Source organism: Alkalihalobacterium alkalinitrilicum (assembly GCF_002019605.1).
Taxonomy (GTDB): Bacteria; Bacillota; Bacilli; order Bacillales; family Bacillaceae_F; genus Alkalihalobacterium; species Alkalihalobacterium alkalinitrilicum.
Window position 1 is genome coordinate 1,086,668 of the sequence record NZ_KV917368.1, and the last position, 115,343, is coordinate 1,202,010.

The window sequence follows — 115,343 nt, forward strand, 5'->3', positions numbered from 1 at the left end:
CTAGTCCGTATTATATTAGAGGAAAGTCCAAGACGACGTAAAAAGCTATATAAGCAAATGCTTGACGAAATCAAAAGGAATCGTACTCCCATAAGACCAGGTAGAAGTTTCAAACGTACTAAGGGGTTGCGAGCTAATAGAAACGGGCTAGTTCAGAAGTCTGCATTATAGCATTTAACGAAGTAAAATAGGATGCCTTAGGGTGATGTAAAAAAATGTAAAACATCTCCCGGGCATCCTATTGTCTTTTTTTAGTTGTTTTCAGTATCATAGTTTGGAATTTTTCATTTTAATACTGTGTGGTTCATGAGAGTTACTAATTGGGAACTAATTGGAAACTTGTCTTGATGACATTGGGGGCAGACCCTGTTGAACGAGGAACAATACGACGCTTTCTTGAACCACTCGAATTCGATTGTCCCCTTCATTATGATAAAAATGTTGCTAAAAAACATGGATATTCTGATGTTATTGCACCTTACAGTAGTCTTATTACTTGGACGATACCGCCACTCTGGCAACCAGGAGAGACAATTTTCACAAGTGCAGAAAGAGATGCACAGCCTTCGTATAGTCCACTTACAGGTGTAAAAACAAATCTAGCCCCTCCGACAACTGGTTATTTCGCTACAGATCTTGAAATAGATTATCTTCAACCCATATTAGTAGATGACCATTTATGTCAGATAGGATATGTATTATTATCTTGTGATCCGAAAGAAACAAAGGTTGGACGTGGGGCATTTATGGTATGGGAATCAGAGATTCGTAATCAACGTGGTAAAGTGGTTGCAAAGACTCGGATGGGGACATACAGCTATAATCCACATAGCAGTTAAAAAGAATATCTTAATTCAAAATATAAAAGAACCAACTCTAGTTGAAAGGAGTTATTAGAATATGAAAAGATTAAATCAACGCTATTGGGATGATGTCTCAGAAGGTGATGAGGTGCCTTCTATAGATTTCCCTATTAGTGTTTACAGACTTGTAATGGAGGCTGGTGCAAATCGTGATTTTAACTCCATCCATCATAATACCGAGTATGCACAGAGTACAGGAGCAGAAGAGATGTATGCAAATAATTTTTTCCTTCAAGGAATGTGGGAAAGAACTGTACGGGAATACATCGGCCTATCTGGTACGATTAGGAGCTTAAAAGGGTTTCGGATGAAATCATTTAATTATGCTGGAGATACAGTAGTGACAAAAGGGATTGTCAAAAATAAGTGGTATGAAGAAAAAGAGTACTATGTTGAATTACAAATGTGGTCTGAGAATTCTAAAGGTATCTCAGTGGGGCCAGGTTCGGTTTTTGTAACTCTTCCTAAAAGAAATGATTAACAAAGGAAACGATTAAAGATGGCTGGATTCATACGCGTGACATGGGTTATCTAGATGAAAGTGGAGTGCGAGCAATAGATTATATAACAGCAAATCATCAGGATTGTATTTAATTTCCACTTCTAACGTTACCACTACAATCCAAAAATCAGGAGCTTTGTTTGGATGCATATCATCTAGTTCAAAGCTTCTTTAGTATGTGTAGAAAGCAAAAATTTAATTTACTTTTTGTGAAAACGAAACTAAAAACTGTTAAGGTTATGATATTAATTATAAAATAATGCATTTTCTACATTTATTATCTAGATCTGTGATAAAAAACACATCCAATTTTTTCTTCCTATGCTATTCTAATTGTAATCCGTAATCGTTTTAGTTGGATATTTACTTTTATTAGTAAAGGAGGTAAAACCACTAACTAAGAAAAAGGATTATTGAATTGTCGCCTATTTATAAAAATGAAGGTTTTTACGAAAACTAAGCTTAAATCATCACAAATAAGTTGAGATCGTATAGAATCACATTCGACACTAAATATTTTAAATCCCGCATCAAGTGCGGAAAAGGAAAATCCTCACTGATGGAAGGTTCATTTATTAAACGGGGATAAATTTTTCTAATAATATAGCGAATATCATCTTCTTAGGTATTTAAAAATCAAATTTTAATGATAAAATTTAAGGGTGGACGAAATTAATTACAAAAAGTAGTGTAGAAGTTTTATACAACTTTGTGAGGTGAATGGTATGCAAATTACTGTAGAAAAACCTGAAAAGAAAAAAGTACCAACCATTTATTCAAGGACGAATCCGTATCAAGCGGAAGTTCTTGAGAATATTAATCTAAATGGAGATGGCTCTAGTAAAGAAACAAGGCATATTGAGCTTTCGTTAAAGGGATCAAACCTTTCATATGTACCAGGTGATTGCCTTGGTATTATTCCCGAAAATGATCCAGAACTTGTAGCAACTCTTATAGAGGAAATGAACTGGAATCCAGAAGTACCTGTAACTGTTAATAAGCAGGGCGATACGCTTTCATTAAAAGAAGCGTTAACAACACATTATGAAATTACATTGTTGACGAAAAAGGTCTTACAGCAAGCAGCAGAATTTACGGAAAATGAGGAGTTACAACAACTCGTTTTACCTGAAAATGTAACACAAATGAAAGCCTATATCGAAGGGCGCGACTTCCTTGACTTGTTACGTGATTTTGGTCCATGGAATGCATCAGCTGAAGAAATTGTATCCTTATTAAGAAAAATGCCACCACGTTTATATTCAATTGCAAGCAGCATTGCCGCTAATCCCGATGAAGTTCATCTAACGATCGGTGCTGTACGTTACAATGCGCATGGACGTGAACGAAAGGGCGTTTGCTCAGTTTTATGTGCAGAACGTCTTAATCAAGGTGATACGCTTCCTGTATTCATTCAACAAAATAAACACTTTAACCTACCAGATTCTCAAGATACAGATATTATTATGGTTGGACCAGGAACTGGTATTGCACCATTCCGTTCGTTTATCCAGGAACTCGCAGTAAACAGTGGAGCAGGGAGATCATGGTTATTTTTTGGTGATCAGCACTCAGCAACAGATTTCTTATATGAAGACGAGCTAAAACAATATCAACAAGACGGAGTATTAACAAAGTTAGACGCAGCTTTCTCGCGTGATTCAGACCAAAAAGTATATGTTCAGCATAAAATTTTTGAAAACAGTAAAGAAGTGTTTGAATGGCTTGAAAATGGTGCATACTTCTATGTTTGTGGAGATAAACAATATATGGCAAAAGACGTTCACAATACATTAATTGATATTGTTGAAAAAGAAGGAAAAATGAACCGCGACTCAGCTGAAGCTTATTTAAATGATATGCAAAAACAAAAACGTTACCAACGTGATGTGTATTAATAAATGAGATCATGAAATCATAAGTGGTAAACGTTTAAATAAAGAAAATCATTACAAGACCTGATGCGTTGAAGCATAAGGTCTTGTTTTCGTTTGTACAGAATTTCTTGTATAAAAATTTAAGTGGACTACATTTCGTAGTTCATTTTTTATCCCGCAACAACTGGCAGTAATACCCCCACTTTATGACTTCGAGGAATCAAAGAAGAATAAGTGGGGGATAAACTACCAGTAAAACTAAAAGAACACAGACAAAATGCGCCACGTCTGTGTGACACACATCGTGTGGGCCTCAACTAACCATCAGTGGGGGAAGAGGAAACCCCCTCACTGATGGAAGTTTCACTTTATGGAAATGGAAAGTGATGAGAAGGCATCCTAATTATTTAGGTAAACACACATGGATGGCATTTTGCATAGACTATCAAAAAAACTTCGAACGAAAGTGTGGTACAAATGAAAAAAATATTTGCATCATTATTATTTAGTCTCCTTATTGCATCTTTATTTATTGGTTGTTCATCTAGTAACAATGAGAAAGTTAAGGTTGCTGAAGTAACGCGGTCCATATTTTATGCCCCTTTGTATGCGGCAATATCTAATGGATTTTTTGAGGAAGAAGGAATTGACATAGACCTTACAACGACGTGGGGTGGTGACAATACGATGACAACTTTATTATCTGGAGGTGCTGATATTGCGCTTGTCGGTGCCGAAACATCAATCTATGTTTATGCTCAACAAGCGGATGATCCTGCGATCAACTTTGCTAAGTTAACCGCTACGGATGGTACTTTTTTAGTGTCTCGTGAAAAAATGGAAAATTTCGAATGGGATGATTTGAAAGGAAGTACATTCTTAGGTCAACGCCGAGGCGGAATGCCGCAAATGGTTGGGGAGCATGTGTTGAAATTGAATGGAATTGATCCACATCGTGATTTAAATTTAATCCAAAACATTGATTTTGGAAATATTCCAAGTGCTTTTGCTTCTGGAACAGGCGACTTCGTTCAATTATTCGAACCGCAAGCGACGATGTTTGAACAAGAAGGAATTGGTCATGTTGTTCGTTCGTTTGGTTCAGAATCAGGCACTGTACCTTATACCGTATTTATGGCTAAGAAAAGCTTTATTAACAAAAATGAAGAGACAATTGAACAATTTACAAGGGCACTTTACCGTGGCCAGCAGTGGGTACAAAATCAACCGATTGAAGAGGTAGCAGAAGCTATTATGCCGTATTTTGATGATACGACGCTTGACATTATTGAGCAAGTAATTGACCGTTATAAGTCGCAAGGCTCTTATGCACCCACACCTCTTCTTAGTGAAGAAGCCTGGAATAACTTACAAGATATTATGGATAATGCTGGAGAATTACCACAACGTGTCAACTATGGCGAGTTAGTCAACACAACGATTGCTAATCGAGTATTACAATAGACATGCCAACTCCGTATTACGGTTAGAAGCTGTAATACGGAGTTTTATGCAAGATGAATAAAGAGGTGGAGGTGGATATTATATGTCTTATGTCACGTTAAAACATATCGACCTTACGTATTTATCAAAAGAGAGTGCTACAACAGCTTTGGAAAACATAAACCTCTCAATTGAAAAAGGAGAGTTTGTTTCTATTATAGGACCAAGTGGTTGTGGTAAAACTACTTTGTTATCCATTATTGCAGGACTTTTAAAACCAACAGCTGGTGATGTTTCAGTTGAAGGGTTATCTGTCACTGATCATCAAGCAAACATTGGATATATGCTCCAGCAAGATTATTTATTTCCATGGCTATCGATTGAGGAAAACATTACGATCGGTCTAAAGGTTATGGGTAAACTCTCGAATCAAACAAAAGCTTATGCTCTGTCACTGTTGGAGCAAATGGGCTTAGAAGACAAACGTAAGGAATATCCGAGTCAGCTTTCAGGTGGTATGAGGCAGAGAGTCGCACTTGTTCGTATGCTCGCTACCAAACCTAAAGTTATGCTATTAGACGAGCCATTTTCAGCACTAGATTATCAAACGAAATTGCGATTAGAAGATCTAGTTTTTGAAACGTTAAAAGAGCAAGAAAAAACAGCGGTCCTTGTTACCCATGATATCGGAGAAGCGATTTCAATGAGTGACCGTATCGTACTTTTGTCTGCAAAGCCAGGGAAAATCCATAAAATTTTTGAGGTACCAGAAGAACTTCGTCAATTACTGCCTTTTCATGTAAGAAATGAGAGTCTATATAATGAACTCTTTCAAGAGGTATGGAAGGAGTTGGAAACCCTTGAAACCTAATGTAAGCAAGTTACACGACCAATATATACAACGGAAAAAGAAGGAACGTTTATACGTTTTTTTGTGTCAATTATCGATTGTTGTCGCATTTTTTACTGTGTGGGAATTGGCTTCAAGACTTCGCTGGATCGATCCATTACTTTTTAGTATGCCGTCTAGAATATGGAACTTGTTGATAGCGAGGATCTCGGATGGAAGCTTGTTTCTCCATACATCTGTTACCTTATTTGAGACGATATTAGGATTTTTATTAGGAACTCTTTTTGGAACGCTTCTTGCAGCCATTTTGTGGTGGTCTCCTTTTGTTTCACGAGTAGTTGACCCATTTTTGGTTGTATTAAATTCAATGCCAAAAATTGCACTCGGTCCGATATTAATCGTTGGTCTTGGTCCTGGCTTTGCCTCAATCATAGCCATGGGGGTACTTATTTCACTCATTATCACAACAATCGTTGTCTATACAGCATTTAAAGAAGTCGACCAAAATTACGTAAAAGTCATGCAAACATTCGGTGCAAATAAAAGGCAGATATTTCGAACCGCCATCTTACCCGCTTCATTTCCGACGATCATTTCAACATTAAAAGTTAATGTTGGTCTAGCATGGGTAGGGGTGATGGTCGGAGAGTTTTTAGTATCAAAACAAGGATTAGGATACTTGATTATATATGGGTTCCAAGTGTTTAACTTCACACTCGTTTTAATGAGTCTGTTCGTGATTGCTATATTAGCGACGGTCATGTATCAACTTGTTGAATTAATTGAAAGAAAACTAATTAAACATCATTAAAAATCAGGTTAGATGAAGAATATCAAATTCTATTAAATGAGATTGTCCATCAGAAAAACTCGTTTTGGAGGCATCGACATCACTGTCAATGCTTTCTTTTCGTTAGGGAACTTCTGAAAATTATGGTATATTAATTTTTAAGTTGAAAAGTCATTTTAAGGAGGGGAAATTATATGAGTAAACCAGTTATTGTCTATTCAACAGATGGGTGTGTGGAATGCACTTTTGTGAAACAAATGTTAGAGGATGAAGGGGTTCCATTTGAGGTAAGAGACGTGATGACGCGTAGGGAGTACCAAATCGAAGTCGAAAAGTTTGGCTTTTTAGGGGTACCAGTTACAGTTGTTGGTGATAAAGCTGTCAAAGGATTTACGCCTGAACTTAAAGAGTTAATTGAGAGTGCAAAAAAATAAAAAGCAAGATGACTTTAGTAGTCGCACGTTGACGATAGAGTCATCTTTTTTTATAACAACAAAAAATAATGAGTTCTAGGTTTTTTATCCTTTTTCGTTGAATATGCTAAACATAAATGCTATACAACACCGATTTATAAAAGAAAACTTTCGGAAATTTAGGGGGCAAACATGACTGATCCTAATACAACATATACCCGTGAATATGCTCGCGAATTAGATCAAAAAGATCCATTAGCATCCTATCGAAGTGAATTTTATTTAATTGAACAGATGATCTATCTTGATGGTAACTCACTCGGACTTTTATCAAAACGAGCGGAGAAAACGTTACTAGAATTGCTTCATTCTTGGAAAACACTAGGCATTGAAGGTTGGACAGAAGGTGACTATCCATGGTTTTATTTATCTGAAAGCTTGGGAGAAAAGATGGCCCCACTTTTAGGAGCTGATCGTGAGGAAGTTCTTATAACGGGATCGACGACGTCAAATCTTCATCAATTAGTAGCCACATTTTTTAAACCAGATGAAAAGAAAAATAAAATTTTAGCCGATGAACTTGCATTTCCGACGGATATTTATGCCCTGCAAAGTCAATTAAAACTACAAGGATTAGACCCACAAGAGCATCTATTTAAAGTAATAAGTGCTGACGGTCATACGATAGACGAAGAAGTGATTATTGATGCGATGACCGAAGACATTGCGCTTATCGTTTTACCGAGTATTTTATATAGAAGCGGCCAAATACTAGATATGGAAAGGCTGACGAAAGAAGCACACAATCGCGATATTTTAATTGGGTTTGATTTATGTCATTCCATCGGTGCAATTCCTCACGAATTAAGTAAATGGGGTGTTGATTTTGCTTTTTGGTGCAATTATAAACATTTAAACGGGGGTCCAGGAGCGGTCGGTGGCTTGTATGTCAATCAACGTCACTTTGGTCAACAACCTGGGCTTGCGGGGTGGTTTAGTTCTAAGAAAGAAAAACAGTTCGATATGGCACATGAGCTAACACCAGCACTTCATGCGGGAGCATTTCAAATGGGGACACCTCATGTGTTAAGTATCGCTCCTTTAATCGGATCATTATCGATGTTTCATGAGGTTGGCATAGAAAAAATACGAACAAAATCATTACGCTTAACAAGCTATATGCTCGAACTCATCGAACAAAAACTTAAGGAATACGAGTTTAAGATTAGAAATCCAAAAGAGGAAAAAAATCGCGGTGGGCATATCTTTTTGGAACATCCCGAAGCGGCAAGAATTTGTAAAGCATTAAAGGCTAATCAAATCATACCTGATTTTCGCTCACCCAATGGGATTCGTCTAGCGCCTGTAGCGTTATACAATACATTTGAAGAAGTGTGGTTGACGATTGACAAGCTAAAACAAATAATGGATGAGGAGCAATACAAAAAATTTGAAAATAAACGTGGAGTTGTCGCTTAACGATGAAAAATAAAACAGATTTAGAAAAAAAGTGGATTGATATTTCACAACCATTAACAGGAACGATCGCGCATTGGCCTGAAGATACACCATATTCTTATAAAGTAAGTTACACAAAAGAACAAACAGGCTCTGTAAATATTGGACAAATAACAACAAGTGTCCATATAGGCACCCATATTGATGCTCCATTTCACTTTAAGAATGACGGCGAAAAAGTGTTGGACCTGGACATAAACGTATATATCGGCCGATGTCGACTGATTGATGTGTCGGGTCATATGAAAATAACCGAGGACGTTTTAAAGCAATATGATTTAGACGGCGTGACTCGACTTTTACTAAAAACGTCGATCCCGAATAATCCAAGTTCGTTTCCAGAAGAAATTCCTTTTTTGACTAGTGACAGTGCCGCCTTTTTAAAAGAAAAAGGGATTATCCTAATTGGTGTCGATGTTCCTTCTGTCGACCCTTTAGATAGTAAAGACCTTGAAGGACATCACGCATTACACGAAAATGGTATACACATTCTAGAAAATGTTATGCTTGACCATATCGAACCAGGAGATTATGAATTAATTGCCTTACCACTTCCACTAAAAGAAGCAGATGGGAGCCCCGTTCGAGCAGTAGTTAGACCGATTGAGCTAAAGTAAATGTAAATTAAACGGTGTTATGGAGGGGTGCGATAATGAAAAAAGATAATCAAAACCACTACTCAACAACGGATACCGAAAAGAACATTCACACTGATTTTACCAACAATATGACGTACGGTGAATATTTACAACTTGATCAAATTTTATCTAGTCAAAAAAGGTTATCTGATCATCATGATGAGATGCTTTTTATTATCATCCATCAAGTTAGTGAATTATGGATGAAGCTCATTCTACATGAACTGAATGCCGCGATTGAATCGATTGAGAAGGACGATTTATCGACATCCTTCAAACAATTAGCGAGGGTTTCAAAAATTCAAACGCAAATTATACATGCTTGGGATGTCCTATCAACACTGACACCGTCTGAATATATGGAATTTCGTGATTCTTTAGGCCAAGCTTCAGGCTTCCAATCGTTCCAATATAGAATGATCGAATTTGCGCTCGGGTATAAAACAGATCATGTCTTGAAGATTTATAAAAAAGAACCTGCACTTTATATTGAATTAGAAAAAGCATATAAGGCACCTGGACTTTATGATGTCGCTATTAAGCAACTAAAAAAAGCTGGATTTCCAATTCCTAATAAAATCCTCAACAGAGACTATTCTACACCCTATAAAGAAAATCAGACGGTGCGAGAAGCTTGGTTAGCGGTTTATCGAGATGTTGATCGATATTGGGATCTCTATGAGCTGGCTGAAAAGCTTGTCGATATTGAAGATTGGCTTCAGCAATGGCGGTTTCGTCATATGAAAACAGTAGAACGGATCATTGGATTTAAACAAGGAACAGGCGGATCATCCGGCGTTCATTATTTGAAAAAAGTATTAGACCAGCGTTTCTTTCCAGAATTGTGGGATTTGCGGACAGAATTATAAATCGTTGATTTTGCAGAAGAACCACCCAAGAGATACTAGTGGGTGGTTCTTTGTAGTTTATTAGGACTTGCTAAACTTACTCGATTTTTAATAATTGTCGGACCGCATATGCAAATCCATCTTCATCATTTGATTTCGTAATCATATCAGCTTCCTGTTGAATAAAGGAAGGAGCATTTCCCATTGCGACAGATGTCGTTGCTACTTTAAACTGGGCAATGTCATTACCTCCGTCTCCAAATGCATAAATTTCATCAAATTGAATATTTGTCATCGTTTGATAACGTAGTAGAGCCTTTCCTTTCGTCGCTTCAATTGATGTAAACTCGACATTGTTTGGAAACGATGAAGCCATAGATACTTCTAATTTTCCCGCAACTTCTTGCTTGGCTTGATCTATTTTATCGAGTTGATCTTCGCGAGTCACAGCCATAACTTTATAGATTTTGAGATTCTCTTTTTCAAGAACTTCATTATAATCATAAGAATCGAAAATGCGTTCAATTTCTTCAACACTTTTCCCTGCAAGCATTGGATATCTACAGGGGAAACCACCTTGATTGGTATAGACCATAACCCAAAGACCCAATTTCTTTAAAACCTGAAACAACTCTTTATAAGTAGAAACAGGTAACGAAGCTTCAAATAGGATTTCTCTTGACTTTGAGTATAAAACCGTCCCATTAATACTAAAAACAGGTGCTTCTATTTTTCTCACTGAATCATATTTAATAACATCTTCAAAAGCTCGACCCGTGTTAAAAATAATGCTGTGTCCTCGTTCTTCTAAGTATCTGAGAACTTTTAAATTTTCATCCGATATTTCATGTTTTGAGTTTAATAACGTCCCATCTAAATCAATTGAAAAACATTTCATAGTTGATTTTGTCCTTTCTATTAGTTCCATATCTATTAATTACTTATCCAACTATATCAAATTTTACAGATAGAAAAAAACGATTTTAATTGGAAGTTGAATGGCGTGATTAAATGCTCAACGATTTTTTATCTTGTGATATGATTTTGTAAAGAGGTTACAGTACTACGGAGTAGTGGTATCTGTCAGGTGTCTAGGATCTTCTACAAAGCTGAGAAGGTACAAGGCATCGGTTAAAAAATGTTTTGACATGAATATACAAAAATTTTAGGGGCGTGTGGAGAAAGCCGTGCTTAAGGGGTTTAAACCATTTAAGGAAGTGAAACCTTTAACCGTGTAAAGAATTTGTGCGTTAATGTAAGCGTTTGCAAAATAAAAAATATCATATTATCATTCAATTAAATTGGTCTTTATTTGCAATTTTCAGATTAAAAGACAGGAGGCCTGGACTATGGCTAAGAACGCTTTTGAAGTAAACCGAAATGAAAAAGAAGTTTTCCCAGTCGAAAGTATAAACCATCTCGAGTTATATGTGGGGAATGCAAAACAAGCTGCATATTACTTTTGTTATGCGTTTGGTTTTCGAATAAAGTCCTATCGTGGATTAGAAACGGGCTGTCGAGATCGGGTATCTTATGTACTTCAACAAGGGACGATTAACTTAGTCGTTACGGGGGCATTAACCGATCAAACCGAGGTTTCTACGTTTGTGAAGTTGCATGGGGATGGTGCGAAGGATATTGCTTTAAAAGTGTCTGATGTCGAAACGGCTTATCAAGGAGCCATAGAGCGTGGTGGAATTGCAATTCGACCTCCTTGGACGGAAAATGATGAAAATGGATCAGTGAAAAAAGCGATGATTGGGGCTTATGGAGATACCGTCCATACATTAATCGAAATACAAGATTACAAAGGTAGCTTCTTACCAGGCTTTCAACCGTATGAAGATAAAATGAGTTCCTCTACTACTGGACTTGTCGGAATTGACCATGTTGTCGGAAATGTCGAAAGGATGGAAGAGTGGACGACGTATTACGAAAAGGTTTTTGGATTTAAAGTTCTAAAACATTTTGATGATGAAGATATTTCAACCGATTATTCAGCGCTTATGTCAAAGGTAATGACAAATGGTACAGGAAGGATTAAGTTTCCTATCAATGAACCTGCGGAAGGGAAACGGAAATCACAAATTCAAGAATACTTAGATTTCTATAATGGTCCAGGTGTTCAGCATTTAGCTTTATTAACAAATGACATCATTGCAACAGTTAAAACGCTTCGCGAAAACGGAGTTGAATTCCTTGGAACTCCTGCCGCTTATTACGAAGATCTCAGTGCAAGAGTTGGAAACATTGATGAAGATTTAAAGAAACTTCAAGAGCTGAGTATTTTAGTTGATCGAGACGATGAAGGGTATCTTCTTCAAATATTTACGAAACCCATTGTCGATAGACCTACGCTATTTATTGAAATCATTCAACGAAAAGGAGCGAGAGGGTTCGGTGAAGGAAACTTTAAAGCCCTATTTGAATCAATAGAACGTGAGCAAGAACGACGAGGTAATATTTAAACTCGTTTGAAACAGGCAGAGGGGGGAGGACAGTATGGTAAAAAAGAATAAAAGATTAGGCAATGAAAATAAACGTTCTAGTACTTTTTATTTCTTTTCAAACATAATCGATTATGCAGGGTTATTCCCTCCTGCACAACTATCGCTAGAAGAAGCCATCCGAAATTATATAGCTTATCAAAGAGATAATGATGCTTGGATGCTTGGGCATTTTATTATTCCTGTTACTAGATTGGATGAACTAACGCCTTATGCATCCCTTTTTTCAGAAAAAAACCCTTTAAACATTTCCGCGATCGGCCAACGAAGTCTAGATGCTGAAAGCTGTATTGACCTATTGACTTCCGACATGAAAAGAATCGCAGTATTTCTCAAAAAGCATAGGAAAGCTGTTAATGTTAAGGTCTTTGAGATGCCACTTCCCCCTGCCGTCCCAAATCGTCGTTTACTTGATGAAATTTCTCAGAAAACGCAAAAGTATAACCTCCAAACGTTTTGTGAAGTTACGGTAGCGTTTAATGATAAATGGAAACAACAAATGCTATTAACGCTGAATGAAATAGCTATTCACAATAACAATAACGATTCACGTCTCGGTTTAAAATTGCGAACGGGCGGCGTGACTGCAGATGCTTTCCCAACCCCTGAGCAGGTGGCGATAGTCCTTCATGGTTGCTGTGAACGAAGCATTCCCCAAAAGTTCACCGCGGGTTTGCATCATCCGATTCGAATATACCGTGAAGAAGTGAAAACTAAGATGCACGGCTTTTTAAATGTTTTTACCGCTGGCATGTTAGCAAGAACTAGAGATTTGGATAGGTCTACGATATCTGAAATCCTTGCAGATGAAGATGCTTCCAACTTTACTTTTACAGACGAAGGAATTGCCTGGAAAAACATGGTTGTTAGTGTCGCTGAACTACAACATCTCCGTAGGAATGCGCTTTCTTCTTATGGGAGCTGTAGTTTTGATGAACCGAGAGAAGATCTACGCGTACTGAACATTATTGAATAGGAAAGGGGGCTAACTGGTATGCTGAAGTCTTTTATAGATGTAGATGCTACATCCCATTTTCCAATCCAAAACTTGCCATATGGGATTTTTCGTCCACTAACTGGTGGAAAGCCACGTATTGGTGTAGCAATTGGAGACTACGTCTTGGACCTTTCCGAGTTAGAGGCAGCAGGACTACTTCAAGAAACTGGTTTCAATAAAAACGGGGTATTTGATCAACCTTCTCTCAATATGTTCATGGCACTAGGAAAGGAAGTTTGGCAAAAGATTCGCCAAAAACTTCAAGAATTATTAAGCGAAGATGAACCAACGTTACGAGATAATCAAACACTACGCTCTGCAGCTTTAAGAAAACAAAACGAGGTCGAACTTTTACTTCCATCCCAAATCGGTGATTACACCGACTTTTATGCATCAAAGGAACATGCTACAAATGTAGGAACGATGTTTAGAGGAAAAGAAAATGCCTTAATGCCAAACTGGACACACCTGCCTGTCGGGTATCATGGGCGATCGAGCTCTGTCGTCATAAGTGGTACCGATGTGTATCGTCCTAAAGGACAGATGAAGCCGCCTGATCAGGCTACCCCAATTTTTGGACCAAGTAAGCAACTCGATATAGAATTAGAAATGGGTTGGTTTATTGGCCAAGGGAATGAGAGAGGAAAACCGATTTCTATTGATGACGCAGAAGAGCATATATTTGGTCTCGTGTTAGTCAATGATTGGAGTGCCCGTGATATTCAAGCTTGGGAATACCAGCCGCTCGGACCATTTTTGTCTAAAAGTTTTGCAACATCGATCTCCCCATGGGTCGTTCCGCTTGAAGCTCTTGAACCCTTTCGGATAGATGGTCCAAAACAGGACCCAACGCCATTACCATATCTTCAAAAAGATGGACCTAGTTCGTTTGATATCCATCTTGAAGTGTATCTGAAGGGAAAAGAAATGGAACAATCCCAAAAGATTATTACTACAAACTTTAGCTATCTTTACTGGAGTATGGCTCAACAAATTAGCCATCATACGGTCGCTGGATGTAATTTACGCCCAGGAGACTTGCATGCTTCGGGAACAATCAGCGGTTCAAAAAAAGAACAGCGTGGGTGTTTACTTGAACTAACTTGGCGGGGAAAAGAGCCGATTGATCTACACAACGGCGAACAACGAATTTGGTTAGATGATGAAGATGTCATCACGATAACGGGCTGGTGTCAAGGTGATGGCTACCGAATTGGGTTCGGAGAAGTAACAGGGAAAATCCTTCCAGCCGTTCACTAATATAATGAGTACGATACCACTTGATAAGGAGGTTTTATCTGTGCCATTTTATAGACAAATGGGAGAAATTCCTCGGAAGCGACACACGATGTTTCGAAAGGAGGACGGCACATTATATCGAGAACAAGTAATGGGCACGAAAGGCTTCTCTGGGATTCAATCGATTTTATATCATCATCATCCACCAACGAGTATTATTAAATCCGAATTGTTAAAAGATTGTAGCGTTCATTATGAGGGCCAAAGTGACCTTTCGCATCGGCATTTTTATACACATCAGTATACAGAAACAACGGATGCTTTAACGGGTAGACATTATTTGCTAGGAAACGAAGATGTTCTCATTGGTGTCGTTAACCCTACCGAACCAATGGACTTCTTCTATCGAAACAGCGATGGGGATGAAGTCTTATTTGTTCATTATGGTTCAGGTAAAGTTGAAACGATGTTTGGTACACTATCCTATAAGCCAGGTGATTATATTGTCATACCGATTGGAACAATTTATCGTGTCATACCAGATGAAGGAGAGGCCAAGTTTTTAGTCATTGAAACGAACAGCTGGATAACAACTCCGAAGCGGTATCGTAATGCGCATGGACAATTACTTGAACATAGTCCATTTTGCGAACGAGATCTTCATGGTCCAGAAAAACTCGAGACACATGTTGACCAAAATGAGTACGAAGTGAAAACGAAATCAAGAGGGTATATGCATTCTCATACGTTCAATCATCACCCGTTGGATGTCGTCGGATGGGACGGATATTTGTACCCTTATATTTTTAATGTTGATGATTTCGAACCGATCACGGGTAGAATTCATATGCCTCCACCGATTCACCAAACGTTTGAAGGAAATAATTTTGTAATCTGTTCATTCGTGCCACGTATGTATGACTATCATCCAGAAGCAATACCTGCCCCTTATTATCATAGTAATGTGAATAGCGATGAAGTTCTTTATTATGTCAAAGGAAATTTTATGAGTCGAAAGGGAATCAGTGAAGGTTCGATTACTTTACACCCTTCTGGAATTCCACATGGGCCTCATCCAGGAAAAATCGAAGCAAGTATCGGGAAGAAAGAAACGATGGAATTAGCAGTTATGATTGATACATTCAGACCATTACGAGTCGTAAAACAAGCCCAAACATATGAAGATAAAGGATATAAGTACAGTTGGAAGTAGTTTATGCAGAGAGTTTATGGGTATATTAATTAGATAGTAGGAGCTACGAATATGAATAATTATAGTAGGAGGAGAGTCGTGGAAAAGTTAACAGTACAAGAAATCGAAATATTTTTAAACACGTACAAAGATTGGAAGTTGGTAGATGAGAAATGGATTGAAAAAAAATATCGATTTCATGCTTATTTAGATGGCATTGAATTTGTTCAAAAAATTGCTCAAGTTTCAGAAGAAATGAATCATCACCCTTTCATTTCGATTGATTATAAATTAATCCGCGTAAAGCTATCATCTTGGAAAGAAAACGGTTTAACTGCTTTAGATACTAAACTAGCAGAAGAATATGACGCCATCTATGAAACACTTAAAAATGTTTGACATAAAGGTATGAAACCTATATGTTATAGTAGTATAACGCTTTAACACTAAAAAGTGTTAAGGTGTGTTTCAGAAGGGTGTGTATAATATGACAACGAGAAAAGTGCCAAAGCATTTAAGAAAATATACGATAGAACAAAATTACGACAGTTATACTGCTATTAATCATGCGGTGTGGAGATATGTGATGCGCCAAAATCATCACACGTTAAAAGATTTAGCGCATGAAGCGTATATAGAAGGGTTACAGGCATCAGGAATATCAACCGAGAAAATTCCTGATGTGAATGAAATGAATCGGTGTTTAGCGCCCTTTGGTTGGGGAGCGGCAACTATCGATGGATTTATTCCTGGAGTCGCCTTTTTTGAATTTCAAGCAAACGGGATTCTCCCTGTAGTCGCAGAGATTCGGAAACTCGAAAATATTCAATATACACCAGCTCCGGATATGATACATGAAGCGGCAGGACATGCGCCCATTCTTTGTAATGAAAAATATTCTGAATATGTGAAGTTATTTGGTGAAATTGGGAAGAAAGCGATTGCAACGAAAGAAGAGCATGACGTATTTGAAGCTGTTCGTCACTACTCGAACCTTCTTGAAAAAGGAGAAGCAACGGAAACAGAAATCGCCAATGCAAAAAAGCAAATTGATGAAAAATCAAAATTAATTAGCGGCGTTTCTGAAGCTGAGAAGATTGGTCGATTATACTGGTGGACGGTCGAATACGGATTAATCGGTAGTTTAGAAGAACCAAAAATTTATGGAGCGGGCCTATTATCATCTGTTTCAGAAGGTGGCAATATTTTAAGTCCAGATGTAAAAAAAGTTCCTTTTGATTTAAAAACCATCATTAATACAGGCTTTGACATTACTAAACCGCAACCACAATTGTTTGTTTGTAATCATTTTGAACAATTAATTGAAGGCCTCAAAGAATTTGCTAAGGAAATGGCATTTATGAAGGGTGGAAGCGAAAGCTTAGAGAAGGCGATTCAATCCGCAAATGTTGCAACAGCTGTTTATAGTTCAGGCTTGCAAGTAACAGGAGTCATTCAAGACATGATCACGGATGAAGAAAATGAGCCGATCTATATTAAAACAAAAGGTGCAACCGCTTTAGCTCACAATGACAAGGAACTTAGTGAACATGGAACACAAACGCATAAAGATGGGTTTGGTGCTCCTGTAGGGAAATTAAAAGGAATAAATCAGCCGTTAGAAACTTTATCTGACAGTGAAATGGAATCGTTAGGAATAGCAGTTGGTCAAAGTTGTGAGCTTCATTTTGAGAGTGGAGTAGAAGTAAAGGGGACGGTCGAACAAATCGTTAAGGAAGGTGCAAACGTCATCCTGATTTCTTTTAAAAATTGTTTAGTAAAGTATAGAAATCAAGTTTTGTTTGAACCAAACTGGGGCATGTATGATATGGCCGTCGGTGAAAAGATTTCTTCCGTCTTCGCTGGAGCTGCCGATGGAGAAACGTATTATCCTAATGAAGAATCGAGTAGCAAAATCACTCATAACCAAGAACAAACAGAGCTTGATGATTTGTACCAAACTATCCGAAATGTCAGAGAAGGCATTGAAGAAAATACAATCGATGTGATTGAAAAAGTGTCAAAGGATCTCAACGATAAGTACCCAAATGATTGGTTATTAAAACTAGAAATCATCGAGATCCTTCACCAACAACATTGGTTACCCAAATTAGAAGCGGAAATCCTTTCAGATTTGCAAAGACTAAGTAAAAATAACAGGACAATAACTGCACTGATTGAAAATGGCTTAAAGATTTATCAAACAAAAATCTAAATTTATAAAATAAGAAATAGTAACATCATGGCTTAGCTATGGTGTTATTTTTGCGAAAAATAAATTTTTTTGAAACTAATTTTTACATGGATAACGTCTATCATATTGTGCTACAGATGATATTTCGTTTATTAAAAAGAAGAAATGTTTGAAACTATAAGGAAGTGATGGATAAATAGTATAGTAACAACTAACAATATTTGTGTATCTGTTTACTATAATCACCATAATATTAGATACAAGGAGGGAAACGTAATGACTGTTGAAATTGGAGAAGAATTATTATTTGGAGAAGAAGGTAGTGAACAGTTGTATGAAGTTCTATATACCGTTGATCTCAATACTAAACACTATTTAGTTGCGGGTTTAAGTACAGATTTAGCAGATAATGACAGTGATGCGAACATCATATCGTTTAGTTATACAGAAGACGAAGAAGGAACGCTTTTTTTTGATGAGATAAGTGATGAAGAATGGGAACAAGTTGAAGCTAAATTTAACACTTACATAGATAAAGTAGCGAACGAAGAATAGAGTTCAAAGTTTAATTCGTCTAACTGGTGCTAAAACTCCCACTCCAAGGCTTTGAGAAAACAGGAAAGTGGAGATGGGGGAGAGCACCAGTAATAAAGTCTAGGAGCCATGATACATTTCTTTCCAACTCTTCTATTTCTATTTTTTATTGTCTTTAACACTAATCATATGTTTTTCAATGATGACTTCAATTTTTTTACTTCCAGCTCTTTGACTATGTTGGATTAACTCATAAAGGAACGCAATATACTATCGTATACAACTCCACTTCTAATCTTCTTTGTATTGTCAAGTATAGGTATAAGTTCGTCTCAGTGCTTAGTTTTTTGTGTATATAGGTAAACTCTATACCAACAGTTTACCCGAAATGTTATTGTTTTAAAATTCCTTCCGCTTTTGAAATGCCGCTGTTATATTTATCTTGACCCAAAGCGAAAGTTAATTCTCCCGACATGATTTTCATTTTATCTTCAGCATCAATACCATCTCTAATTTCCACCAATCCTTCATGCAATGTTTTAAATGCATCCATAATGGATTGATGACTTTCTACATATCTTTCAGGAACTTCTCCACTTCCAGATTTCGTCATGCATTCAATATAGTACATTCCAAAAATTTCTTTCACACCATTCAATGCTGCTAACCATTCATCATCAGAATATAAATGATTATCTTCTTTACCATCTTCTAATATTTCTTTAGAAAACGCTAAAAATTTAGTATACCCCTCTTGCGTCTCATTTAAAAAGAGCCAGTAATTATCTTCTAATCCTTTCTCTTCTTCACTTAATGGACTGTTATTAATCTCTTCCTGTGCGGCTTCTTCTGCTGGAGCGTCAACCTCTACCAGCTCTGTACTTTCATTTGGTTCCACCTCACCACTTGCAACACTCTCATCATTACTTGAACACCCTATTAACAATAGTGATGTTAAAGCAATAGAACTTATCCATTTAATATTCAAATTCCTTCTTTCCTTTCGTTTCATTAAAATATCACTGTCCTTTCTACCTAATATCCTTTATTATATATCCGCATCCTTTAAAAACATATAACAATATAATTTTTGGTCTTTATCAACAAACTTAATCTGCCTCGAATAATACTGTTACTAAAACTACATGGTTTCCTAAGATTTTTTGTTATATTTTTTATCAACCATTGAGAAGTCGTGTTACCATCTAAAAGGAATAAATAACAATAATTGAAACTTCAAAGAAGGAAGATCAAAAATGTAAAAAGCGAAGGATTTTGGTATTAGACGTGAAGTGGAAACAATGTTGAATGAAACATTTAATAGGGCGTTGACAAAGAAACAAATTTGATGATGTGATGGAAACGATAGAATTGTACGACACCTTCGATAGCATCGTTGGTTTATTTGTCGCAAAAGGGATAAAAGAAACCGCAGAAAGAGATAAAATCCCTTTCGAAAGAGAGGTGTTAGAGTATCAACTTATTGTAAATATTTACTATTAAAATAGGTACACCTTTGTATATGTTTTCTTCTAACACCTTTAGGGTAGTTGGAAATTGAATTATTCAGTACACTCTAACCCCTTCTTTCCGTGAAGTCATCCTACCATAATTAATTTACCCCCATGAAATTAGGTTTCACTTTATCAAACTCGTGGTAATATATACATAATAATCGATATTTATTTCTTATAGAAAGAATGGCGAACACGAATGAAAAAAACAAAAATTTTTTCTGGAAAAAGTATATTTGGAATGGTGTCAACCGCTTCGAAGCCAGCGACTGAAGCTGGAGTGAAAATGCTTGAAAAAGGGGGGAATGCAGTTGATGCCGCAGTTGCCGCAGCTTTATGTTTAGGAGTAACCGAACCACAAGCATCAGGTATAGGTGGACAATCGATGGCCTTACTGTATTTGAAAGAAGCGGATCGAGTGTTTGCTTTAGACGGCTCATCCCGAGCTCCTTTTAATATTCAGCCGATGAAAACACCAGAAAAGCCAATAACATTAGGCTTAAAATCATCGACAGTTCCATCTACACCTGCCACCCTAGGTTATATGCAAGAAACGTATGGTCGACTGACTTTCGCTGAAGTAGTAGAACCCGCTATCGAAGCTGCCCAAAACGGATTTGTTGTATCTTCGTTGGTCCATCGATTACTAAAAAAAGAATCCGAACATTTACGGAAAGATCCTTCTATTGTGAAAAACTTCTTTGAAAATAATGAACCGAAACTTAAAGGTCAAGTTGTTCGTCAGCCCGAATTAGCTCATTGTTTACAGACAATAGCAGATCATGGATGGCAGGATTTTTATGTTGGTAGCATCGGAAGAAAAATCGTCAAAGATATGAAAAAAAGAGATGGTTTAATTACTGAAGCTGATCTTTGTCAAATTCCTCTCCCTGTCGAAAGAGAGGTTTTATCGAGTAGTTATCGAGATTATGATATTTATACTTTTCCACCACCAGGAGCAGGAAGAGTATTGATCCAAATTTTAAATACATTAGAAGCTTTCCCACCTGAAATACTAAATACCGAAGAGCCCGTTGGAGCTGTCATTTCCGCTTTAGCTTTTCAATTTGCGATTACCGATCGACAAAGGTTACCTATCCATCCAGATTATTATTTACAAACGGTGAATAAACTGATGTGTAACAAAGAGTATGCATCAGAAATTGCCCATTTAATTTCCATTTATAAATCTTCCATTGAAGAAAAGTATTCACCACCACCGACTTCGGGTGAAACGACTCATTTGTCTGTGACGGATAAGGACGGGAATGCAGTTGGAATTACTCAGTCAATAGAACTTGTATTTGGAAGTAAGAGAATGGCAACCGACCTTGGCTTTTTTTACAATAATTATATGAGTGCGTTTGAATATAAAAATATGACACATCCATATTTTCTACTACCTGGTGGAAAACCGTGGAGTAGTGTGGCTCCCACGTTAATCTGTAAAAATGGCACTCCGAGATTTTTATTAGGAAGTCCTGGAAGTAGTCGAATTTCAACTTCTCTTGCTCAAGTCATTACTAGATTGGTCGATAGGAAAGAAAATTTAGATACTGCGATTGCTGCACCGAGATTCCATTCTGCAGATACAGCTAAGCTTTTGATTGAAAAATTACGCTTTAAACAGGATGTAATAGATGCCTTGACTTCAACTGGTTTTGATTTAAAGAAACGAGGGTCCTATAGTTTTTATTTAGGCTGCGTGCAAGGAATCCAATTTCCTGAAAAAGAGGGAGAACCATTTTTTGGTGTGGCTGATCCTAGACGAGACGGAACTGCTGAAGGTCCAAATAGGATAAAACAATAGAAGGGTGAGGGTGTAAGTGAAGATAGCGGTTGTTTATAATCGTGAAAGTCAGGCTGTTATTAATTTATTCGGAAAGCAAAATCGTGAAAAATATGGTTTAGAAACAATCAAGAATATAAAGGAAGCTTTACTAGCAGGAGGCCATCAAGTTAAAACGTTTGAAGGAGATAAAAACATTATCGCCAAGCTTGAAGAATTTATGCCTTCAGTCGTTTCTGGTGAACGCCCTGGGCTAGTGTTTAACTTAAGCTATGGAATTCAAGGAAAAGGACGTTATATGCACATCCCTGGAATCCTAGAGATGCTAGGGATTCCTTATGTTGGTTCTGGTCCAGAAACACATGCTTTAGCACTCGACAAAGTCGTTACCAAAATGATTTTAATTCAAAGAGGACTTCCTACTCCTAAATTCACTGTGATGGATAAGCCTGATTCTCCAATTATGGATGAATTAAAATATCCTTTAATTGTAAAGCCGAAAGATGAAGCGGTTTCGTTTGGCCTCAAAGTCGTTCATAACGAAGAGGAACTAAGAGCTGGTGTACAGGTCATCTATGAAACATTCCAAGCTCCCACACTCGTTGAAGAATATATAGAAGGCCGAGAAGTGAACGTTGGTTTGCTTGGAAACAATCCTGTTGAGGCACTTTTGCCTGTTGAACTTGTCTTTGGAGAAGGAGAGCAAATTTATACATACGAAGACAAAAAGAATAAAAGCGGAAGAACTGTTGAAAAGGTTTGTCCAGCTCCTCTTTCTGAAGAACAGACGAAAGAAATTCAACAGCTTGCAATCGATACTTTTAATGCGTTAGGTTGCTATGATAGTGCTCGTGTTGACTTTCGAATTGATAAAGATGGCAAACCGTATATTTTAGAAGTCAATTCAATGGCCAGCTTAGGAGCTGACGGGTCGTTTGTTTATGCTGCACAAACGATGGGCTTAAGTTTTGCCGACTTAATGAACAAATTAATTGATATTACGAATGAGCGGTATTTCGGCCCCTACTTTGTTGACGGTCATGTTGAAGAAGGTAAAGAACAACAAGAGCTCATTACATCGATTACTCAAAAACGAGATAAAATCGAAGCTGATTTAAAAAGTTGGACGAATATATCAAGTTGGACACAAGACCCTGTTGGTTTGAGTTCGATCCGAAGAAGGCTCGAAGAACGATTGAAGGAACTTAACTTAAAGGTAGTTGAAGAACATACAAACGGACGATCTGCCTGGACGTATGAAACTGATGCTGGCTTTGAAGACGGGACATTACTCGTACTTCCAATTGATATACCGGGAGAACGTTCAGGATTTCCGATTCCGTATCGTACTGAACAGGAGTGGATTTATGGTGAAGGAGTGGCTTCGAGTCGCGGTGGCCTTGTCACACTATTGAGTGCTTTAAGTGCTCTAGAGGAGCAACAGATACTATCCGATAAGAAGGTTGGCGTTTTCTTTTATTCTGATGAAGGAAGAGGGATGCGCTACAGTAATGGTACCTTAAGAAAAGCCGCGCAAAAATCCAAACAGGTAATCGTTCTTCAACCAGGATTTACTGGAGGCAAAATTGCCGATCAACGAAGAGGAGCAAAACTATATAGCATTATTGTAGAAGGCGATCCGATGAGAATTGGTAAACAATTGAGTCAAACGGACGTTCTTAGTTACTTTATTCAAAAAGCAGAAAAGCTAAAGAAAATTAGTAGCCGTAATAAAAAATTAACAGTTGCCGTACAAGATGTACATTCTGAGCGGTATAGTGTTTTACTACCACACCGTGTACATGCGACAATTGTTGTTACGTATTTAGATGAAAAATTTGCAGTGGACGTCGAAAAACAAATTAGAGAAGCTTTTACATCTAACTCAAGTGGAACGCGTGCCTATGTAGAAACGTTAGTAGAAAGACCGCCACTATTACGAAAAAATAGTAATCCGATCATACCGCACCTGAGGGAATTAAGTGAAAAGTGGAATTTACCCTTTGGGACTGAAGCCAGCCTTTTATCTTCTGCGGCAGGTGAAATTCCGATGAATATTCCTGTCGTGTGTGGATTTGCACCAAGCAGTAAAAATTTATATACACCAAACGAAGCTATCCATCGAGGAGAATTGATCCAACGCTCTTTATTATTAGGTTTGTATTTATTGGAACAATAATATGGTGGATGTAAATTCAAAACTTCCATTAGTTATTTCCGTTCCCCACGGGGGAGTGATGATCCCGACGCATTTAATAAAAAAATGCCTACTATCAAAAGCAGAAATTTTACTGGACTGTGATACATGGTCGCATGAACTTTATAAGTTTAAAGAGTTAGTAGAAGAATTTGTAGATACACCGATTGCTCGGATTGTCATTGATATGAACCGAGAAAAAAGTGATTTTCCACCCTATAATCCTGATGGGGTGGTCAAAACGCAATCTGTTGTGGAAAAGTCCGTTTGGAATAGTCCAGGTGGATTAACGACCAGTGAAATTCAGCAATTGTTTACGAATTACTACACAATCTATCATCGTAAATTAGAGGCGGCTTCAAGCAACCCTAACGTTGTTTTAGGAATAGATTGTCACACGATGCTTGATGTAGGTCCAGTTCCTGGCCAGTCGAATTGGGAAAAACGACCGCTGTTTTGCTTAGGTAACAGAGGGTCAGATACAGGGCAACCTGTTGGTGAACCTATTACCGCTCCTACCGAATTAATGATAAAGTTCAAACAATTACTCGAAAGTAAATTTAAAAATTATGCTAGTCCAAACGAAAATGTACCTTTAGTTACATTAAATCAACCGTTTGCAGGAGGGTACATTACAAAGTATCACGGAAATAAAGGTAACATCCCTTGGATTCAATTGGAGATTAACCGAAGATTATATTTACCAGGATCTGTAGATAAAATGCCGATATTACCGAGTAAAAAGGATGTAGCTAAAATGAGAAGTATTCGAAATGAATTATATGACGTTTTTAAAGAGTTACTTAAAGAATTATAGTCATAAGCTAAGTGGAACGAAACCTAAGTCATAGTTCAATAGACTATCCTTTAGAATCACGGAACACTAACTTATTTAGGAGTGATAAACATGATGCGCAGTAATCGGAAATCAAGTGGAGGAGATCACAGTGTTCCGTGGACTGAAGAAAATCGTTGGAACAATCTATGTGAAATTGGAGAGCATCTTGAAGAATATAATGACTACCAACTAGCGTCTTTTTTTAAAGGTTTGCAATCCTTCCTAAATGAATTCCCTTATCAAGTGAAATATTACGAGAAATCTCTTCACCTTTTAAAAAGAGTTAAAAATCGGTTTCAAAAATACAGTCGATTAAACTATGCTTCAATACAACTCAGCTTAAAAGAGTATAAATGGAAAGACCCTGAAATTAAGAAAAACAATAACTTAAATCGGGATCAATATTATGAAATTCTTTTGGAATCTAGGAAACTTTTACGTTACCTTGAGAGTGAAGAAATACGTCATGACCAAGAATTTCATCCTGTTCCGAAAGAAGAAAAGAAAGAGTTACCTTTCATAACACCACAACATGTCCTAAAATCGGTAGGAGTTGTTTATCGTGCAACTCCTAATTTTGAACAAGAAATACAACCTGAAATTATTGCAGTGAAGATGAAATTGAAAACCTTGTATCAATATGATTCACGAATATGGGATATGATTCGCATTGAAAAGGAATTGTTTGATTATGGTGTGCAAAGTCCAGATGATTATATCTATTTTAATGTGGAACTAGTAAAGAACTTTTGGAATTGGATTCCGTTTATTACATTACAAGCTGATCGAACACCTTACCATATAATGCTCAAGTGGATGGCAGGAATAATAAATTCTTCAAAACAAGTAGCCGAAAAATACTTGGTCGGTTCTACTCATTTATCGTTAGAACAAGAATACGGTTCAATATTGGAAGATGCTAAGATAGGTATAGCGACACCTGAAGGACTTTGGTTCTATTCTCAAGCGGAAGCTCAACTTGAGAGTGTGATGTACAATTCAGATGGTACTCATTTATTTCAAGTCGTAATTCAAGCAATTAAGGAAGAAGGTCTAGAAGAACTTTTGACGTATACGCCTCCACCTGCGGTTACACTTGAAGACATCGAGGAAGGTCCCTATCCAGTAGATAAAGAGGAAACATACGAACAATGGTGCCGCCGAAAAGAATTATATTTATCGTTGGTCCCTTCATTTCTTTCGGGGAATTCGAAAGACGACATTCATGTATCATTTTTAGCTGGTGAACGGAATGAATATTTCGCATTTTTATTTGAATTAATGAAACAAGAGTTTGTCATTACGAGGCAGTTTTTCTTTGAAACATTAAAAGGCTATGAAACAAGTACAAATAATAAGAAGAAATTTTATATAGAAAGAACGAAACAATGCTATTTACAATCATATGGTTTATTTGATCGAGTTGCTACTTTCATAAAAGAATACTTTGATCTAACACTTCCCAAAAAAGTGACATATCATGGAATTTGGCATGAAAATGATGACCCTAAGTACGAAAATACAAGAAAGTCATTTAGAGAATCCATGAATTACAATCCATTTTTACAAACACTTTACAGCCTTTCGAGAGATATTTTTTATGAAAAAGAAAAAAGTCATCTTGCAGAGGAATACTCTGATCTAGCTAAAATCCGAAACTTAATAGCGCATTCTTTCATTTACATCAAGGTTGAGAATGACGGATCATCCGAACCTCATAATAAAATCGAAACCATCACTATTGAAGATCTTTTGAAAAAAACAGAAGCTCTCCTTACAAGAGTTAGAGATGTTTTAGTGTACTTAGTCTTGTTTTTATTAGCAGAAGAAAAAGTAAAAGCATTGGAATAGATCTTATTTTATAATAAGCACCTTTCTCTACCTTTTCTGAAGTAAATTTTTATTTTAAACACATATTTAAAACGGTCAAAAAGTGATTGATAAGAATGGTTGGATTAATATTCAAATTGTAGGGAAGAAAGAAAAAAACAAAATCAATCACTTTTTCAACTTGTATTCCATAACTACTTATGATAATATATAAATCACGTCGCAAATAGACTTTGTCCACTAGGCATAACGAGCAAATCTACGATGAAAATACATCGAGTTGTCTCGACGCATACACTGCGAAGAATAAGCAAGTAGAGGAAGAGACAGTCTTGCTACGATGAGTAACATCATCCGTATGCTTTATAACCTCGCGGGGTGGAGCATGGAGCAAAGCTTCTTGATTTTACATCGACATGTCGTGACGCATCAAGCTACAAAGCGTTACGAGAAGAGGAAACGATGACCTCTTAGAAAAAACATCATCTGTAAGCTATATAACGTCGCGGGGTGGAGCAACGAGCAAAACTACGATGAAATAACATCGAGTTGTCTCGACGCATACACTGCGAAGAATAAGCAAGTAGAGGAAGAGACAGTCTTGCTACGATGAGTAACATCATCCGTAAGCGCTCATATTATCGCGGGGTGGAGCATGGAGCAAAGCTTCTTGATTTTACATCGACATGTCGTGACGCATCAAGCTACAAAGCGTTACGAGAAGAGGAAACGATGACCTCTTAGAAAAAACATCATCTGTAAGCTATATACCGTCGCGGGGTGGAGCATGGAGCAAAGCTTCTTGATTTTACATCGACATGTCGTGACGCATCAAGCTACAAAGCGTTACGAGAAGAGGAAACGATGACCTCTTAGAAAAAACATCATCTGTAAGCTATATAACGTCGCGGGGTGGAGCAGTCTGGTAGCTCGTCGGGCTCATAACCCGAAGGTCATAGGTTCAAATCCTATCCCCGCAACCAAAATAATTACCGCACCTACGTCGAGCATCAGCTGAGATAGCGAGTATCAGTAATATTTGAAGAGTGCAACCAAATTTGTTCATATATGGTCCCGTGGTGTAGCGGTTAACATGCCTGCCTGTCACGCAGGAGATCGCGGGTTCGATTCCCGTCGGGACCGCCATTCTTATTCAGTAGTTTTACTACTGTTGTAATAGATTTGTGGCTCGGTAGCTCAGTCGGTAGAGCAATGGACTGAAAATCCATGTGTCGGCGGTTCGATTCCGTCCCGAGCCACCATTGATTCTAGGGGCATAGTTTAAAGGTAGAACTACGGTCTCCAAAACCGTCAGTGTGGGTTCAATTCCTACTGCCCCTGCCATAAAGAAAGCCTTATATTATGGCGGTTGTGGCGAAGTGGTTAACGCACCGGATTGTGGTTCCGGCATTCGTGGGTTCGATTCCCATCAGCCGCCCCATTTTGTAAGATTAAAAAGTTTTTGGGCTATAGCCAAGCGGTAAGGCAACGGACTTTGACTCCGTCATGCGTAGGTTCGAATCCTGCTAGCCCAGCCATTTTGCGGAAGTAGTTCAGTGGTAGAACATCACCTTGCCAAGGTGAGGGTCGCGGGTTCGAGTCCCGTCTTCCGCTCCAAGTAAATAGTCTGCTATGCCGGGGTGGTGGAATTGGCAGACACACAGGACTTAAAATCCTGCGGTAGGTGACTACCGTGCCGGTTCAAGTCCGGCCCTCGGCACCATTTGCGCCCTTAGCTCAGCTGGATAGAGTGTTTGACTACGAATCAAAAGGTCGGGAGTTCGAATCTCTCAGGGCGCGCCATTATTTTTTTATGAAGAGAGACATGAATAAATTAACTATACATAACGTGTTAAGCCATTCAGAAAAATCTGAATGGCTTTTATGATTTTAAAAAAAAATTGTATTTTAATTAACTTGAAGTGAATATTATCACATATTTATTTTTTAATTTCTCTTACAATTAAAATAGAAAATTACTAGTCCGTTAATATGGTTATAAAATTTCAAGGAATCTATTTAAAATTAGAATTAAAGTGAGGTGATCATCATGGATAATTTATGTGAGCGAACCCCTTTCCCAGGACATCATCCCTTACATCAACTTAAAGGTCTAATTTGTCACACAATGCACATAAAGAAAGGAGATCATCTTTTTCAAGAAGGGGTACAGGCTAAAGAAATTTATTTAATTAAGTCAGGAAAGGTTCAAATTAGTAAAATAGTATCTGGTGGCAAAGAACTGATATTACGAATATGTGCTAAGGAAGAAATTATTGGTGAGCTAACCCTCCTTGCAGAAGATCCGAAGTACTTATTAAATGCAAAAGTCATTGAGGATACTGAAGTAGGCGTAATTAATAGAGAGATATTAGAAGAAGCCTTTCTTCGGGATAGTCGTTTAGCTTTTGAATATATGAAATGGATGGGTGACCATTTTCGCAGAACGCAAACAAGGTTTCACGATTTAATTTTATCAGGAAAAAAAGGTGCCGTAATTACAACATTAATTCGCTTATCCAATAGTTTTGGCCGCACTCTTAAAAACGGGATACTAATTGAACTATATTTAACCAATCAAACATTAGGGAAGTTTTGCGGTACCACAAGAGAACAAGTCAATCGTATTCTAAGTGAATTACGAAAAGACAATATTATCAGTATTGAAATGGGATATATTACGATTCACGATATGAAATATTTAAGAGATGAAGTAGGCTGTGACAATTGTGCAATGGATTTATGTACGATTGGCTAAATGAATTATATGAATTAGGAGTGAGTTTATGAAAAGAATGGAGTTACCTCTTGTTTATTCATGCTCTGGATGTTCTTCAGCAGCACAAACGGCAAACATGGTTGCGATAAAAATGGACCGTGAAAACTTCGCCGAAATGTCCTGCATTGCTGGTGTTGGTGGCGATGTAAAACCACTAGTACGAACAGCAAAATCTGGTCGAAACACCATTGCTATTGACGGTTGTCCCTTATCCTGTTGCAAAAGTTGCCTAGCTAGACATGATGTTGAACCTGCGCATCATTTCGTCCTTTCTAACTTAGACATACCAAAAATTAATGGAGAAGACCCTAACCACGTAATGAATGCGTACAATCAGATTTTAGAACTTACTAACACACCATCATTATATATAAGACAAGATAAGAAGAGTACACTATGAGAAGAACTTGTGTACTCTTCTTTTTCATTCAGTTAATGAGCAATTATTTAAATAAATACTTGTTATGGTGCAGTGCTAATATCAACATTTCTTCTAGACTACTTTCCTACAAATTAGAAGAGTTGCAGTAAAATTCTTAAACGAAGTAAAAAAATATATTAATTAATTTGTAAAACCTTATGATATCAGCAGAAGATGTATTGGCATGAATTTTGCAAATAAAAGTGAAAGTAGATTAGTTAAACTATTTTTCCATGCAAACTATTTAATAATGTAAGCGTTTTCTAGCAAACACGACACTAGAGGAGGGTCCAATGCGATAGCAGATTATGAGCAACACGATAGTATTGGTTTCTCTTACAATTTTGTGAATGTATGTTGATTCATTGGTTTGATACAACTAAATCATGAAACGAGCACAATAAAAGCTTGTTTTAAAAAAGGAGTGATATTAACGTATGGGTAAAATGAAAGCAGCAGTATATTATGGTCCGCGAGATATTAGAGTCGAAAGTATTGACATTCCAGAAGTTGGCCCAACAGACATTTTATTAAAGGTGGATGCATGTGGCATCTGTGGCTCAGACGTCCATAGTTATGGAACAGGATTATATATTCAAAAAGGTCAAGTGATGGGCCACGAATATTCTGGAGAAGTGATTCAGGTTGGTAATGAAGTAGAAGGTATCGAAGTAGGACAAAGAGGAACAGCTTTTCATTCTGGTGTATGTGGCAGTTGTTTCTGGTGTAAAAAAGCCCAATATACTCTTTGTCCAAACTTATTTAAAGCTTCAACGGGGTATGGACTTCCAGGTGCTTTTGCAGAATATATTAAAATCTCAAATGCACAACGTGGGATTAGCTTCCATCCCATTCCAATGGATATGGATAAGTTTACAGCAGCAACGATTGAACCAGTTGGAGTCGCAGCTTATACGGTTAATCAATGTAATCCGCAACCAGGGGACAAAGTTGTCGTACTCGGTGCTGGTTTGATAGGAAACGCTGTTATGCAAGTGTTTAAAGCGAAAGGAATTGAAACGGTAATCGTAACCGAAGTATCGGAACCTCGATTAGAATTAGCAAAGCAATTAGGTGCAACCCAAACAATTAATGCGGCAAAAGAAGATGTGTTAGAAAGAATAAAAGATTTAGTCGGTGTCGGTCCTTACCATTTTAATGAAGGAGCGATGGCTGATATCGTTGTTGATGCAGCAGGTGCACCAGCAGCAGTTGAACAAACATTTGAGATTGTCCGTAGTGGAGGGGTTATTGCTTTTGTTGGGCTACCAGAAAAAAAGGCATCCATTGATACTACAAAAATTGTCCATAAAGCTCCTAAGATTTTAGGATGTTTAGGAGGCGATATGCAAGAATCGATCGAGCTCCTAAGTACTAAAAAGGTCGAAACCAAATCTCTAATTACTCATGTATTTTCAATTGACCATGCTAAGGAAGCGTTTGAAACACAAATGAATGCAAGTGAATCAGTCAAAGTAATGATAGAGTATTAAAGTTTTCTTTTATCCCACAACAACTGGCAGTAATACCCCCACTTCAAGATTTCGAGTAATCAAGAAAGATAGTGGAGGGAGAGGAAAACCCCTTACTAATGGAAGTTTCACTTTATGGGAGGTGAGAAAATGCGCTTAAAAGAAAAAGTAGCCATCATTACTGGCGCAGGAAGTGGTCAAGGAAAGGCCGCTGCCACGTTGTTTGCAAAAGAAGGCGCAAAAGTTATCATAGCCGAATGGAACGAAAACAATGGAAAGTGGCAGTATTGTTAATACTTCTTCGTTAAGTGGGTTAAAAGGAGTTACAGGATGTGATGCGTATACTGCTTCGAAAGGGGGGATGATTTCTTTAACGAGAGTGATGGCAATCGATTATGGAAAATACAATATACGAGTCAATTGTATATGTCCTGGTGGGATCGCAACTCCAATGATTGAGGTTGCGATGAAGGATGTGACGAACTATGACTTTATTCCACTTAAGAGAATAGGAGAATCAGAGGAAGTTGCCAAAACTGCATTATTTTTAGCATCGGATGAATCGAGTTATATAACTGGTGTAATTTTGCCTGTAGATGGTGGATTAACCGCGTAAACTATCACCACTTAGCTAACGCTTGAAGAGAGCTACTTCTTTTGGGGAAACGTTAAAACTATTGTTATTGATTAAATGAATAAAACAGTCCTTTATAAGTGTTAGTTATATTTTCTGAATTTAAATTATTTTTAAGTTTTTAAATTATTCATGGGAGAGTGATTGGAAATGGCCGATATTTACAAAAAAGAAATAAATATTCAAAGCTATGATAAAGATTTTTTAGTTAACTTACTTAGAACAATGGTTAGTATTCGGAGGTTTGATGAAAATTTAATCCGATTGATGCAAGAAGGGAAAGTTTCTGGTTTTTATCATTCTGGAATTGGTTCAGAAGGTTTATCCGCAGGGTCTATCAATATGTTACGCGATAGTGACGTCATCTTTTACAATCATAGAGGGTGTAACCAAAAAATTGCTAAAGGCGTTCCTCTTTCTAAACTTTACGGAGATTTTCTTGGTACGACACACGGAACAACACGAGGGCTAGGAGCTGGAATTGTTCATAGCGCCGACCCTTCAAGAGGTGTTTTAGGGCAGTGTGGAACAATTGGTTCGCAGTTTAATATTGTAGTAGGTACTGGTTATGCATCGAAGGTAAAAGGTACAGATGATGTTAGTGTTTGTTATTTTGGAGACGGTGCAGCTTCAAGAGAACCTCTACATGGTTCATTAAACTGGGCAAGCATATATAAATTACCGATCGTTTATATTTGTGAAAACAATCAGTATGCGATTTCAAGTCATTATAAAGAAACACATGGTATTAGAGAACATATCGCTGACTGGGCTTATGGTTATGGAATTCCGAATTATGTTGTCGATGGAAATGATGTACTGCTTATGAATGAAATTACGAAAGAAGCAGTAGAGAGAGCAAGAAGAGGTGAAGGACCAACATTTATAGAAGCAGAGACTTTCCGTCATCGCGGCCATTATGAAGGTGATCCATATGATTATGTTAATGCTGAAGAATTAAAGTATTGGAAAGAACAGCGTGATCCAATTAAGAACTTTAAACGTGATTTACAACAAGCAGGTATCATAACAGAAGCTGAGATAGATAATTTAGAAAAAGAAATTCAAGATGAAATCCTTGCAGCGATTGAACTAGCAGAATCTGCGCCTGTACCAGGACGCGAAAGAATTTTCGAAGGACTATTTTCATAAGGGGAGGGAATTGTATTATGGCAAAAATTACGATGCGACAAGCAATTATAGATGCAATGCAAGAAGAAATGGCTCATGACGATACAATGGTTGTGTTTGGAGAAGATGTTGCGAAATTTGGTGGAGCATTTAGTATGACAAAAGGGTTATACGAAGAATTTGGTGGAGTAAGGGTTTTTGATACTCCTATTACCGAGTCGACAATCGTAGGAGCTGCGCTCGGGTTAGCACTTAGTGGACTTCGGCCAGTGCCTGAGCTTCAGTTTGGAGATTTTGTCGGGGTTGCATTTGATGAAATCTACAATAAGTTAGGAAAATGGAAATGGATGCACGGTGGAACGATGGAAGTTCCAGTTACCTTAAGGCTACCAATTGGAATTGCAGGTGGAGCTGGACCTGAACACTCTCAAAGTCCACAAGCATTATTTATGCATGCTCCTGGTCTATACATTGCGATCCCATCAACTCCTTATGAAGCAAAAGGTCTATTAAAAACAGCGATTCGTGATAATAACCCTGTGTTATTTTTTGAACATAAGGTGTTGTACGATATGAAAGGCGAAGTACCTGAAGAAGAGTATTTCCTTCCATTAGGAAAAGCAGATATTAAGCGTGAAGGAACAGATGTCACCATTATTGCGACAGCGTTGCAAGTTCATACTGCTTTAAATGCAGCTAAAGAGTTAGAAAAAGAGGGTATTAGTGTTGAGGTTGTAGATCCTAGAACTTTAGCTCCACTTGATAAAGATACGATTTTAAGTTCGGTTAGAAAAACAGGACGCGTCATTATGGTTCATGAAGAACCGAAAACGGGTGGTATGGGAGCAGAATTATCAGGGATTATCGGTGAGGAAGCATTATTTGACTTACAAGCTCCGTTCCGTAGAATTGGTAGCCCTGATGTACCAATTGCTCAAAATATTCATTTGGAACAGTATTACCGTCCAAGTGAAGAGCAAATCATTGAAACTGTTAAAGAATTAATGGAGTACTAGAAATTAAAAACTTAACGTACAACAATCTATTAAGTAAAGACGGAGGTAAATTATGAAATTAAAAGACAAAGTAGCGATCATCACTGGAGCTGGAAGTGGACAAGGGGCAGCTTCTGCTAGGCTGTTTGCTAGTGAAGGAGCAAAAGTTGTTATTGTAGAATGGAATGAAGAAAACGGGAAAAAGGTGGAGGAAGAAATTTCTCAAGCTGGTCAAGAAGCTTTATTTATCAAAACAGATATTTCTAAGGAAGAAGATGTCGTGGCAGTCGTTCAACAGGTTATGGATAAATATGGGGGAATTGATATTTTATTTAATAATGCGTCGGTTGGATTTTCGGAGCGAAACAAATACAAGATGGCTGCGATTCAAGACACTCCGTTAGAAGATTGGAATAATATTATCGGAATTAATTTAAATGGTGCTTACTTATTGTGTAGGCATATCCTCCCAATTATGATCAAACAAAATAGTGGAAATATCATTAATAATTCTTCGATGAATGGTTTAGTCGGAGTAACGGGAGCAGATGCTTATACGGCAGCAAAAGGTGGGATCGTTTCATTAACGAGAGTTATGGCAGTAGATAACGGGAAACACAATATTCGTGTAAATTGTATTTGTCCTGGTGCAATCGATACCCCAATGATCGCAGAAGTATTGGAAGATCGGAATATCTCAGAAAACTTTAATGGAAATCCACTCGGTAGGGTTGGAAAACCAGAGGAAATTGCAACGGCTGCTTTATTTCTAGCATCAGATGATTCAAGTTTTATTACTGGATTAATTATGCCTGTTGATGGCGGATGGGGTGCACTCTAACATCACGCAAAAACCTACTTTTTTAAATTCTAAATATTAGGGGACAAAAGTCGTTAGTCAAGAGGATTACTTGATTTCGACTTTTTCTTTTAAAGTGATCATTTTTTCAAAAGTAGGAAGAGTAGTAATAAAATTCTTAAACGAAATAAAAATATAAGAAAAATAGTCTAGAAACCTTTGAAAACCGACTACTTTATTTTGGCATAAATATTGCAATTCTTACTGTAAGCTTGGTACAAGTAAGTTCACCATTGGAAAGTGCGTTTCCTATTCTGCACAGCGTAATGAAAGCGCATACAAACTAATGCCGCCTAAGGAGGTGCTTCAACAAAAAATAAAAGAACACGTAATTCCTGATTAATAATGAACTGTGATGAAATGAAATCCCCTTGAGATTAATGAGAAAAGGAGGCGGGATATTAATGGGAACTGTATTGGAGGTCCAAGATCTGCGAGTAGGTCGTGGTAATAAGGAACAGTTTACTGCCATTTTAGATAACATTAGTTTTAAAGTAAATCATGGAGAATCCTTGGCTGTAGTAGGAGAAAGTGGTTGTGGAAAAAGTATGACTGCTCTATCTATTATGGGTCTACTTCCGCAAAATATTGAAGTTGGATCTGGAAATATTCAGTTTGATGCAAAAGATTTAACGACGCTTACATCAAATGATATGAACAATATACGAGGAAAAGACATTTCGATGATCTTTCAGGAACCAATGACTTCGTTAAACCCGTCTTTCACCATTGGCAATCAACTAGCAGAAGTGTTTAAATACCATACCAACTATAGTGCCAAAGAAATTAAAGAGCGTTCTATTGATGTATTAAAAAAAGTACGGATACCAGATCCAGCAGAAAAGCTAGAAGTGTATCCACATCAGCTATCGGGTGGAATGCGTCAACGCGTAATGATTGCGATGGCATTGGCGTGTAACCCAAAAATTCTCATTGCAGATGAACCGACAACGGCTCTTGATGTAACAATACAAGCTCAAATCTTGGACTTATTAAACGAAATCCAAGAAACAGAACAGATGACGATTATTATGATCACTCATGACCTGGGTGTAGTCGCTGAAACTTGCCATCGTGCGGTTGTCATGTATGCGGGTCAGGTAATTGAGGAAGGAACGGTTGAAGAAATATTCGAATCACCACATCATCCATATACGAGAGGCTTAATGCTTTCTGCGCCTCGATTAGGAGATAAAAAGGAGAAGCTTCATGTTATCCCTGGATCAGTTCCTGATATCGACAATATGCCAATTGGATGCCGATTTGCGCCTCGGTGTGAGTTTGTAACGGATATTTGTCGAGAGGAGCCACCATTGCTAGAAGAAGTAGGAGATGAGAGGAGGGTTCGTTGTTGGAACAAACTGTAGTTAAAGAAGAAAGAGTTCCCAAAAAAGAACAAGCTGAAGACATGTTGTTAGTTGTAAAAGATTTAAAGAAACATTATCCAGTAAAAAATGGCTTTTTTGGTGGACAGACAAACACGATTAAAGCAGTTGACGGAGTTAACTTTGAAGTTAAAAAAGGTGAAACATTTAGTATTGTAGGAGAATCAGGTTGTGGGAAAAGTACGACAGGAATGTGCTTAAATCATTTAATTAGTCCCACTTCAGGAGAAATCCATTTCAATGGCCAGACGTTTAAAAATAGTAATAAGACACAAATCAAAGAGCTTCGTAGACAAATGCAGGTGATCTTCCAGGACCCTTATAGTTCGCTTAACCCGAAACATACAATTAAGCGGATCATTAGTGAACCGTTAGTTATTAATCGCATGGGAACTAAATCGGAAATTGAAGATCGAGTGAAATCACTTGTGAGCTTAGTAGGCTTAGGTTCCCATCATTTAAATCGGTATCCACATGAACTTTCTGGAGGTCAGAAGCAACGCATTGGCATTGCCCGCGCACTTGCATTAAATCCAGAGTTAATCATTTGCGATGAACCAGTTTCAGCATTAGATGTCTCTATTCAATCGCAAATTCTGAATTTATTTGAAGAGTTACAGCAGAAATTAAACTTAACGTATATATTTATATCCCATGATTTAAGTGTTGTTGAGCATATTAGTGATCGAGTAGCAGTTATGTATTTGGGGAAAATTGTTGAGCAAGGGACAAGAGAAGAAATTTTTTCTAATCCACAGCACCCTTATACCCAAGCGTTATTATCTTCGGTCCCAATTGCCGAACCAAAATTAAAAAACAAGAAAAATCGCATTATCTTAAAAGGAGATCCACCTAGCCCTAAAAATCCACCAAAAGGATGTCATTTCCATACTCGATGTCCACATAAAGTAGCCGCATGCGAAGCTTCTTATCCTGAAATGAAAAAAGTATCTGATGAGCATCAGGCCGCATGTCATTTATTAGCTTAGGTATTATTTAGAAACGTTAAAGTGGAGGAATAAAAGCGCTCGCTTCATTATTAATAGTCTAAGCAAAAAAATAAAAGAGTGTGTATGAATTTCTCTTCCTAAAGTATTCGAAGCAGAAGCAATACATTCCATGTGCAAGAATGACTTCCATTCAGAAGCTATGATTCTATTATTTAAACATTAACCTATAAAACCAACGATATAAGGGGGCAATAAAATGAATAAACAGGCAAGCTTATTTAAATTACTCGTTCTATGTTTCAGCTTTATCTTCATACTAGCAGCATGTACGTCTACAGAAACTGAAACATCGCCAACAAATGATTCAAACGATTCTTCTACACCAACAGAAGAGAACACAGGGGAAAAAGTGTTAAGAGTATCAATGACTGCAGCACCAGGTAATTTAGACCCGCATTTTGCAGGAACACATGCAGAATTTGAAATTATTCAGCCTATTTTCAATGGTTTATTACGATATAAACCTGGGACAGCTGACTTTGAAACGATTGAAGGTGACTTAGCTGAGAGTTGGGATATCAGTGAGGACGGACTTACTTGGACATTCCATTTACATGAAGGTGTTCAATGGCATAAAGGTTTTGGTGAACTTACATCTGAAGATGTGAAATGGTCACTTGAAAGAGTCATGGATCCAGAAGTTGGTTCTCCACGTGCCTCATCCTTTAAATTTGTAGACAGCGTAGAAGCTCCAGATCCGTATACGGTTGTCATTACGTTAAAAGAACCGAATCCGAGTTTTATCCTTAGTTTAGTTGCTTATGGCGTAACTGGTGGTGCTATTGTAAACAAAGAGGCAATTGAAGCTGGTGGTGAGGATGCGGACAAACTAATCGGAACTGGTCCTTTTGAGCTAGAGTCTTATACTCCGGGAGAAAGTGCTATTTTAGTGAAGCATGCAGATTATTTCCGTGGTGAGCCAAAAATTGATAGAGTCGAAAGATACATTATGAGAGACTTAGCTGCTCGTGAAGTAGCGATGGACAGAGGAGATATTGATTTCTCATATGGAGAACCTGATGGAATGTGGTTTAACCAAAGAAGTCAAAATCAAGATTTAACTGTACAAACTTCTGGATTACCAATGGTATGGTCTATTCAATTAAATACGACGATCGAACCGTTAAATGATATTCGTGTGCGTCAAGCCATTGCTCATGCGATGAATCCAGAAGATTTGGTCGCGTCTTTAGGTGAGGAAGTTGCCAAGTCGATGACTTCTGTTCTTACGCATAATGTTTTTGGTCATACCGATCTTGGCGGGTACGATTATAATCCAGAAAAATCGAAACAATTGCTTGCAGAAGCAGGCTACCCTAATGGATTAACATTACCAGAATCACTTGGTCCAAACATCCCTGCCTATGTACCAGTAAACAGTTATATTGTGGAACAACTAAGACAAGTAGGAATTGAAATGCCATTCCAAACAGTAGATACGCCAACATGGATTACTGCTTTATATGGTGATCAAAGTGCTGTAACGTTAACGATAGGACTACAGGCCCTTCATGGTTCTGTCCAATTATATAATTCGTATCATTCAGATGGTGCTGGGAACTTTACTCACTACAGTGGATCTGATGCTTTAATTGAACAAGCAGAAAGAGAACTAGATGAGACTAAATCGCTAGAGTTGATGAAACAGATCCAAGAAGAAATTCTTGCTGATTACGTAAATGTTCCATTACTTGAAACCGTACAAGTTAATGCTTACCGAAATAACGTGGACCTAGGTTACGAATTAAATTCTACTCCTCTTTATGTCGCTCCAATTTTTGAAACAACAGATATTAAGTAAATTAACAAGATGATATGGAGGAGATGGCTCCTTCATATCATTTCTAATAATTAAGACCAGAAAGGAGAGAGCCAATTGTTTAAATACATTATTCGCCGTATTTTAATAGCAATCCCGACCATTTTTATAACCATTTCAATGATTTTCTTTGGTCTTCGCATACTTCCTGGAGATCCTGCCGTCCAAATTCTAGGACCAGAAGCGAGTGAACAGGCTCTTAATGCTCTTCGAGAACAAATGGGACTGAATCTTCCACTATGGCAACAATATTTTATATTTTTAAAGGATACAGTTCAAGGTGATTTTGGTGTTTCGGCAATGTCAGGGAAATCTGTAACAGGACAGTTATTAGCGAACTTCCCTAACACCGTTGAATTAGCCATTTTCAGTGTTATTATAGGATGTGCGATCGGTATCCCACTAGGAATTTTAGCGGCAAGAAAACAAAGTACAAAAATAGATTCTGGAATTAGACTTCTTTCGCTAATTGGGATATCAGCACCTCCATTTCTGTTCGGGATTATTATGATCTTAATTTTCTCATTACGAATTCCTATTTTTCCGTCTATGGGATTAGGAGAAGGACTTTGGGGACGGTTTTATCACTTATTCCTTCCATCCTTAACCATTGGACTTATTTTAGCCGCAGTAATGATGAGGTTTACCCGAGCGAGTATGTTAGATGAAATTAATCGAGAGTATATCCGTACAGCAAGAGCTAAGGGAATTCCTGAAAAGGTTGTTATCTACAAGCATGTACTACGTAATTCACTAATTCCAGTTATTACAGTGATAGGTTTATATATTACATCACTCATTAGTGGAGCGGTATTAATCGAAACGATCTTTAGTCGTCCTGGTTTAGGGACATTGGCGATTGATGCCATTAGTTCACGTGATTTCCCAATTCTCCAAGGTTGTTTGATCTTATTTACACTTGTTGTTCAATTCGTAAATATCATTGTAGACATCAGTTACTCATTCATAAATCCAAAAATTCGTCCAGAATAAAACAAGAAAGGAGGAATAGAATTGCCAGAACCAGTGTTGAATAATGTAGGTCAGGAAACGGTAGCCCCAGTTAATAAAAAATCATCGGAATGGGAAGCTTTTAAAAAAAATACACTCGGAATGATTGCCTTGTGGATTTTAATCATAATATGCCTCATTGCTTTATTGGCACCACTGTTAATGCCACATGATCCGTTAGCTCAAAATGTGGTAAACCGAATGGCAGGACCATCAGGTGAAAATTGGTTAGGAACGGATCCGAACGGTCGGGATATTTTCAGCCGAATTTTATTGGGATCACAAATCTCTTTAATCGTTGGCTTTGCTGCCGTTGCAATTAGTAGTATCGTAGGTTTTGCAATTGGGATGATTGCAGGGTATAAAGGTGGGAAAGTGGATGATATCATCATGCGTTTTATGGAAGCGATTATGTCCATTCCGCTCCTACTATTAGGTCTTATGGTGTTAGTAGCAGTCAGCTCTAATATGATTACTCTCATATTAATTATTAGTATCGGTCTTATGCCTAGTTGTGCTCGTATCGCTCGCGGATCGACGTTAGAGTTAAAGGAAAAAGAATTTATAAAAGCAGCGATATCAATGGGAGCGGGAAGCACTCGGATTTTGTTAACTCATATACTACCGAATATCATTGGACCGTTACTCGTTATTTCCACATTAAATATGACCGTTGTAATCATGGTTGAAGCCGCTTTAAGTTTTTTAGGGATGGGAATTCAACCTCCAACACCAACATGGGGAAATATGATCCAAGATGGGTTTAGGTATATTACAACACAGCCAGGAGTAGCAATTTATCCAGGAATCGCACTTATGATCGTATCTGTATGTTTTAATCTCGTCGGTGATGCTCTTCGCGACGCAGTAGATCCTCATATTAAACAAAAAAGAAAATAATGAGCGAGTGATGACTTACCCCTGTATTTCGCGTAAATACAGGGGTGGTTCATGCTTTTTAATCTTTATCGATCACGATTTTTAAGAATAAGTTCGAATACATGAAATATAGTAGAAGGATTAAGAACAGGTCCATACGTTCTTTCGAAGTTCAATTTAGGAGTGTAACAAAATGACAACCATTTCAAACGTCGAAGCTGAAGTGAAAGGATCCCATATTCGTTTATCGAAATCAGATCAGAAGAAGTTGATCGGTGTATTGTCGATCTTACTTTTATTTTCAGTTCTGAACAATACGATGTTTATCGTGTCCCTACCAGATATTACTGCTCACTTTAATCTATTACCATCGACAGGAAGTTGGATAATAACGGGTTATACGATTTTCTTTGCGATCGGGGCACTATTATATGGAAAACTAGGGGATATATATCCAATTAAAACTCTTTTGCTAGTGGGGGTAACTGTATTTGCTTTAGGATCTTTTCTAGGATTTTTTGCGCAAAACTATATGATGGTTATTTTCGCTCGGATGTTACAAGCCGCAGGCGCCGCTGCTATTCCTGCCGTTGTTTTTATTATTCCATCCCGATATTTTCCGAATGAAAGAGGAAAAATGTTAAGCGTATTTTCAACAATGATGGTCATTGGTTCGGGCATTGGGCCTGTGATGGGCGGCTTTATTGCAGGCGTATTGAATTGGCAATATATCTTTTTGATTTCTACCGTTTCGTTAATAACAATCCCTTTTTTAAAATTATTACTTCCGAAAGAGGAAAAAAGAGAGGGGAAGACAGACCTACCAGGGGCTGTTCTTATGGCCCTAGGTGTTGCATTGTTTATCTTGTTTATTACCACATTTAATTGGCATTTCCTTTATTCTAGTATTTTTATGTTAGCATTTTTCGTATGGTGGATATTACGGGCAAAAAATCCATTCATTCTTCCATCCATGTTTAAAAACAAACGATTTCGTATCGCGATCATCGTCAGTTTCTTTGGAATGATTATTATGTTTAGTAATATGTTTACCACTCCACTTCTCCTCAGGGAGGTTTATAATTTAAACACGATCTTTATTGGACTCATCATGTTTCCAGGCGCGATTTTCAGTGCACTGTTTGCTCGTTTTGCAGGAAATTCTACTGATCGCTGGGGTAGTGAACCTGTATGTATTTTTGCGTTATCATTAATTTTGCTTGGCGCAATTTTATTGTCTAGTTTTACTGGATATTCTCCATGGTTAATAAGTTTTGCCTTTATTTTTGGCTATGTAGCATTCCCGTTCTTTCAAACGGCGATGGCAAGTTTAATCTCTTGGGTTCTTCCAGATGACCAAATCGGGATTGGGATGGGAATTTTTAATTTGTTTAATTTTATGTCATCGGCCATTGGAGCGGCTGTTATAGGAAAAATTCTTGACTATTCAACGGATGGAGCGCCAATTAATCCGATTGTTCATTCAACTGGTGTAATTGCCAGCTATAGTAATATTTTTATTGGAATGGGCGGCCTTGTTATTTTAAATGGTCTTTACTTTTTACTTTCCACTAGAAAATTCCGTCCACTATCGAGAAATTAAGGTACCCAAAATAGATAAGAAAACTTTAATAACTAGACCAGTTAGGAGCAAAACATATTGTATACGTAGCGGTTCTTAATAAACTTCCATTATTAAGTTTTAAACCTTATTAATGGAAGTTTTTTGATTCAAGTCGAAATTTCATCTGCTATGAAGTCTCAGAATTCTTCCCACATAGCCTTCCGAATAAGAGCGAACCATAAGTCACCTTTCCACATGATAATGTGAATAATATTTTATAAAAAGTAATAATCTACCTTTCAAAATTCTTACAAGTAATAAAAAAGGTTAGAAAAAAGTAGATAAAACCCCTTGATTTATATGGAATTTAATCTTGGCATGTTAATTGCATTAATTTAATATACAGGTCCTAAAAAATGGTTACTCACCTTTAGGATTGGATAACTAAATTATATTTTTAAATGGAGGTAAAGAAAATGATAGAACATATCGTGTTAATTAATTTTGTCGAGGGTGTACAACAAAATCAGTTAGAAGAGGTAATACAAAAAGTCCATAGGATTAAGGAGGAAATCCCAGGAATTATAGAGGCACAAGCAGGTACAAATATTAATGATAATGGGTATCAATTTGGGATTTACATGCGTTTTGAAGATAAGGCTGCTCTTGATGGGTACTTGCCTCATCCAAAACATATTGAAGCAGTGAATTTATTGAAAGAAATTGGTCTAGTTGATATTACATCCATAGATTTTGAGATTTAGTTTCGTAGATTTGTCGTAGATTTCATGTAGCATGATTTAGTTTGAAAAGAGGAGGGCTTTTCATGGCTCTAAAAATAATAGGTTTTAGTTTTATGCCCTATATGGATTTGCCTAAGGACTTTGACCAAAAATATTCGAGTATCTGGGTCGATATCCCAAAATCTTTGTATGATCCAGAAAAGGGTCATCGGATGTACAACGAATTTCTAGATGAATTTGAACTCATGGTCGATATGGGCTTTGATGGAATTGGAGTTAATGAACATCATAGTGACGGTGGTTGCCTGATGCCTTCGCCCAATTTAATGGCATCGATCTTAGCCCGTAAAGTGAGAGATACGAACACGGCGTTACTCGTATTAGGAAATAGTATCGCGCTCTATAATCCAGCGATTCGAATTGCGGAAGAAGGAGCAATGCTAGATGTATTAAGTGGTGGAAGGTTTATTCAAGGTTTTCCTGTCGGCACGTCCATGGATACGAACTATACGTATGGAGTTAGTCCCGCAGAATTACGCGAGCGTTACCAAGAAGCTCATGATTTAATACTTAAAGCTTGGAAAGAAGAAGAAATATTTTCATGGAATGGGAAGTACAATCAATTACGGTATGTTAACCCATGGCCAAGACCGATGCAAAATCCTCATCCGCCTGTATGGATTCCAGGTGGTGGAAGTGTCGAAACGTATGATTTTACGATCCAAAATAATTACCAGTTTTCTTACTTAAGTTTTAGTGGTTGGGAAAGAGCAAAGAAAGTATTGGGTCCATACTGGGATCTTGTCCAAGAACATGGTGCAGAAATGAACCCTCATAGGGTAGGACTTACTCAGGCTATTTTTGTCTCAGAAACAGATGAGAGTGCGAAACGTGAATATGAAGAACATTATCGATATTTCTTACGTACAGCGTCACATGTTCACCCTCATTTTGCTGAAGCACCAGGGTATCGAACCGAAAAAAGTTTGCGAGCAGGTTTGAACTCGCAATATTTAAAAGGTGGGGGCTCTGCATTTAATCCAAAAGAAGCAACATGGGAAGAGTTAATTGAAAAAGGAGTTATTATCGCTGGTTCACCAAGTACTGTTCGTGATCGGTTAATAGCTGCTGCAAAAGACCTAAGAGTTGGGACAATCTTTGCGATGATGCACATTGGATCAATGCCACGTTGGTTAACGATGAAAAATATTCAAATGTTTGCTCAAGAAGTCAAACCGCATCTGCAAGATTTATGGAGTGAGTGGGATGCGTCACCATATTGGCCAACTGGTGTAAACGCAAATAACGAGGTATTAACGAAGCGTTAATTCCCTAAATCAAATTATGACAGGTTTAACCCGAAGATGATTTAACTGTCGCTAGTGAATAGGACAAATTGTTGAAAGCGTTTTCTACAAGGGGCAATATGTGGAATTCATCAGTTATAGGACATACGAGTAGATTTCACATAAAAGTATCAGGGCTATAACACAATCTATCGATGCAGTATATCTGAGTAGCTCAGGCACTTGTGAAACAGTTTTAACTTACCTGAAGCGGAAAGTGGAGGGGAAATCTTGTGAAAGTATTAAAAACTATTATTAATAATATCGATCGCTTTTTAGCTGTGATTTCAAGCTGTGCACTCATTGCATTAATGCTATTAGTTACGGCCAACGTACTAGGAAGGTGGCTTTTTAGTTCACCCATTGTTTCTACCATTGAAATTTCAAGTGAATATTTAATGGTAATCATTGTATTCCTGGCTTTAAGTTATACACATTCTTACAAAGATCATATTAGTGTTAATATTTTGCAACAGAAATTTAAAGGAATATGGGCGAAAATCAATCGAATTATCATTAACGTTGTTGGTGTTACAGTCTGTTTCACCATTACGTATGTTTATTTTTTACGCACGATTGAATTTTATGAAAAAAGTATCGTGTCGTCTAGTTTACTAGCTTATCCATTATACCCAGTAATGCTCATGATTGCAGTAGGCACATTTTTATTTGGATTAAGAATGCTACTCGAATTAGTAGAAATGATCTTAGGAAAAGATGTTCAGGAGGAAGATGCTAATAAACTATAAAAATTGAGTATGATCAAAAGGGAATGAAGAAAATGATGGCATTAAGTTTTATCATATTACTTTTAATTCTGTTATTTACAGGGATGCCCGTAGCGTTTGCGCTAATAACTGTAGGCGCATTAGGGATCATTTTCAATTCAGGGTTCGATATTCTCTTATCTGTTATATCAACTACTGTCTTTCGAAGTGTGAATAGTTTTAGTTTTATTACAATCCCTCTATTCATACTTATGGCTGAATTAATCTCGAGAAGTAGAATAGCAGAAGACCTATTTGACGCTTTGAGAAAATGGATTGGCCAATTACCTGGTGGGATTGGTGTTACAACGGTCTTTTCAAGTGCAGGATTCGGGGCATTGTCAGGATCAAGCTTAGCTGCGACATCTATCATGTCTAAAATAGCAATTCCACAAATGATCCGGGTTGGGTATAAAGATACGTTTTCTGCAGGTCTTGTCGCCTCGTCAACAGGTACTTTAGCAGTGATGATTCCGCCGAGTATTCCGCTAATTATTTATGGCATTCAAACCGAAACATCGATCGGTCAACTACTCATTGCGGGAATTGTTCCAGGACTATTGTTAGCCCTCTTATTATCGATCTATGTTACGGTAGCAGCCTTAAGAAGTGATAGAGTAGTTGAAAAATTTACGTGGAAAGAAAGATTTCAATCGATTACTTACATTTGGCCCATTGCTTTACTTATCATCGCTGTCTTACTAGTCATTTATACAGGAATTGGAACATCAACTGAAGCAGCAGCCATCGGTGCATTAGGTGCCCTTATTATTGGCGTTCTTGCGAAGCGATTAAATGGAAGGTTGATCGTTGAATCTCTATTAATTACAGTAAGGCAAACATCGATGCTATTTTTCATCGTGGTTGGTGCCTACCTTTTCTCTTATTTCATCACGATGACAAGAATCGGTGTCTACATCGTAGATACGATCGAAGCAAGTAATTTATCTCCTATCACCATTTTACTTTTAGTTATCCTTTTATATTTAGTTTTGGGGTGTTTCCTAGACTTACTGAGTGCCATGTTACTTACATTACCAGTAGTGCTCCCATTAATGATGGGATTAGGCTATGATCCGATATGGTTCGGAATTCTAGTCGTTTTATTGCTCGAAATTGGCTTAGTCACTCCGCCATTAGGAATCAATTTATTTATAACGAGTAGTAGCTCAGGCGTTCCGATTCACAAAGTTTTCTATGGCTCAGCACCGTTTTTACTAGTCATCATGTTAGTCGTCATCTTAATTATTTTATTCCCACAACTCGTACTGTTTTTACCAAATAGTAGTTTTTAACTACTTTTCTAAGTGAAAAGTTGCAGAACTAAAATACTGAATATTCGTATTTTTTTGTAAATTCATTACATTGTTGTTATTCCATTAAGGGAGGTGGTCGTTTTACTGAAACCTTTCGACCCATAAAATTTCTTCTACACAGTTAACAAAAGGGGCCCGCGTAGGTACGTTTTTAGTTTTTTGATGAAAGAAGTATTTGGATTATTCCATCCCATCTGAAATTTTAAAGGAGGAAAAAGAAATGTCGTTAAAGTTTGTTGGTTTTCATTTAATGCCATACCAAGATTTACCTGATGATTTTGAGAAGGTGTATCCGAGTATGCACGTAACAGTCCCAAAAAAGTTGTATGATCCAGAAAAGGGGTACACGATGTACCATGATTACCTTGATGAATTAGAATACATGGTTGAGGTCGGTCTAGACGGTGTCGGAGTCAATGAACATCATAATTGTGCGTATGGAATGATGCCTTCACCTAATTTAATGGCTTCGGTTTTAGCACGAAAAGTTCGAGACACAAATACAGCTCTCGTCGTTTTAGGTAATAGTATCGCTCTATATAATCCTGCCGTACGAGTTGCTGAAGAAGGTGCGATGTTAGATGTGTTGAGTGGCGGTAGACTCGTTCAAGGTTTCCCAGTCGGAACATCAGCAGATACGAATTATGTATATGGTGTCATACCAGCTGAATTAAGAGAGCGCTATCAGGAAGCGCATGACTTAATTATTAAAAGTTGGAAAGAAGAAGAGATGTTTTCATGGAATGGGAAGTATAATCAGCTTCGCTACGTGAATCCATGGCCAAAACCAATGCAAAAACCACATCCGCCGATATGGATCCCAGGCGGTGGTAGTGTGGAAACGTATGATTTAACGATCGAAAATAATTATCAATTTTCATACTTAAGTTTATATGGTGGCAATCATGCGAAAAAAGTTATGAACTCATTCTGGAACCGTGTCGAAGAATTAGGTGCGGATATGAATCCATACCGAGTAGGATATACGCAAATTATTTTTGTTTCGGAAACAGATGAAAGTGCGAAGCGAGATTATGAACAACATGTAAGGTATTTCTATGAGAAGTTACAACATTCGGATCCTCGAACGGCTGATGCGCCAGGGTACCGTACAATTAAAAGTTTACGAGCGGGGTTAAATTCTCAACTTGCTGCACAAGCGCAAGGAGTGAAATCTGCAGCTCAACTTGCTCAATCAGGAGAACTGACGTGGGAAGATTTAATCGAACAAGGGTATATCGTCGCAGGTTCACCACAAACAGTCAGAGATCGATTAAGAGAGATCGCTAAAGATTTACGAGTCGGTACGATATTTGCTTTATTACATTTAGGTGCAATGCCTCGTTGGTTAACAATGAAAAATATTCAAATGTTTGGGGAAGAAGTTTTACCTCATCTACAAGATGTTTGGAGCGATTGGGACGCATCTGAATACTGGCCGAAAGGTGTAATAAGCAATTCTCAACAAGAAATTAGCGAACGAAAATAGTAGAACTTTCTGTCTATTGTAATTAGCATTTTTATTCCAATAAAGAAAGAGGGATCCTATGAAATTAGAGAATAAAGTTGCCATTATTACTGGGGCTGGTGGTGGGCTGGGTCGTGAAATGAGTTTAGAATTCATTAACCAGGGAGCTTCTGTTGTTGTAGCTGACATTAATATTGAAGCAGCTAATGAAACAGTACAACTTCTTGAAGAAATAGTTGGGCAAGGAAAAGCAATTAGTGTTGAGGTGGATTGCACAAATGTAGGAATGGTCGATTCGATGATCAAAAAAACGATTGATGAATTTGGAAAAATTGATATTTTAATCAATAATGCTGGCGGTAAGGCGGATCGTTCTCTTGCTATTGATACAACCGAAGAATCGTGGGACGAAACGATAGCAATTAATCTGAAAGGAACGTTTATCGTATCTCGTCAAGTGATACCCATTATGTTGAATGCAGGAAAAGGAGTAATCGTTAATACAGCCTCTGCATCAGCGATTATTGCTAGTGCAGCAGGTGTAGCGTATACAGCTGCGAAACACGGTGTTATTGGATTAACGAAACAATTAGCTTATGAATTTGGACAAAAAGGCGTTCGCGTAAATGCTGTTTGTCCTGGAGTAACTGCAACTCCAAAATTAATAGAAAATAACATGGCTGAAGATGGCGGACCATGGCATGAATTAACGATGGCTGCTCCTGCTGGTAGATATGGGAAACCAGCAGATATTGCTAAAGTAACCGCATTTTTAGCAAGTGATGATGCCGACTTTATTCACGGAAGTGCTATACAAGTTGATGGTGGTTCAACTGTTATATAAGAAAGTAATATAATTTGAGATTTTAAATGAACGAATGATGAAAGGATGAGAAGTATGATAAATCCAATAAAAAAAACGTACACGATCAATAATAAAGTAACTTTTGCAGTAGAAATAGCAGGTGAAGGAGAACCACTCGTTTATCTACATGGAGCAGGTGGCGTGGCGTGGGATCCATTTTTAGAAGGATTAGCACAAAAATATCAAGTAATTGTCCCTTATTTACCTGGTACAGGTGAGTCAACAGGATTAGAACATATTGATGGCGTATGGGATTTAGTATTGTATTATTACGACTTATTTGAAGCGATGGGCTTAGAATCCGTGAACATCATCGGTCATTCGCTCGGTGGAATGATCGCCACTGAGCTAGCAGCAACCGATCAAAAGCGTATCAAGAACTTAGTGGTAGCTTGTCCAGTTGGGTTATGGTTAGATGAACATCCAATCCCAGATGTGTTATCGATGTTACCTGATGAAGCACTTGAACATGCATTTGCAGATCCAAACTCTCCTTATGTTCAAGCGATGAAAGAGAAAGCAAATACAGACGATGTGAACGAAAAAATTGAGTTAACGATCGAGAGAGTTAAAAACTTGAATGCAGCTGGAAAATTTTTATGGCCTATTCCTGATCGTGGCTTAAAGAAGCGAATTCATCGCGTTAAAGCACCTACCCTTATTATATGGGGAGATAAGGATAAAATGGTCGCTCCAATTTATGGAGAAGAATTCCAAAAATCCATCCCACAATCAAAATTGGTCACACTTGAAGACGCTTCTCATATGGTTCTCTTAGAAAAACACGAAGAAGCAATCAATTCCGTACTCACTTTTTTTGAGATGAACTTAGCTAAGGAAGCTTAAAAAAATACCGAACTAAAACTATTAATCTAATCAAACCTCATTGCATTTACTAGTGATTAATTTGGGTTCAACAAGAAACTCGAATGAGCTACATTATGAAGTTCATATTTTAAATTTTAATGAGATGATCTATGGTCAAGCTCTTAATGTTAAAGTTTGCTTTTATTTAAGAGAAGAAATCGCTTTTCCAAGTTTTAATGACTTGATCTCACAAATCAATCGAGACATTGATTCAGTAGTGAATCGATTTCACTTAATAAAGACCCATTAAAACAAAACTAATTAAAAAAGGTGATCATTTATGAAATTAAAAGGTAAAGTAGCCATCATCACAGGCGGTGGAAGCGGGCAAGGAAGAGCGGCAGCTGAACTATTCGCACAAGAAGGCGCAAAGGTTGTTGTGGCAGAATGGAATGAAGCAGCTGGAAGCGAAGCGGTACAAGAGATCAAAGCGCAAGGAAGAGACGCATTATTTATCAAACTGGATGTCTCCAAAGAAGATGAAGTTCGTGCCATGGTGGACCAAGTAGTCGATCATTATGGAACGATAGATATTTTATTTAATAATGCGGGTATCGGTTATTCTGCTAGATCAAAATTCAAAATGGAGCCCGTATTAGAAACTCCACTCGAAGATTGGAATGCGATCTTAAACATTAACTTAACAGGCGTCTTTCTCGTATCAAAATATGTACTACCTATCATGATTAAACAAAATAGTGGCAATATCATTAATAATTCCTCCTTAGCAGGTCTAAAAGGTGGAGAAGTAGTGTGTGCTTATACGGTAGCCAAAACAGGTGTAACGGCTTTAACCCGAGTCATGTCCCTCAGCTATGGAAAAAACAATATTCGCGTCAATTGTATTTGTCCAGGTGCTATTGATACGCCGATGATGGCTGACCATATTGATGGGATGAAAGAAAGAAGCAGTGAACTTTGGCCATTGGCCCGAGTAGGGGTGCCAAAAGATATTGCCCAAGCAGCATTATTTCTAGCCTCTGATGAATCTAGCTATATTACAGGTGTAATGTTACCTGTTGATGGCGGATGGCATCAATCCTAAACACAACTGTTGTTGTACAAATTTGTTCAAATATTATTTAAGGTTAGGAGTTGATCATCATGATGAGAAAAGGAATATCTTTTCTTCTGCTTGTGTTCTTAATGGCCATCGTCATCGTTGGATGCGGTAATGAGCCAACGTCACAATCGGATAATACAGAAGGTTCTTCTGAAACACCTTCTGAAAATGGTACTACAGCGGATAACGACCAAACATGGACGCTCACATTTGCTTCAAGTGGAGGACCTAATGATCCGTATACGAGGGATACTATTTATCCATGGATGGAAAAGGTAACTGAATTAACTAACGGTCGAGTCGATTTTGATTTTTACCCATCTGGACAATTAGGTAGTTTAGTAGACCATTATCAAATAGTACGTGACGGTATTGCAGATATTGCTAGTTATGCGGCAGTTTATATTCCGAATGACATGCCAATTAGTAGTTCGGTTTTACCATTACCTGGATTAAGTCAATCTGGTTATGACGGAACAATGGCCTATAAAGACATCGTTCATCAAAGTCCGCTATTGGAAACTGACTTCACGAATAGTGGCGTGTATCCAGTTTATGTACAGGTAACCGAAACATTTGACTTCTATACAAAAGGGGATGAAATTAGAGTTCCTGAAGATTTAAAAGGGAAACAAGTACAAGGTCTTGGCGGAGTGTTAACCGAATTAATTAGCTTTATCGGTGCGACACCGATTTCTGTCACACAAAATGAAATGTTTGAAGCGTTCGACCGCGGAATCATTGAAGTGGCCCATATTTATCCATCGACCGCCGATACGTATGGAATTACAGACCTCGTAAAATACGCAACAGTAGGTGCAAGAGCAGGTACAGGTCCAGTAGGTTTTGTCATAAATCTCGATTTGTGGAATGAGTTTCCAGAAGACATCAGAGAAGCTATTCTTCAAGCTTCAGATGAAGTAGCCGAAGGGGGAAGTAAAGGAAACTATGAAGATTCTCTCAGAACGCTAGGAGAATGGGAAGAACAAGGTAAGGCGATCCATACTTTAACTGCCGAAGAGCAAGCCGAGTGGGATAAAGTATATGAAGAATTTAGAGAACACTACCTCTCAGATGTAAGTGATGACCATAGAAAAGTCCTCGAAATGTTTCAAGAAGCTCTTAAAAACTATCAATAAATTTGAAACGTTATTCAGTGGGGGTTTTCCTACATCCCCACTGGATAACAGGTTGAACCAACCTGTTATTGTATCGACACTCCTTATAGATAAGTTTTAGAGTCATATTTTTTTGTAAGCGTTTACAAATAAAAAATAATTTTCATTTCTTAAGGAGGCATTCATTTGAAAAACCAGATCGGCTTAACTAAGTTTTGCCTACTCATTTTCAGTTTGATTTTTATTTTAGCGGCTTGTACATCTCCGTCAACTTCAGAACCAACATCAAATGACTCATCTGAAAAAGAAGGTTCACCTACTTCCGAGGCATTAGAAGGAGAAAAAGTATTAAAAGTAGCACTACCTGCACCTCCTGGGAACCTTGATCCTCATTTTGTCGCGACTCACTCGGAGATGGAAATTGTCCAGCCCATTTTCAATGGGTTATTACGTTATCAACCAGGAACGGCTAGCTTTGATACGATAGAAGGAGACTTAGCTGAAAATTGGGAAGTTAGTGACGACGGATTAACCTGGACGTTTCAATTACGAGAAGGTGTTCAATGGCACAAAGGATATGGCGAGTTCACTTCTGACGATGTTAAATGGTCCATTGAAAGGGTTATGGACCCTGAAGTAGGGTCACCACAAGCGTCAATGTTTAAGTTTGTAGAAAGTGTAGAAGCTCCTGACAAATACACCGTCGAAATTACATTAAAACAACCGTATCCAGCGTTTATATTAAGTTTAGTCGTAGATGGAGTTGGTGGCGGTGCAATAATGAAAAGAGAAGCAGTAGAAGGTGGTGGAGAAGATCCTGAGAAACTAGTAGGAACGGGACCTTTTATGCTAGAAGCACATTCACCAGGTGAAAGTGCCATTTTAATTAAAAACACCGAATACTTCCGAGGCGAGCCAAAACTAGATCAAATTGAATTATATGTGATGAGAGATAATGCGGCTCGTGAGGTGGCGATGGATCGCGGTGATATTCATATGACGTACGGTGAACCCGATGGTATGTGGGTTCAACAGCGAAGCCAAAACGAAGATCTTGATATTCTAATTTCAGGACAGTCGATGATTTGGACGATTCACCTCAATAAAGAGATGGCACCAATGGATAATATTCTCGTTAGAAAAGCGATTTCCTATGCGATCGACTACGATAGTCTCATGCATTCTCTCGGGACGGATGTCGCAAGGCCCGCAAAATCCATTCTTAGTGATGGCGTTTTTGGTCATATAGAAACAGGTCAATATGAGTATAACCCTGAAAAAGCAAAAGAATTATTAGCCGAGGCAGGGTATCCTGATGGACTCACTCTTCCAGAAACATTAACACCTAATTTACCTGCTTATATACCAGTGAACAGCTTCATTCAGGAACAATTAAGACAAGTTGGTATTGAAGCCCCAATGCAGCAAGTCGATTTACCAACATGGATGCCAGCTCTTTATGGTGGACAAAATCCTTTTAACTTCCAAATAGGTGTTCAAAGGCCTCATGGAGTTCCAAATTTATTTCGAGTTTGGCATTCAGAGGGCCCTGCAAACTTTACTAAATATAGTGGATCTGACCAACTCATAGAGCAAGCGGAATTAGAGTTAGATGAGCAAAGGTCATTAGAACTAATGGCGCAAATTCAACAAGAAATAAAGGATGATTATATCTCTTTACCAATGATTGAAACAGTAATGACAAATGCCGTTAGAAAAGAAGTTGAGCTAGGGTATGAATTAATCGATACAGCTATTTATATGGCTCCAAAGTATGAAACAACCGATTTATTAAAATAAAGATGAAAGAATGAGGAGGAGGAAAAGCTCTCCTTCTCTTTTTCTCTTAACTAGCGAGCATAATCCGTCCAATAAATAAGAAATTTATTAGTAAATTTCTTATATTTGAGCAATCACAAACTCTTAGTTTTACAATAATTCCTAAATTCTCAATATAGTTGATTTTGGCATGAAAAATGCAATTAAGTTTAGTAAGGGGATGACTGAAATGACAGGAGCTGAAAAAGTCCTGGAATAGCAAAACTCTCAAATTTATTTTGAAAAAATTTATTTAATTTGATTTAGTGAATTCTCAAAAGCCACTCGAAATGCTTAATAAAACAGGGAGGAATTAAATGAATTAAGGAGGAAGTTATAGTGAAGCCGTTAATTATAAAAAAATACGTCAATGGTGAAATGAAGACAAACAGTTATGTGATTACAGATAGTGAAAAGTCCTTCTGTATAGTAATTGACCCTGGTGGAAATCCAGAAAACATTCTCAATTACATCGGTAACCAAAAAGTTGACTATATATTACTAACCCATTGTCACTTTGAACATATTTCTGGTTTAAAACAATTAAAGCGACATACAGATGCTTCAGTGATCGTTCATCATTCAGAAGCAGAATGGTTGTTGAGTCCTTCTTTAAATCTTTCAGATCAAAATGAAAATCCTTTAATCTGCGACTGGCCAGATGTAATGTTAAATGGTGATGAGTTAATAAAGTGTAGTAATTCTACGATTAAAGCCATTCACACTCCTGGTCATTCACCTGGAAGTACATGTTTTCTGTTAAATGATATGTATTTGTTTTCTGGTGATACATTATTAGCAGGGCTAGTTGGACATACGAATGGTCCGTATGGTGATAGCGTCTTATTAAAAAAATCTATTAAAACTAAATTACTCCAACTTGACGAAAGTATCATAGTATATCCAGGTCATGGGCATGAGACAACTATGCAAACAGAAAAGAAAAATAATCTATGTTCAACTATTTCTTGACCTAAAATGGTTTCTTGAAATAAAGGGATATCAAAGAACATTAACACAATAATAGAACTTACATGATATACCTTTTTAACATATAAAAATAGAATGAAAAATTAATCTAAAGGTGGAAAAAACAATGAATGTTCTCGTCATAGGTGGTTCGAAGGGGATTGGGAAAGCAACAGCGCTTCGTTTTAGCGAAAAGGATAATAATATATTCATTAATTATGCTAGTGATGATCATGCGGCAAAAGAAACGTTCGAAGAGGTAAAGCAAAAAGGGGCAAATGTTCATTTGTTAAAGGCTGATGTTGGTGATTCAGTCGCTATTAAAACAATGATGGATAAAATTAAGAATGAAGTAGATCAGCTTGATTTAATTGTTCATTGTGCAGTAGCTGTAATTCCTGGGAATGCTTTAGATTTATCGAAAGAAGAATGGGATCGGGCAGTTGCTGTTAGTAATTTTTCGATCATTGAAATAATAAAAGAAGCGATGCCTTTACTTCGTTATGGTTCGACCTTTTTAGCATTATCAAGCCGAGGAGCGACACATGCGATTGGAAATTATGCTGCGTTAGGGACAACGAAAGCTTTTACGGAAGCATTAGTTCGTTATTTAATGCTTGAACTAGCACCAAAAGGGATCCGAATTAATGTTGTATCCCCAGGCACACTTTATACGGATGCTTTGGAAAAAGTATTTCCAGGGCGAGCAGAAGAGCTCGTTAAAATGGTAAACGAAAAAAATCCTAGTAATCGTGGAATTTCGTTTGAAGATGTAACAGATACGATTGCATTTTTAGCCAGTCCACAAGCTCAAATGATTCAAGGAAGAGTTATTCATATTGATGGAGGGATTGGACTTATATAAATTGAAGTAGTAGGTAGAGTATTTTCTAAGTCAAAAGCTATAATTTATGCCTTTAATTTTTTCAATATTCACTTATTTAACCTTTTATTTAAAAAAAAGACTAGATTTAATCCTTAAAAAGGTTCAATATATAATTTATAAGATTGGAGTGGGAGTCATGATTGAAGTTAAAATGCCAAGATTAGGAGTAACAATGCAAAATGGTACGGTTTCAACTTGGTTAGTTGAAGAAGGGGATGAAGTTAATAAAGGGGATTATTTATTTGAATTAGAAACCGAAAAGTCAACTTTAGAAATTGAAGCACAAGCTTCTGGAGTTTTAAGAAAGATTATTGTTCCTGAAGATCAAGAAGTTCCTGTGAATACCGTCATTGCGATTATGACAGAAACAGCAACTGATGACTTAGATCTTTCCATTTATGAAAATGCAGTCGATACTAATGAAGCAAAAGAACAACCAAATAATAAAAACCCAGAAACAAACAGTACTTCAACACAACCTAATACTATTAGAAGAGGAAGTATTTCACCTAGAGCACGTAAGTTAGCTAAAGAACTAGGAGTAGCGATTGAAAGTATTACAGGTACTGGGAAAGATGGACTAATTACAGAAGATGATGTTCGAAATGCTGGAGGTTCAAATCATGCTATCCCGATTAAAGAAAAGATAGCATTAAATCATGTCAAAAAAGCGATGTCAGAAAATATGTCAAAGAGTTGGACAACTACTCCACAGTTCACGCAAATGGTCTCAGTTAATATGAAAAATGTATTAAGAGTTAAAAAAGAATGGAGTGACGTTTCACTTAATGATATTTTTGTAAAAGTGGTTGGAAATATAGCAAAAGAAAATTCGATTGTTAATAGTAAATTAGAGGGACAAGAAATTGTAATCTACGATGAGGTTAATGTTTCAGTAGCCGTTAATAGTCAATACGGACTTGTTGTTCCTGTTGTAAAGAACACAGAAACAAAATCAGTTTCAGACATCTCTAAAGAAATTAATCAACTTGCGAAAAAAGCCGAGACTAATCAATTAACATTAGATGACTATGCCAATGGCACAATCACTGTTTCCAATCTCGGTAGCTTAGGTATTGAAATGGGTACACCTATCATTAACATACCTCAATCGACCATTGTATTTGTAGGCAGTATTGTAAAGAAACCGATTGTAACTGATGATGACAAGATTGTAGTTGCGCCGATGATGACGCTATCGATATGTTATGATCATAGATTTATTGATGGTGTTACGGGAGCAAAGTTTACGAATGATCTTAAAAGAGCATTAGAAAATCTTGAAAGTAATGATTTAATGTAAGAGGACTGATCTTGTCCTCTTCTATCCTATGAATTAGGAGGGACTCGGTTGAAAAACAATCATTATTCTAAAAAGCATTTTCGATCTTTTAACATCTCAGAAGAAGAAAAAGTATTAAAAAATACTTGGAGAAATTACTTTAAAAAGGGAATAGACTTAGGCGAAGTAAGACCTGTTATTATGGATTCTTGGAAGCGTTCTCAAAGCTATAATATTAACCCAAACTGGGATCAAGCTACAACCATTTGTAAACAAAAAGAAATCTTGAAAAGAAGAGAAACGAATAAAGATATATTAACGTTAATCCGTCCATTTATGGATGACCTGTTTGAGATAGTTAAAGGGACAGATAGTATCATAGCTTTTGCTGATAAGGACGGCATTGTACTAGAGTTATTTGGGGATAGTGAAATTGCCTTAAATGCCGCTTCTGTTAATTTTAAAGTTGGTGTAGATATGTGCGAAAAATCTAGTGGTACCAATTCGATAGCGTTATCACTAGTACATGGGAAGGCCATACAAGTTGTTGGACCAGAACATTATTGTGTAGTCTGGCATACATCTCATTGCTCAAGTGCACCAATTAAAGATCCATATAGTAATGAAATTATCGGCGTTATAACATTAGTAGGCTACTACCGTTCAACCCACCCTCATTCATTTGGCTTGGTGCGAACGGCTGCTGATACGATTATGAGATTAATCGAACAAAATGGAATGAAAAAAGAAAAGTATATGATTAACAATTATTTTAGTGCCGCATTAAATTCAGTATCGGACGGCATTTTAATTGTTAATCGCCTAGGTGAAATCATTCGAATTAATAAAATTGCTGCTCACCTATTGAAAATTTCACTAGTAGAAAATAAAAAATATCAAATAAGCGATATTCCTCAATTAGAGCCACTTTCTAAATACATTGAAGACTCCATTTCAGGTAATGAAATTATTCTTCAAGACGAGTTAAATATGTTATATGAAGAGAAGTTCAAGTTATTATTTACTTCACGAAAAATCGTCGTTGAAGGTCAATATCTCGGAAATATTATTATTTTGAAGAAGAAAGTGAATAAAGAGCTAAAACAGCATTCAGCAAAATATAATTTCACTTCACTAATCGGTAAAGATCAAGATTTTATTAAAGCAATCAAACTAGCTTCAAAAGCTGCTAAGACTGATAAAAGCATACTCATTATCGGGGAAAGTGGTACAGGAAAGGAACTTTTCGCACAAGCCATCCATAATGAAAGTGAGAGACAATTTGAAAGTTTTGTTGCCATTAATTGTGCTGCAATTCCAAAAGATTTAATTTCAAGTGAATTGTTTGGTTATGCCGAAGGTGCCTTTACAAGTGCGGTTAAGGGTGGAAAGATGGGGAAATTTGAGGCAGCTAACGGCGGAACTATCTTCCTAGATGAAATTGGTGATATGGCTTTAGAGTTACAGGCACACCTTCTCCGAGTCTTAGAGGAAAGAGAAATTACGCCAGTCGGTTCTAATGTTTCAAAGCCCATTGATGTTAGAGTCATTGCAGCAACGAATAAAGATTTATTTTCATTAGTCGAAGAAAATAAATTCCGGTTAGACCTATTATATCGATTAAATGTCATTTCTATAAAAGTTCCACCTTTGCGAAAAAGAAAACAAGATATTGAGTTATTTATTAAACACTATTTACCTACAAAAAAGATATGTCCAAATGTTTTAAACTATTTTTATGAATATGATTGGCCAGGAAACCTTCGTGAGATGCGAAATGTTATGGAACAACTAGATATTTTTTGTGAGGAAGAAATGGTTACTGAGGAATATTTACCAGAATACATTAGAGCAGATTTTCTTGAAAAAGAAGAAAATACAAGTCTCTATCAATCCGTAGCAAATGAAACAAAGAAAGAAACGATGGTTATTGCCTTAGAGAATAGTAGTAGTGTTTCAGATGTCGCAAAAAAACTTGGAGTTTCACCAAGTACATTATATAGATGGGCAAGCGAATATCAAATTAACATGAAAGATTATTTCAAAAAAACAAAACAAGCTTAGATGTTAAAGGAGATACACTAATGGATAATAATTATGATTTGACCATCCTTGGCGGCGGAACAGGTGGATATGTTGCAGCAATTCGCGCATCACAGTTCGGTCTAAAAGTAGCTATTATTGAAAAAGGAAAGTTAGGAGGGACATGCCTTCATCGTGGATGTATACCTAGTAAATCATTGTTAAGGAGTGCTGAAGTATATTCTCATGCGAAAACAATGGATAGTTTCGGGGTTAGCGCCTCTGATGTAACATTAGACTTTTCAAAAGTCCAGGAACGAAAAGAGATGATTGTGAATCAATTATACCAAGGCGTTCAATACTTAATGAAAAAAGGACAAATTACTGTCTATAATGGGACAGGTAAAATCGTTAGTCCAAACGCTGGTGCTAGTAAATCGGTCATTCTAGAAGTTCAAAAACAAAACGGTGAAATAGTAGAACTGATTTCAAAAAACTTAATCATTGCTACGGGGTCAAGTCCAAGGGACCTCCCTGGTTTAGTAACGGATGAGGAATTTATTATTAATTCCGATCATGCACTACAACTTGAACAATTACCTTCCTCTATAGCGATTATTGGTGGAGGAGTGATTGGTATCGAGTGGGCATCGATGCTTGCTGATTTTGGTGTAGAAGTATCTGTTATTGAAACGATGGATCGAATTTTACCTCAAGAAGATCAAGAAATTTCTAAAGAAGTACAAAGAATATTAAAGAAAAAAGGGATCAAAGTGCTAACTAGTGCTAAAGTTCAAGATATTTCAAAGCAAGATGGTGAAGTAGAAGTATCATTAGACGTAAAAGGGAAAAGCAAATCTTTATCTTCAGAGAAAGTCCTACTATCTGTGGGTCGTAAAGCAAATATTGAAAATATTGGACTTGAAACTACAAGAATTGATGTTCAAAAAGGTGTAATCCAAACGAATGAATTTTGCCAAACATCGAAACCGAATGTCTATGCGATCGGGGATGTTATTGGAGGGTTACAATTAGCTCATGTAGCTTCTCATGAAGGCTTGCTTGCAGTTGAGCATATTACGAATAATAACCCTGTACCGATAGATTATAGTTCAATTCCGAAATGTGTATATAGCCAACCTCAAGTAGCAAGTGTAGGTTTAACCGAAGAGGAAGCCGTTATAAATGGTTACTCGATAAAAACTGGTAAATTTCCATTTAAAGCGATTGGAAAGGCGTTAGTTTACGGGGAAGCTGATGGATTTGCCAAAGTAGTTATTGATAATGAAACCAATAAACTATTAGGCGTCCACATGGTTGGACCAAGTGTAACAGATCTAATTTCAGAAGCAGGGCTGGCAAAGTTTCTCAATGCTACCCATTTGGACTTAGCGCACTCTATACATCCACACCCTTCGTTGAGTGAAATATTTGGTGAAGTTGCTCTAATATCAGATAATATTCCAATTCATATGTAAAAGGATGTGCTTCGTTGCCATCCTTTGATGGATTCGTCACGGTCTAACATAAAAGACTGTGATTTTCTTTTTGTACAGAAGAATTTTTTAAGAAAAACTTTACGGAAGCTACTGATTAAAAAAGGAAGTAGAAATCTGGTAAAGGCTTGAACATTTCGATAAAATGGATAAAAAACGAAGAAGAAGGTTTTTTTCATGATCGTAATTGGTATTGATCTATCTGGTCCAAGTAATCATAAAGATACGGTATTGACTGTATTTAAAAGACAAAAGGATCAATTAAAATTTATAAAACTCATTAGTAATTTAAGCGACGAAAGTCTACTACAGGAAATTTTGGAACAAAGTGAATTGGATGAAGTCGTAATTGGTATTGATGCACCTTTATCATATGAAGATGGTGGGGGCGACAGGAAGGGGGATAAGCTTCTTAGACAGTTTATCGTTTCCTTAGGAATGAAGTCTGGATCCATCATGCCACCTACATTGAATCGAATGGTTTACCTTACTTTAAGAGGAATTAAACTAACGCGAGAAATCGAAAGTCTTCACACTCGTTACCCTATTTCAATTATAGAAGTTCATCCTGGTGCAGTGATAGGATCAAGGTTTTCTCGAAGTGATATTGAGCATGTTTTATGCTACAAGCAAAATTTAACAGCGAGACAATTTATTAGAGATTGGTTAAGTAAGCAGCGCTTATCCGATCTTCCTGTTTTCATTGAAGAAGAAAGTCATTCTATTGATGCATGTGCAGCCGCATTAGGTGCGTGGCATTGTAAAGATCCTTCGTTCGGGCCTAAATGGCAACTTTCCGCTAATCCACCTCTTCATCCGTATGACTATTGCTGTTAAATAGTGTGAAAGTCATAGGTAGTTTTCTTATTTTATTAAAACGTTACATCAGTACAAAATTAATAGAGTTAATTAAGCCATTTAAGGTAAGATAAGTTATAATCCCGTCTCTTAGACTTTTTCTTTCAAAGGCTAGTGATGGGACTTTTTTCTGTTTGCTCCTTTATCCGCAGATGAAAATTTCCCAAGAAGTTTACTATTCTATTTAATAGATTTTATTATATATATTAACCTGTTCGTGATATCATTGTAGTTTGAAAGTTGTACTATTATGATAAAATTAATCTGAAACTTCTTAAGCTAGAAATTAAAGTTTAGTACGAACTAACAGATTGGAAGTAGATTATTTATATTTTTTTCAAAAGGGTTGATTATTCTATGTTACATGAATATTTTGCTGAGGTAAGAAAACGATGCCTTGAGTACGGTTTAAACCCGAATGTAATTCCTGTATTCTCAAACAGATGAACTGGCTAAAATTCAAGAAGATTATCAGGATATTTTGTCTGTTATTACGTTTTTTATTAATAAATATATAAAAAAGAATGTAGGAATCCCAATATTAGTTACGATAACAGATGATAAAGGAACGTTTATTGAATATATGGGAGACAAAAGTCTAGAACATACGGTTGTAGAGGAAGCTGGTTTACAAAAAGGTATACAGTTTACGGAAAGAAAAGCAGGGATTAGTTCAGTCCTTGCTGTAATCGATCTAGAAAGACCTGTAGAAGTAATCGGAACTGACCATTACCACCATTTTCTCCATTCTGCTGCTTGTTACAGTGCTCCATTATTTGTCAATAGAAAGTTAGTTGGTACTGTTTCCATTATGACGTTTTTGGATTTTGCTCATCCGATGATTATGACTTCTCTAGAAACGGTAGTTGATTGTATTGAAAGAGAGTTAAGCCTACTCGAACGAAACCGTTATTTAGATCAAATGAATCAAATGATGTTAGAACAGTCTACTATTGGTTATATCGTTATTGAAAAAAATGGAGAGATTGTAAGTTTAAACCCAAAAGCAAAAACAATCTTATCCGTAGTTCAACAAGAATGTAAGTTTATTCATGATATAGAACCATTTAATCATCTATTTCAACGTTTTACACAAGGTGAAATTATACAAGATTATGAGGTTGTCCTTCAAAATTCTAAAAATCTCATATGTTTAGTCGACTATTTTTCATTTTTAGATGGATGTTTAATTCAGCTTCATGATATTACAGAATATAAAAAAACAGAATCCTATATCCAAAACTCCGAAAAGCTATCGATTCTAGGACAGCTAGCTGCATAAGTCGCACATGAAATCAAGAATCCACTAACAACACTCAAGGGATTCATTCAGCTCATGCAGGAGAATCGGTATGATCAATCGTTTACTCCCGTTATGCTTAATGAAATTGAAAGAATTAACCAAATTACAAACGAATTTTTAGTTCTTTCACGACCGACTGTTCTTTCTAAAGATTGGTACGATTTTAAAAAACTATTTGTTGAAATTGAGGTTATTTTTTCAAGTTTAGCGATTTCGAAAAATATTGAAATTATACAAACCTATACCGATATCCCTCGTATCTACTGTGATGGTAACCAGTTAAAGCAAGTATTTATAAACATTGTTAAAAATAGTGCAGAAGCAGTAGGTCACAATGGGAAAATTCACTTGAAATTTCAATCATACGATGAAGAACACATTCTCATTCGTATCGAGGATAATGGGAAAGGGTTTCCAAACCATATACTCAACAAAGTCGGCCAACCATTTGTGACAACAAAGGAGAATGGGAACGGGTTAGGAATTATGGTTTGTAAACGGATCATTGAAACTATTCATTTTGGTCAATTGAATATGTACAATAATGAAAGTAACGGAGCGGTAGTAGATATTATTCTTCCTTATGCTGCAAAATAGTAGGTCGTTAATCTAAGTTTAGTATTTTCCATTATTTTATTTGTCATCTAAAAGTTACCTTTAAATTACAAAATCCAGAACTAATCGGAGCGATCCATTAGTTCTGGATTAACTAAGAATGAATTCGTACCTGAAAACGCAAGAGAGACGTACTTAGAGAGACTTCAAACAGAACCGTTTAATGCGATGACCATCTTTTGTGAGTTTCTACAACACGAAGAAAGAATAAAAAAAATGAAAGGTATTCTTTAATAGAACATACGTACTTTAAAAATCTGTACACAATTTTTGTGTACAGATTTTTTATTATGAAACTATTAAAGAAACTTATCAGGTTAATAAAAGGTTTCACTGATTATACTATATTATCTTTATTATACACCTTGATATTAAAGTAAATGGCTAAAATGATGAGTATTGCGGACAGATTGAGCCATTAGTGCGGAGATTTGAGCCACTATTTGCGGTCAACTGAGCCATTAAGTGTGGGGGCGAGAGCCACTTTTATCAAAGTAGTTAATAATATAAACAACCACTGGAACTTCACTTGCTCCAATGGCTGTTTATATTATTATTTAAATCTCTTATCTCTTATCTCTTAATTCCTTATCAATAATCTCAATAGCCCGGCTAACTAGTTCATCCTATCCTCTTCGTCGTTCCAAATGCAGGAGGGTAATAGTGTTGCCTCTAGAGCCTTCTGTATCTCATCAGGTAAATACCTATGAAGAAAATATCCAGCTGTACGATTTTCAACTTCTAGTGGAATCATTTTGATACCCTCAATCCATGACGTTCCCTCATCGAAACTTCACCATCAACTAGAATCTTATATGAATCATGAACGATTCTGTCAAGAATCGCATCTGCTATTTGTGCCTGTCCTAGTTTTGAATGCCATCCCTCAGGTGAGAATTGGGAACAGAAAATAGTAGAGGCTCTTTTGAGCCTTGCTTCAATAATCTCCAACACATGCAGTATATTTTCCTCTGAAAGCTCTGTTAGTAGCCACTCATCCAGGATTAATAAATCAATCTTTTTGTATTTCTGAATTAACTTACGGAAGCTGCCATCTGCTTCATACTTTGCTACAGCTAATTCATCTAGTAATTCTGGTAACCTTATATATTTCACTTTATAAAATTGGCGACATGCATGTACCCCAAAGGCATTGGATATCCATGTCTTTCCGTTCCCAGAGGCGCCCATTAAAATGATGTTATGGTGATTTTGAAGGTAATTCCCAGTTGCTAACTCTAATATTTGATTCTTATCCAAATTACGATCCGGATGATATTCGATATCTTCAATAGCTGCTGTTGGTTCGCTGAGTGTAGCCTGTTTAATTAGTCGTTCAAGTCGATTCGATTTACGTCTATCATATTCATAATCTACCAGGAGATTGAACCTATCATCAAAATCCATGTCCCTATAATCGTTATTCTGCTTTTGCTGCTGATATAATTCCGCCATCGCACCCATTTTCATTTCTACTAGTTTACGTAAAGTTTCTTGGTTCATTATTTTGTATCCCTCCCAAAGTATTTAGCTCCACGGACAAATCCATAGTCGTCAGATGTAGTGCGAGGTCTGTTAATATCCGTTTTTTTAGTTTGTTTTTTCTTCTTATTTCTTTCTACTACACTTTTAAAGACAGAAACCGTTGGGTTTGTTGAAATTTCAAGTAAGGTTTCTGTTGCTTTCTCTATTTCTTCATTTGGGTATTTCTTAGCTATATTCCTCAGTGTGCTAAGGCTATTTAATGCTTTTTTCTCTACATTCATTTCTAAGATATGAGAGACAAATTGAGTCATAGATGGTCCAATTGTTTCTGCCCACTTCCGGTTATTTTCTGGATTATGATCTAAATATAATCGGTGATTGTCAGGCATGTGATCTGGATTGGTCTCTAACTGGCCAATTTCACCATGTTGTCGTTTATGGGATGCAATCCGTACTTCTTTGAAGTAAACTTCAATTAAATCCGTAGTCAGTCGAACATCGACATTCTCTCGGACATAATCATATGGAACGGAATAATACATTCGATCAACTTGGATGTGGTAGTTCAGTTGAACTTTTGCTGTTTTCCATTCCGCAAGTTTATACCTTGTTTGAGGAAGCTGTTGAAGGTAGGATTTCTCTTCTTCCTCAAACACCTTTTTACGCGAACCTGGTCGCTTTTGAAATTCAGTGGTATTGATTTCTTCTAATTTTTCAAAGATTTTCTGGTTTAAATCTTGAAGATGAAAACACTGATAGTTTCTTAGTGGAGCGATAATCTGTCTGGAAATATATCCAACAGTGCCTTCGACACTCGCTTTATCTTTTGGCCTTCGAACACGGCTTGGAACAATGACAGTACGGTAGTAATCTGCCATTTCACGATAGGCTTCATTTAGAAGAGGCTCTTCCCGATGTGCTTTCGTAACCCCTGTTTTCAAATTATCAGGAACCATTGTTTCAGGAACTCCATCAAAATACTCCAATGCATGAATATGAGCGATAAGCCAATTAGCTGATTTCATATCTAAAAAAGCTTCAACATAACTGAACTGGCTATAAGGTAAGGTCGCAATAAAAACATACGCTGGAATCGTTTCGCCTGTAGAACGATCATTTATCTTTAGTGTCGTCCCAGCCCAATCTACTTCCATGACTTCACCTGGCTTTCTACGAATAGGCATAGTTAACTTATACTTTTTCGCATATTTCCCATAGTTTTCACAAAATGTACGATAGGCATAGGGAATCTTGCCGCCTTCCCGTGCCTCTGTGGAATACTCGTGATGTAACAGGGACAGGGTTACATTCTTCTTTTGTAGTTCCTTATGCACTCTTTCCCAATCAATTGGGAAGTACCCTTTCTCAACAGCCTGTTTCTCTGGGAAGAGAAACGCTTCTAGCCATGGATTGGTCATGGTGTCATTCAAGCTTTCTACACCAAGTTTTTTGGCACGTTGAACAACATCTGAAACTGTATTCCTTGAGTGCCCAGTGCTAGAACTAATCGTTCTTTGACTAACTTCTTCAAGATAAAGTTCCAGAATCTTACGGTAATTAACCATAAAAAGCCTCCTGTATAATAATGTCATGCTTGCTAGCATGCAAGGTTATTATACAGGAGGCTTTTCTTTATTCTATTTATAGTGGCGCAGCATTCCGCAAAGGGTGGCTCTTTACGCCGCAATGACTGGCTCAAAACTCCGCATAAGTGGCTCATTTTCTCTGCAATAATCAAAAATGAAAATGATTACATAGAAGATCACCCCAGTTGGGGAATTTGCAGAGAAAAATTCTAACATCTCTATCTTCACCACCTTTTATTTTAACTTTATCATTTATCCGCATAGAATTAAACGAAAATTCAGATAATTGTCACAAATAAAACTTGACAAACTTATCTATCAAAGTTTTATTTGTTAAGGCTGTAGAAAATGATTTCGTTTTCTACAGCCTTTGCAAATTCATCTTCTAAATTATCAAATTCTACAATAATTGTTGTTCAGCATATTCTCTATACAATTGGTGAGTATTTACTAATTGTTCGTGACTTCCCATTCCAGTTATTTTACCTTTTTCAATGAAAATAATCGTATCGGCATTAATAATTGTCGACAAGCGATGAGCGATAACGAAGGTCGTTCGTCCTTGCATAAGTCGTGATAGCGCTTGCTGAACAATTCCTTCCGATTGACTATCTAAACTTGCAGTAGCTTCGTCCATCATTAATATTTTCGGATCTCTTAAAAAAGCACGAGCAATCGCGATTCGTTGGCGTTGCCCACCTGACAATTTCACCCCGCGTTCTCCAACTTCAGTTTCTAATTGTTTCGGGAACTCTTTAATAAATTGATCAGCAAACGCCATCCTTGCGACTTCCCACAATTTTTCATCAGAAATTGCTTCCGAATTAGTTAGTCCATAACAAAGATTTTCACGGATCGTACCTGCCATCATCGGACTATCTTGAGAAACATAACCAATTTGCTTCCGCCAAGTTTTCATCGATAAATCATGAATCAATGTATTTCCAATCCGAATTTCGCCTGATGTTGGTTCATAAAATCGTTCTAACAATGCGAACATCGTCGTTTTTCCTCCACCGCTAGGTCCAGCAAAAGCGATCATCTGACCTGGTTGTACATCAAATGAAATACTTTTAAGTACAGGCTCTTCCTCACTATAAGCAAACGAAACATTGACTACATGAAGCGGCTTCTCTTTGATGTCTATTTCAATTCCTTCTTGACCTTCTTCGTCTTTCAAACCTAATATATCAATAATTCGTTCAGTTGCACCTTTTGCTTTTTGTAGTTGAGTAAAAAACATCATAAACGAAGTAATCGGAAAAATAATTTGAAACAAATATAGTAAAAAGGCGACTAATGATCCTGTAGACATCGAACCTTCAGCAACACGAATTCCACCATAACCAATTATTAAGACGATCACAACCATAATAATCAAATAGATAAGTGGTCCGATTAGAGCAAAGATTTTTGCTTCTTTTAAACCAAATGATAAAAGTTTTTCAATACCTGTTTTGCCTTTCGATTCTTCGACTTTTTCGGCATTTGAAGCTTTCATTAAGCGAATTTCACCAAGGGTTTGCTGAATAGACCCCGAAAACGTTGCAGTTGCATCTTGTAAACCACGTGCTATTTTGGACATTTTTCTACCTAAGGGAAACATGATCCCCAGTGTTATTGGCACAGAAAGTAGCATTAGTAACGTCATTTGCCAATCCATAATAAATAGGATAATAAGTGCGCCAATTATTGTAATTATCCCAGTGATAAACCGTGGGAAATGTTGAGAAATTAAATCTTTTACAATACCAGTGTCGTTGACAACGCGACTGACGGATTCGCCACTTGTTTTTTTATCAAAGTAATATACAGGTAAGTGGATCAGTTTAAACCACATCCGTTCTCTCAACTTAGCTACTATTTTTTGACCAACGTAAGCTAGTAAAAAAGTGGATACACCATCAATCAAAGCTTGAACAATAAATATTATTGCAATTAGTCCAAGAAGCATCAGATTTAGAGATTCCATTGAAAATCCGTCGACCAGTTCCCTGGTTAATAGAGGGATAGAAAGCCCCACTAGCGTCGTAATCAAGCTACCAATTAAGCCAAAAGTAAGAGCTATCTTTGGAATTTCAGTGGAAAGGATAAGAGAAAAAAAAGGCTTTAAACTATTTTTATTTTGTTCCTTGTTCATTCGTATCTCCTTTAAATTTGGAAGAAAGCGATACTAGGGGGAATTATATTTACATCATTCTTCCGAATACATCAATTCAATCCTTAGTGTAGCCATATGGATAGGTATTTTCAATCGATAGATACAATATTAAATAAATAATTTTATATTCACTAAGTATGCTCTTTAAATGAATGAAACTAATTTTTTGTTAAATGAAATCCACTCAGGTATGATAAAAAAGATGGTAGGTAATACATATTTTATGATTTTGGATAGATTGAAAACTAGGAGGAAAAATTGTGGAAATAGGAATCAGCACGTTCGTAGAAACAACGCCAAATCCAGCTACTGGAGAAGTTATCAGCCATGCACAAAGAATTCGAGAAGTTGTAGATGAAATTGTGCTAGCCGATCAAGTCGGTTTAGACATATTTGGTGTCGGTGAGCATCATCGCGAAGATTTCGCCGCATCATCACCTGCAGTTGTGTTAGCGGCAGCTGCTTCACAAACAAAGCGTATTCGTTTGACTAGTGCAGTGACAGTACTTTCTTCTGCAGATCCAGTAAGAGTCTTTCAAGATTTTGCTACTGTAGATGCAATTTCAAATGGGAGAGCAGAAATTATGGCAGGGCGGGGATCATTTATAGAGTCATTCCCGTTATTTGGTTATGAATTAAAGGATTACGATGAATTGTTTGAAGAAAAACTCGACTTGTTATTAAAAATTCGTAACTCTGAAAAAGTGACTTGGGCTGGTAAGCATCGATCAGCAATTCAAAATTTAGGCGTGTATCCACGTCCCGTACAAGAACCTTTGCCTGTTTGGATTGGTAGTGGTGGGAATTCAGAGTCGGTCGTTCGAGCGGGTCTTCTTGGATTACCATTGGTCTTAGCGATTATCGGTGGAAGTCCACTGCAATTTGAACCATTAGTGCAACTCTATAAAAAGGCAGTAGCTCATGCTGGCCATGACATTACAAAATTACCTATTGCCTCGCATTCACATGGATTTATCGCTGATAATACGGAAGAAGCAGCCGATAAGTTCTTCCCATCGACCCAATATGTTATGAATAAATTAGGGAAAGAGCGTGGATGGGGGCCATACACGAGAGGAAGTTTTGATGCAGCACGTAGTTTTAAAGGAGCTTTATATGTCGGTGACCCTGAAACCGTAGCGAATAAAATTATCCATCTAAGAAAAAACGTTGGGATTATTCGCTTTATGTTACACGTTCCTGTCGGTTCGATGCCACATGAAGATGTGATGAAAGCGATTAAGCTTTTAGGAACAGAGGTAGCGCCAAGGGTGCGTGAGGAAGTTTCAAAATGGGAATCAGTGGGTGCAGAAAAGTAGTGAAATATACTTCAAAATAGAACAATTTCCTATAAATTTGTTGTAAATTGTCCATTTATACATAATGATAAGATACCGATAGCAATTGACTATATAACTGCTAGCAGAAAGGTAGACCCCAGTCGTGCATTAAAAAAGAGTAGTATTTATTGTTTGTAATTTGAAAGGAAGTTAATAATGGAACTGTTAATTGTAAAGGGTGACATTTTAATTGATGCTTCACCCAGTAAGGTTTGGGAGATTTTAATTAAACCCCAATATGTTTCACAATGGGATGAACTTCCTGATCAATATCCAAATGAAGATATGACTGAAGGAAGTCAAGTTGTTTGGGAACTTCCGAATGGAGGACAATCAATTACTAAAATAATAGAAGCTATTCAAAATGAAAAATTAAAAATCGCATTATACGTGTCTAATTGGGAAGAAAAACTGAACGAAGGAGAAATATCATATTTATATCAGTTAGAAAAACAAGGGGATAGAACACTTCTAATGATCGAGATTGGTGACTTTTCATTGCTGAAAGACGGACAAATGTATTATGAAGCGTCAGTGGAATTTGCAAAAAATGCTAAAATGGTGATAAAAGATTTAGCGGAAAGCTGTAATTGTTTTTAACTTAACAACCAATCAAAAGCAATAGAGGTTTTTCACAAAATCTCTATTGCTTTTTAGCTATTTGAGAAAGACATGGGCAAAATTCAATAAAACTAAATGAGAAATCCTTGGATGGAAACATAAAATGCATAATAAGAAATCACAATACACGTATAACCCCAGAAACTTTGTTTACTTTTTTGTAACTCTAACAATCCTATGACCACCATAAAAATTCCAAGGTTGATCAACATATACGGACTTAAATTATAATTTTTTGTAATAAGAATATATCCTGATAAAAGAACACCAATAGCAGCTAAAATGTTTCTACTTGTTATAAGCAATTCTTTCACCTCATTAAACATACAATAATTCCAAAAAGACTAATGGCCTCATTAGATTGGGAATTTATTACTTTTCTTAATAGTTTATCTATTACTATACCATTTAACTGATGTGCTATGAGAGCTAATAATATATTTTTAGTAAAAAGTTGAGGGTTGGACGTAAGGGAGCCGTGTATGATGAAAACTATTCCATAATATGTTATAAAGAATAAAAAACAGACTAGATTTCAACTTTTAGCAGAGGAGAAATGATGTTGGCCAATATATTAATTATTGAAGATGAAAAGAAAATTGCTCGGATCCTTCAACTTGAATTAGAACACGAAGGCTACGAAACAGATGTAGCGTTTACAGGAATTAAAGGCTTAGAAAAGTTCAAAGACGGCACATGGGATTTAATACTTCTCGATGTGATGTTACCAGAGCTTAGTGGCTTAGAGGTGTTAAGGCGAATCCGTGCTACAAATTCAGCTATTCCTGTTATATTATTAACCGCAAGAGATTCAATACCTGACAAAGTAAGTGGACTTGATCTAGGTGCAAATGATTATATTACGAAACCTTTTGAAATCGAAGAACTACTAGCGAGAATTAGAGCATGTTTACGTAACGTCCAATCACATCCATTACAAATGGAAGTCTTAACCTTTCAAGATATCACTGTTAACGAAAAAACAAGAGAAGTCAAACGTGGTGATGAAAGTATCGAGCTTACGCCAAAGGAATTTGAGTTATTTATATTCTTTATTGAAAATAAAGAGCAAGCGCTAAACCGAGAACAAATTTTAACGAAAGTTTGGGGTTTTGATTATTATGGTGATACTAATATCATCGATGTGTATGTACGTCATTTGCGGAAAAAGCTAGCGATTGCCGATTCCTTACAAACGATTCGTGGTGTAGGATACCGCTTAAAGGAGTAACATTATGAAGATTAAAAGTAAAATTCTTGTGTTCTCCACTGTATGGCTTGTCTTAATGTTATTACTCATCAACGGATCCATTTTTTTGCTATTTCAAAAAATCATTTATGATAACGAAAGAAATCGTGTAACTGAACATACACGTTCAGTTGTGGCTGCTACGAATCAAGCAGTTGCTGCGAACGAAGATATACGAGCTTTGTTTCGAGCTTATCTTCCTGCTAACGGAATGATTCGAATCATCACAGAAGAAACGACAGCAGTCTTAACGATATCTAGAGAAGGATATATGCAACAGCTTCCAACAAAGTTTCAAAATCAACAATCGGTTGACATAAGAACCTTTGATGAGATACCGTATGCGGTGGCTTCATTTCCAATTATTTGGACAGACGGAAGTATTATGATGCTTGAAGTAACCGAAAGTCTTCAAGATTCTAAGAATATCGTAAGTACATTATTCATTGTGCTTTCTATTGCTTCAATGATTATATTAATTCCTGCATTGTTATTTGGGAATATGTTAAGTAGATTGATACTAACACCAATAAATACGCTAACGAAGACAATGAAGCAAATCCAAACCACTGGAGATTATAAAAAAATTGCACTGGAAGAAAAGTCTAAAGATGAACTTTATACAATGGGAACTACCTTTAATCAAATGATTGATATTTTGGAACAAAACTTTCAAAAACAACAACAATTCGTCTCAGATGCCTCTCACGAATTAAAGACCCCTTTAACGGTTATTGAAAGCTATGCTAGTATGCTCAAGCGTTGGGGTAGGAAGAAACCAGAGCTATTGGACGAATCGATTGAAGCGATCTATTCTGAAGCCGTCAGAATGAAAGAAATGACGGAACAAATGTTACAACTTGCAAATGGAGACTCACAATGGATACTTGAAAAAAAAGATGTAGATTTACTCGAAGTATGTAAACAAGCAAGTCAGCATATACAAGCTACGTACCAGCGGGAGATTTCAATTATAGAAGATGGAACGTCGTTTGTTATCTGCGCAGACGAAAACAAAATCAAACAAGTCGTCTACATTTTATTAGATAATGCTCGAAAATACAGTCATGATTCTATAACAGTTACCCTTAGAGAAAAAAACAATACGTATTCTTTTTCTGTTACAGATCAAGGGATCGGCATTCCTAGGGATGAACTTGATAAACTCTTTGATCGTTTTTATCGAGTTGATAAAGCGAGGACTCGTGAAACAGGTGGAGCTGGTCTAGGGCTTTCGATCGCAAAAAAGATTGTTGATACACATGATGGGACAATTGATATTACAAGTACGGAAGGAAAAGGAACGACCGTCACTGTATCTCTACCTATCCAAGTAGAAAGGAATATAAAATGAAATGAAAAATAAAAAAATGTTCCTCGTCCTTGGTGTATTCATCATTTTATTAATCACTGGTTTTCTTGTGTTTTTTATGAAAAGCGAGACGTCTATCATATCTGAAGAGGAAATTATGGAGATAGTGCAAACCCAATATGAAGGAAGTACAGTTCAATCGGTCCAACAACAAGCAGGAATATATATAATTGTAATTGATCATCAGTTGGGTGAATATGAACTAACGATTGATGCTGAAACACGAGAAATTACCTCATTACGATTAATCAACTTGCATGAAGAAGAGAAGGGTCATGCAGAAGAGCCACAAATCGATCACGAAGAACCCGTTCCAAGTATGTTATCGGAACAAGAGGCTATTGAAATTGCCTTACGTGAGGTAGAGGGTCAAGTTGAAAATGTCCAGTTAGAGGTGGAAGACGGCATCGTTGTTTATGAAATCGAAATCGAAGTGGATGATGATAACGAAGCAACCATTATGATCAACGCTTACACAGGGCAAATTCTCTCTGTAACATGGGATTAAATGAGTGAAACATTTCTTCAATAAAAAAAAAGCTCAAAGGGGATGAAGCAACCCCCACTGAATGAAGTTTCACTTTATTAAAATATTTTAATGTTATTCTCCTTTTCTATTAATGTTCACCGCTTATGATGAATTTGTAGCGAATAAGCGAAGCAAAATTAAAGGAGGAAATGACATATGAAAATATTCACAACCGTAATAGTAGGTGCTTTACTCATTGGGGGCGTAAGTGTAGGGGCACAAGTGTTAACTAAAGAAGATGCGGAAAAAGATTTACAGCAGGTGCATAGTGTAGCACCAGTCGCCGTTTCTATTGATAATGATGGCATTACTTTATCAGATGCTACTGATATTGCATTAGCCAAAGTTGAAAACGGGATAATTACAGAGGCAGAAAGAGACCGTGAAAAAGGACGTCTCATTTATGAAATAGAAGTGAAAAACGAACAGTTTGAATATGAATTTAAGATAGATCAGCAAAGTGGTGAAATTATTAAAGAAGAGCAAGAAGTAAGAAGTTCAAAAAAACGAAACCATAACCATTTACAATCTACAAATAATAACGAATTCATTATCTCTATCGATAAAGCAAAAGAAATCGCCTTAAATGAAGTACATGGAACTATCGATGACATCGAATTGGAAAGAGAAAATGGTTCCCTAATTTATGAAATGGAAATTGAAACAGACGGTCGATATGGAGACGATGATGAAGCAACTATCTATATCGAGGCACTGACAGGTAAAGTATTATATGTAGAGTGGGATGATTAATATTATTGATAGAAAAACGAAGAGCGATCCTCTTCGTTTTTCTATTAGTTATTTTTACGAAACTTCATTTCCATTTAATCATGCACAGGTCTATCTTCAATCGGGATATCTACAGGAACATCAAAAATGTAAATAAGGATGATTGTTATGATTAGAGACAGAATGTATGTAAGTAAAGGTCGTTTATAATGTAAACGAAACATAGGAAACATAACGGCTACAAGTAAGGCTGACCACCATAAAGTCCATCCAAACTGATAATAAATTCGATCGGTTAACAGGAAGATATATTCAATCCCAACATATAATCCAATCCATATAAGGTTATGTATCACTTGTTTTTTGAATGTATTCGGATAATGTCTTAAAAACATTAAAATCGTAGCTGGAAATACAATAAACGTGTAAAGCATCTCCGTCATAGAATGGTTAGGCATAAAGTCTGGATCGAGCTTCCATAATAAATAATTAGCACAAAGGAAGTTATATGTAAGGTTACCTAGAGCATAATAAAGCATGGTTGCATGATACTTCTGCCAGCCTTTATAATCTCCTTTAACCCAAACGGCGATAATTACCATTAAAGTTAGAATAAAATGCATGAGTACCACCCTAACTATTCGATTGGTATTGTTTAGTATCTTTCTTAAAGCGGAAAACATTCAATGAATTACTGCTGATTATGAGTTCGGTTGCATTTGGCTTAGAAAAAAACTGTTTTAATACTTGGTATAAAGAGAATACATTCTATGGAACTGTTTGTATTATTTTTTCTAAATTGATGCATTCTAATCAGTGAAGGGTGGAATGTTTTATGAAGGGAAAAAAATTTGGAAAGGAATTTTTGAGTTTTTTTATATTACTTACAATAGGGACTTTACCAATTACTCTTAGGAAGCCACCAATAAAAGATTGGATACTTGTTTATTTATATAATGCAGTTACAAATGTAATCATTGATAAGATTCTCACAACTTTAAATGTAGTAAAATACCCAGTTCGATTATTTTCAAAATTCTTTGATATCAGTATTGTTTTCGACCTTTTTTTGTATCCTTTTATTACGATTTTATATAACCAGCTAACGTATAAAGACAAACCGTTTGCTATTTTTTATAAAATTTTTCTGTTTGCAGTTCCTATTTTGATCTTTGAATTATGGCTAGAGAAAAAAACGTCGTTGATTAAGTGGAGAAAAGGCTGGAACTGGTACCATACTCTTTTCAGTATTATTTTAAAGTCTCTATTTACAAGAATGATTATAGGTGCAATAAGGAGAGTAGAAAAGCATCAAGAAAGGTATGGTAAAAAAGAAGCAGGTACTAGGGAAACACTTGAATCAATTTAGGTTTGAGTGTTTTTATTTTATCAATTATTACCAATTATTACAATTAATACAAATATATCTCATTGCAGATAATAATAAAAAAAGAACGTAGAGGTTTTGGTATGGATAATTTTATAGCAACAAATCGCGAACGACGCTTTAAAGCTCACGTTAGTGCAATTGGTACAACACAACTACATTTAAGAAATCCATATATTATCGCTTGGTGGTCAGCTGCTTTTCCTGGTTTTGGACACCTCCTTTTATCTAAATATCTTAGAGGTTATGCTTTGTTTCTTTGGGAAATCCTTGTTAATAATATGGCTAATATTAACCTAGCTATTGTGTATTCTTTTACAGGAAAAATAGATCTGGCAAAGGAAGTATTAGAACCTAGATGGATGCTACTCTATCTCCCAGTTTACGTTTTTGGAATATGGGATAGCTATCGCACTTCCGTTGATATGAACAAAGTGTTTATATTAGCAGAACGGGAGAATGCCGATTTTAATTCATATACGATTGGTGCTTTAGAAATTAATTATCTAGATAAAAGAAGACCTCTGATGGCAGTATTTTGGTCACTATTTACACCTGGATTAGGACAACTATATATCCATCGTGTATTAACAGCCGTTTTCACGATGGCTTTTATGATTTTGTTCGTGTACTTTTCGAATGTTCTCGTTACCATTCATTTGCTTTTTCTAGGAGAAGTTCATCAGGCAACGCAAGCTCTAGACATTCAATGGTTTTTATTCATCCCATCACACTTTGGATTTGCTGTGTATGACTCTTACGTTAATACAGTTGAGAATAATAAATTATATGAAAGTGAACAAAGGAAATTTCTAAAAAAGCAGTACCAGCAATATCGTGTGAAAATCCCTGTAAACTAGATGAGGTGAAATAAATTGCAAATCTTTTCAACTTTTGAGCATTCATCCTATCTTGAAATAGCCATTACAGCTTTAGAAAAAGTCGGAATAAAAAAAAATCATATTCTTGCTGTTCCTCTTATTAGCCGAGTAGAAGAAAGGCGATTGTTTGATACTCTTCATCGAGCTGATGGTATAAGCCTATTTGATAAGGGGGCCGCGATTGGTACTGCATTTTCTGTGATTGGAGCAAGTGTTGGATTTGTATTGGAGTGGGGTCCGATTTACTGGGGGATAATAGCTGGAGTGAGTGGGTTTATTATTGGATTTCTTATTGATTATTTTATTTTTAAAGTCGTTCATAAAAGAAAAAGAGAAGTAAAAGGAAAAAAGTCAGAAGTTGTTTTAGTTCTAGAATGCCCCGATGAACTTGTAGAAAAAGTGGAAAATGTCCTTTGGGAACACCTTGCCTTGGGGGTTGCTAAAGTAGAAGGATAATAAAAGTATTTTATTAGTTCGTTCTTTTTTCTAGAAATAAAAACTCATCTAACATGTAAAGTCTCAAAAAAGGTGAGGAACACGTCCTCACCTTAGGGGTTTTTTTTTATTCAATCCACTGTACAATCTCTTTCAGTTCTTTTCTTCTTTTTGGTTGTGGCTCAATGGATCGGTATCCAAATGCTACCATCACGGAAACAGCTAAATGTCCATCCTCGAGTAGGTTTTCTTCTTCTAAAATCTTTTGCACTTCGTCAAAATTAAACCCTTCAATCGGGCAAGAGTCAATGCCGATAAGGGCAGCCGCTGTCATCATGTTTGCTAATGCAATATACGTTTGTTTCCCAGCCCAATCCAACATTGTCCGCTCACTATCTAAAAGATGAAGATCATCTTCTTGAAATGACTTATAACGTTCTTTTTTTTGCTCAAACACTTCAGGAGGAAACTTTTTCACATTAACCATCTGGTTTCTTAAATACTCTGAGTCATATTTTGTATCTTTAATTGTTCTAGCTAGAATGATAACAAAGTGACTTGCGGTTGGTAGTTGTCCTTGTGCTCCCCATGCAACCTTTTTTAACTTTTCTCTGAATTCACTATTCTGGACGACAAGAAATTTCCAAGGTTCACTACCTATAGAACTCGGTGATAATCTTCCAGTTTCTAAGATGAAATGAAAATCCTCTTCAGAAATCTTTTTGTTCGGGTCAAATTCTTTAGTGGCATGTCGAAAATAATACGCATCAAGTATTTCTTGACTGTTTTTGAATTGTTGAGTCATATCATAATCTCTCCTTAGTTCCTGTACACAGTTTTTTATCATTTAGTTTCTAGCTTTAAATCAGCTTTTTCTTTTCTATCTATTTATTTTACCGTACATCCTGTCTTTAAGGAAAATTTTACATTCTATTTCTGTGACTTTTTTTGCCTTGTTTTCTGAGTAGCATAAAGTGACAGGACCTTAAACGTTCGATTAAACTAATAGAAAAGAAGAGTAATCGAAGGAAGGGATAACATGCCTGGTAACCGAACAATTGCATTAATCGATATGAATGCTTTTTACGCTAGTTGCCATCAAGCAGAAAATCCTACGTTACGTAATAAAGCTGTCATTGTAGGAGGAAGTCCTACAAATAAATATAAAGGAATGGTCATTGCAGCTAGTTATGAAGCTAAAAATAAAGGGGTTTATACGACGATGTCTATTTATGAGGCATTAAAAAAAGTGCCCGATGCGATTGTCGTTCAAAGAGATCATCCGATGTATTCAACGTATTCTAAAAAGATTATGGAATTCTTGAGACTGATAGGACCGACAGAAGTAGCATCAGTAGATGAAGCTTATGTTGATATTACTGAAAGAGTTAACAAAGGAACATCACCAAAAACAATCGCTATGTACATTCAACGAACATTATGGGAGAAATTACATTTAGGTTGTAGCATTGGCGTTAGTGATACGAGATGTTCAGCTAAAATGGCGGCAGATGTGAAGAAGCCCTTTGGTTATGTCCACTTCGAAAAACTGCAATTTTGTAGTTTTTTTCACCCGCAAAACCTTAGTAAATTACATGGATGTGGGCAAAAGACCGAAGAAAAACTTAATAAATATGGAATTTACACCATTGGTGATCTTGCACAAAAAGATCCTGTAGAAATAAAGCTTATTTTGGGAATAAGAGGAGAGATGCTTCGAAATAATGCATTAGGGATTGGTTCTGACATCGTAAATGCCGAACGCGAAAAAGGTGACAAAACGATAGGGAAAGAAAAAACGTTTTCTCAACCAACAACAGACCCCCACGAACTCTTGACGATAGCTCAGAATATGATTGATCTTCTTTGTCGTCGATTACAAGAAAAAGAACAGAGAGCAAGTACAATTTCTATTGTTTATAAAACGGAAAGAGGTGGAGGAAGTCACTCTAAAAGCATAACTCTTAATGAATCGACATCAGAACATACCAAAGTGTTTTCAGTGGTAGAATCTCTATATGAAAACAATCTTGTCGATATTCCTCTATGGTTATTTGGTGTTCGTTTAAGTAATTTTGATAATGCCAATTATGTACAACTTCGACTTTTTTAAAGATTCCTTAAGTAATTACGATTTTACCTACCTAATGGCAAATATCGTTAGCTACCACGAAAAAATTTAAGCTACAAATAGTAAATCATATTTATGAGGGTGATAGAAAACACATCGTAATACCTCCTTTTGATAAATCAATACAATACGGGCATACTATGGAAAACAACGCACGTTAGGGGGTATTATTTTTGGGGGCAATAGAGAATACACTATCCATTTTCGCCTTAGGTGGATTAAATGAAATCGGTAAAAACATGTATTGTATTCAATATGGAGAAGAAATCGTAATTATCGACTGTGGTAATAAGTTTCCTGATGAAAGCTTATTAGGCATCGATTTAATTATTGCTGATGTCGGTTACTTATTGGAAAATCAGGATAAAATCAAAGCTTTAATTGTTACACATGGACATGAAGATCATATTGGTGGGATCCCATTTTTCTTAAAAAAAATAAATGTACCTATATACGCTACACGATTTACACTCGGATTAATTGAATTAAAATTAAAAGAACATAAGCTTTTAAGGGAAACCGAGTTATTTGAAGTTAATGCAAACTCTAATATAAACTTCGATAAAATTGATGTTAACTTTTTCAAAGTAACTCATAGTATTCCTGACTGTTTAGGAGTAGTTTTCGATACACCAGAAGGAAAAATTGTACATACTGGTGACTTCAAATTTGATTTAACCCCAGCAAGAAATGAGCATTCAGATATACATAAAATGGCTGAAATTGGAAAAGAAGGAGTTCTCCTTTTATTATCTGAAAGTACGAACGCTGAACGCCCTGGTTCAACCCCTTCCGAGCAAATGGTTGGTGAACATGTGAAACAAGCTTTTATAAAAGCCGACCGAAAAGTCATTCTTTCAACGTTTGCTTCCAATATTAGCCGGGTTCAGCAAACTGTCGATGCGGCAATAGAAACTGGACGAAAGCTTGCATTGCTTGGACGGAGTATGGTGAATGTAGTAGGAGTCGCGATTGAGCGTGGATATTTGGATGTTCCAGAAGGTATGATTATTGAACCAAATCAAATCAATGAATTTCCACCTGAAAAAGTTGCCATTCTTTGCACCGGAAGTCAAGGAGAGGTAATGGCTGCATTATCTCGATTATCGACAGGAGACTATATAGGTGTTGAGATTTTGGCGGGAGATACAGTCATTTTAGCGGCTGGTCCAATTCCTGGAAATGAAAAAAATGTAACACGTATCGTTGACAACTTATTTGCACTAGGCGCTAACGTAATCTATGGGTCTGGTAGCTCATCAGGGATGCATGTATCTGGACATGGCTATCAAGAAGATTTGAAACTAATGTTAACATTAATGAAACCGAAATATTTTATTCCGATACACGGTGAATATCGAATGTTGCACCATCATCGCTTATTAGCTGAAGCTGTTGGGGTAGCGGAAGGAAATTCGTTAATCCTAAAAAACGGTGATGTTGTTGATATTAAAAATGGAGAAGTCCGTCATACCCGAAAAATTCAAGCGGGTAATACATACGTTGATGGGATTGGTGTCGGTGATGTTGGTGAAATTGTTCTCCGAGACCGTAGGCAGCTATCTGAGGACGGAATGCTTGTTATTGTGTTAACAATGAGTAAATCAGATAAGAAACTTGTGACTGAACCTGATACAATTTCTCGCGGATTCGTATATGTGAAGAATTCAGCAGCGCTCCTACAAGACGTTAATAAACTTATCGTTAAAACGATCAATACCCTACCAGACGCAGATAAAAAAGAATGGGGTATGATTAAACAACATATTAAAAAAGCGGTAGGCCAACATTTATTTGCACAAACGAAGAAAAAACCAATGATACTTCCTATCATTATTGAAGTATAGGAAGGGATCGAATGAATTTTAGAAAGGGTGACACTTAATTTTAGTGAGTCACCCTTTTTTTATGATCTTTTTAATTATTAGGATGAAGAAGAAGGAAGTTGTTTTACTTTTACGAAATCTTACTCCCTAATATGTTATCGGTAGATTTTAATGTGTGGAGCAATGTATCTATAGTGAATACTATTTTCATGCAAACCAAAAGACAGAAGCTGTATTTTAGGAGCTTCTGTCTTTTGGTCTTTATATGTAGATCGCAAACCTATATACGAGCTAATTATCCATGCGTTACCTTTCGTTTGACTCAGTAAAAGTGCCCCTTTACACAAGAAATGTGTCCTCCTTATGGCTGCTTCCTTCCGGACCTGACCTATTCGTAGGCTTTTCTTTGTAAAAGGCTTTTACATCAACATCATTCAAAAGACACTGACCACACATAACTAGACCTTCTATAGGAATTTGACCCTGCTATAGCGGATTGCAGGTTACAAGGCACCGCTACCTCCCCGTCTATTGCGATGTGTTTCAACTGATAAATAAATTGTACTATGGTTTTTAATCGATGTACATCCTAATTATGTGGTAGTAAAGGAGATAAATGGGTTTGGTTTTATCAGCTAAAATACTATTAAAAGTGAATTGCAGATTCGAACGAACTACCCTGTATAAAACAAGTTCTTTTGGAAAATCTACCGTTATAAAATAAGTCCAAAGGGAGGAAAGTTTGATGAGAAAAAAGCGTAATTCTGATGGAATTCAAGAACAGCAGGTAATCACAAGTCAAAATCAAGCAGGGCAGTTTGATAAAGCGGATACGGAGTTCTCCTTAGATGAAAATGTGCAAGATGCACTTGCTAAAAGTCAACAATACGAAGCACAACACCAACAACCTACTTATGAACCAAATAAACCTTTTTAGAATTTGTTTGACGTGACTAAGGAAAAAAACTAAATTTCTGCTACACAAGAGAAGGGCATTAGGAGGAGACATATTGCAGTCGTATGAAATCAAGCATATGATCGTTGATGATGATTTTAATGCAGAAGAATCGGTTACAACAAACTTTTCACATAACAATCAAGAATATAGTATTACTTTTGATAAAGGGGACTTTGAAGTCATTAATCAATGGGTGTTCGAGAACGGTACATTACTTCCCGCAAATTTGTCGGACGAATTAATCGAAGCCATTCGCGAAGATGTGAAAAGTAGATTAAATTAATGTAAGCTTTAACAAATCCTTTTATTTGCATTATAGTTTTGGTGTTATCAATGGATGAAAGCTCAGTACCTTAAAGAAACTGAAAACTATTAATGATAGCTTAAATATACCGAAGTATTTGCATAACCGCTCACCAGGCCTCCTATTCTAGGCATAGATAGGGGGTTTTTCTACTTAAAGTTTAAACTTCCTTCTCATCTATAAAGTCGGTTTTTTTTGAAGGTTTGTTGTTTTTTATATACTTCAATGTTTATGGTTTTGTGGGTGGAATGCCTGACACTTTGCTTTTGGGTATCCTTCCAATTTATAATAAGCGGTAGATTATGACGAAAGATGAGGAGAAATATGAATACAGAGAAAAAATTAATGAGTTTAATTAATTCAGTAAGGGTATTAAATTCCACACGCGACCTTGATAAAGTATTAAATCAATTAATTAAAGAAGTATTAAATGTGATCGAGGGATCCAATGCAAGTATTTTGTTTTTATATGATAAAAAAATCAATAAGCTCTACGCTAAAACGGGGGCAGGGTTTGACTTGAAGTACTTAAAAGATATTTTACTGAAACCTGGTGAAGGTATGAGTGGAAAAACCTTTCTTTCTCAACGTGGTCGAATATTTCATTCAAAAAGAGATACGACGAAAGGAATGAAGGATGTTAGTCCAAAAATATTAGACCTCTACGGAAAGGCACTGTCTGGTTTTCAATATCCAGCTAGTGCACTTTGTGTTCCACTTATTTCAAATAAAGAGTGCATAGGTGTTTTAACTGTTGATATTTATGATAAGGAAATTGAGTTTAATGAAGACGATTTAAAGTTACTCGAGACTTTTGCCGTCCAAGCCACTGTAGCGATCGAAAATGCAATGTTATTTTCGGGGAATGAACGAACGAAGAAAATGCATGAGGAATTGTCTAAAGTATCTTTATCTCAAGGTGGCTTGACAGAAATTACGAAAACCTTGTCCGAACTTATTCATTGTAACGTCGCGGTTTTTAATGAATATGGCGATGTTCTCGTTTCTTCCTCTACCGAAGCCAGAAAAATCGCAGTTGAAATGGTTAAAAATCATCCAGATTTGTTACATCGGGTGATTGATTATGAACAAACCGTTATTTATGAAATTGTTAAGCTTTTCAATACTAAAAGAGGGGTTTATTTCTTCCCAATTTATGCAGATAAGTACATGATTGGTTTGATAACGATATTCCTTGATGAAGATGCAGTATTAGATCCTCTTGACCGATTTGCCGTTGAACAAGCCGCTGTCATTTTTGCTCTTGAAATGAATCGACGAGAAAGTACAGCGATAGAAGACCTCAAATATTCGGGATATATCCTTGATCAAATTTTACATCAAGAATTTAATGAGCTATCGATTAATCAATTATCCAAACTCAATATTTATGAAAATAAGGACCGTAAATATATATCAATTAAAGCATTGATTAATGATCCGTTGTTATCCTTTAAAGAAATTTCAGTAAAAAAACACCAACTTCTGAGGTTATTATACCGAGAAATTTCTAAGGTTCCGTTTAAGTCGTTCGTGCTTGATAAAAACATGGAGCTAATATTTATGTTTGTTTTTCCTACTCATTTTTCTGAGGAGAATATTTATAAAGAAATGAACAGGATATTTTCACTCATTGAGGAGCTTGCTTTTAAAAAATTTCAGTTATCTATTTTAGTCGGTATGGGACGCATCGTTACCAGACTAGAAGAAGTAAAGGCTTCCTATCGGGATACCATCAAATGCATTGATTATTTACAAACGACCAATGTAAAGGGCTCTATTCTAGCTTATAATCAGTTAGGAATACAACGTTTATTTCTAAAAACAGAAAAGAATGAGTTAAATGAATACGTAATGGATACACTAGGCCAAATCATTACCTATGACAAAGAAAATGATACCGAACTCATCCCTACACTAAAATGTTATTTAGAATTAAATCAAAATATGGCTCAAACTGCTAAAAAAATGTATGTACATACAAATACAATCAAGTACCGTTTAAAGACAATTAATCAAATATTAAATTTAGATAGTTTAGACGGAAGAGTCGCTTTCGATCTACAATTAGCGCTCTATATTTACGAATATTTAAATATTTAACCTCCCTATTTGTCCGATAGAGACAAAAATAAATCAATAAGCTTGTTGGATTTCGATATTAATCATAGTCTAAAGTTGTCGTATAATGTCAACATACTAAAAATAATAAATATTTAAAAAATTTATTAGAGGAAAAGAGGGGTAGGATGACTTCTTCTGTAGTAGAGACAGCGCAGTTTCATAAGAAACTCATATCAGACTATGATTATTCTCTATCTCACTCTGGAATTAACGGTGAGAGAATTGCTGAAAGACTTACTGAACTTTCTAAAATTGGGTTGACTGAACAAGGAGGTTCCAGAAGAATTTCTTTTTCACCTGAAGAAAGACAAGCTAAAGAATTAGTAAAGAGATGGATGAAGGAAGCTGGATTAGTTATTAGAGAAGACGGTGCAGGTAATGTTTTTGGACTATTTAAAGGGAAACAGCAAAAACCTTCTGTGTTATCGGGTTCGCATGTTGATAGTGTTCCGAATGGTGGGCATTTTGATGGTCCATTAGGAGTATTAGCAGCTCTTGAAGTGGCCCAAGCCTGGAAAGAGACAAATTACCAACCTGATTGTCCATTTGAAGTTGTCATTTTCACAGATGAAGAAGGCGCTAGATTTAATGGAGGCTTAACAGGTAGTCGAGCGGTGACAGGTGAAATCGAAATTGAACAACAAAAGCAGTTGCGAGATTTCGATGGAAAGCCCTTCGAGGAAGTAATTTCCGAAGACGGTTTAACATTAGAAGGATTTACTCAGGCCTCAAGAGATCTTTCAGAAATTTCTGCATTTGTAGAGGTACACATTGAACAAGGCAAACGTTTAGAAAGAGAAGGATTATCAGTAGGCGTTGTGACTGGTATAGCTGGCCCTTCATGGTTAAACGTAACATTTGTTGGAGAAGCTGGTCATGCAGGAAACACGCCAATGAATGATCGAAAAGATGCACTAGTCGCTGCGAGTGAATTGATAGGAAAAGTCGAAAAATTACCTACGCAAGTGAGTTCATCAGCCGTTGCAACCATTGGTAAAATCGAAGCACTTCCTAATGGGGTTAACGTTATACCTGGTGAAGTTAGGTTAACAGTAGATATTCGGGATATACATGAAGATACAAAAAATAGTCTTGTAGATCTTATTGTGAAAGAAGCTGAAGAAATAGCTGCAGCTCATCAAATTACGGTGAATATAACAGAAACGTTGAACGTTAAACCAGTTGTTGTAAGTGAAGAAATGCAAGAAAAAGCAGCCAAGGCAATTGAAAACACACTCGGGGTACAACCATATTATCTTCCGAGCGGTGCAGGACATGATGCAATGGTGCTTGGACGTTATGTCCCAATGGCTATGTTATTTACCCAAAGTAAGGATGGGATCAGTCATAATCCAAAAGAGTGGTCTTCACTTAATGATTGTGTAAAAGCGGTTCATGTATTAAAAAACTTTATAGAGCAACTATGTGATAACAAATAAGGGGGAAATGAAAATGAAATCAAGAAAATGGTTTTGGTTTACTAGTCTTTTAGCAATCATCGTTCTTTTGGCTGCATGTGGTAGCCAAGAAGAAGCTAACGAAAGTGCAGCTGATGACACAGAAACAACAGGGACTGCAGGAACAGAAGAAACGTATGAATGGAAATTAGGATGGAACTCAGGATTAGAAGGAGACTCAAAAGGTGAAGCAGCCATCGCTTTTAAAGAATACGTTGAAGAAGAGTCTAATGGACGTATTTCCATTGAGTTTTTCCCGAATGAAACGTATGCATCATCACCAGAAATGATCGATGCGGTTCAACTAGGTGCACTTGAGATGGCAATTCCAGGAGCAAATGAATTAGCCAATGTTATTCCTCAATATGCAGCTTTATCACTACCATTTATCGTAGAAAATCCTGAAGAAGCTTACGCTGTATTAGACGGTCCTGTCGGTGACCATTTAAAAGATTTAAGTGATGAACATAATTTCGTATCATTAACGGATGTTGACCTTGGGTTCACACAAATTACAAACAATAGACGACCAATCAACACTCCAGACGACTTAAAAGGAATGAGTATCCGATCACCGAATGATGTAAGTTTAATTGAGACGTTCAGAACATTTGGTTCTTCAGTATCGACTATGGCCTACACTGAAATTTACAGTGGATTAGCTCAAGGAGTTATTGATGGACAATTTAACCCACTATTAAATATCTATGATCAAAATATGCATGAAGTTCAAGATTATTTAGCAATAACAAATCACACGTACTATTACTGCTACATGATTATTAATAACGAAGCCTTCAATAGTCTTGATGCAGAGCTACAGGAGATTGTTCTTAAAGGATCAGAATTAGCAAGAGATGCTTCTCGAGCAGTTGTTCAAGAAAGTGATGAATACTATCTAGAAAAAGCTAAGGAAGATTTCAAAGAAATCACATATCCTGATTTAGCCTTATTCCAAGAAGCCGTTCAACCTGTATATGAACAAGTTGAAGGTGTAATGGGTGCAGATATCATTACGCAAATTCAAGAGTTTGCAGAAGAGTACCGTAATCAATAATAGTTTTTCAAGATGAGGCCTCATCAAAGGCCTCATCTTTCATAAGGAGTGTTTTTATATGGACAATGAAAACAGAAAAAGTTCACTTTCCTTTATTGACAAAACGATCAATATTCTTGATTTACTAGCAAGTGGATTAATGGCGCTCCTAACACTCGTTGTGTTTAGTGAAGTTTTAAGCAGATATGTTTTTAATTTTCCTCTCGTATTCTCGAATGAATTAACACAGTTATTATTTCCATGGGTCATATTCATTGCTATTATCTCTGTAACTAAAAACGAGGGACACCTTTCGATCAACTTTTTTCGTGAATTAATGCCAAAAACTTTTCAAAAGTGGGCGTTTATTTTTTCAAAATTAGTAATGCTATATTTTTCCTTATACATGCTGATTTCAAGTTATCAATTGGCTCAAGCTGTTTCGAATCAGGTTCTTCCTATGTTACGAATTTCGAGGGCTTGGTTGTTTTATTCAGTAGTTGTATCTTTTGCTGCAATTACCATTATTCTACTGTACCAACTCGTCCTAATTTTTATGAATAAATTAGAGCCAACTAGAGAGGAGGATAAGTTGCTATGATTTGGATAATGATTGCTTGTTTCTTTCTATTAATCGTTTTTGGGGTTCCAATTGCTTTTGCCATGGGGGCATCGGCCTTAATGTACATTATGGTGGCGGGAATTCCGCTTGAAATGGTCGCCCAACGATTTTTCTCCAATACTCAATCATTTGCATTTTTAGCGATTCCGTTTTTTATTCTAGCTGGGAATTTAATGATCCACGGCAATATTGCCAAAAGAATTATTGATGTTGCCGATTCCATGGTCCGACAATTACCTGGTGGATTAGGGTGTGTTTCCGTCGTTACAAGTATGGGAATGGCTGGAGTGTCAGGGTCTTCAGTAGCGGATGCAGCATCAACTGGAAGTGTTTTAATTCCTGAAATGAAAAGAAAGGGATATACATCTTCATTTGCTGCAGCGATTAATGCATCAAGTTCGGTTGTTGGTATTATCATTCCTCCTAGTAGTACGATGATTATCATTGCTTGGTTGGCAAATTTATCAGTTGCGAAAATGTTTTTAGCAGGTGTCATTCCTGGTCTTTTAATTGGTCTTATCTATCTAATTACAACGGTAATGATATCGATAAAAAGGGGATATCCGCGAGAGAGCAAACCTACGTTTATGGAGTTTTTAAATAGCATTCGAAAAGCTTCATGGGCATTACTTTTACCGATCTTATTAATCGGTTCCATAGTACTCGGTATTGCAACCGCAACTGAAGCAGCATCCTTAGCTGTTATTTATGCTTTATTAGTCGGATTATTTGTTTATCGTAGCTTGAATATGAAAAATATTTTAAAGTCCATTCGTGAAACCATACATGGTACAGGTGTCGTTATGATTACCGTTTGTACATCGATGATTTTTACGTGGGTATTAATAACAGAAGGCATCCCGAAAATGATTGCTGATTTATTAGGCGCTCTTGGCTTACCAGCTTGGGGATTATTATTAGTCATCATTGCAATTATGCTTGTTGCAGGTATGATTATGGAACTAGTTCCTAATTTATTCTTGTTTATCCCGATCTTTTTCCCAATAGCGACCGAGCTAGGTATGGATCCTATTCAATTTTCAATTGTCATGCTTGTAAGTCTAGCATTAGGAATGTTTACTCCTCCTGTTGGGGCAACATTATTTATTTCTTGTTATATTGCAAAAGTCGGAATCGAGAAAACAATCAAAGATATTCTCCCATTTTTCATCGCGGGTATTATCGTTGTTCTTCTTGTTACCTTTATTCCATCTCTAACGTTATGGCTACCCGGAATTTTTGAGTAACTATATTTGGAGGGTTGGACAAGTTGTAAGTAAAAATGGTTGAGGACAAATAAGGTTCGTACATTATTTGTCCTTACATATAAAGTGAAACTTTCATCAATGAGGGTTTTCCTCTTCCCCCACTAATCCTTGTTTGCTTCCTCGAAGTCATGAAGTGGGGGTATTACTGCCAGTTGATACGGGATAAAAGTTCTTGAAAATGAGAATAGAGAGCTTTTCGGCAAAACTCAGTCATTTTGTTAGTAAACAGTTAAATTGAAAAAGGAGTGATTAAGATGTCAGAACAACATAGTAATATATTGAAAGATTGGCGTCTCCATGCAATCGTGTTTGTAATTGTGTTAGTAACAGAACGAATAGGTACTCATTCCTTTTCATTAGGACCTGGTGTAATTTTACTATTACCGATGCTATATGCAATATTGATCGGGATTGCTTTATATTTCACACCTTTAATTAAAGAAAAACAATCCAAAAATGCTGAACCGCTTATTGTTCTTGGTGTCACTTTATTAATCGCAAAAATTGGCGTGATTATCGGCCCAGCTTTACCACAAATTATTGCAGCAGGTCCAGCTTTGCTCCTGCAAGAGTTTGGAAATCTAGCAACGATTTTTATTGCTTTGCCTGTTGCCGTATTTCTTGGGTTAAAAAGAGAAAGTATTGGAATGACACACTCCATTGCACGTGAACCGAATGTCGGTTTGATTATGGACAAATTTGGTTTTAATTCTCCAGAAGGTCGCGGTGTAATGGCTATATATATTTTTGGGACTGTATTTGGTGCAGTATTTATGGGAGTCATATCTGGATTTTTAGCAACATTAACACCTCTTCATCCTTTGTCATTTGCAATGGCTTCAGGCATCGGGAGTGGCAGTATGATGGCCGCCGCAAGTGGATCGCTCGTTGCAGCCTTTCCAAATCTTGAAACAGATATTGTCGCTTTTGCTGGAGCTAGTAATCTATTATCTCTTTCTACTGGACTATATATGAGTATTTTTATTGGCTTACCATTAACTGAAAAATTATATAGTATGTTAACGAAGCGGAGAAATAAGAACAAAAATACAGGAATGGGGGCATAAATCATGTTAAAGAATATTCAAGAATGGGTATTATTATTGCTTATTTTTGGTGTTGTAGCGACATTAGGTAATTGGATTGGTTATGATGTTCTGCCTATTCAAGCCATTCCTGGGATGCTAGTCTTGCTTGCTATATGTTTAGCTGGTTTAATCATTCATAAGTTATTACCTTTTAAAATTCCAAGCGTTGCTTATATTGCAATTATTGGTATTCTCGTATCGATGCCATGGATGCCTGGATCTACCCAAATTGTAACATGGACAAACGAAGTCAATCTCTTAGCGTTAACAACACCAATTTTAGCTTACGCTGGTATTGCGATTGGCCGTTCATGGTCAGATTTTGTTCAACTTGGTTGGAGAAGTATCGTAGTAGCTATTTGTGTATTTGTTGGTACGTTTCTTGGGTCAGCGCTCATTGCTGAAATTATCCTAAGAATTCAAGGGATCATTTAATTTCAAAAGAGGTGATAAAGTTTCGCTTTCCCTACTTCTTAGAGCGCTGGGAACCTTTATACGTGTATGATAACTTCCTTAATGAATAGAGGCTGATTCAAAAGGTCACATTCCGTGACAAATTTGAACCAGCTCTTTTTTATTTTAAATTTCTGGTGTGAAACAAACTGAAATTATATTTTTCAAATCAGAAATGAAAGGGCAGTTCGGGGGAAGAACAATTCAAGCAAAACAATTGATGGAGAAGAAAATTTATAAATTCCTATAAGTCTGAATTTTCATTGACATATCCTACATGAACCAATTAAAATTAAGAGAACCGACCGATCGTACGGTCAGTATTAATATTGATTGAAAACGCTACCAAGTAACAACAAAGAAAAGGTAGTTAGTTTTTAATTTTAATTAATCAAAAGGGAGAGGTCTTATGAATCTTTATACTAATCTTTCAAACTCGTTTAAACTTTATCCAGAAAAAGAGGCTTATGTTTTTTTAAATGAAAGTACAACTTTTCGTGAGTTACATCAAAAGGTAAACCAGTTTGCTCATAGCTTGTCTCAACAAGGCATAAAAAAAGGAGATTCAGTTGCGTTATTACTTGGTAACACACCTGAATTTATCATTGCTTATTACGGAGCTCTTTGTTCAGGAGCTACAGTCGTTCCTGTTAATCCGACATTTACCTCTCGAGAAATTGAGTATATTCTCTCAAACAGTAAAGCAAAGGGTGTTATAGCAGATGCTAGTTTACATACAACATTAACAGAAGTAAAACTTAAGTTACCAACGATTAGTTTTATCGTCTATACGAAAGCAATAGAAAGTGAACTTGCATTTGAGTCTTTCGTTAATCATAATGTACAAACATTTGCTGGTCCATCCATCGAAGAAGAAGATTTAGCTGTTATTTTATATACATCTGGAACAACTGGCAATCCAAAAGGAGTTATGTTAACACATAAAAATCTCCTTTCTAATGCAGAAGCTTGTCGTGATTTGTTTGAAATGACAAAAGAAGACCGAGTTGTAACCGTTTTACCTATTTTTCATGTGTTCTGTATGACGGTTTGCTTCAATGCATCGATTTTATCTGGTGCAACTATGTTATTAATACCAAAATTTAGCCCACAAGATGTAGTTGAAACCATCAGTAAGCAGCAAGCGACGATTTTTGCTGGAGTACCGACGATGTATAATTTCTTACTTCAAATTCCTACAACGAAAGAACAATTTAGTTCACTAAGAATTAGTATTTCTGGTGGTGCCTCTTTACCTGTTGCATTGCTACATAAATTTAAAGAGCATACGGGAATTGATATTCAAGAGGGTTATGGTTTAAGTGAAGCAGCACCCGTTACTACATTTAATCCAATCAACGGAGAACGTAAACCTGGTTCAATTGGAGTAAATCTTCCTAATGTTGAAAATAAAGTGGTTGATATTGATGGAAATGAAGTACCTACTGGTGAGGTTGGGGAATTGATTGTAAAAGGACCCAATGTCATGAAAGGATACCTTGGTATGCCAGAAGAAACGAGTCGTACGATTAAGGATGGATGGTTGTACACTGGAGATATGGCGACGATGGATCAGGATGGGTACGTATTTATTGTTGACCGTAAAAAAGATATGATTCTTGTCGGTGGATATAATGTGTATCCACGAGAAGTAGAAGAAGTTCTTTACGATCACCCAGAAATTATTGAAGCCGCTGTTATTGGTGTACCTGATGAAAGTTACGGTGAAGCTGTTAAAGCGTTTGTAGTTTCAAAAAATCCATCACTAATAGAAAATGACTTAAAAATATATTTAGAAGATAAGTTAGTAAAATATAAGCGACCTCAATACATCGAATTCCTAGCGGAGTTACCAAAAAATACAACAGGTAAAATCTTGCGAAGGAACCTCAGGAATGTCGAGCAAGCTCAAACAAAGTAAATTTTCTTTCCTAAAAAATTGTTTTACTATTTATTGTATCGAAGCCAAGCATTTGCTTGGCTTTTCTTGTTTTATATTGTCTAAACTCTTATTTCATATAAGCTATAGGTTATTACATGCTAAATTGAAAATTAATTTGAAAAATTAAGATATTCGGTTGACAAACCCAAAGAATATTCCTAAAATTAGAATATAACCGACCGATCAATCGGTCGGAAAATTGATTTCTAGCTGGAATAAATAATTGAGGTGAATAAAGGTATGGATAGAGTACTTCAACTCTTAGATGGCTCAATTTCCGAACTTAATAAACTAGAGAATGAATTAAAAAATTTAAACGAAGAAGAACTAGGACAAGTTGCTGCATCGTATCCATTCAACGATTACTTCCATGAAGTAGTATTAAAATTAAAAAAATGGAAATTAGAAATAGAGAATCATTAATCGTTTTTTAGAGTGACCGCTCGTATTAGTGACCTTACAGCCAAACTAGAACTTCAGAACTTCATAATATGATAGGGTACTGATTGGAGGAAGAGCACGTGTCAGAACAAACGAAAAAGAAAATTATAGATGCAGCTTTATCACTATTTAAAGAGAAGGGGTTTCATGAAGTTTCTGTACGCATGATTGCAAAGGAAGCTGGGATATCAAATGGTGGATTTTACCACCATTTTCATTCTAAAGATGAACTCCTATATCAACTTAATGATTTTATTCTTACATACGTTATGGAAACTGGAAAGGCTGTTGCAAAGGAACGCGAAAGCGCTATTGAAAAGTTAGAAAGTATGATTCGTGCTTTCATAAGGGTCTTTGATGTTTATAACCTCGAGGTTACTATTATGTACCGCGAAAACCATTATCTTGCTCCAGAGTATTATGAAAAAATTAAGCAAAAAAGAGATGAGTATCAACAATATATTTTTTCTATTATAGAGGAAGGTATACAGGCTGGTGACATACGTTCGAACACTCCACTTTTATTAAATGGAATGGCAATATTTGGAATGGTGAACTGGACGTATCAATGGTATGAAAAAAACCGAAGTATTTTAATAGACAATATAGCAGATGTGTACATTGACTTTATTTTTAATGCACTAATGACAAAAAGAGCAAAACTCAATCCCAACTATCATCAATATTTTCTAGATGATGAGTAAAGTTTCATTGATTTACAGATTAAAATTTGTTCAATTTTGCTTTTTGGACCACTTCATGTTTATCGTGAAGTGCTAAGTAGCCGCTTGGCTACGGTCCAAATCGCAAATAGAGATAATCTTTAAATAGACCAAAAGTAAAAAATGAGGAGAGATGAGAAAATGAACTTTCAATTAACTGATGAACAACAAATGATAAGAAAAATGGTTCGTGACTTTGCGGAAAATGAAGTAGGACCTACAGCTCATGAACGTGATGAAGAAGAACGTTTTGATCGCGAACTATTTGATAAGATGGCAGGGCTTGGATTAACAGGGATTCCTTGGCCAGAAGAATATGGCGGAATCGGCGCAGACTACCTCAGTTATTGTATTGCTGTAGAAGAGTTATCGAGAGTAGATGCAGCGATGGGAACAACGTTGTCTGCACACACATCTTTAGCAGGGTGGCCTGTGTATAAATTTGGAACAGAAGAACAAAAGCAAAAATATCTCCGTCCAATGGCAGAAGGTAAAAAAATTGGTGCTTACGGTTTAACTGAGCCTAGTTCTGGTTCTGATGCTGCAGCTATGAAAACAACTGCAAAACGTGATGGAGATGACTACATTCTGAATGGATCGAAAATCTTTATTACAAACGGTGGAGAAGCTGAAATTTATATCGTATTCGCATTAACAGACCCTGAGAAAAAGCATAAAGGTACTACTGCATTTATCGTGGAAAGTGATATGCCAGGCTTCTCGGTTGGAAAGAAAGAAAAGAAACTTGGGATCCGTTCATCTCCTACAACAGAAATTATTTTTGAAGATGTCCGAGTACCAAAAGAAAACATGCTCGGTCAAGAAGGGGAAGGCTTCAAAATTGCGATGATGACATTAGACGGTGGTCGAAATGGAATTGCAGCACAAGCGGTCGGTATTGCTCAAGGTGCATTAGATGCTTCGGTTAATTATGCAAAAGAGCGTAAGCAATTTGGTAAGTCTATCGGTGCACAACAAGGTATTGCTTTTAAATTAGCGGATATGGCTACAAAAGTAGAAGCTTCTCGTTTACTAACGTATCAAGCTGCATGGAGAGAGACTGAAGGACTTTCATACGGTTTCGAATCTGCTCTTTCAAAATTAATGGCTGGAGATACAGCGATGGATGTAGCAATTGAAGCGGTACAAGTCTTCGGTGGATACGGTTTTACGAAAGAATATCCTGTTGAGCGATTTATGCGTGATGCAAAAATCACACAAATTTACGAAGGAACTCAAGAAGTACAACGACTTGTTATTTCAAAGATGTTGTTAGCTGACTAAAAAAACAAGTTAGACAGAGGGGAACCAAAGAGCAAATCTTTGGTTCATCTCTTACCATTTTTTCAAACATAATCACCATTAAAGGCTACCCCGTTAAGTCTAGAAAAACATCATTAATCAAGAGAGACAAGAATAAGAGTCATGAAGATCTTGTCTTGGCCCTCCTAATTCGATTACATAACATATTTTGTAGATGCGGATTGATCTTGATCCAATGAATTCTCCAAAAAGTCCAATATCGCACCGTTAAATTCTTCAGATTTTTCTATTTTCCCAAGATGACCTGCTTTTTTTATTTTGACTAGCTTTGAATGAGGAATTAATTTATGCATCTTTTTCTGGTTAAACGGGCGGCACACTTTATCTTTTTGACATGAAATAATAAGTGTAGGTACGGTGATGGTCGGTAACAGCGTTCGATAATCGATATTTAAACACGCTTTCCAAGCAGCCATTAAGCAATTTCTATTTTCAGACCAACCAGGTAATACTTTTTTAATGAGGTCTTGGTCCTTAGAATGAAGACAATTTTTCGTCATTTTCATTGTATGTTCTTCAATCGAAAGTTGTTGTATCTTATTTTCCTTGCTTTTATATATTAAATTGCCGAACCACTTTGGAACATAATAGAGGGAATTTGCAAGAATTAGAGAGTGTACTTTAGAAGAATTTAATTGATACATTTCTTGTGCTATAATTCCACCCATCGACAATCCACAAATATGCGCTTTTTTAATATTGAGCTTGTCTAAAAGAGCTAGAATATCCTCTGCAAAACTACGAATCGATACATCCTCATTGCCTGAAAGTGTTGATTTTCCAAATCCTCTTAAATCTGGAATAATTAAATCATAATAATTCGCCAACTCATGCTGATATTTCCAACTTTCTTTTTTCTCACCTAATCCATGAATGAGCACAAGAGGCTCCCCTGTGCCTAAGCGTTCATAATAAAGAGTAATATCGTTGACCACAATGTTATTCATTGCAGGCCTCCTTTTAGATATTAAATAGGTTGCCATATTTTCAATATATAGGTAATTGTAGCATAATTAAGGATGTCTAGAGCATTTCCATGCAAAAGACATCCTTTAATACTTAATTTGATTTACCTTCAATCTCTATGTAATGCTTTTATGAAAAATTCTTTATGATCGAACAACTTCACTACATTAATTTCGACTAGGCTATGAGTTGTTCATGTTATATTTTTATCGTTCCACCATCCACTCGTTTAAATCCACGTAAAGAGGATAATTGTTCAACGAAAGTTAATGCGGCTTTATCTTTTGCTTTCGCTTCAATCATAATATCTGCATCTTTACCATATGATTGAAGGGATTTAATGAAAGGAAGGGCAAATTCTATGTCAACATTATCAGCATGTGCTCTAAATTCCTTCTCTGACTTCGGTGACGAAAGATGAAATTTAGGAGGGATTTTCCATTGTTTCCATGTGGCATATATTTTGGGTAACAGTTCTTCTATAGATTCTTCACCTGGATTTGCCCAATGATGATGATAATCGAACACAAACGGTAATGAATGTTGTTCACAAACTTGCAAGGTTTCTAGTGCTGTATACGTTTTATCATCATTTTCTAGAGTGGTTCTTTTTTGGATTGAACGGTCCAGTTGTTTAAAATTATGATGAAACCTATTAATGGCATCGGATTTATTTCCGTAAGCACCACCAACATGAATGTTGATATTTGCTTCTTTTTCTAGTCCCATGGCCTCGAGCATTTGATAATGATACATCATGTCGATGATTGCATTTTGGGTGATATGTTCTTTTTCACTTGTGAACAGCGTATATTGACTAGGGTGAAAACTTAAACGTAGTGAATATTTCTTAACAAGTTCGCCGATCTCCTTAAAAAGATGGGCAAAGGGGGTAATATAATCCCATTTTGCTTCAGGGTGTGTCGCTAGTGGTACCAGTGATGATGACATGCGATATACATGTATTCCATGAGCTAAATTAAAATAAATCGCACGAATAGTATTGATTAAATTTCTTTCTGTTGCTGAGTAAAGTTTGTTCATTCGTTCTTCATGATCAAGCTTTTTCCAATTCGTAAAAGTCAATGTACGCGAAGGAGAGGCTTCCCATAAAGAAAGAGCAGTTGATACGTATCCAAACCGAAGAATCATATGTCATCACTCCGTGCAGGGTAGTATTTTAATATCGTTATTGTTTTTACCTATTATTTGCTACAATTAAGGAATCATGAGAGGAAAAAAGTAAGCACTGAATTTACACTATGCTATAGCTTTATAAATAAATCCAATTTAAATACAAAATCAACCACACTGACCAAGAGTAATGGAGTGATCCACATGGAAGACAAAGTTTTAATCGTAGAAGGAAAAAATGATCGAAAACGTGTAAAACAAATTTTGGCAGAGCCTGTAGAAATTATTTGCACGTACGGAACATTAAGTACTGAAAAGCTGGAAACGTTGATTTTACCTATGGAAGACATGGATGTTTATATTTTAGTTGATGCGGATGAGCCTGGTGAAAAATTACGAAAACAGTTAAAAAGGGAATTGCCAAATGCTACTCACTTATATACACAAAAGGAATATAAACAAGTAGAGACAACGCCCTTTCGTTATCTTGCTGAAGAGTTAGGAAAGTATTTCGAAGTAAAAAATCAATTTGAACTACTTTAAGTAAGAAAGCAGTTGGTTAGTTACGAGTCAGTGTGGAGATGATCTGCACTGACTCTTTTTTCTAAGTTAATTCCAACCGAAATCAGAATTTCCTTTGGTTACTGTCGTGCTGCTTTTTAATGAGGATGATACCGACCGCTAGCACCATAAAAAATTGACCAATATGTCCAAGCAAGTAAAACTCATTTAAATAGATTACACCCGTGAACACGAGAAGATCACGGACCATAAAGCCAGCCATAAAGAGGAAACCAATCGCATAAAGTTTAGCTTCGATATTTTTCATAAAGATGCGGATAACGATGATAAACATAATAAGGACTTCAAAGCCAGATAGCTTTTCAAATATTCCTTTTGTCATTGTAAAAAAGTCAGGGTTGACGATCGATAAAATAAAGGCACCAACCGCTAAGACGAGATGAACTTGCCACAAGCGTCGGACAAACTTTTTATAACCTGGTCCAAATAGTTTATCAATTATTAGTAGGTCAAATGCGGTCCGGAAAAAGACAGCAATTTGAAAAATATAAATCCACAAAAACGGAACGTCTATAATCAGTTGCTTAGATCCTGTAATGCTAAATGAATATAAAGCAGAGCATAACGTTCCAATAGCAAAAGCAAAATATAGCCCATTAAATCGTTTAATTAAAAAAAAGATAAAGGCAACTAACGCAATAAGCAATTGTATAGAACCCATAACAATTTTATCGAAATCATCTTGAACCATTTTTGTTAAATAGTCAGAGTAAGATCCAACAGATACAGCTCCTGAAACTCCAATCATGTTTCCATTCGAATACGATCTGATCGTTAATTGATTAGACTCAATCGATGGATCCAGTTCTATGAAGTGTCGACGATTATATCCTTTATAAGTGACAGTTTCAGCTTCTGGAATTTTTCCATACTGATAGAGAAGGTGATCTCCTTGGTATATTTCAAATGTACCATACATAAATGAGATAAATACGGCTGGATCGTTCCAGTTACCATCTGGAATAGTGTTTCGTAAGTAGAGGATCTCGCTGTCCCTTCGAGGTTCAACAAGTTCCTTTACATTTTCTGTTGGCTGCCATCCCATCTGTGGAATTCCTGTATCACTTTGAACGGAATTTACCCATTGATATTCCCAACCTTGATCCATTCGGATAATAGAAGACTGAGACTTTTCTTGGCTATATGTAGTGTAGGTTAAAAAAAGAGCGTTAGTAACAATAAACAAAAATAAAATAAAAATCGCTTTTAACTTCATTATTTCCTCCATAAGTACAAGTAGTAAAGCTCCTAATGGTTAGTGTGAAACTCTACAATATAATTAACTGTAAAAAAGAAGAGAACAACCATCTTTAATATTAAATTAGAACTGAACAGAATACTATCCTTTCCTTTAGATATGTTAATTGTTTTTCAATTGAATGTTTTTACATTTTTCTGATGTGTATTTTGAAAATGAATTAGAAACAAAGTTTACGAAGCAAGCCTATTTAAAATAGTTTTAAAAGAATTAATTGCTTTTCCAGTTTTTTTCTGTTATTCTAAGGAAGAATTATTTTTGTTCGGTGAGTAAGGAAAGAATAGTGTTAAACTTTTCGCCTTTGATAATTGAGCAACTATAGTATTAAAATGTGGTTAATGCCACACAGGAGGAAACAAACATGCAACAAGGTACAGTAAAATGGTTTAACGCAGAAAAAGGATTCGGGTTCATCGAAATCGAAGGTGGAGAAGATGTATTCGTACATTTCTCAGCTATCCAAGGCGAAGGGTTTAAATCTTTAGATGAAGGCCAAAAAGTAACTTTTGACACAGAGCAAGGTCAACGTGGTCTTCAAGCTACTAACGTTAACAAAGCATAATGATTAAAGGGCTCTATACTAGAGCCCTTTTTTTGTACATAAAATCATTGACGATCTTGAATCATATAATTTAAGATGTCAAATTCCTCGAAATCTTGTAGTGAGTGTAATACTGCCAATTGATGCGGGATAAAGTAAATGAAATAGATCGTAATAGGAGAATGTTTATGGACTCCGTAACACATGCATTGTTTGGATTAACGATATATGGCGCGACAAATAAAGAAGAGATGCCAATACCAGTGAAAAAATCCGTTTTTTTCGCTGCGGTGGTTGGCAGTGTGATTCCTGACATCGATGTCGTTTCTCAATTATGGGATACCGAAGGAATGTACCAAATGTGGCACAGGGGGATTACACATTCAATCTTTTTAGTGCCTGTTTGGGCGTTACTCATATGGTTTATTTGTTTCCTCGTTTGGAAAACGAAAGATCGGCGAATTTTTTATATTTCGGCTCTCGCCGTTTTTATTCATAATACGAGTGATATTTTAAATGCATGGGGAACAGGCTACATGGAACCCTTCTCCAACGTGAGACTAGGCTTCGGAATACTCCCTATTGTAGATGTTGTTATCTGGCTCATTATGTTCGGTGGATTTATCGTAGTTAAAATTAAGAAGGCAACACCCCATAAAGTTTTTAAATTAGTCTGGGTCTTTATTATCGCACATGTCATCATCCAATCGGTTCAAGGGTATATACTCTATCAATCAACAGTAAATGATTACGAACAACAAGCATTGACGGCTCGATTTATTCCAGGTCATTTTAAAATTGCTGGGAAAAACGGACAAGAAGTTGAAATCCTGCAAGGGACCGTTTGGAGTGGTCTTGAGGTGATCGATCATTTGACATCAGAAGATGAAACCAAATTAGATATTCTCTTTAATGAAAATCCTAGGGCAAAAACTCTTTACCAATGGTCTCCTTTCGTCGTAGTGGTCGATGATGAAGAGAAGCTAGGCATATACGACCCAAGGTTTTTCAGGATGGGCGTTCCATTTTTAGAAGAATATATTTATAAAAGTGACGTTACAATGGATTAATAATAGTCATGTTGTTCAGTCGTTTGGAAAGATATATTTTATAATATTCCTTAAAGTATCTGAGTATGGTAAAGGAAATGTATAACAACACAAAAATAGCCACTGCATAAGGATGCTGTGGCTATTCTTCTAACTAAATCTGCATACAAGTAGCAAAATATGAATTAATAAGCTCTTTCATACTGCACTGGAGTAAGCGGTTTTTTCTCTAAAAGAAGAGCCGCATCGTTCGTCCAGTAAGGGTTTTTAAGCATGCCACGTCCTACCGCAATAAGATCTGCTTGCTCATTTCCAAGTACCGCTTCACCAAGAAGTGGGTCATCCAGTCTGCCTACAGCAATGACAGGAACACCTGTTTCTTGTTTGATTCTTGTAGCCATTGGCACCTGATAACCTGGGTGAGCACCTGGTCTACCTGTAGAACCTATAGGTCCTTCACCACCAGAAGTAATATGGAAGATGTCTACACCTGCGCGTTGGAACCGTTTAGCCATTTCAGAGCTGTAATCTAAATCATATCCACCATCTACATATTCAACAGCAGAGATGCGCATCAATAACGGCATGTTAGCTGGCATGACACTTTTAGCTGCTTGAATGACTTCTTCACCAAATAAAAATTTATCTTCACCATATTTGTCGGTTCTCTTATTCGTATATTCAGAGGCAAATTGGTGGATAAGGTAGCCGTGAGCTCCATGAAGTTCAATCGTATCAACGCCAGCCTTTACTGCACGTTCAACACCGTCACGGAACATTACTACCATTTCTTCAGCTTCTTCAGTTGTTAATTCGTGAGGTGTTTTAAACTGATCATTAAACAGGATCGGCGAACAAGAAACGGGGTCTGGAGCGTCTTGTGCTTTACGTCCAGCATGACCTATTTGAATACCAACCTTTGTTCCATATTTATGACATTCATCGATAATTCGTTTAAAAGCAGGGATGTGCTCATCACTCCAGATGCCTAAACATTGATCAGAAATCCGACCACGCGGTTCAACATTCGTCATTTCAATAATAATAAATCCAGTTCCGGCAATCGCTCGGCTTGTGTAATGTACAAAATGCCAATCAGTAGGAATACCATCCTTATTTAAAGCAGAATATTGACACATTGGTGGCATAACGACTCTATTTTTTAATTCCATCCCTTTATATGTAAAAGGTTCGAAAAGCTTTGACATAGGTACCACTCCTTATTTTCATATGTATTACAAGTTTAATAGTAAAGTATTTTTTAGAATTGGTCGAGTATATTACTTTAATTTTCGAAATACGTCTTAAAGTGATAGGGTAAATTGTCTAATTATATAAATAGAAATGGCACAGTAACAATTCCATTGATTTCATAGAATTTCTTATATATTATTAACGTTGGTACATAAAATAATGAGAAATGAGGGGCTAACATGATTCAACGTACAGTACTTGTGAAATTTTCTGACACAACAACAACTGAACAATTACAAGAAGTCGTCAACCGTTTTAAAGCACTTAAAAATCATCTAACGGGTATTGTTGATCTTCAAGCAGGATTAAACATTGCAGAAAGAAATAAAGAATACCAAGTTATATTAATGGTCCGTTTTGAAGACCAAGGTGCTTTAGATGCGTACGTAGCTGATCCAGAGCATCAAGCTGTTGCTGCTTACATCAAAGAAGTAGGCAGACTAGATAGTATAGGTGTTGATTTCGAATTGTAGGTTCGATGTAAAAGAATTCCTTTGACAAGGTGTCTTGTTTCGCAATTGGTGCGGACCAGCATTGTTATTTAATAACATATTATGCAAAAAACGCATGTGATTTCTACCGAGAAATTCATGCGTTTTCGCTTCTAAACAGACATTTGCACTTGTGAATAAATTCATTAATCTTAAATCAATTGCTAAATCGATCCTATTAACGTTGTTCCAAACGTCTAATTCTTTCATCTAAATCAGGGTGAGAGGAGAATAGTTTCATTACTCCGCCTTTACCACTGATCTTCATCGTTTGGATAGCTGAGTCGTCCGTTCGGTCACTTACATTAGCACGATCGACGTACGCTTTTAATGATCGAAGCGCATGAGCCATTTTATCACGCCCTGCTAAATCCGCACCACCACGGTCTGCGTGGAATTCCCGATAACGAGAGAATGCCATAACCACAAGGCTTCCAAGAATAGAGAATAGAATTTGGAAAATAATAATAGCTGCAAAACGGACAATAACCTGCATTTCTGATCGCACTAACCGCGATACGAGAATCGCTGCGATTCGGGAGAAGAAGACAACAAATGTGTTTACAACACCTTGCAGCAACGTCATCGTCACCATATCACCGTTTGCTACATGTGCCACCTCATGAGCAATAACACCTTCAACCGCATCGTCATCCATAACATTAAGAAGGCCCGATGAAACTGCAACGAGTGATCGTTTTTTCGAAGGACCTGTCGCAAATGCATTCACCTCAGGAGATTGATAGATTCCAACCTCAGGCATATGCGTCAAGCCAGCTGCACGTGATAGACGATGAACTTTTTCAACAACGCTACGTTCTTGTGCAGATAATGAACCATTTGGATCAAGCACATTGACTTTCATCATTTTCTTGGCAATCCATCTTGACATCGCCAAAGAGATAAATGAACCTGTGAAACCTACGAGTATACTAAAGACTCCTAACCCGATGAAATCAATTCCTAACCCAGGCCCCCCCGTATCAAACGGACCACCAATGTCTGTATACATTGTAATTATTGACCAGACGATCACAATTGTCGTCAGAACTAGTATGTTTGTTAAAACAAATAACAATAATCGTTTCCCCATCATTGTCCTCCTAATTCATAGTATAGATATCTATTTTACCATGTTTTAATGAAGAAATATTGAAGAAATATATTTTAATTGTCTTAGTACTTTTTCTACTATCTTCCTTATCATGGGTATGATTTTTATTTAATAGGTCGTAATCTAGGAGTTTACTTTTTTACCGTGTCGGTTGTCTCTTCCAACCACTTTACTTTGTATAATAACTTGTGAAACATTACCAAAAAATATCCCACATTTTTAAAGTATAATATTTAGGGGAGCGAAATATATTGATGTTTTTTGAGTCTTTTTTTTGTTACTAGAACTGTCGGTAAATGGGAGTAAAGTGTATGGACAGTGAATGATGTATTTTTTAAATTCCGACAAAGAATGTTTCAAAAAATATGAACATCGCCAATTGTTAATATGGAAAGGGGCAAAGTACATTGAAACAAAGCAAAGCATTATTTGTAGTCTTCATAGTTGGTTTACTAATTTCTCAGTCTTTCCTCATTCAACTTTCATCTGTACAAGCTTCAACAGATAAAGATGGGAAATATATCCAAATGGATGATTTGGAAGAATATGAAGCTATGATTTGGTTGGATATATCAAAAGTAACAGAACGTTCGGCAACGGTAAAATTTTATACAGATTATAGCAGTCAAATCAGTAACCGTTATAAGCTGTTTTTGGACAATGAATTAATACTAGTAGATTCCGATTTTCAAGAAGGGAGCTACTCCTTTCGTAATTTGGATCCTGGAACTACTTACGAGGTAAAATTTGCAGCTTATGATCGAAATGATAAGGTCATAGAGGAAGTCTCTCATTCTTTTAGTACATGGGATGAGCCGACTGGAGATATTGTCGAGATTCCTGATCGTAATTTTTATTTATCAATTGTAGAGAATTTAGGGATTGGCGACCGTTCGATAAGAACATCCGATATGGAGAAATTAAGTATTTTAGACGCAGGAAACAGGGGGATTTTCGACCTAACTGGCATCGAGTACGCACAAAACTTAACATTTTTTAATCTACCCAATAATCAAATAGCAAATATACAACCATTAGAAAGCTTAACAGAATTAAAGAGATTGAATTTAAGTGGAAACGAATTAACTACGCTCGATTCTCTAGCCCATTTAAAACAGTTGGAGCATCTTTCTGTTGTTAATCACTCAACTTTCGCACCTAGAAAAATGTGATTCGTTTAACTAGCTGTAAGGCTAGTAACCGTTGAAGTATGGTCATTGACAGGAAAAAAATGCATAAAAAAACACCTCAACGTTTGGTATAGTTGATTTGTCTAGAATCACATAACCATACAGAAGAGGTGTCTCCTATATGATAGCGAATAATGACCAAAATAAGCAACTACCAAATGAATTAACATCCACATTTAAAGAATTAAAGGTACTAAAACATTTAAGAAAAGCTGGTATTACAAAGTCTTTTGGCTTTTCTTGTGCCTACCTATTTAAATTGATTTTTTGTTTGATCTTTGAAAACAAGAACTGGTTTAGAACCCTTGATAGTAAAAAATCTACCGATTTCCCTGCCAAAGATACGGTCTATCGTTTCTTGAATCAGTCTACATTTGCATGGAGAAGGTTTTTGCTTAATCTCAGTGCTTACACAATTGGGAAGGTAACTAAGCTAACGAACCATAATCGTCCAAAAGTGCTTATTTTTGATGATTCTTCTTATGATCGCAATCGGAGTAAATCAGTAGAACTCTTAGCGCGTTGTCACGATCACTCTTCTCAGAAAGTGCGCTTCTTTAAAGGATTTCGAATGCTTACTCTTGGTTGGTCAGATGGGGCCACATTCATCCCAGTTGACTTTTCTTTATTAAGTTCTAAAAAGAGCCAGATCAACGGAATATCTGACAAGATAGACAAGCGTAGCTCTGGGTATAAGCGGCGTCTTGAAGCCCTTCAAGCAGCACCAGAACAGATGCCTGATATGATTAAACGCGCCATGCAGGCTGGGATCGATGCCTCTTATGTGTTGATGGATAGTTGGTTTACCCATCAACCGCTCATTAAGAATATCAAAGAACAAGGACTAGACGTGATAGGTATGGTTAAGAATTTGAAGCAGCGTTACCTCGTAAAAGATGAGCGTGTTAGCCTAAATGAACTCTATCGTATAGCTACACCAGTCAAAGGAAAGAAAGGGCTCCTTCGTTCCATCCATACTACCCAAGCGAATGGTGTACCAGTCAAAGTAGTCTTTGTTCGAAATCGCAATAAAAAGAGTGAGTGGCTAGCCATTTTGAGTACCGACTGTACGCTAAGTGATAAAGAAATCATCCGTATTTATGGTATACGGTGGGATATTGAAGTCTTTTTCAAAACAACAAAATCCATATTAAAACTCCAAAAGGAGTTTCAAGGTCGTTCGTACGATTCCCTAATCAGTCATACAACGATAGTCTTTGCAAGATATATCGTGTTGTCCTGGCAAAATAGATGTAGTACAGATGAACGAACGTTAGGTGGAATCTTCTATGAACTTTGTGATGAAATTAGTGATCTCGATTGGGCTGTCGCTCTACAGCAATTAATCGAGCTCCTTGAAGATACCTTGAAAAGGAGCAATAAAAAGATACAAAAATTAATTAAAAGTCAATTACAACATTGGATTGCGGGCTTGCCTAGCTATATCAAGGCGTACCTGCCTATTTCAGTCTGAGAAAGTTGAGTTAATAATAATATCAACTATATTGAAGTTCTTATAGAATTACCGAAGTTACAGTTTGTTTCATTGCTTAATAATCCTCTTGACTTCACGGATGATCGAGCCGTTACGGCGTTAGATGTTATAAATAGGTTAGAGGATCAAGGTGTAAGTGTCGAATATGGAAATGAAGATTTTGAAGGAGAACTTCTTCCTATCGATGTAAGTATTAAAGAAGTTACTGATGACACTGCTATCATTTCATGGTTAACTGAAGCATATTATGATCAATATGTTTTATATTTAGATGGACAAGAACTAGAAAGCTTTCATGGGGATCAAGATACTGTATTCGAACTAACTTATTTACAACCATCTAAAGAATATACAGTGAAAGTAGAAGGGTTTGACCGTGATAGGGTCAGTAAAGCAGTAGGTGAGAAAACTTTTAAAACTTCAGGGGCGGCTAGCACTGAGGATGAAGTAGAATTTATGGACTCGAGCCTTGAGCAAGCGGTTCGTAACGAATTAGGAATTTATAATCGGGGTATCAAAGAAGTTGATATGGAAGAATTATATTATTTACATATTTCCAGTCAAGGCATCAGGGATTTAATGGGACTACAATGTGCTCGTAATCTGCAATGGCTGTATGCCTACGGAAACGAAATTTCCGATTTAACTCCTATCATTAATTTAGAACAGCTAAGGAACGTAGACTTAGGTCAAAATCAGTTAGTGGATATAAGTGGTCTAGAACTAATCACTAACATCACTAGCGTATTTTTATATAACCCGATTGATTATTCCCAGGCTTCAAATCAAACTAGCATAAGGACATTGTTAGCAAATGGTGTTGATGTATACTTTGATAACTCTATAACGAATGGTTTAAATGTCTCATCAGAGGACAGTTTTGATACTATTGTTATCGAGTGGTCACATCACTTTGAAGGTGCTAGTCAATACGAGCTATTCTTAAATGGAAAACTCATCGATCAACTAGCTTTGGACACCAATTCATATACTTTCGATAATCTTAATCGAGACCACATGTATGTTATTGAACTAAGTGTCATTAACCAAAACGAGGAAGCGATCGGACACTATATAGGACAACATTATACTCATTTTACGTATAACGTTTATATCACAAATGAAACGGAAAGTTCGGCAACTGTCAATTGGTCGTATCCTTCATCCATCACGAAAGTCGCATTATTTCTTGAAGATGAAAAAGTTGCTACAGTCGATGCTGCTGAACAATCACACAGGTTTAAAAATTTAGCGGCAAATCGTGATTACACTCTTTTAGTCCAGGCATTAGATCAAGACGGTCAGGTAATTGGAGAACACTACGACAAATTTACGACAACATCACCACCATCTGGTGAGATTGTTAACATACCCGATCAAAATTTAGAACAATTGTTAAAAGAACAATTAAGTATTGACGACCGTGAATTATATGAAAGTGATTTGGAGCGTCTCACTTACCTTTATGGAAATTACAGAGGAATTGAAGATTTAACAGGTTTAGAGAAAGCTGCAAATTTAGAAGATTTATTTTTATGGAATAATCGTATCACTGATTTAAGTCCGCTCAAAGAATTAAGTCAGTTAAGGCATTTAGAACTTAGAGAAAGCGAACTTACAGATCTTAGTCCTTTGTCGGAATTAAGAAAGCCTAAAAACGTTAACTATTATCCATTCTAATGTTAGCTCGTTAGAACATGTTACCTCTGAACTTACTCACTTAAATATTAGTTATTCAAAAGTGGAAGATTTGGATGAATTAAAAAGGTTTACTAATTTACGACAGATCAATTTATCTGGTCTGAAATTAGAAGACCTATCTTTTTTACAAGATCACCCTCATATAGAGGCTGTTAATATTAGTCATAATCCGATTGATGATATTACAACCCTCCTTGATCTTGAAAATCTTATGTATGTACGATTAGCAAATACTGGGGCAGATCTGACAATAGACTCCGAAACAGGTGCAATCATCGAGCAACTTAAGGAACAGGGTGTTTGGGTAAGCACAGAGGACTACTTTTCGCTTGATGTTAAAGATAAACAAATAACTGAAACATCCGTTACTCTTGAATGGGAAATAAAGCACATTGGAGATGGCGTTGGTGGGATTATGCATACTGAAGTTTATTTAGATGGCAAACAGGTTGAAATATTGGAGCTAGATGAAACTCAGTACACACTATCTAACCTTGAGCCTGGAATGGAGTATTCTGTTGAGTTATCGGTTTCTGTTCACGGTGAGCCTGATGCTAATTCAACCTTGATATTAACGACATTAAGCTACGAAATGAATGAAACTGAACATCCTAGTACTAACGGAAAAAAACAAAAGAAGGAAAATCTGCCAAACAACGCGAATAGACAAGATTGGTTACATGGACATCCAGCACATAATAATAGTCAAGCCTTAAACAGGTTAAAAGAACTAAACACAAACAGTGTTCTTATTCGTAAATAAAAACAGAGCTGACCCAATAGGTTTTCTACAACCTTTCGGGTCAGCTTTTTGTTGTTTCTATTATCCTAGCTAGAGGAATACCGTTCATTTAGTCTCTGATTACGTTAAAAAAGAAAACTTAAGAAAACCTTAAGATTTTTCCTAAGAGAATGTTAAGGTTTTCTAACTACAATGATGATAGTTTAAGAAAATGAAATGATATACTACAGAAAGGAGAGTGAGAGAAGATGAATCCATATAACATACTCGTTGTTGATGATGAAAAAGAAATTCGAGATGCAATTGAAATTTACTTAAAAAATGAAGGAATTACCGTGATAAAAGCGCAAGACGGGATTGAAGCGATTGAAAAGCTCCATGAACATTCCATCCACCTTATTTTACTAGATATTATGATGCCACGACTTGATGGTATTTCCACTGCATTTAAAATTCGCGAGGAAAAAAACATTCCCATTATTATTTTAAGTGCAAAAAGTGAGAGCACTGATAAAATTTTAGGTCTTCAAGTGGGTGCGGATGATTATGTAACCAAACCGTTTAATCCGCTGGAACTTATCGCTAGAGTTAAATCACATTTGAGAAGGTATATGTCACTCGGAACGTACGAAGGCATTTCTAAAACAATCAATTTGAATGGGCTAACTTTAGATCCCGAAGCGAAAGAAGTGACCGCTCACGGTGAAGTTGTTAAATTAACTCCGTTAGAATACAAAATTTGTGAGCTGCTCATGACAAATGCTGGACGGGTGTTTTCCATCCTTGATATTTATGAACGAGTTTGGAAAGAACCTAGTTATAATGCGGAAAATACGGTCGCTGTTCATATAAGAAAAATTCGTGAAAAAATAGAAATCGATCCTAAAAATCCAAGATATTTAAAGGTGGTATGGGGTATTGGATACAAAATGGAAAAATAGAATCATTGTTATCATTTGGCTCTTATTATTTACGTACGGTGTAAAAGGACTTTATACCGGAGCTTCTATATTACCTTATGAAACTGACTATTTAAAAAGTGATTACTTTCAGACCCATCAATTTGAAGAACAGTTTAATGACTTTATCGATTATTTAAGCTTTTTTGAACTTAGCGAAGTTACAAAAGAAGAGATGAAAAATGCCATTTCTGTAACCGACCAAGAAATAGAAGAGCACAGATACCGCTACGGTAACTTAACAGAACAAGTAGAAAGTATTACCGATCAGTATGAAGATCAAATCCAACAAGCACTTGCTGAAGATAATGAAGAAATTGCAGAGATTTATATTACAGAAAGATATCGGAAAGTGAAGGACATTACGAAAAATTTCCAAGATGACGACCATGTTCGCGAAAAAATAATAGCCGAAAAAGAACAGCAAATCGATGAGCATTTTAAAGAGATTGAAATAGAGCGACCACGTTTTTTACAATACAAAAGCATGTTTACTTATTATTTAACGGACGCAGTTACGGGTAAGGTTTATACGAATCTCAGCGAAAATGATGTGGTAGAAGACGTCATGAACAAAGAGCAGATGTTATTTATTCGTTCTTATCCAACATCTGATAATGGATACTTCGTTTCAAACGACAATTATATTTTTCGCTTCGGTTATGTTGAGGGTCTAGATCACTCTGTTTTTTCTGATGAAAAGGCAGCATATTCGGGTCATATTGGTGTTTCTAAAGCTACACAATCTTCAAATCCAATCGTCCAGCAATATTATAACCACAAGCAAAAGCATATCGCTTTATTATTGTACTTACTATCTAGCGTACTCATTTTTGCTTTAAGTTTGTATTTTTATAAAAAGGCGAACATTGCTGAGAAAATCTCGTTTGACCAGTGGAAACCATATTATGACCGTATTCCGCTAGATATTAAAATTATTAGTTTTCTTGTGAGTGTAATCATTACCCTCACCGTTTTATTGTCCTTTAATGTGAATAGCTATTTTGACCATAATGTATTTTATATTATTAAAGAGAGCGTTATTGCTTTAGTATTTTCAGCATTATTATTAACACTGACGGTTGGACAAGGGAAGTTTCTGCTACAAGAAATGAAAAAAATTCAAAATGGAAAATTAGAATGGAAGAAAACCGTTGTTTATTATTGTTTTCAAAAAGCTAGTAACCTAGTTCATGAACTGTTTCTCGTTAGAAGCTTGGGTTATCAACTCATTGTATTGATCTTATTTATCGGTGGGAGTTTAGCATTCGCTTTCGTTTTATCTGTATTAAAGCCACACCTTTTACCATTGTTTATTCTTGCGTTTTTAGCTCTTTGTTCCTTCATATTACTATTTATCGTGCTCAAAGTTGCTTACCTTAATAAAATTATGAATGATGTTAATCAAGTTGCTAACGGAAATTTTACTCAAGATCTACCAATAAAAGGGAGATCTGTATTTGCTAAACTTGCTGCTGATATTAATACCATTAAACAAGGCGTGAAAATATCACAAAAAGAGCAAGCGAAAAGTGAGCGGTTAAAAACAGAATTAATTACTAATGTTAGTCATGATTTACGGACGCCTTTAACTTCGATCATTACGTATACTGAACTATTGAAAGGAACAGTAGATTTAAATGAAGATCAACAATCGTATGTTGAAATTATTGATCGCAAGTCAAAGCGACTCAAAGTACTGATTGATGATTTATTTGAAGCTTCAAAAATGGCCAGTGGTAATATCGACCTTGTAAAAGAAAGAATAGATATTGTCCAACTGTTGCAGCAAGCATTAGCAGAATATAGTGAGACATTTGAGCAATCTACAATACAATTACGAGTTAACAAACCTGATACACCTGTTTATGTTGTGGTTGACGGACAAAAAATGTGGCGTGTATTTGATAACCTTATTGGAAATATTGTTAAATACTCACTAGAACATACAAGAGTCTACATTTCATTACAAACGAAAAAAGATGAGGTAATAATTACTTTTAAAAATGTTACAAAATATGAACTTGGTGAGAATATTGATGAATTGTTTGAACGGTTTAAGCGAGGTGACACATCAAGATATACCGATGGTTCTGGACTTGGGCTTGCTATAGCCAAATCAATTGTAGACCTTCACAATGGTCAGTTAGATATCGATTTAGATGGGGACCTTTTTAAAGTAACCGTTACAATTAGTACTAGATAACATTTTGTAGAATCCTCAATCCATTGTTGGGGGTTCATTTTTTTGAACTTTCATCTTTACTCACTAGTGTTGCATTAAAAGAAACGAAATATTTAAAATACTATAAATCTTCAATTATTGATTGATTTGGATACAAAAAAATCCTTTACAATGGAAGTACAGGTGGTTCCTGTCCAAATCCAAAAGTAAAGGATATCAGCTATGGACAAGAATACACGATTATCTTCATTTGGTAAATGGGTTGCGCCCATAAATATAAAACTTTTTGATGAACAAGTTGAAAAGTATCAACTTGATAAGTACACAAAGAAGCTAAAAACACTCTCTTTTACTAAGCTTTTTCTTTATGCTCACTTAAATCAAATGGAAAGTCTCCATGATCTTAATACAGCACTGGCTGATGAGAAGTTACAGAAAGAACTTGGATTTAAATCAATCAGTGTCTCTCAGCTTTCTCGTAAGAATAGAGCGATAGACCCTGAGTTTTTATCAACTATCTTTCTTGAACTTGTACGTCTGATTCACCTCAAGACAGAAAAACGAAAAGCCATCCGACCGATTAAAATCATTGACTCTAGTACGATGCCACTCAATCTTACTCGTTGTCAGTGGGCCAAATTTCGAAAGACTAAAGCTGGCGTAAAACTTCACCTTAGGTTAGTTTACGTGGATCAGGAATTGGCATACCCAGAAAAAGCCATTATCACAGATGCTTCGGAACACGACCGAAACCAACTTGAAATACTCGTTGATGATAAAGACGCCATGTACGTGTTTGACCGCGGGTATGTTGATTATGAACGATTTGATCGTTATACAGATGATGGTATCTTTTTCCTATCCAGACTAAAGAAAAACGCAGTTATTCGAGAGATTGAAACGTTTAACATTCCAGAAGGTAGCCCAGTAACATCAGACAAAATGGCCTATATCGGCACAACACAAAAGCGATGTGAAAATGTGTTTCGTATTATTGAAACCGTTGATTCAAAAGGACAATTACTACGCTTGATTACCAATCGCTTCGATTTAACAGCTGAAGAAATTGGAGATCTATACCGTTCAAGGTGGGCAATTGAGCTCTTTTTCAAATGGTTAAAACAGCACGTAAAAATTAAAACTTTTTTTGGTTATAGTGAAGAAGCAGTTCACAATCAACTGTTTTTAGGACTGATTACGTACTGCCTTAGTGTACTTATCCAACTAGAAATCAAAAGTAAGCAAACACTTTTACAGATCACTCGATGGTTGAAGAGAACTTTATGGCGGCCAGTCCATGTATGGTTCAGTTATATTAGTCCCAAAGGGATTCCGTAAGAACTTTACTAGCTGACCGTCACTTAAGAACTAAATGTATAATTTTACCAAATGGACAGTACCACCTTTCGCTTGGTGTTGTCTTTTTAGCTCATTTGCCACGAAGTGCAAAATACAGAATATTCTAACTTATAGAATGCAGTTTTATGCAACACTAGTAATCTTTACTATAAAAATATTCAGAAACCATGCAAAAAGTAAGACAATCAATTGAACATGCAAAAAAAAGAAAATGGATTTGTGATGGAAATCACTTTGATTCAAATAATCCACTCTTATACTTAGTATTGTAAAAACATAGGAGGGGATATGAATGACACTAAAAACGAACATCGGGTATTTACTTCTGTTATTAGGAGTATTTTTCCTTGTTGCATGCGGCGAGCAAGGTACTACAGTGAGTACAGATACAAATAGTGAAGAAAATAGGCAAGAGGTTTCTGAAAAAGAAATTGCAAATCAAAAAGTGGATATGGTGAAGGATGATATCGAGGAGGAGTACATTGTCGCAGTGGCCAATGAAAGAGAAGAAACCCTTTCGATCATTTATTTTCCTGAAGAAAGACATGAAAAAATTCAGCTAGAAGGACAAGCACATAATCTAGAAATAAATAAGGAATCACAATTATTATGGGTAACGATTAATCCACCCCATGGACATGGTGATGACGCTGGGCACAGACATAGCCACGACTCTGATGAAAACGAAGAACACGGTCATGATGAGCACAAAGAAGAAAAAGTGGTCGCGTATGATTTACAGACGTTAGAAAAAGTCTTCGACTAGATGTTGGTTCTTACCCGAATGGTATTTCTGTCAATTAGCAGTATAGACCAATACCCGAAATTAACAAAAGGCTTGAGGATTCTCAAGCCTTTTGTATTGCAATAAATAGATGATACTTTAGATTATTTTAATTCTCAAAAAGCACCTGACCCACCACCGCCGCCACCAGTTCCACTACTCGAACTAGAGCTTCCACTGCTAGTCGTGCTTGCTGCTGATTGAGAAGCCGAATGAAAATTTGAAGATGCCATAGGCCCAATGTAGACAAACGAAGACATATCTGCTGTTTGGTTATGGTCAACCGTTCGATGTGGTGGTGTGAAAGCTTTGGTTAATTCTTCGTTTTTTTTCACTAATGATTTTTGATTTATTCCTAGTCCGTAAATATAAGCGCGCATTCGCTCATCTTCTGACCACTGTTCCCAATCTGATTGTGTAATCACGTTAAAACGGTTTCTAAACTCTTTCCATTCGTTAGCAATCCTCAAACCTTCATAAGTCTTAGGCATATACGCAATGGCGTAGATGATTGTGGTAAAGAACAATATGACGGTCGCAAGAAGTGGGCCAAACAGGCCAAAGATAGGGAATAGAATAATAAACGGAAGTAAGATTAAACTGGAAACACCAATGGCTATTCGGTATTTTGATTTATTTTCATATAGAGAATATTCATTAACTTCTTTTCTTACAGCATGCATCCAACTCGTTTGAAACATAGAGTATTTATCATGATTTTTCTTCTTTTTGGTATAGGATTTTAAATCGCTAAAACAAAACTCACCATTTCCACCCATTTTTTCAAACAACCAAGTGATTAACAATTTTTCATGCAATAAATTAGTATTTCGTTCGATCAATTTAAAGCAGTGATCAGACACTTTTTTTACATAGCCCTGTCGTACCAAATCAAGTAACCCTGCAGCCATCGCTTGAGGGGGAAGCTGTTTATGGTTAGTAAAATAAATCGTAGCTGGTAAGCTTAACATTTGCTTGGGTAAGGACTTAAATATTGATCCTTCTCGTTGGATCGCTAATCTTTTATTACGGACCTTGATCCAATCTTTAATGAAGAGAAGTAGTAGAATAATAGTAAAAACAGGAATCCCGATGTTGGCAATCGTAATTAAACTATCACGTTTCGCAACACGTGATTCAGCTTTCATGATTAACTCTTCTTGTGCATTTAGAACTTCGTCTTTCATTAACTTATTTATGGGTTGACTACTGGTCAAAAATAGAGATTGATCATAAGCGACTCGGATGTCACCATTACTGCTACTTGGAACTGTACCATAATCAAATCGTACAGACCCATCAGGTTGAATCATTTCTTTATTAAAAGCCTCATCGTATCCAAAGGCAATGACGTCACTCGTTGGTTCTGGAGGATGAACCGTGATCGATAGTTTCTCGTAGGTTGATTGATTTCGTTTATCGAAAAACGGCCAATAAAACTGTGCAATATCTTGATAGATCTCTACACCATTTTCAATCGTATAATGTAAAGTCACCATAATTATTTCATCTTTTCCTTGGCGGTGAACCCGGAATAGGTGGTCTTCATGATCAACGACTAATGTCTTTCCTCCTTCTGAAGCAGAAAATTGTGTAATGGCAGTACCTTCTTTAGGAACAATTTCACGGATGATTCCATTAAATTCTCCATCGAATTCATATGTAAAAGTTTCTTCTACTTCAACAAGGCCGTTATCCTGAAGGTAAGCGTTAATGTCTACATTTGAAATCG

General features: G+C 36.5%; 108 protein-coding genes, 9 tRNA genes, 1 other RNA gene and 1 pseudogene (2 of these 119 running past the window's edge). 103 read left to right on the forward strand and 16 right to left on the reverse strand.

The genetic code is table 11. From position 1 onward, the window contains the following. The 11 genes from BK574_RS05115 to kynA all read left to right on the forward strand — a co-directional run. A protein-coding gene (locus BK574_RS05115; RefSeq protein ID WP_078427785.1) for an IS4 family transposase crosses the window boundary here: on the forward strand, positions 1–171 show its 3' portion. 1,101 nt of this gene lie to the left of the window's left edge; only the last 171 of its 1,272 coding nucleotides appear in the window; its start codon lies off the left edge, out of view; the stop codon is at positions 169–171. Positions 172–320: 149 nt separating this feature from the next. After that, entirely contained in the window at positions 321–839 is a 519-nt protein-coding gene (locus BK574_RS05120) for an FAS1-like dehydratase domain-containing protein (protein WP_078427786.1), read from the forward strand. A gap of 61 nt (positions 840–900) precedes the next feature. Next, positions 901–1,344, forward strand: coding sequence for a hotdog family protein (locus tag BK574_RS05125; RefSeq protein ID WP_078427787.1), 444 nt, complete (start codon positions 901–903; stop codon positions 1,342–1,344). A 746-nt stretch (positions 1,345–2,090) separates the two neighbouring features. Then, positions 2,091–3,263, forward strand: coding sequence for a sulfite reductase subunit alpha (locus tag BK574_RS05130; protein ID WP_078427788.1), 1,173 nt, complete (start codon positions 2,091–2,093; stop codon positions 3,261–3,263). Between the two features lie 456 nt (positions 3,264–3,719). Then, on the forward strand, positions 3,720–4,706 hold the full coding sequence (locus BK574_RS05135) for an ABC transporter substrate-binding protein (protein ID WP_078427789.1): 987 nt from the start codon (positions 3,720–3,722) through the stop codon (positions 4,704–4,706). An 82-nt stretch (positions 4,707–4,788) separates the two neighbouring features. After that, complete coding sequence (locus BK574_RS05140; protein ID WP_078427790.1) at positions 4,789–5,556, forward strand: ABC transporter ATP-binding protein; 768 nt, start codon at positions 4,789–4,791, stop codon at positions 5,554–5,556. Beyond that, on the forward strand, positions 5,546–6,346 hold the full coding sequence (locus BK574_RS05145) for an ABC transporter permease (RefSeq protein ID WP_078427791.1): 801 nt from the start codon (positions 5,546–5,548) through the stop codon (positions 6,344–6,346). Before BK574_RS05140 ends, BK574_RS05145 begins: the two co-directional genes overlap by 11 nt. A gap of 173 nt (positions 6,347–6,519) precedes the next feature. Next, positions 6,520–6,759 carry a glutaredoxin family protein gene (locus BK574_RS05150; RefSeq protein WP_078427792.1) on the forward strand — a complete coding sequence of 80 codons (240 nt, stop codon included), beginning with the start codon at positions 6,520–6,522 and terminating at the stop codon, positions 6,757–6,759. Positions 6,760–6,930: 171 nt separating this feature from the next. Continuing rightward, positions 6,931–8,217, forward strand: coding sequence for a kynureninase (kynU, locus tag BK574_RS05155; RefSeq protein WP_078427793.1), 1,287 nt, complete (start codon positions 6,931–6,933; stop codon positions 8,215–8,217). Positions 8,218–8,219: 2 nt separating this feature from the next. After that, a complete protein-coding gene (gene kynB / locus BK574_RS05160) occupies positions 8,220–8,873 on the forward strand; it encodes an arylformamidase (RefSeq protein WP_078427794.1) in 654 nt (217 codons plus the stop codon). Between the two features lie 35 nt (positions 8,874–8,908). After that, on the forward strand, positions 8,909–9,763 hold the full coding sequence (gene kynA / locus BK574_RS05165; protein ID WP_075387075.1) for a tryptophan 2,3-dioxygenase: 855 nt from the start codon (positions 8,909–8,911) through the stop codon (positions 9,761–9,763). Between the two features lie 76 nt (positions 9,764–9,839). Here kynA and BK574_RS05170 read toward each other — a convergent pair whose 3' ends face one another. Further along, positions 9,840–10,640 (reverse strand): HAD family hydrolase, encoded by an 801-nt coding sequence (locus tag BK574_RS05170; protein WP_078427795.1) that lies wholly within the window; start codon positions 10,638–10,640, stop codon positions 9,840–9,842. A gap of 451 nt (positions 10,641–11,091) precedes the next feature. On the opposite strand from BK574_RS05170, the gene hppD reads away from it, so the two are divergent. The 7 genes from hppD to BK574_RS05205 all read left to right on the forward strand — a co-directional run bounded on the left by hppD (position 11,092) and on the right by BK574_RS05205 (position 18,426). After that, a complete protein-coding gene (hppD, locus tag BK574_RS05175; RefSeq protein WP_078427796.1) occupies positions 11,092–12,210 on the forward strand; it encodes a 4-hydroxyphenylpyruvate dioxygenase in 1,119 nt (372 codons plus the stop codon). 34 nt (positions 12,211–12,244) lie between these two features. Beyond that, positions 12,245–13,225 (forward strand): hypothetical protein, encoded by a 981-nt coding sequence (locus BK574_RS05180; protein ID WP_078427797.1) that lies wholly within the window; start codon positions 12,245–12,247, stop codon positions 13,223–13,225. Between the two features lie 18 nt (positions 13,226–13,243). Beyond that, entirely contained in the window at positions 13,244–14,506 is a 1,263-nt protein-coding gene (gene fahA, locus BK574_RS05185; protein WP_078427798.1) for a fumarylacetoacetase, read from the forward strand. Positions 14,507–14,564: 58 nt separating this feature from the next. Beyond that, a complete protein-coding gene (locus BK574_RS05190) occupies positions 14,565–15,698 on the forward strand; it encodes a homogentisate 1,2-dioxygenase (RefSeq protein ID WP_238458117.1) in 1,134 nt (377 codons plus the stop codon). Positions 15,699–15,776: 78 nt separating this feature from the next. Further along, positions 15,777–16,076 (forward strand): 4a-hydroxytetrahydrobiopterin dehydratase, encoded by a 300-nt coding sequence (locus tag BK574_RS05195; RefSeq protein ID WP_238457959.1) that lies wholly within the window; start codon positions 15,777–15,779, stop codon positions 16,074–16,076. An 88-nt stretch (positions 16,077–16,164) separates the two neighbouring features. Then, positions 16,165–17,892 (forward strand): aromatic amino acid hydroxylase, encoded by a 1,728-nt coding sequence (locus BK574_RS05200; protein ID WP_078427801.1) that lies wholly within the window; start codon positions 16,165–16,167, stop codon positions 17,890–17,892. A 255-nt stretch (positions 17,893–18,147) separates the two neighbouring features. Next, positions 18,148–18,426 (forward strand): DUF1292 domain-containing protein, encoded by a 279-nt coding sequence (locus BK574_RS05205; protein ID WP_078427802.1) that lies wholly within the window; start codon positions 18,148–18,150, stop codon positions 18,424–18,426. Positions 18,427–18,796: 370 nt separating this feature from the next. Here BK574_RS05205 and BK574_RS05210 read toward each other — a convergent pair whose 3' ends face one another. After that, entirely contained in the window at positions 18,797–19,417 is a 621-nt protein-coding gene (locus BK574_RS05210) for a hypothetical protein (RefSeq protein WP_218970539.1), read from the reverse strand. A 344-nt stretch (positions 19,418–19,761) separates the two neighbouring features. Here BK574_RS05210 and BK574_RS27345 point away from each other — a divergent pair, with 344 nt between their 5' ends. The 49 genes and pseudogenes from BK574_RS27345 to BK574_RS29170 all read left to right on the forward strand — a co-directional run bounded on the left by BK574_RS27345 (position 19,762) and on the right by BK574_RS29170 (position 63,568). Further along, positions 19,762–19,908, forward strand: coding sequence for a hypothetical protein (locus BK574_RS27345; RefSeq protein ID WP_158211541.1), 147 nt, complete (start codon positions 19,762–19,764; stop codon positions 19,906–19,908). 210 nt (positions 19,909–20,118) lie between these two features. Next, complete coding sequence (ggt, locus tag BK574_RS05215) at positions 20,119–21,729, forward strand: gamma-glutamyltransferase (RefSeq protein ID WP_078427804.1); 1,611 nt, start codon at positions 20,119–20,121, stop codon at positions 21,727–21,729. A gap of 16 nt (positions 21,730–21,745) precedes the next feature. After that, positions 21,746–23,887 (forward strand): M20/M25/M40 family metallo-hydrolase, encoded by a 2,142-nt coding sequence (locus tag BK574_RS05220; protein ID WP_078427805.1) that lies wholly within the window; start codon positions 21,746–21,748, stop codon positions 23,885–23,887. A gap of 1 nt (position 23,888) precedes the next feature. Further along, positions 23,889–24,722, forward strand: a complete 834-nt coding sequence (locus BK574_RS05225) for an N-formylglutamate amidohydrolase (RefSeq protein ID WP_078427806.1) — start codon at positions 23,889–23,891, stop codon at positions 24,720–24,722. A 90-nt stretch (positions 24,723–24,812) separates the two neighbouring features. Then, the gene (locus BK574_RS05230) at positions 24,813–26,594 is read left to right on the forward strand and encodes an LA2681 family HEPN domain-containing protein (RefSeq protein ID WP_078427807.1); all 1,782 of its coding nucleotides are present in this window, start codon (positions 24,813–24,815) and stop codon (positions 26,592–26,594) included. Positions 26,595–26,913: 319 nt separating this feature from the next. After that, positions 26,914–27,039, forward strand: coding sequence for a hypothetical protein (locus BK574_RS28730; RefSeq protein ID WP_274379399.1), 126 nt, complete (start codon positions 26,914–26,916; stop codon positions 27,037–27,039). Positions 27,040–27,182: 143 nt separating this feature from the next. Further along, positions 27,183–27,317 carry a hypothetical protein gene (locus BK574_RS28735; protein WP_274379400.1) on the forward strand — a complete coding sequence of 45 codons (135 nt, stop codon included), beginning with the start codon at positions 27,183–27,185 and terminating at the stop codon, positions 27,315–27,317. Positions 27,318–27,479: 162 nt separating this feature from the next. Further along, a tRNA-Met gene (locus tag BK574_RS05235) sits at positions 27,480–27,556 on the forward strand. 87 nt (positions 27,557–27,643) lie between these two features. Continuing rightward, positions 27,644–27,719: transfer RNA gene (locus tag BK574_RS05240), tRNA-Asp, on the forward strand. A 40-nt stretch (positions 27,720–27,759) separates the two neighbouring features. Continuing rightward, a tRNA-Phe gene (locus BK574_RS05245) sits at positions 27,760–27,835 on the forward strand. Positions 27,836–27,843: 8 nt separating this feature from the next. Beyond that, positions 27,844–27,917: transfer RNA gene (locus tag BK574_RS05250), tRNA-Trp, on the forward strand. 21 nt (positions 27,918–27,938) lie between these two features. After that, positions 27,939–28,014, forward strand: a tRNA-His gene (locus BK574_RS05255). A 22-nt stretch (positions 28,015–28,036) separates the two neighbouring features. Beyond that, positions 28,037–28,111: transfer RNA gene (locus BK574_RS05260), tRNA-Gln, on the forward strand. Between the two features lie 4 nt (positions 28,112–28,115). Beyond that, positions 28,116–28,190, forward strand: a tRNA-Gly gene (locus tag BK574_RS05265). Positions 28,191–28,207: 17 nt separating this feature from the next. Further along, positions 28,208–28,296: transfer RNA gene (locus BK574_RS05270), tRNA-Leu, on the forward strand. Between the two features lie 3 nt (positions 28,297–28,299). Then, positions 28,300–28,376 (forward strand) — tRNA-Arg (locus BK574_RS05275). A gap of 247 nt (positions 28,377–28,623) precedes the next feature. After that, on the forward strand, positions 28,624–29,331 hold the full coding sequence (locus BK574_RS05280; RefSeq protein WP_078427808.1) for a Crp/Fnr family transcriptional regulator: 708 nt from the start codon (positions 28,624–28,626) through the stop codon (positions 29,329–29,331). A 28-nt stretch (positions 29,332–29,359) separates the two neighbouring features. Then, a complete protein-coding gene (locus BK574_RS05285) occupies positions 29,360–29,752 on the forward strand; it encodes a putative zinc-binding protein (RefSeq protein WP_078427809.1) in 393 nt (130 codons plus the stop codon). A 458-nt stretch (positions 29,753–30,210) separates the two neighbouring features. After that, a complete protein-coding gene (locus tag BK574_RS05290; protein WP_078427810.1) occupies positions 30,211–31,266 on the forward strand; it encodes a zinc-dependent alcohol dehydrogenase in 1,056 nt (351 codons plus the stop codon). Positions 31,267–31,395: 129 nt separating this feature from the next. Next, positions 31,396–31,861, forward strand: a pseudogene (locus BK574_RS05295) (SDR family NAD(P)-dependent oxidoreductase). 168 nt (positions 31,862–32,029) lie between these two features. Beyond that, the gene (locus tag BK574_RS05300) at positions 32,030–33,031 is read left to right on the forward strand and encodes a thiamine pyrophosphate-dependent dehydrogenase E1 component subunit alpha (protein WP_075387057.1); all 1,002 of its coding nucleotides are present in this window, start codon (positions 32,030–32,032) and stop codon (positions 33,029–33,031) included. 17 nt (positions 33,032–33,048) lie between these two features. Then, positions 33,049–34,026, forward strand: coding sequence for an alpha-ketoacid dehydrogenase subunit beta (locus BK574_RS05305; RefSeq protein ID WP_075387056.1), 978 nt, complete (start codon positions 33,049–33,051; stop codon positions 34,024–34,026). A 52-nt stretch (positions 34,027–34,078) separates the two neighbouring features. Beyond that, on the forward strand, positions 34,079–34,846 hold the full coding sequence (locus BK574_RS05310; RefSeq protein WP_078427811.1) for an SDR family NAD(P)-dependent oxidoreductase: 768 nt from the start codon (positions 34,079–34,081) through the stop codon (positions 34,844–34,846). A gap of 422 nt (positions 34,847–35,268) precedes the next feature. Then, positions 35,269–36,231, forward strand: a complete 963-nt coding sequence (locus BK574_RS05315; protein WP_078427812.1) for an ABC transporter ATP-binding protein — start codon at positions 35,269–35,271, stop codon at positions 36,229–36,231. Further along, positions 36,216–37,238: an ABC transporter ATP-binding protein gene (locus BK574_RS05320; RefSeq protein ID WP_274379401.1), complete on the forward strand. Its 1,023-nt coding sequence runs from the start codon at positions 36,216–36,218 to the stop codon at positions 37,236–37,238. The genes BK574_RS05315 and BK574_RS05320 overlap by 16 nt, the downstream gene beginning before the upstream one ends. Before the next feature lie 217 nt (positions 37,239–37,455). Next, the gene (locus BK574_RS05325) at positions 37,456–39,060 is read left to right on the forward strand and encodes an ABC transporter substrate-binding protein (protein ID WP_078427813.1); all 1,605 of its coding nucleotides are present in this window, start codon (positions 37,456–37,458) and stop codon (positions 39,058–39,060) included. Positions 39,061–39,135: 75 nt separating this feature from the next. Further along, positions 39,136–40,071 carry an ABC transporter permease gene (locus BK574_RS05330; protein WP_075387052.1) on the forward strand — a complete coding sequence of 312 codons (936 nt, stop codon included), beginning with the start codon at positions 39,136–39,138 and terminating at the stop codon, positions 40,069–40,071. Positions 40,072–40,092: 21 nt separating this feature from the next. Continuing rightward, a complete protein-coding gene (locus tag BK574_RS05335) occupies positions 40,093–40,989 on the forward strand; it encodes an ABC transporter permease (protein ID WP_078427814.1) in 897 nt (298 codons plus the stop codon). A 172-nt stretch (positions 40,990–41,161) separates the two neighbouring features. Then, the gene (locus tag BK574_RS05340; RefSeq protein ID WP_078427815.1) at positions 41,162–42,571 is read left to right on the forward strand and encodes an MFS transporter; all 1,410 of its coding nucleotides are present in this window, start codon (positions 41,162–41,164) and stop codon (positions 42,569–42,571) included. Positions 42,572–43,008: 437 nt separating this feature from the next. Next, positions 43,009–43,296 (forward strand): Dabb family protein, encoded by a 288-nt coding sequence (locus tag BK574_RS05345; protein WP_075387050.1) that lies wholly within the window; start codon positions 43,009–43,011, stop codon positions 43,294–43,296. 62 nt (positions 43,297–43,358) lie between these two features. Further along, the gene (locus BK574_RS05350) at positions 43,359–44,603 is read left to right on the forward strand and encodes an LLM class flavin-dependent oxidoreductase (protein ID WP_078427816.1); all 1,245 of its coding nucleotides are present in this window, start codon (positions 43,359–43,361) and stop codon (positions 44,601–44,603) included. A 251-nt stretch (positions 44,604–44,854) separates the two neighbouring features. Then, on the forward strand, positions 44,855–45,370 hold the full coding sequence (locus BK574_RS05355; protein ID WP_078427817.1) for a TRAP transporter small permease: 516 nt from the start codon (positions 44,855–44,857) through the stop codon (positions 45,368–45,370). 23 nt (positions 45,371–45,393) lie between these two features. Continuing rightward, the gene (locus BK574_RS05360; protein WP_078427818.1) at positions 45,394–46,683 is read left to right on the forward strand and encodes a TRAP transporter large permease; all 1,290 of its coding nucleotides are present in this window, start codon (positions 45,394–45,396) and stop codon (positions 46,681–46,683) included. A gap of 241 nt (positions 46,684–46,924) precedes the next feature. Beyond that, the gene (locus tag BK574_RS05365; protein WP_078427819.1) at positions 46,925–48,193 is read left to right on the forward strand and encodes an LLM class flavin-dependent oxidoreductase; all 1,269 of its coding nucleotides are present in this window, start codon (positions 46,925–46,927) and stop codon (positions 48,191–48,193) included. 58 nt (positions 48,194–48,251) lie between these two features. Continuing rightward, positions 48,252–49,016: an SDR family NAD(P)-dependent oxidoreductase gene (locus tag BK574_RS05370; protein WP_078427820.1), complete on the forward strand. Its 765-nt coding sequence runs from the start codon at positions 48,252–48,254 to the stop codon at positions 49,014–49,016. Between the two features lie 54 nt (positions 49,017–49,070). Then, positions 49,071–49,883 (forward strand): alpha/beta fold hydrolase, encoded by an 813-nt coding sequence (locus BK574_RS05375; protein ID WP_158211543.1) that lies wholly within the window; start codon positions 49,071–49,073, stop codon positions 49,881–49,883. 52 nt (positions 49,884–49,935) lie between these two features. Continuing rightward, entirely contained in the window at positions 49,936–50,154 is a 219-nt protein-coding gene (locus BK574_RS29165; protein WP_218970540.1) for a riboflavin kinase, read from the forward strand. Between the two features lie 30 nt (positions 50,155–50,184). After that, complete coding sequence (locus BK574_RS05385) at positions 50,185–50,949, forward strand: SDR family NAD(P)-dependent oxidoreductase (RefSeq protein WP_078427823.1); 765 nt, start codon at positions 50,185–50,187, stop codon at positions 50,947–50,949. 59 nt (positions 50,950–51,008) lie between these two features. Next, positions 51,009–52,106 (forward strand): TRAP transporter substrate-binding protein DctP, encoded by a 1,098-nt coding sequence (gene dctP, locus BK574_RS05390; RefSeq protein ID WP_078427824.1) that lies wholly within the window; start codon positions 51,009–51,011, stop codon positions 52,104–52,106. A 165-nt stretch (positions 52,107–52,271) separates the two neighbouring features. Beyond that, positions 52,272–53,885: an ABC transporter substrate-binding protein gene (locus BK574_RS05395; protein ID WP_078427825.1), complete on the forward strand. Its 1,614-nt coding sequence runs from the start codon at positions 52,272–52,274 to the stop codon at positions 53,883–53,885. Positions 53,886–54,242: 357 nt separating this feature from the next. Further along, positions 54,243–54,875, forward strand: a complete 633-nt coding sequence (locus tag BK574_RS05400; RefSeq protein WP_078427826.1) for an MBL fold metallo-hydrolase — start codon at positions 54,243–54,245, stop codon at positions 54,873–54,875. A gap of 124 nt (positions 54,876–54,999) precedes the next feature. Further along, positions 55,000–55,737 carry an SDR family oxidoreductase gene (locus BK574_RS05405; protein ID WP_078427827.1) on the forward strand — a complete coding sequence of 246 codons (738 nt, stop codon included), beginning with the start codon at positions 55,000–55,002 and terminating at the stop codon, positions 55,735–55,737. A 157-nt stretch (positions 55,738–55,894) separates the two neighbouring features. Then, positions 55,895–57,061: a dihydrolipoamide acetyltransferase family protein gene (locus tag BK574_RS05410; protein ID WP_158211544.1), complete on the forward strand. Its 1,167-nt coding sequence runs from the start codon at positions 55,895–55,897 to the stop codon at positions 57,059–57,061. 48 nt (positions 57,062–57,109) lie between these two features. Further along, entirely contained in the window at positions 57,110–59,104 is a 1,995-nt protein-coding gene (locus BK574_RS05415) for a sigma-54-dependent Fis family transcriptional regulator (protein ID WP_078427829.1), read from the forward strand. Positions 59,105–59,124: 20 nt separating this feature from the next. Continuing rightward, positions 59,125–60,540: a dihydrolipoyl dehydrogenase gene (lpdA, locus tag BK574_RS05420; RefSeq protein WP_078427830.1), complete on the forward strand. Its 1,416-nt coding sequence runs from the start codon at positions 59,125–59,127 to the stop codon at positions 60,538–60,540. A gap of 195 nt (positions 60,541–60,735) precedes the next feature. Beyond that, positions 60,736–61,395 carry a DUF429 domain-containing protein gene (locus tag BK574_RS05425; protein ID WP_078427831.1) on the forward strand — a complete coding sequence of 220 codons (660 nt, stop codon included), beginning with the start codon at positions 60,736–60,738 and terminating at the stop codon, positions 61,393–61,395. Between the two features lie 502 nt (positions 61,396–61,897). Next, complete coding sequence (locus tag BK574_RS05430; protein ID WP_078427832.1) at positions 61,898–62,698, forward strand: hypothetical protein; 801 nt, start codon at positions 61,898–61,900, stop codon at positions 62,696–62,698. A gap of 12 nt (positions 62,699–62,710) precedes the next feature. After that, positions 62,711–63,316: an ATP-binding protein gene (locus tag BK574_RS05435; protein WP_274379456.1), complete on the forward strand. Its 606-nt coding sequence runs from the start codon at positions 62,711–62,713 to the stop codon at positions 63,314–63,316. Positions 63,317–63,412: 96 nt separating this feature from the next. Then, positions 63,413–63,568, forward strand: a complete 156-nt coding sequence (locus BK574_RS29170; RefSeq protein ID WP_158211774.1) for a DUF5392 family protein — start codon at positions 63,413–63,415, stop codon at positions 63,566–63,568. A 516-nt stretch (positions 63,569–64,084) separates the two neighbouring features. Here the strand turns inward: BK574_RS29170 and istB are convergent. The 4 genes from istB to BK574_RS05455 form a co-directional block, all read right to left on the reverse strand. Beyond that, positions 64,085–64,840, reverse strand: a complete 756-nt coding sequence (gene istB / locus BK574_RS05445; protein ID WP_420796988.1) for an IS21-like element helper ATPase IstB — start codon at positions 64,838–64,840, stop codon at positions 64,085–64,087. After that, positions 64,837–66,384, reverse strand: coding sequence for an IS21 family transposase (istA, locus tag BK574_RS05450; protein WP_078427834.1), 1,548 nt, complete (start codon positions 66,382–66,384; stop codon positions 64,837–64,839). Before istA ends, istB begins: the two co-directional genes overlap by 4 nt. Before the next feature lie 111 nt (positions 66,385–66,495). Beyond that, positions 66,496–66,621, reverse strand: a complete 126-nt coding sequence (locus BK574_RS28740) for a hypothetical protein (RefSeq protein ID WP_274379402.1) — start codon at positions 66,619–66,621, stop codon at positions 66,496–66,498. Positions 66,622–66,805: 184 nt separating this feature from the next. Then, complete coding sequence (locus BK574_RS05455) at positions 66,806–68,545, reverse strand: ABC transporter ATP-binding protein (RefSeq protein WP_078427835.1); 1,740 nt, start codon at positions 68,543–68,545, stop codon at positions 66,806–66,808. Between the two features lie 281 nt (positions 68,546–68,826). On the opposite strand from BK574_RS05455, the gene BK574_RS05460 reads away from it, so the two are divergent. Further along, positions 68,827–69,885 carry an LLM class flavin-dependent oxidoreductase gene (locus BK574_RS05460; protein WP_078427836.1) on the forward strand — a complete coding sequence of 353 codons (1,059 nt, stop codon included), beginning with the start codon at positions 68,827–68,829 and terminating at the stop codon, positions 69,883–69,885. Positions 69,886–70,062: 177 nt separating this feature from the next. Continuing rightward, positions 70,063–70,506: an SRPBCC domain-containing protein gene (locus tag BK574_RS05465; RefSeq protein WP_078427837.1), complete on the forward strand. Its 444-nt coding sequence runs from the start codon at positions 70,063–70,065 to the stop codon at positions 70,504–70,506. A gap of 92 nt (positions 70,507–70,598) precedes the next feature. Here BK574_RS05465 and BK574_RS05470 read toward each other — a convergent pair whose 3' ends face one another. Continuing rightward, positions 70,599–70,832 (reverse strand): DUF3953 domain-containing protein, encoded by a 234-nt coding sequence (locus BK574_RS05470; protein ID WP_238457960.1) that lies wholly within the window; start codon positions 70,830–70,832, stop codon positions 70,599–70,601. A 251-nt stretch (positions 70,833–71,083) separates the two neighbouring features. Between BK574_RS05470 and BK574_RS05475 the strand changes: the two genes are divergently transcribed. The 4 genes from BK574_RS05475 to BK574_RS05490 all read left to right on the forward strand — a co-directional run bounded on the left by BK574_RS05475 (position 71,084) and on the right by BK574_RS05490 (position 74,430). Beyond that, positions 71,084–71,758 (forward strand): response regulator transcription factor, encoded by a 675-nt coding sequence (locus tag BK574_RS05475; protein WP_078427839.1) that lies wholly within the window; start codon positions 71,084–71,086, stop codon positions 71,756–71,758. A 4-nt stretch (positions 71,759–71,762) separates the two neighbouring features. Further along, positions 71,763–73,130 carry a sensor histidine kinase gene (locus BK574_RS05480; protein WP_078427840.1) on the forward strand — a complete coding sequence of 456 codons (1,368 nt, stop codon included), beginning with the start codon at positions 71,763–71,765 and terminating at the stop codon, positions 73,128–73,130. A 1-nt stretch (position 73,131) separates the two neighbouring features. Beyond that, positions 73,132–73,656, forward strand: a complete 525-nt coding sequence (locus BK574_RS05485; RefSeq protein WP_078427841.1) for a PepSY domain-containing protein — start codon at positions 73,132–73,134, stop codon at positions 73,654–73,656. Between the two features lie 177 nt (positions 73,657–73,833). After that, the gene (locus BK574_RS05490) at positions 73,834–74,430 is read left to right on the forward strand and encodes a PepSY domain-containing protein (RefSeq protein ID WP_078427842.1); all 597 of its coding nucleotides are present in this window, start codon (positions 73,834–73,836) and stop codon (positions 74,428–74,430) included. A 74-nt stretch (positions 74,431–74,504) separates the two neighbouring features. Here the strand turns inward: BK574_RS05490 and BK574_RS05495 are convergent, their stop codons facing one another. Then, positions 74,505–75,032 carry a CBO0543 family protein gene (locus BK574_RS05495; RefSeq protein ID WP_078427843.1) on the reverse strand — a complete coding sequence of 176 codons (528 nt, stop codon included), beginning with the start codon at positions 75,030–75,032 and terminating at the stop codon, positions 74,505–74,507. Positions 75,033–75,244: 212 nt separating this feature from the next. Between BK574_RS05495 and BK574_RS05500 the strand changes: the two genes are divergently transcribed. The 3 genes from BK574_RS05500 (at position 75,245) to BK574_RS05510 (ending at position 77,133) form a co-directional block, all read left to right on the forward strand. After that, positions 75,245–75,778, forward strand: coding sequence for a CBO0543 family protein (locus BK574_RS05500; protein ID WP_078427844.1), 534 nt, complete (start codon positions 75,245–75,247; stop codon positions 75,776–75,778). 101 nt (positions 75,779–75,879) lie between these two features. Further along, entirely contained in the window at positions 75,880–76,656 is a 777-nt protein-coding gene (locus BK574_RS05505) for a hypothetical protein (RefSeq protein WP_078427845.1), read from the forward strand. A gap of 15 nt (positions 76,657–76,671) precedes the next feature. Then, the gene (locus tag BK574_RS05510; RefSeq protein ID WP_078427846.1) at positions 76,672–77,133 is read left to right on the forward strand and encodes an inorganic phosphate transporter; all 462 of its coding nucleotides are present in this window, start codon (positions 76,672–76,674) and stop codon (positions 77,131–77,133) included. A gap of 106 nt (positions 77,134–77,239) precedes the next feature. Here the strand turns inward: BK574_RS05510 and BK574_RS05515 are convergent, their stop codons facing one another. Then, positions 77,240–77,917 carry an NAD(P)H-dependent oxidoreductase gene (locus BK574_RS05515; protein ID WP_078427847.1) on the reverse strand — a complete coding sequence of 226 codons (678 nt, stop codon included), beginning with the start codon at positions 77,915–77,917 and terminating at the stop codon, positions 77,240–77,242. 234 nt (positions 77,918–78,151) lie between these two features. Here BK574_RS05515 and BK574_RS05520 point away from each other — a divergent pair, with 234 nt between their 5' ends. Together BK574_RS05520 and BK574_RS05525 are read left to right on the forward strand one after the other, a co-directional pair. After that, on the forward strand, positions 78,152–79,225 hold the full coding sequence (locus tag BK574_RS05520) for a Y-family DNA polymerase (RefSeq protein WP_078427848.1): 1,074 nt from the start codon (positions 78,152–78,154) through the stop codon (positions 79,223–79,225). A 191-nt stretch (positions 79,226–79,416) separates the two neighbouring features. Beyond that, positions 79,417–81,090 carry a ribonuclease J gene (locus tag BK574_RS05525; protein WP_078427849.1) on the forward strand — a complete coding sequence of 558 codons (1,674 nt, stop codon included), beginning with the start codon at positions 79,417–79,419 and terminating at the stop codon, positions 81,088–81,090. Positions 81,091–81,341: 251 nt separating this feature from the next. Here the strand turns inward: BK574_RS05525 and ffs are convergent. Beyond that, positions 81,342–81,606, reverse strand: an RNA gene (ffs, locus tag BK574_RS05530) — signal recognition particle sRNA large type. A 208-nt stretch (positions 81,607–81,814) separates the two neighbouring features. Between ffs and BK574_RS05535 the strand changes: the two genes are divergently transcribed. The 13 genes from BK574_RS05535 to BK574_RS05595 all read left to right on the forward strand — a co-directional run bounded on the left by BK574_RS05535 (position 81,815) and on the right by BK574_RS05595 (position 94,768). Next, entirely contained in the window at positions 81,815–82,006 is a 192-nt protein-coding gene (locus BK574_RS05535; protein WP_078427850.1) for a hypothetical protein, read from the forward strand. Positions 82,007–82,079: 73 nt separating this feature from the next. Next, positions 82,080–82,310 (forward strand): hypothetical protein, encoded by a 231-nt coding sequence (locus BK574_RS05540; protein ID WP_142247906.1) that lies wholly within the window; start codon positions 82,080–82,082, stop codon positions 82,308–82,310. Positions 82,311–82,655: 345 nt separating this feature from the next. Next, the gene (locus tag BK574_RS05545; protein ID WP_158211545.1) at positions 82,656–84,434 is read left to right on the forward strand and encodes a helix-turn-helix domain-containing protein; all 1,779 of its coding nucleotides are present in this window, start codon (positions 82,656–82,658) and stop codon (positions 84,432–84,434) included. 146 nt (positions 84,435–84,580) lie between these two features. Then, on the forward strand, positions 84,581–85,894 hold the full coding sequence (locus tag BK574_RS05550) for a Zn-dependent hydrolase (RefSeq protein ID WP_078427852.1): 1,314 nt from the start codon (positions 84,581–84,583) through the stop codon (positions 85,892–85,894). A gap of 13 nt (positions 85,895–85,907) precedes the next feature. Next, positions 85,908–86,969 (forward strand): TRAP transporter substrate-binding protein, encoded by a 1,062-nt coding sequence (locus BK574_RS05555; protein ID WP_078427853.1) that lies wholly within the window; start codon positions 85,908–85,910, stop codon positions 86,967–86,969. Positions 86,970–87,027: 58 nt separating this feature from the next. Beyond that, positions 87,028–87,549 carry a TRAP transporter small permease gene (locus tag BK574_RS05560; protein WP_075387783.1) on the forward strand — a complete coding sequence of 174 codons (522 nt, stop codon included), beginning with the start codon at positions 87,028–87,030 and terminating at the stop codon, positions 87,547–87,549. Continuing rightward, the gene (locus BK574_RS05565) at positions 87,546–88,817 is read left to right on the forward strand and encodes a TRAP transporter large permease (RefSeq protein ID WP_078427854.1); all 1,272 of its coding nucleotides are present in this window, start codon (positions 87,546–87,548) and stop codon (positions 88,815–88,817) included. The genes BK574_RS05560 and BK574_RS05565 overlap by 4 nt, the downstream gene beginning before the upstream one ends. Before the next feature lie 275 nt (positions 88,818–89,092). After that, the gene (locus BK574_RS05570; protein ID WP_075387785.1) at positions 89,093–89,905 is read left to right on the forward strand and encodes a DUF3100 domain-containing protein; all 813 of its coding nucleotides are present in this window, start codon (positions 89,093–89,095) and stop codon (positions 89,903–89,905) included. 3 nt (positions 89,906–89,908) lie between these two features. Continuing rightward, positions 89,909–90,361, forward strand: a complete 453-nt coding sequence (locus tag BK574_RS05575) for a hypothetical protein (protein WP_078427855.1) — start codon at positions 89,909–89,911, stop codon at positions 90,359–90,361. Between the two features lie 427 nt (positions 90,362–90,788). Then, complete coding sequence (locus tag BK574_RS05580) at positions 90,789–92,300, forward strand: long-chain-fatty-acid--CoA ligase (RefSeq protein ID WP_078427856.1); 1,512 nt, start codon at positions 90,789–90,791, stop codon at positions 92,298–92,300. Positions 92,301–92,561: 261 nt separating this feature from the next. Beyond that, a complete protein-coding gene (locus tag BK574_RS05585) occupies positions 92,562–92,744 on the forward strand; it encodes a hypothetical protein (protein WP_078427857.1) in 183 nt (60 codons plus the stop codon). A gap of 98 nt (positions 92,745–92,842) precedes the next feature. Continuing rightward, complete coding sequence (locus tag BK574_RS05590) at positions 92,843–93,466, forward strand: TetR/AcrR family transcriptional regulator (RefSeq protein WP_158211546.1); 624 nt, start codon at positions 92,843–92,845, stop codon at positions 93,464–93,466. Between the two features lie 159 nt (positions 93,467–93,625). Beyond that, entirely contained in the window at positions 93,626–94,768 is a 1,143-nt protein-coding gene (locus tag BK574_RS05595; RefSeq protein ID WP_078427859.1) for an acyl-CoA dehydrogenase, read from the forward strand. A gap of 173 nt (positions 94,769–94,941) precedes the next feature. Here the strand turns inward: BK574_RS05595 and BK574_RS05600 are convergent, their stop codons facing one another. Beyond that, positions 94,942–95,754: an alpha/beta fold hydrolase gene (locus BK574_RS05600; protein ID WP_158211547.1), complete on the reverse strand. Its 813-nt coding sequence runs from the start codon at positions 95,752–95,754 to the stop codon at positions 94,942–94,944. 217 nt (positions 95,755–95,971) lie between these two features. Then, a complete protein-coding gene (gene uvsE / locus BK574_RS05605) occupies positions 95,972–96,925 on the reverse strand; it encodes a UV DNA damage repair endonuclease UvsE (RefSeq protein WP_078427861.1) in 954 nt (317 codons plus the stop codon). 186 nt (positions 96,926–97,111) lie between these two features. Here uvsE and BK574_RS05610 point away from each other — a divergent pair, with 186 nt between their 5' ends. Further along, positions 97,112–97,450: a toprim domain-containing protein gene (locus BK574_RS05610; protein WP_078427862.1), complete on the forward strand. Its 339-nt coding sequence runs from the start codon at positions 97,112–97,114 to the stop codon at positions 97,448–97,450. Positions 97,451–97,532: 82 nt separating this feature from the next. Here BK574_RS05610 and BK574_RS05615 read toward each other — a convergent pair whose 3' ends face one another. Continuing rightward, a complete protein-coding gene (locus tag BK574_RS05615) occupies positions 97,533–98,705 on the reverse strand; it encodes a 7TM diverse intracellular signaling domain-containing protein (protein WP_078427863.1) in 1,173 nt (390 codons plus the stop codon). A 403-nt stretch (positions 98,706–99,108) separates the two neighbouring features. On the opposite strand from BK574_RS05615, the gene BK574_RS05620 reads away from it, so the two are divergent. Then, entirely contained in the window at positions 99,109–99,309 is a 201-nt protein-coding gene (locus BK574_RS05620; RefSeq protein WP_064094055.1) for a cold-shock protein, read from the forward strand. A 167-nt stretch (positions 99,310–99,476) separates the two neighbouring features. Then, positions 99,477–100,358: a metal-dependent hydrolase gene (locus tag BK574_RS05625; RefSeq protein ID WP_078427864.1), complete on the forward strand. Its 882-nt coding sequence runs from the start codon at positions 99,477–99,479 to the stop codon at positions 100,356–100,358. A gap of 164 nt (positions 100,359–100,522) precedes the next feature. Here BK574_RS05625 and BK574_RS05630 read toward each other — a convergent pair whose 3' ends face one another. Continuing rightward, positions 100,523–101,545, reverse strand: coding sequence for an NADH:flavin oxidoreductase/NADH oxidase (locus BK574_RS05630; protein WP_078427865.1), 1,023 nt, complete (start codon positions 101,543–101,545; stop codon positions 100,523–100,525). A 225-nt stretch (positions 101,546–101,770) separates the two neighbouring features. Here BK574_RS05630 and BK574_RS05635 point away from each other — a divergent pair, with 225 nt between their 5' ends. Beyond that, positions 101,771–102,064 carry a Dabb family protein gene (locus BK574_RS05635; protein WP_078427866.1) on the forward strand — a complete coding sequence of 98 codons (294 nt, stop codon included), beginning with the start codon at positions 101,771–101,773 and terminating at the stop codon, positions 102,062–102,064. 196 nt (positions 102,065–102,260) lie between these two features. On the opposite strand, the gene htpX is transcribed toward BK574_RS05635, so the two are convergent. Continuing rightward, positions 102,261–103,175 (reverse strand): protease HtpX, encoded by a 915-nt coding sequence (htpX, locus tag BK574_RS05640; RefSeq protein WP_078427867.1) that lies wholly within the window; start codon positions 103,173–103,175, stop codon positions 102,261–102,263. Between the two features lie 428 nt (positions 103,176–103,603). On the opposite strand from htpX, the gene BK574_RS05645 reads away from it, so the two are divergent. The 8 genes from BK574_RS05645 to BK574_RS05680 all read left to right on the forward strand — a co-directional run bounded on the left by BK574_RS05645 (position 103,604) and on the right by BK574_RS05680 (position 113,593). Beyond that, positions 103,604–104,368: a fibronectin type III domain-containing protein gene (locus tag BK574_RS05645; RefSeq protein ID WP_078427868.1), complete on the forward strand. Its 765-nt coding sequence runs from the start codon at positions 103,604–103,606 to the stop codon at positions 104,366–104,368. A gap of 139 nt (positions 104,369–104,507) precedes the next feature. After that, on the forward strand, positions 104,508–105,860 hold the full coding sequence (locus tag BK574_RS05650; RefSeq protein ID WP_078427869.1) for an IS4 family transposase: 1,353 nt from the start codon (positions 104,508–104,510) through the stop codon (positions 105,858–105,860). A 72-nt stretch (positions 105,861–105,932) separates the two neighbouring features. Beyond that, positions 105,933–107,561 (forward strand): fibronectin type III domain-containing protein, encoded by a 1,629-nt coding sequence (locus BK574_RS05655; protein WP_078427870.1) that lies wholly within the window; start codon positions 105,933–105,935, stop codon positions 107,559–107,561. 61 nt (positions 107,562–107,622) lie between these two features. Then, a complete protein-coding gene (locus BK574_RS05660; protein WP_218970542.1) occupies positions 107,623–108,345 on the forward strand; it encodes a fibronectin type III domain-containing protein in 723 nt (240 codons plus the stop codon). 227 nt (positions 108,346–108,572) lie between these two features. Then, complete coding sequence (locus BK574_RS05665) at positions 108,573–109,265, forward strand: response regulator transcription factor (protein WP_078427872.1); 693 nt, start codon at positions 108,573–108,575, stop codon at positions 109,263–109,265. Then, entirely contained in the window at positions 109,243–111,489 is a 2,247-nt protein-coding gene (locus BK574_RS05670) for a sensor histidine kinase (RefSeq protein WP_078427873.1), read from the forward strand. The genes BK574_RS05665 and BK574_RS05670 overlap by 23 nt, the downstream gene beginning before the upstream one ends. A 201-nt stretch (positions 111,490–111,690) precedes the next feature. Continuing rightward, a complete protein-coding gene (locus tag BK574_RS05675; RefSeq protein WP_078427739.1) occupies positions 111,691–112,806 on the forward strand; it encodes an IS4 family transposase in 1,116 nt (371 codons plus the stop codon). A 313-nt stretch (positions 112,807–113,119) separates the two neighbouring features. Further along, a complete protein-coding gene (locus BK574_RS05680; protein WP_078427874.1) occupies positions 113,120–113,593 on the forward strand; it encodes a hypothetical protein in 474 nt (157 codons plus the stop codon). Positions 113,594–113,727: 134 nt separating this feature from the next. Here the strand turns inward: BK574_RS05680 and BK574_RS05685 are convergent, their stop codons facing one another. Further along, a protein-coding gene (locus BK574_RS05685) for a DUF2207 domain-containing protein (RefSeq protein WP_078427875.1) crosses the window boundary here: on the reverse strand, positions 113,728–115,343 show its 3' portion. It continues 82 nt past the right edge of the window; the window shows 1,616 of its 1,698 coding nt (coding positions 83–1,698); its start codon lies beyond the right edge, outside the window; the stop codon is at positions 113,728–113,730.

Coding starts and splice junctions, on each gene's coding strand:
- BK574_RS05135 (WP_078427789.1), top strand. CDS start 3,720: ATGAAAAAAATATTTGCATCATTATTATTTAGTCTCCTTATTGCATCT.
- BK574_RS05300 (WP_075387057.1), top strand. CDS start 32,030: ATGGCCGATATTTACAAAAAAGAAATAAATATTCAAAGCTATGATAAA.
- BK574_RS05360 (WP_078427818.1), top strand. CDS start 45,394: ATGAAGAAAATGATGGCATTAAGTTTTATCATATTACTTTTAATTCTG.
- BK574_RS05615 (WP_078427863.1), bottom strand. CDS start 98,705: ATGAAGTTAAAAGCGATTTTTATTTTATTTTTGTTTATTGTTACTAAC.
- BK574_RS05555 (WP_078427853.1), top strand. CDS start 85,908: ATGAAATCAAGAAAATGGTTTTGGTTTACTAGTCTTTTAGCAATCATC.
- BK574_RS05545 (WP_158211545.1), top strand. CDS start 82,656: ATGAATACAGAGAAAAAATTAATGAGTTTAATTAATTCAGTAAGGGTA.
- BK574_RS05635 (WP_078427866.1), top strand. CDS start 101,771: ATGATTCAACGTACAGTACTTGTGAAATTTTCTGACACAACAACAACT.
- BK574_RS05650 (WP_078427869.1), top strand. CDS start 104,508: ATGATAGCGAATAATGACCAAAATAAGCAACTACCAAATGAATTAACA.
- BK574_RS05560 (WP_075387783.1), top strand. CDS start 87,028: ATGGACAATGAAAACAGAAAAAGTTCACTTTCCTTTATTGACAAAACG.
- BK574_RS05285 (WP_078427809.1), top strand. CDS start 29,360: ATGAAAAGAATGGAGTTACCTCTTGTTTATTCATGCTCTGGATGTTCT.
- BK574_RS05210 (WP_218970539.1), bottom strand. CDS start 19,417: ATGAAACGAAAGGAAAGAAGGAATTTGAATATTAAATGGATAAGTTCT.
- kynB (WP_078427794.1), top strand. CDS start 8,220: ATGAAAAATAAAACAGATTTAGAAAAAAAGTGGATTGATATTTCACAA.
- BK574_RS05375 (WP_158211543.1), top strand. CDS start 49,071: ATGATAAATCCAATAAAAAAAACGTACACGATCAATAATAAAGTAACT.
- BK574_RS05675 (WP_078427739.1), top strand. CDS start 111,691: ATGGACAAGAATACACGATTATCTTCATTTGGTAAATGGGTTGCGCCC.
- BK574_RS05520 (WP_078427848.1), top strand. CDS start 78,152: ATGCCTGGTAACCGAACAATTGCATTAATCGATATGAATGCTTTTTAC.
- BK574_RS05680 (WP_078427874.1), top strand. CDS start 113,120: ATGACACTAAAAACGAACATCGGGTATTTACTTCTGTTATTAGGAGTA.
- BK574_RS28740 (WP_274379402.1), bottom strand. CDS start 66,621: ATGTTAGAATTTTTCTCTGCAAATTCCCCAACTGGGGTGATCTTCTAT.
- BK574_RS05350 (WP_078427816.1), top strand. CDS start 43,359: ATGGCTCTAAAAATAATAGGTTTTAGTTTTATGCCCTATATGGATTTG.
- BK574_RS05595 (WP_078427859.1), top strand. CDS start 93,626: ATGAACTTTCAATTAACTGATGAACAACAAATGATAAGAAAAATGGTT.
- BK574_RS05365 (WP_078427819.1), top strand. CDS start 46,925: ATGTCGTTAAAGTTTGTTGGTTTTCATTTAATGCCATACCAAGATTTA.
- BK574_RS05455 (WP_078427835.1), bottom strand. CDS start 68,545: ATGAACAAGGAACAAAATAAAAATAGTTTAAAGCCTTTTTTTTCTCTT.
- BK574_RS05225 (WP_078427806.1), top strand. CDS start 23,889: ATGGTGGATGTAAATTCAAAACTTCCATTAGTTATTTCCGTTCCCCAC.
- BK574_RS05305 (WP_075387056.1), top strand. CDS start 33,049: ATGGCAAAAATTACGATGCGACAAGCAATTATAGATGCAATGCAAGAA.
- BK574_RS05570 (WP_075387785.1), top strand. CDS start 89,093: ATGTCAGAACAACATAGTAATATATTGAAAGATTGGCGTCTCCATGCA.
- BK574_RS05125 (WP_078427787.1), top strand. CDS start 901: ATGAAAAGATTAAATCAACGCTATTGGGATGATGTCTCAGAAGGTGAT.
- BK574_RS05550 (WP_078427852.1), top strand. CDS start 84,581: ATGACTTCTTCTGTAGTAGAGACAGCGCAGTTTCATAAGAAACTCATA.
- BK574_RS05625 (WP_078427864.1), top strand. CDS start 99,477: ATGGACTCCGTAACACATGCATTGTTTGGATTAACGATATATGGCGCG.
- BK574_RS05585 (WP_078427857.1), top strand. CDS start 92,562: ATGGATAGAGTACTTCAACTCTTAGATGGCTCAATTTCCGAACTTAAT.
- BK574_RS05150 (WP_078427792.1), top strand. CDS start 6,520: ATGAGTAAACCAGTTATTGTCTATTCAACAGATGGGTGTGTGGAATGC.
- BK574_RS05410 (WP_158211544.1), top strand. CDS start 55,895: ATGATTGAAGTTAAAATGCCAAGATTAGGAGTAACAATGCAAAATGGT.
- fahA (WP_078427798.1), top strand. CDS start 13,244: ATGCTGAAGTCTTTTATAGATGTAGATGCTACATCCCATTTTCCAATC.
- BK574_RS05310 (WP_078427811.1), top strand. CDS start 34,079: ATGAAATTAAAAGACAAAGTAGCGATCATCACTGGAGCTGGAAGTGGA.
- htpX (WP_078427867.1), bottom strand. CDS start 103,175: ATGGGGAAACGATTATTGTTATTTGTTTTAACAAACATACTAGTTCTG.
- BK574_RS05325 (WP_078427813.1), top strand. CDS start 37,456: ATGAATAAACAGGCAAGCTTATTTAAATTACTCGTTCTATGTTTCAGC.
- dctP (WP_078427824.1), top strand. CDS start 51,009: ATGATGAGAAAAGGAATATCTTTTCTTCTGCTTGTGTTCTTAATGGCC.
- BK574_RS27345 (WP_158211541.1), top strand. CDS start 19,762: ATGGAAACGATAGAATTGTACGACACCTTCGATAGCATCGTTGGTTTA.
- BK574_RS05190 (WP_238458117.1), top strand. CDS start 14,565: ATGGGAGAAATTCCTCGGAAGCGACACACGATGTTTCGAAAGGAGGAC.
- BK574_RS05500 (WP_078427844.1), top strand. CDS start 75,245: ATGAAGGGAAAAAAATTTGGAAAGGAATTTTTGAGTTTTTTTATATTA.
- BK574_RS05630 (WP_078427865.1), bottom strand. CDS start 101,545: ATGTCAAAGCTTTTCGAACCTTTTACATATAAAGGGATGGAATTAAAA.
- BK574_RS05140 (WP_078427790.1), top strand. CDS start 4,789: ATGTCTTATGTCACGTTAAAACATATCGACCTTACGTATTTATCAAAA.
- BK574_RS05665 (WP_078427872.1), top strand. CDS start 108,573: ATGAATCCATATAACATACTCGTTGTTGATGATGAAAAAGAAATTCGA.
- BK574_RS05485 (WP_078427841.1), top strand. CDS start 73,132: ATGAAAAATAAAAAAATGTTCCTCGTCCTTGGTGTATTCATCATTTTA.
- BK574_RS05575 (WP_078427855.1), top strand. CDS start 89,909: ATGTTAAAGAATATTCAAGAATGGGTATTATTATTGCTTATTTTTGGT.
- BK574_RS05230 (WP_078427807.1), top strand. CDS start 24,813: ATGATGCGCAGTAATCGGAAATCAAGTGGAGGAGATCACAGTGTTCCG.
- BK574_RS05515 (WP_078427847.1), bottom strand. CDS start 77,917: ATGACTCAACAATTCAAAAACAGTCAAGAAATACTTGATGCGTATTAT.
- BK574_RS05170 (WP_078427795.1), bottom strand. CDS start 10,640: ATGAAATGTTTTTCAATTGATTTAGATGGGACGTTATTAAACTCAAAA.
- BK574_RS05495 (WP_078427843.1), bottom strand. CDS start 75,032: ATGCATTTTATTCTAACTTTAATGGTAATTATCGCCGTTTGGGTTAAA.
- BK574_RS05580 (WP_078427856.1), top strand. CDS start 90,789: ATGAATCTTTATACTAATCTTTCAAACTCGTTTAAACTTTATCCAGAA.
- BK574_RS05130 (WP_078427788.1), top strand. CDS start 2,091: ATGCAAATTACTGTAGAAAAACCTGAAAAGAAAAAAGTACCAACCATT.
- BK574_RS05180 (WP_078427797.1), top strand. CDS start 12,245: ATGGTAAAAAAGAATAAAAGATTAGGCAATGAAAATAAACGTTCTAGT.
- BK574_RS05620 (WP_064094055.1), top strand. CDS start 99,109: ATGCAACAAGGTACAGTAAAATGGTTTAACGCAGAAAAAGGATTCGGG.
- BK574_RS05345 (WP_075387050.1), top strand. CDS start 43,009: ATGATAGAACATATCGTGTTAATTAATTTTGTCGAGGGTGTACAACAA.
- BK574_RS05370 (WP_078427820.1), top strand. CDS start 48,252: ATGAAATTAGAGAATAAAGTTGCCATTATTACTGGGGCTGGTGGTGGG.
- BK574_RS05505 (WP_078427845.1), top strand. CDS start 75,880: ATGGATAATTTTATAGCAACAAATCGCGAACGACGCTTTAAAGCTCAC.
- BK574_RS05425 (WP_078427831.1), top strand. CDS start 60,736: ATGATCGTAATTGGTATTGATCTATCTGGTCCAAGTAATCATAAAGAT.
- BK574_RS05535 (WP_078427850.1), top strand. CDS start 81,815: ATGAGAAAAAAGCGTAATTCTGATGGAATTCAAGAACAGCAGGTAATC.
- istA (WP_078427834.1), bottom strand. CDS start 66,384: ATGGTTAATTACCGTAAGATTCTGGAACTTTATCTTGAAGAAGTTAGT.
- BK574_RS05385 (WP_078427823.1), top strand. CDS start 50,185: ATGAAATTAAAAGGTAAAGTAGCCATCATCACAGGCGGTGGAAGCGGG.
- BK574_RS05600 (WP_158211547.1), bottom strand. CDS start 95,754: ATGAATAACATTGTGGTCAACGATATTACTCTTTATTATGAACGCTTA.
- BK574_RS05405 (WP_078427827.1), top strand. CDS start 55,000: ATGAATGTTCTCGTCATAGGTGGTTCGAAGGGGATTGGGAAAGCAACA.
- BK574_RS05465 (WP_078427837.1), top strand. CDS start 70,063: ATGGAACTGTTAATTGTAAAGGGTGACATTTTAATTGATGCTTCACCC.
- lpdA (WP_078427830.1), top strand. CDS start 59,125: ATGGATAATAATTATGATTTGACCATCCTTGGCGGCGGAACAGGTGGA.
- BK574_RS05200 (WP_078427801.1), top strand. CDS start 16,165: ATGACAACGAGAAAAGTGCCAAAGCATTTAAGAAAATATACGATAGAA.
- BK574_RS05205 (WP_078427802.1), top strand. CDS start 18,148: ATGACTGTTGAAATTGGAGAAGAATTATTATTTGGAGAAGAAGGTAGT.
- BK574_RS05475 (WP_078427839.1), top strand. CDS start 71,084: ATGATGTTGGCCAATATATTAATTATTGAAGATGAAAAGAAAATTGCT.
- BK574_RS05565 (WP_078427854.1), top strand. CDS start 87,546: ATGATTTGGATAATGATTGCTTGTTTCTTTCTATTAATCGTTTTTGGG.
- hppD (WP_078427796.1), top strand. CDS start 11,092: ATGGCTAAGAACGCTTTTGAAGTAAACCGAAATGAAAAAGAAGTTTTC.
- BK574_RS05340 (WP_078427815.1), top strand. CDS start 41,162: ATGACAACCATTTCAAACGTCGAAGCTGAAGTGAAAGGATCCCATATT.
- ggt (WP_078427804.1), top strand. CDS start 20,119: ATGAAAAAAACAAAAATTTTTTCTGGAAAAAGTATATTTGGAATGGTG.
- BK574_RS05290 (WP_078427810.1), top strand. CDS start 30,211: ATGGGTAAAATGAAAGCAGCAGTATATTATGGTCCGCGAGATATTAGA.
- BK574_RS05490 (WP_078427842.1), top strand. CDS start 73,834: ATGAAAATATTCACAACCGTAATAGTAGGTGCTTTACTCATTGGGGGC.
- BK574_RS05610 (WP_078427862.1), top strand. CDS start 97,112: ATGGAAGACAAAGTTTTAATCGTAGAAGGAAAAAATGATCGAAAACGT.
- BK574_RS28730 (WP_274379399.1), top strand. CDS start 26,914: ATGAGTAACATCATCCGTATGCTTTATAACCTCGCGGGGTGGAGCATG.
- kynU (WP_078427793.1), top strand. CDS start 6,931: ATGACTGATCCTAATACAACATATACCCGTGAATATGCTCGCGAATTA.
- BK574_RS05280 (WP_078427808.1), top strand. CDS start 28,624: ATGGATAATTTATGTGAGCGAACCCCTTTCCCAGGACATCATCCCTTA.
- BK574_RS05480 (WP_078427840.1), top strand. CDS start 71,763: ATGAAGATTAAAAGTAAAATTCTTGTGTTCTCCACTGTATGGCTTGTC.
- BK574_RS05315 (WP_078427812.1), top strand. CDS start 35,269: ATGGGAACTGTATTGGAGGTCCAAGATCTGCGAGTAGGTCGTGGTAAT.
- BK574_RS28735 (WP_274379400.1), top strand. CDS start 27,183: ATGAGTAACATCATCCGTAAGCGCTCATATTATCGCGGGGTGGAGCAT.
- uvsE (WP_078427861.1), bottom strand. CDS start 96,925: ATGATTCTTCGGTTTGGATACGTATCAACTGCTCTTTCTTTATGGGAA.
- kynA (WP_075387075.1), top strand. CDS start 8,909: ATGAAAAAAGATAATCAAAACCACTACTCAACAACGGATACCGAAAAG.